Raw genomic sequence first — 115,343 nt, 5'->3', positions numbered from 1 at the left:
AGTGCAACATTTATTTTTTGTAAAGCGCAGCGCAATTTCACGAGGCGGGCGGAAATTGCGGCCACTGCGCGCAAATACGAAAAAAACTGCCGGGGATCAGTCCCCCGCAGTCTGAGGTTGCTACGAGAGGTAAATGTCCAGCAGAGTCGTTTTGCCCAGCGTATTCAGCTGCTTGATGGAGAGCTCGTTAATATAATTCCGGCTGTCCTTCCTGAATAAGGGGTTATCGTTTAGATCATAAGTAAACTGTACGTTCGGCGACGCATAGTCCATGTAAGAAATCGCCACTTCAATTCGCTTCCTTTCGCCCGATAGGCTTTTGTCTTTATGCCCATCTTATGTTTCAGACAAATGGCAAATGCGGCGAACCGCCCAAAAAAGCAATGAAGCATAAGGAGTTCTGCGAATGGAAGAAGAAATCGTGGCCGCAATTACGAAAGCCGAGAGCAGGAAGCGGCTGTGGCATTTTACGAGAGCGAGCAATTTGCCGGCCATCGCCCATTTCGACGCGTTATGGCCCAGCGTGAAAATCAATCCGACCCTCGCAGCGGGACGGCGCAGGCCGGGGGCCGCGCAATCGAAGCATGACGGTTATACGATGACCGTTAACGCCCATTTGCGGATCGCGGACGGCATGTTCGACGCTTCCGTTAAGCAGGAGCAGTTCCGAGCCTTTTTGGACCGGCACGTATTTTTGTGGCCAACGCTTCGCGACTGCCGTCAGATGATCGACTCCTATGCCCGCAGGGAGCCTGGGGAGAGGTTCGCCGTGCTGGCGTTCGACGCGCCTTCCTTGCTGCTCGAGCATTATTCGGCCGTCAAGCTGTCGAAATACGACTCGGGCAGCTCGCCGCGCTACCCCTCCCGCTGCTCGTACCGGAAAAGCCTGGCCATGTTTTTGCCGCTTAGCCGCTTCAAGCTTGACGCTCATAACCCGGTGCCGACGAAGGCGTCCGAAATCAAGGAAATTTTAGTGGAACATAAGGTTCGCGGCGTGTTCGGGCATTTGCTGGCCGTTTACGTCGACCGCAGCGACGAGCTGCCCGTACGATGGCGGCGCCTGGTGAGGCCGCTGGCGGATTTGCAAAAGAACGGCGGCGGTTAGATGCTGGCGGAGCTGCGTGCGCATGGCGGCGGCGTTACCCCAAGCTTTCGCCAGACTAAAAAAAGAGGGACTCTCCCTCCCCACCAACATGGTATCGGAGAAAGTCCCTCTTTTATGTGCTCGTATGAATCAAAATGCGCGGATGCGTAGTAATCAGGTCTAATTTCTAGACCTGATTCGCCCATTCCGGCGCGCACAGGGGCAAATTGCCCCCTTTCGCAGCAATCAGGTCTAATTTCTAGACCTGATTGGGCTTTTTGCCCGCTCGAGAGCCGATCAGGTCTAATTTTTAGACCTGATTCGCTCATTTCGGCGCGCACAGGGGCAAATTGGCCCCTTTCGCAGCAATCAGGTCTAATTTTTAGCCCTGATTGGGCTTTTTGCCCGCTCGAGAGCCGATCAGGTCTACTTTTTAGACCTGATCGCCCATGTAGGGGCACCGGCGGCGGTAGAACCGCCTTGCACCGCTTACTCGCCGTCATTCGTCCCGGCGGCGTTATTCGCCCGTCTGGCCGGCCGCATCCGAATCGCCGGCCGTCTTCTTCTTCGGAACGCCGGTCAGGCCGATCTCCTCGTCGTACGCGTCGAAAATTTGGCGGGCGATCGGCGAAGCGCCATAGCTGCCGAAGCCGCCGTCCGGCACGACGACCGCGACCGCAAGCTTCGGCTTGTCGGCCGGCGCGTACGCGATGAACACCGCGTTCTCCGCGCGGCGGGACGCGACGTCCTGCTCGGACGTCCCCGTTTTCCGGTTATAGCTGTACTCGAAGCCTTCGAAGCCTTGCGAGTTAACCTTCGACATTCCCGCTTCGACCTCTTCCCAGTACGCCTCCGGAATATCGACCGTGTTCAAAATCTCCGGCTTGAAGCTCTGAATCACGTTGCCGTCCGAATCCTTGATCTCGTTCACGAATTGCGGCTTGATCCGCTTGCCGCGCGACGCGAGCATGGCGGTGTATTGCGCCAGCTGGAGCGTCGTATAGCGGCCCTGCTGCCCGAAGGAAGCGAAGATGAGGGCGGACTGCGAGCTGCCCCGCTCGGCTTCGCCGAAGTATTCGATGATGCCCTTGGATTCGCCCGGCAATCCGCTCTCGGTCGATACCCCGAGGCCGAACTGCTTCATGTAGTCGTCCCAAATCTCGACGCTGCTCTTGCCGTTCACGTCGCCTCGCATGTAGAGCTTGTTGCCGATCATGGCCGCCATGAACGGGTTGGAGGAATGCTCGATCGCCCTCGAGCCGTCCAGGCTTCCGTACACGTGGTTGAGCGAGTTTCGAATGTAACGCTCGTAGCCCTTCTTGCCGAAGGAGAATACTCCCGTATCCGTGTAGCGGGTGGAAGGCGTGAACAACCCTTCGTTCAGGCCGATGAGGACGGACAGCGGCTTCATCGTGGAACCCGGAGGTACAATGGAGGACGGATGCTTCCGCATTTCTTCCTCGGTCTCGTATCTTCCGTATACCGAGCTGATCGTCCCGTTCGACAAGACGAATTTGAAGTTTTCGTAATCCTCGCTGCTGATCTTGCCGCCCGCCCAAATGTTCGGGTCGTAATCCGGCATGCTGGCCATCGCCACGACTTTGCCCGTATCGACCTCCATCGCCACGGCAAAGCCGGTCTTCGCGTACTCCGCCCGTTCATACTGATTGGAGGACGTGCTTATTTTTTGGATATGATCCATGATCGCTTGTTCGGTCTTCAGCTGCACGTTCTTGTTGATCGTCAAATACAGGTCCGCGCCCTTCTCCGGATTCGTGATCTGCATCGGGCCGATAATCATCTCCGCGTTGTTCACCGGATACGTCTTCAGCCCGTTCTTGCCGCGCAGCACGTCCTGGTACATCCGCTCGAGGCCGTCCAGGCCGACGTCCTCTTCGTCCAAATATTGAAGCGTCGGATCGGTCTCTTCGCTCTTTTCCTTGTAGAAATCGACCGTTTCCCGTACGCCCTTGTATTTCTTCAAATAGCCGACGAGCTGCACGGCGATGGAGTTCTCGTCGTAGTTGCGGACGCTCTCCTCCATAATTTCCACGCCTTTGAAGTCCGAACGGTTCTCCATGAAATACGCGATCTCTTCCTTCGTCAGCCCCGATTTGATGCGGCGTGGCGTGGAGATCGTATTCCTTTTAAATTCCAAGTCCATCTGGCGGACGATATCGTCCACCGTCATCGCCTTCTCCGGATCGCCGTACCTCGAGAATACTTTCTCCAGCTGGACAGCCATTTGCTTCGCGTTCTCCTTCGCGTCGGCCAGCTTCAACTCCGGCTGAATGCTGAAGTACAGCGACTGCGTCGAAGTGGAATAGGCGATCGGATAACCGGTCGAATCGTAAATATTGCCCCGGATCGGCGGCAGCTTCACGCTGCGCGTGCTTTTGTCGATGCCCTCCGCGCTGAGCGTCGGCCCTTCGACGAACTGCAGGATGGCCAGCCGCACGATCAAGATGCTGAACAAAGCGAACGTAATAAAGAAGAAAAAGTTCAGGCGGAACGAAAAGTGCCGCCGGTTAATGATTTCCCGCTTCTGCGGATCGTCCTGCATGGATGTTCACCTCATTGCCTCTAAGTAAAAGGTATAAATCAAGCTTCCCGAATATGCGTCTTATCGAACTCCGGCGGGTTGAACCAATCGCCGGAGGACGCCCACGTCGCGTCCAGCGGAATCCAATTCTCCGCGCCTTCCCCGATCTGAACCTCGTTCCAGGCATGCGGACCGTATCCGCCCCGCCCGTCGGCGCCCATGCCGGTCACGACCCGGACCTCAAGCCCGGCTGACCGCGCCATCACCGCGTATAACCGGGCGACGTCGATGCAGACGCCCGTGCGGGTTTCGAACGTCTCCGCGGGCGTCTGCTCCTTCCAGACGCCCCGCTCGACGTAGTTGTTCGCTTTGTCCCAGTCATAGGCGATCCGCGAGCCAAGCCAGTCGTACAGGCTTCTTGCCTTCTCTTCCTTCGTCCTCGCGTCCTTCGTCACGTACAAGGCCGCTTCTTCGATTTCCGCCGGAACGGCGTAATCGATAATCTCGTATTTGCGCTGTAAAATTTGCTTGAACTGCGCCTGTACCGTCTTCGCAAGCACCGGTCCTTGTCCTTCGAGCACGTCGCCGGCAACCGGCTCCAGCCATGAAGCGGCCTCCGAATAGAGGGGCGACTCCGCGATTTTGTCCGCGTACCAGCCTCCGGGCATCAGCGTCACGTAGACGAACAGCAAGGCGACGAACACGAAGGAGCGGCCCGCGCCGTGCACGGCGCCGATCAAAGCGCCCGCGAACCGGCTCGCGCTTCTTCGTCCCGGCGCGTCCTCCCGTCCTTCCCGCCTCCCGCCTGTCAGCATCCCTTCGACCAGCCGCTCGAGAAGCGGTTCGGCCAAAGCCGCCAACGCTCGCAGCAGCAAGTAGCCCAGCAGAAACAGAACGCCGTAACGCAGCGGCGCGAAATCGCGCAGGCTCGTCAGCAGCGTGAACCACGCCTGCTCGGCCCCGTTCAGCTCGCGCAGCGGCACGCTGACGCGGCGGACGAGCAAGTCCGCGAATGCCGGCGACAATCTGCTAGCGAGCTGACTCGCCAGCAGCAGGCACAGGACGACGGCAACGCCTTCCCATACAAAAAAGAAAAGGCGCCTCGCAGACCCCGATGCGCCTCTCCTCAATCCTTGCATGAGCGAAACAAGCAGCAGCAGCATGACGATTATCGCGACAGGCTCCGGCTGTTTGAACAATTGAACCCAATCGTTCATGGCCGTCACCCGTTCTGCTTCGCTTGGTCGATGAAGGCTTGTATCGTGCCGTCAAGCTCCCACTTGCCGAGCGGAGCGCCCCGGAACTTGATGGAAACTTCGTTCGCGCCCGGTTCGCCGGTCAGCTCGACGTTATTGGTTTTGACCGTAAAGGTGCCGTCATCGTTCGCCGAGAAGGTCGCATCCTTCGCTTCGCCTACCATCGCGTTCACGGCCTCTTGCCTGACCGTGTCCGCGACCTTGGAGCCGATCTCCTTCAAGTCGTCCATGCTGTAGCCGCTGTATATGACGATGCCGAGCACGATCGCGGCGACGAGCGCCCATTTCACGACCGTCTTCACGATTCGGATAATGAGCAGCAGCGCGACGAGCGCGACGACCAGCACGAACCAATGCTCCTTGAAAAAAGCCGTCCACGTATCCAGATCATAAGTCGAAAAATCCAAAAAATCCAAAACGTAGTCCCCCTCTATTATACCTCTTGCCATACGCTATTACAAAACATTATAACCTACCGCCCATAGGGCGTAAACGCATCCTTCCTTTTTCGCCAGACATATCCTGTCCATCCGAAACGTACAAGTAGATTAGAACGATTATCCGCAAGGAGGCCTGGCTTTGTGAAAACCGCGGTTTGGCTTTATTTGTTTTTGTTCGTCGCTTTCTTCGACCTTCACGCGCAATATCCGATATTGACTCCGTTCGCGATTTCGCTCGGCGCGGCGCCTTCCTTCATCGGCCTTATGATGGGCATGTATTCCATTACGCATCTGCCCGGCAATCTCATCGCCGGCTTCGGCGTCGACCGCTACGGGAGCAGGCTGTTCATCGTATTCAGCCTGCTCGCGGCGGGCGTCGTCCTCCTGTTTCAATCGCAGGTAACGGACCCTTGGCAATTGCTCGTACTCCGCTCGATCAGCGGCTTCGTGCTCGCGTTCCTGTCCCCGGCCTGCCTGGCGCTGCTCGCCCGAATTACGAGCGATCTCACGGAGCAGGGCAAGCTTATGGCCGGCAACGGGCTCGTCCATACGATCGCGTCCGTCGTGTCCCCCGCTGCCGGCGCTTATTTGGTCGCCCGAATCGGCTTCACGACCGCCTTCACGCTGCTCGGATGGATTCTGATCGTAACGGCCGTCCTCGCGCTCTTCTTCATCCGCGACATTCCGCCGGCCGCCGCGAAGCAGGCGGACGCGTCGGACGAGCCGGACGAGCCGGCCCCCAAGCCGCAGTCGAAAGGAAAGCTCCCGCTGGAGGCGGCTGCGCCGATTCCGTGGCTTATATATTTGCTGCCGGTCGCTCTCAGCTGCGCGCAGGGCATTTTATCCTTCGAGCTGCCGCTCCTGGGCAATTCGCAGGAGGCGATGATGACGACCGGCCTGCTGTTCTCCGTCGTCAGCATCGGCGCGCTCGTCACGCTGAGCATGCTGTTCCTGAACAAAGTGTCCGCCTTCCAGCGCACGTTATGGGGATCGCTCGGTCTTGCGATCGTCTACTTCTGCATCGCCTCCTCGATTCCCGTACCGCTTACGGCGCTGCTGCTTCTCGTCGGGATGGGCAAAGGCATCGTGCTGCCCGCGCTGTCGACGCTGCTCATCGAGCTGAGCGGCGGCCGGCGATACGGGCGAACCTTCTCCATCCTGTCCGTCGCCTTCTCGGTCGGCGCCTTCATCGGCCCGCTCGCGGCGGGGCATATCCGGGATCACGTATCTCCCTACTACATCGCGTTCCTCGGCTTGATGATCGCCGTGTCCGTGCTGCCCTTTCACGGGTCGCGGCTCGTGACCTCGCGCACCTTTTACTCTTGAAACGGTACGCGGCTCGTTCTCGCGGCTTATTTTTTTCGTTCCGTAAAATCCGCAATCGGTGGTAAACTATTCAGTAACCCGAAGCGTTGCGAGGTGACCTGATATGGATATTGCCATTATTGTCGAAGGAAAAAACGATAAATCGAAGCTGAAGCGCGTACTTCACGACGACGTGCCGATCTACTGCACCTACGGAACGCCCGGCACCGAGCAGCTGGAGAAGCTGCGGAAGCAAGCGGACTGCGATCAGGTGTACATCTTCACCGACAACGATTCGTCGGGCAAGCGGATCCGCTCGCTGCTGCGGGACGTCTTCCCGGACGCCGAGCATATCTATACGCGCAAAGGCTATTCGGGCGTCGAGCATACGCCGGAGGAATATTTGATCGAGCAGTTGGAAAAAGCGGGCCTAGACGCGCATATCGCTTACCCTGCGCCGAGTCCCGCTTCCATGTGGAGCAAAGATGAGTTCTAATGTGCTGCTTGGCGTGTCGGCTACAGCAGCTTGTTCAGCTCGCCGACGATCTGATCGGCCGTCAAGCCTTCGTCGCTGCCGTTGATCCACTTGCGGATCTGTCCGTCCTGATCGACTAGCGTAATGACATTCATATGCGTGAACGAGCCGTCCTTCTCCTTCACGACGCCGACGCCGAAATCCCGCGCCAGCTGGAGCGTCTCTTCTTCGTCGCCGCGCAGGAAGCGCCAGCCTTCGAAGCTCGCGTCCAGGCGCCCGGCGAAGTCGCGGATAACCTCCGGCGTATCCCGCACCGGATCGAATGTAATCGAGATGAGCTCCGCCTCGCTGCCGAGCCTGTCGTCCGCCTCGAGTAGATCCTGCACCTGCGACAGCAGGAACGTCGTCGGCGGGCATACGTCGGGACAATTGGCGAAATAAAAGTAGACGATCCTCGCCTTCCCGTTCGTCGATGCCAGAGATACCGGATTTCCGTCGATGTCCTGCATTTCGAAGGCCGGCGCGGCCTTCTCGACCGGCAGCTCCTCCTTCGGTTTGACCGCGTACGTCATAATCAAATAAATGCCCATCGCCGCGCAAAGCGCAAGCACCGCGATTTTGAAGCTGTGCTTCTTCACAAATTCCACTCTTCAGTCCACTCCCCCGAAGCTTAAGATCCGACCGTGTCCAATATCATGACGATGAAAATAACCATTAAATAATTGACCGAAATAAGAAAATTCGTTTTGGCCCATTTCTCCGTATCGTGCGCCTTCGTTCCCTTAAGCGTATGCACGAACCAGACGAGTCCGAATACGACGGAAATGATCAAGAAATAAATGCCTACGTAACCGAACGTGTAAAATAAAATGCCAGCCGGCAAAAGCAGCACCACGTAAGGTATCATCTGCAGCTTCGTCCGTTTGATGCCCTTCACGACCGGAAGCAGCGGAAATCCGGCCTCGCGGTACTCCTCGACCCTGCGGATCGCGAGCGACCAGAAGTGCGCGGGCTGCCACAGGAACAGGATCGCGAACAGGATCCACGCCCCCGCGTCGACCTCCTGCGTCACGGCGCAGTACCCGATAACCGGCGGCATGGCGCCGGAGATGCCGCCGACCGAGGTGCTCCAGGTCGACGTTCTCTTCAGCCACATCGTGTAAATGACGATGTATACGAACCACCCGAGCAGACCGAGCAAGCCCGTGATCGGATCGACGACGAGGAACAGGATGGCAAGTCCCGCGACGCCCAGCGCGATGCCGTACGCGAGAACCGTTCCCGGCTTCATCCGGCCCATCGGAAGCGTGCGGTCCTTCGTCCTCTCCATCTTCAGGTCGAGCTCCCGGTCCCAATAGTTGTTAATGACGGTAGCCGATGCGATCGTCAGCGTCGAGCCGACGACCGTCCACAGCAGCAGCAGGAAGTCGACGTCCCATTTGGAAGCAACCAGGAAACCGGCGATGGCGGCGAATACGTTAAGGCGGAGCAGCCGGGGTTTGGTTAATGCGATTAAGTCTTTCAGCACGAAGAAAGCCTCCCGAGTTATGCGACAAGACGCTTGCCCGCGTCTATCTTTCATTGATGAATCGTTCTTAATGATACCGAAAAAAGGTATTGATGACAATGTTCGCGGATTTTGTTCATCATTTCGCCACGTAAATTGTGACAATTCTTTTGTAACCAATTCGCCCAGAGGTCAATACACTATCTATGTAGTTTGGTGCCCAGCCCTGAAGCATCGAACCGCCTTAATGAAATGCGAAGGGAAGTGAACCGTCAAGTCTATGGCCGTCATTAAAACAAACTCCGAGCACACCAGTATGCTTGCCCGCCTCATGCGGGCGGAAGCGGAGGGCGAGGGCGAGCTCGGCATGCTCATGGTCGGCAACGTCGGCGTCAACCGCGTGCGCGGCAACTGCCTCGATTTCAAGAACATCAGGTCGATCCCGCAGATGGTATACCAACGTCCTGGCGGCTTTGAAGCGACGCAGAAAGGCTACTTCTATCAAAGAGCGCGCGAGAGCGAAATCCGGCTGGCGCAGCGCGTCATTAACGGGGAGCGCCAACACCCGGCTTCCAATGCGTTATGGTTTTTCCGCCCGGCAGGCGGCTGTCCGGCAACCTGGTACGACCAGGCGAACAGCGGGCGATTCAAGAAGCACTGCTTCTTCGTCCCTTCGTCGGCGGATTGCCCGTCGGTTTATTAAAATATTTCTAAAGCGTGAAAGCGAGGAGCAACAACATGTCTAACGGTTACGGCTACAAAACGCAAGTCAGCCCGGCGGGTACGTCGCCTTACCATGGTTACGGCGGCTACGGCCATTCCCATCTCCCGAGCGTCATGCCGGCATCGACGTTTCCGTCCTCTCCGAATTTGCCGGTCATGGGCGCCCAGTCGGCGAATCCGAACTTCCCGGTGATGGGCGCGCAAGCGGCCAATCCGAATTTCCCGGTCATGGGCGCGCAGGCCGCATCGCCGAACATGCCGGTCATGGGCGCTCAGGCGCAAGCCATGCCGATGCCGGCAGGCGTGCCCAGCGGATCGTTCGTAACGCCTAGCGGCGGAAACATCGTAACGGTGCCGGGCGTCGAGGAATCGTACGTCGAGAACATTTTGCGCCTCAACCGCGGCAAGATGGCAACCTTCTACATGACGTACGAGAACAACCGCGAATGGAACGCCAAAATTTTCAAAGGAATTATCGAAGCAGCCGGTCGCGATCATATTATTATTAGCGATCCGACGACGGGTATGCGCTACTTACTGTTGACGCTTAACCTTGACTATGTGACGTTCGACGAGCCGATCGCGTACGAATATCCGTTCCAGGGCGGGGTCGTGACGTCCACGACGCCGATGAATTCGAGAACGCCTGAATTCGCCGAAGTTAATTATTAACGGATTCCGTCCCCCGCGAATCTACGGGCTTAAACGTCCACACATGCAGCTTCGCCGCTCCTCCGGCAATAAAGTCCGAAATGCGGCGCCAAGAAGAACGCTCATCGCAGCGTTCTTTTTTGATGCGCTCGGCTTCCTCGGCCGACTTCGCGTGCCATACTTCCACGAAAAGGTTGGGCTGATCCGTTCCTTCATATAAATAAACGTTTTCTTCGACGGAAACGAGCTGCCGCGCGAACGCAAGATACGGCTCCCGATCCCCGGGATTGATCCGGTATTCGGCAAAACATATGTACATTGTGCCTGATCCTCCTTTCGCTTACTTTGATAAAGTTCCCCCGCCGCGCCGATACTACACTTATTCATCCGAAGTGGGAGGACTCGATATGGACACTGGCACACATCTTGTCATGGGCATCGGACTGGCCGGTCTCGCGATGGTCGATCCCGTCGTGGCCGCCGATCAATCGGTTCAAACCGCCGTTCTGCTCGGCACGGTCGCCGGCTCGCAAGCGCCCGATCTCGATAATTTGCTTCGCATCAAAGGGAATGCCTGCTACATCCGCAACCACCGGGGCATCTCCCATTCCTTGCCCGCCATCGTCATATGGACGGCGCTCATTACGGTCATGCTCCAGCTCTTTTACCAAGGCTCCCTGCCATGGGCGAATATCGGCGGCTGGGTGCTGCTCGCGGTCTGCGTCCATGTCTTCACCGATTTGTTCAATACGTACGGAACGCAAGCGATGCGGCCCTTCACGGAGAAATGGATATCTTGGAACATCATCCACATTTTCGACCCCGTCCTGTTCACGGTGCATGTCATAGCCATTTTACTGTGGGCCGGCGGATTCGTAAATCCCGCCTTTCTATTCCCGATCATGTACGGCTTCGTTGCCGTCTATTTCGTATGGCGGACGCTTGCGGCGCGCAGGACGGTGCAGCGGCTTCCGGACATCGATCCCGAATACGGCAAGGACGACTCGTATATCGCCATTCCGACGATCTCGCTGACCATCTGGAACATCGTCAAGCAAACGAAGGACGGCAGCTTCGTCATCGGCAACTTGCGGAACGGCGAGCTGAGCTGGCTCGACCGCGCGAGATGCTCGGAGCATCCCGCCGTCGCCAAATCGAAGAGCGATCCGGGGATTCGTTCCTTCCTTTATTTCACCAGCTTCGCCTGCGCGGATGTCCGCGAGCATCATTGGGGCTACGAGGTCAGGTGGTCCGACGTCAGGTACCGGCACCGGAAGCAGTATCCGTTCGTCGGCGTGCTGGTCATGAACAAGCAGTACGAGACGATCGGCTCTTACGTCGGCTGGCTGAGCGACGACCGGCTCTCGAAGCGGCTGCGAATGGATACGTATTGACCACGTATTTGACCCCCATCGTGGGAAGCTTTCCGCCGAACCCGGAGGGAAGCTTTCTTTTTTTTCCCGCCGATTTCGTTTATAGTACATAAAAGAAGCCCGAGGCATGCCTCGGGCTCCGACAGACGCTGTGTATGGGAAGGTATTAGCGGTGACCGCCAGACAATTGTTGTTCCGCGATTTGAACCAGTTTTTTCGTAATGTAGCCGCCAAGCGAGCCTGCATCACGAGTCGAAACGTTACCATAGTAGCCGTCTTGAGGAATTTGTACGCCGAGTTCTTGAGCAGCTTCAAGTTTCATTTGTTGAAGGGCTTGAGTCGCTTGTGGAACAACGAGTTGATTGCTTCTGCTTGATGCCATAGGTATTTCTCCTTTCGTCCTCTGCACTTTGATGTGTGTTGCAAGCTTGCAAGCTTATTATGTGCACGCGGGGAGAAACTATTCCGGCATTCCTAAAAAGATAATGCGGTTTTATAAGGAGAGATCTAGCCGTGTCCAAAACGTTGTCGTTGGTTTTTTCCGTGCTTGCGGTGCTGTTCATGAGCGCCACGGCCATATCGATCAGCCATAGCGGCTGGCTCGTGCTGCTGTTCGGCCTGCTCAGCTTCTTCACGATCGGGGCGGGCTTCATCGTGCGCGCCCGCATGCGGCGCAAGCAAGAACAAGGGCAAGAGGGACGCTAGTCCCGCGCCGCTCTTGCCCTCTTGTTATCCGCGCGGAGGCAGGAAGCCCATCTTCTCCTTCGCGCCCGCAAGGATTCGGTCCGCGATCGCGGAAGCCCGATCGGCTCCCTGCTTCAGGATTTGGTGGATTTCGCCGGATCCGCGGATCTCGTTATATCTCGCCTGCAGCGGCTCGATGACGGATACGACTTGCTCCGCCAAGTCTTTCTTGAACGGGCCGTACCCTTGCCCCTCGTAGCGGGCTTCGACTTCCTCGACCGTCAAGCCCGCGCAGTGCGCGTATATGCCGATCAAATTGCTGATTTCCGGCTTGCTTGCCGGATCGTATTTGACCTCGCGCCCGGAATCGGTCGTCGCCCGGCTGATTTTTTTGCGGATGACATCCGGCGGATCCAGCAGCGCGATGTAACTGCCCGCGTTCGGATTGCTCTTGCTCATCTTCTTGCTCGCGTCGTCGAGCGACATGACGCGCGCGCCGACTTTAGGGATATACGGCTCCGGAATCGTAAAATAATCCCCGAACCGCGTATTGTAGCGGTGCGCCAAATCGCGCGTCAGCTCCAGATGCTGCTTCTGGTCGTCGCCGACCGGCACGAGATCGGCGTTATAGAGAAGAATGTCCGCCGCCATAAGCGTAGGGTAGACGAACAAGCCCGCGCCTACCGAATCCTTCCCGGCCGACTTATCCTTGAACTGCGTCATGCGCTCCAGCTCGCCCATGTTGGCCAGCGTCGTAAACAGCCAGCCGAGCTCGGCATGCGCGCGCACGTGGGACTGGACGAACACATTCGCCTTCTCCGGGTCAATGCCCGCGGCGATGAACAAAGCCGCGACCGCCTCCGTCTGCTCCCGCAGCGACGCGGGGTCCTGCGGAACGGTAATCGCGTGCATGTCGACGACCATGAAGAAGCATTCCTCGCTATGCTGCAGCTTTACGAAATTTTGCATCGCGCCGATATAGTTGCCGAGCGTCAGCTGGCCGCTTGGCTGAATGCCGGAAAGTACCCTTTTCACTTAAACCTACCCCTTCTCCATAATGATATTCGCGTTCAAGAACGCAAAAAATCCCCCGCCGCAAGGGACGAGGGACCGTGGTGCCACCCTAATTCGCTTATGGTCCGCGCATGCAAGCCGCGCATTGGGCTTCGCGCCCGCCATAAGCCTAACGCTCCGTAACGGAGAGCGTCCGTACGAACGTATTCGGCTGTCTTAAGCCGGGGTCCGTTCATAAGCTCCGGGGCCCATTCGGCATCGACGCTTGCACCGGTTCGCAGCATCCACCGGCTCTCTGCGCGCAAGTCTTGTCGTGCTTACTTGTTCCCATCATCGCGTTTAACAACGATTATACCTCTCTCTCCGCCATTGTCAAGCCGCCGATAAAGTTGTCCTATTGTACGATCCTACGGCATAAGCTATACTAATAAGCGGTATTAATCGTAATCTTTACACAAAGAAAGGATACGCGTCATGCTAAAGCTGCTGTTTCGGTTCGGAACGCCTTCGCTCGCGGTCGGCTGCCTGATCATGCTGGGGCTCATCGTGAAAAACCGCGACTGGCCGTCCCATTTGTTCACGCCGGCGAATTTGCAGTCGTTCAAAATTTTGTTCATCAGCATTATACTCGAGGCGTTCCCTTTCATCCTGCTCGGCGTGCTGTTCTCCGCGCTGCTGCAAGTATTCGTGACGGACGAGCTCATCCGGAAATTCACGCCGAAAAATCCGGTTGCGGGCGTCTTGTTCGGCGCGCTGCTCGGCATCGCGTTCCCTCTCTGCGAATGCGGCATGATTCCCGTCGTCAGGCGTCTGATTCGGAAAGGGATGCCGGCCTATATCGGAATCGTCTATTTGCTTGCCGGACCGATCGTGAACCCGATCGTCTATACGTCGACGTTCACCGCCTTCCGGACGACGCCCGAAATGGCATATTCCCGGATGGGGCTAGCCTTCGCCGTATCGGTCGTCATCGGGCTCCTGCTCTATGCATTCATGAAGAAGAGCCCGCTGAAGGCCGCCCCGGCTTTCCATGTGCTCCCGCACCGCGGCCATGGCCACAATCACGATCACGATCACGATCACGGCTCGCTCGGCAAAGGGTTCCGCGGCAGAGTCGCTTCCGTGCTGTCCCATGCTTCGGACGAATTTTTCGATATGGGCAAATATTTAATATTCGGCGCCCTGCTTACCGCCATTATCCAAACCGTCATCGAGCGAAGCGCGCTCGAGTCGTTCGCCGATCAGCCGTTACTGGCCTATTTATTCATGATGGCGTTCGCCTTTATTTTATCGATCTGCTCGACTTCGGACGCGTTCATCGCGTCTTCGTTAAGCGGCATGTTCGACTTTGGCCCGCTGCTCGCGTTCCTCGTCTTCGGACCGATGATCGACCTGAAAAACACATTAATGCTGCTGTCCACGTTCCGGGTCAAATTCGTGCTCGCGCTCATCGCGCTTACGGCCGTGCTGACCTTCATCGGAGCTTGGCTGACGGAGGTGCTCCTATGATTCATCATCTGATAAGGGCGGCCATCTTGACCGGCTTCGCCATGTTCATTCTGTACTTGGACCGGACAGGCGAAATGTCGCTGTATATCGCGCCCCGGATGGAGCTTTACGTGAAGCTGTCCGCCCTCGGTCTGTACGCGGCGGCCGTCTATCAAATCTACGCCGCGCTGCAGAAACGGATGGGCCGTCAGACGCCCGACTGCGACTGCGGGCATGAGCCTTCGCGGTCAATTCTCAAAAATACGCTTATCTATGGGCTATTCATCTTCCCGCTGCTGCTAGGCTTCCTCGTGCCGACCGGCACGCTCGGCAGCGCGCTTGCCGCGAAGAAGGGCGTCAGCCTCACGGGTAGCGCGGCGATCGAGAGGCCCGCGCTTCCGGAGGAAACCGGCGCGAATCCCGATCCGGCCGCGCCGCCCGCCGACGCCCCGCCGCCCGAAGATTCGCTGGACTCGCTCTTCCCGTCCGACGAATATACGGAAGACCATGCGGCCTACGGTAAACAGTTGGTGCGCGAGCCGGTCATTTCCGTTCCGGAGAAGCAGTTCATCGAAACGCTCACGACGCTTGACCTGTTCCGGGAAGCATTCATCGGCAAGGAGGTCGAATTGACGGGCTTCGTCTACCGCGAGGACGATATGGGCGAGGGCCGGTTCGCGGTAAGCCGCTTCGCCATGAACTGCTGCTCGGCCGACGCGATGCCGTACGGGCTTATGATCGAATGGCCGAAAGCGATCGATTACGCGAACGACGAATGGGTTACCGTGAAGGGCAAGCTGGTTGCTTCGACTTATTTGGAGAACGAAATCATCATGTTGGAAGCGACCAAATTGGAAAGAGTCGAAGCTCCCGAGTCGCCTTATGTGTATCCCGATCTTGAATTTGGGATGTAACGCGCAGGAAACGAAGAAGATGAAGAAGGGCTGACGCGAATCGTCAGCCCTTCTTCTTCATTCCCGTTACCCGCTTATTGCGATTCCCTAAGTCCGCCCTGCCTGCCGTAATAGCGCGAATTCCAGTTCGCCATATTGTAATTCGACTCGTACAAAATACTGGCCGACCAGGAATTGGAGCTCGGACGAACCGAGAAGTCGTACAGAATTTCGCCGTGGGTCCAATCCCGTCTCAGCTTCAGCGCGTCGATTGCCATCTGCCTGAACGCTTGTACCTGCAAAGTCGACATGCCCTCGCCGGAGCTTTCGATTTTGCCGTTCTTGCTTTCGATCGGGTGATGCCGAAGTCCGAACTTCCCGACCGCGTTGTTCCGGACATGAATCAAGACGGTGCCTGCCGTCGCGTTCATCAACTCCCCTTCGAGCTGGCGGAACACAAAATCAACTTGCCGAGCGAGTGATACCGAATCCAATTCCATACTGAATTCCTCCTTTGATCACAATATATCCGCATAGGTCTCGATGATTATTATATAGGCCATTTATCTCATTTACAACATATTATTTTACAAATTTTAATATTTTTACTAAAAAATCGACTTATTATTCCATGAACATTTGTTTTTCCGCATGAAAAAATATGCTTTTCCAAACTGAAATAAAACGAATTCAGCAATCAAAAAGCATGTCTTCATTTGAATTTGTCTACAAAATCCGCTTACTCTATTACCGATAATGGTATCATTCCCTAAATATTGTTACACCGAAAAAATAATTGGTATTTTCCGAAAAGCCGCTTGCGGGCATCATTTTATGTCAAGTCGCGAATCGACAATTATAGACCATTTTCGCAGACGGTGCTATAATATGGATAATCTATGAAAAGGAGCGCTTACATAATGATGCAATGGTACTATTCGTTAACCGTGCGAAATAAGCTATTGGTCACGTCTTACCTGCATTTGCTCATCTTCTCCGTTATTATGCTGATCGTCTTGCAGGCTACCGGGGGCTCCGTGATCGCGGGCATCGTCATCGCCGCCGTCATGGCGGTCGTCACCTTCCCGCTCATCTCGTTCGTCGAGCGGTCGATCAAGCATTCGTTCGACGATTTGTCCGGAACGGCGCTGCGCATCGCCAAAGGGGACTTCACGCAGCGGATCGATACCGATTCGTCCTCTTCGCTCGGTGAGCTCGGCCATTCCTTTAACAGCATGATCGACAAGCTGAGGGACATTCTGACGGAGACGACGAACATTATCCGGCACGTGTCCGATACGAGCCATAGCATTTTTGACAAAAATCATAACATTCAAGTCGCCATGCAGCAGGTTGCCGCCTCGGCGAACGAGCTGGCGACGGGCGCGAACGAAATTTCCGAGGACGTCTCCGACATGAGCGAGTCGATCAACGAAATCGAAGCGAAAGTATCCGATTACGCAACCTCCACGAAGGAAATGAACGAGCGCTCCGAGCAGACGCTTGAACTGGTGAACAAAGGCCGTCAGACGCTCGACGTTCAAGCCGAGGGCATGCGCCGCAACGTGGAAGCGACCGCCAAAGTATCGGCGACCATCGAAGAGCTTGCCCGCAAGGCGCAAGGCATCAGCGCCATAACGACCACGATCTCGGATCTGGCCGAGCAGACGAATCTGCTGTCGCTTAACGCATCGATCGAAGCGGCCCGGGCGGGCGAACACGGCAGAGGCTTCGCCGTCGTCGCGCAGGAGGTTCGGAAGCTGGCCGAGGAATCGTCCTCCTCCACGAAGCAGGTATTCCATCTGGTCAAGAGCATCGACGAAGGCATCAAGCAGACGATCAGCAACATGAAGATCAACGAAGAGGTCGTCAAGCTGCAAACCGAGCACATCAAAGAATCCGAAGTCGTGTTCGCGGACATCGTGCAGAGCGTGCAATTCATAACGGACAAAATTTACGCCTTCTCCCAAGAAAGCGACGCCATGCTGGAGAGCGCTCGCAAAATTTCCGGCGCCATCCAGAACATTTCGGCCATCACGCAGCAATCCGCCGCGGGCACCGAGCAAGTATCGGCTTCGATGAACGAGCAGATCGCTTCCGTGCAGGCTGTCGTCGAAGAAACGGAGCGCATGCGGACGATGGCGGCGCAGCTGCTCCGGACGATCAGCGTCTTCAAAATGAAATGACAAGCGGCGTAAACGGCATACACCGTCCTTAGCGGCATAAGCGGTTTCCGCGATGCTACGTAAGCGATAGACAAAGACCTATATCCCGGCAATCGGGATATAGGTCTTTGTTGCTGCCGCATGCTACTGCGCTTGCTTCTCGGCTTGCTTGGCCGCGCGGAATTCCGCGCGCCGCCGGTCGCGCTCGCTTTCCTTCAAACGGGGACAAGTAAAGCAATAATAGCCGTCTTCCACGAGATAATACAAGCAGCAGCCGAATTTCATCCTCACTTGCTTGCCCTCTTCCGTCATCGATTCCGTCATACGGAACTTCACGTCGAGCGGGTTTTTGCTTCGTCCGAAGCGCTCGCCTTCGAGCGCCTTCGCGAGCCCGTAATTGCGCCGGGCAAGCTCCTTCACCGATTCGCTCTCTTCCGAATTCATCATCAGATCGAAGCCGTATTCGAGCGAGGTTGGCAGCTGGCTCCAGAGCATCGCGGTTTTTTGCGTGCCGACGGATGCGATCGTTTCGAATACCGGCCGAACCGTATGCTCGAAGAATCGGCTAATTTCTTCCTTCGCCCATTCCGCGTTCGCGTCCTGCTCCGCCGGTCCTTCGCGCCATTCGGAGCGGTCCATAAGGAAACCGCACCGGTAATAGGATTTGCCGTTATATACGCTTGAATAGATTTGGACCGTTAAATTGTCCAGCGATAAGTCCAGGCTCCGGTTCCACGCGGACAGCATGTAAAGCAAGCCGAGCATCGGCCCTCTGAACCAGCTCGTCATATACACTTCTCCGACGGCCTGCTCCGTCCCTTTGACCATCGGCGTATAGAGCTCGAGCAGCTTCTTCAGCTTGCCGGCGTCCAGCAGCTCCGACGCGGGGCAGCTGAATGCGATATTGTCCCGGTCGCTTACGAATATTTCATATCTGCTCTCCAGTATATCCAACATCTTATCCGACATAATAGGCCCCGATCCTCTCATTCCTCATTCCAAACGATGTTTACGCTAATTTACGACTGCCTAAATTATACATGAGTTGAAAATGATTATCAATCACAAATGAATTTGTCCGAGAATGAAAGGCGTCCTGATGGGCACACTAGCGGCACGTCCCATTTTCTACAACTGAACGTAAGGACTGAAGCCGCATGCCGATTTCCATTCGCATTATTGTTTCCTTCCTGGCGGCAACCGTCGTCCTCGCCGCTGCCGATCCGGCACGCGCCGCCTTGTCGCCGGTCTCGGCCGAAGCCGAATCCAGAGAAGCCGCCGCAAGCCGACCATCGTCGCAAGACGCCAACAAAAAGCGCGTGGACAGCATGTCCTGGGTCAAGCTCCACCGTCAATTCCCGAATGCGTTCCTTACGAACGGTCCGCGGGATGCGAGACGGATCGCCTTGACGTTCGACGACGCGCCCGATCCGCGGTTTACACCGGCCATTCTGGACATATTGGCCCAATACGACGTGTGCGCGACCTTCTTTGTCGTGGGAGCGAGAGCGGCGAAGCATCCCGCCATCGTGAAGCGAATTCATCGGGAAGGCCATACCGTCGGCAACCACTCCTATGATCATGCGGTCTTGTCGACGCTTAGCCTAACGAATTTCGGCAGGCAAATATGGCGGACGGACGCCGTAATCCGCCCAATGATCGGCTACTCGCCCCATTACATTCGTCCGCCGTACGGAGAGCTCCTTCCGCAGCAGGTCATATGGAGCAAACAAGCCGGCTTTGCCATCGTCAATTGGGATGTCGATTCGGTCGATTGGAAGAACAACCCGAGCAGCGAAAGGATTATCCGCAACATCAAAAAAACGCTTCAGCCCGGTTCGATCGTTCTTCAGCACGCGGGGGGAGGCTACGGCCAGGATTTGTCCGGCACGATCGAGGCGCTGCCGAAGCTGATCGAGCTGCTCCGGGACAAAGGCTACGAGCCGGTCACGCTGCCCGAGCTGCTCGGTCAGCCCGCATCCCGCTGAAAGCGGCAAAAAAGACCGGCTCCAGCGCTTTCCCGCGCGCTTAGGATAACCGGTCTTTCGTTCTATTTCAAAATATAAATTTTGACGTTTTGGATGCCGAACGACATGGCCTTGCTCGCGCTGTCCGGCACGTATATATCGATGCGGTTCCCTTTGATGGAGCCGCCTACGTCCGTCGCGGTCGCGATCATGCCGCCTTGCGGCAAGCCGCTGTAATCGTAGCCGGTCACGTAAAGCTTCGTGCCTAGCGGAATCATCTTCGGATCGACGGCGACCGTTCCGACCTTCAGCTTGTTGCCGAAGTAGTCCAAGCCGGCCCATCCGCCGTTCTCGCTCGCGGCAGCCGTATACGCGGTCGCCTTAACGGTGAGCGCCTTTTTGTAAGCGTGCTCCTTGCCGTTCGCAGCCATCACGGTAGGCTCCGATTTTGCGGCAACCGTTTTTGCGGCTTCTGTTTGTCCAATCGCTGTTTGGTTTGCGGCGGAAGGAATCGCGATCTTTAGCCCACCGTACACGTTAAGCGGATCGATCTTGGGATTCGCCTCAAGCAGCGCGTCCAGGGACACGCCGTACTGCCTGGAAAGCTTCCACAATGTATCGTTGTCTGTCGCGGTATGTGTTTTCGTAGCCGCCTCGATCGTGCCGGCCGCCATCATGACGGATAATCCGACCAACGCCGCGGCAAGCGTGCTTTTTTTGACCATCGGGTTAAATCCTCCTGTGCGCTTCCGAAGTTTCACAACTTCAGCCGCGTCGATTAAAATAAAAGAGGACGTTAAGGACGGCTTGCGCCCCTAACGTCCGGTCTGTCATTTAGCGCTTCATTCATTAGCCGATAAACATTTGAACCCATTCGCCGTTCACGTAGCCGACGCCGATTTTGGTGAAGTTGCCGTTCAGGATGTTCGCGCGGTGGCCGGAGCTGTTCATCCAGGCGTTCATCACTTCTTGAGGCGTTCTTTGACCGGATGCGATATTCTCGCCCGCATACGAGTAAGTGACGCCGAATTGACGCATCATATCAAATGGCGAGCCGTAAGTCGGCGAAGTGTGGCTGAAGTAATTGTTAACGTCCATGTCTCTCGCTTTCTCCGTCGCTACCTTCGTCAGAAGCGAATCGCTCTTAAGAGCGGACAAGCCCGCTTTGGCGCGCTCTTGGTTAACGAGATCGATGACTTGCGACTGGAATGCGCTTTGGTTCGACGTGCCCGTGCTTGGGTTCGTTGTACCCGTGCTTGGTTTGCTTGGCGTTGTCGTACCCGTGCTTGGCTTGCTCGGTGTCGTAGTACCCGTGTCTGGCTTGCTTGGTGTCGTAGTACCCGTGTCCGGCTTCGTTGTACCCGTGCCCGGGTTCGTTGTGCCCGCGCCCGGATTCGTGATCATGCCCGGAATCGGGCAATTGATCGTACCGCCGCCGAAATTGATCTTGCTCAGGTCGATGCCGTATTTCCCGGCGATCTGGTTAATGGCATCTTGATTCAGCGTATAATATTGTACCGTGGAGTTCGCGTTCACGGCAGGTGCCGCACTTGCCGTTGGAGCCGTAAAGCTTGCGCCTGCGCCGATCACCGTTGCTGCGATAATGCTAGCGACACCTACACGAATGGGTTGCATCTTCATGAATTCATCCTCCTGGAAAATAAGTTTTTTATTAAAACGTTCGCGCCGTTCGGTTCTGAAAAAGAGCGTCGCATTCGTTTTATTTGTTGCGTCAACCTCTCAACGCCACTTATCTTATCATGGGGATATCGTCGTTTCATGACACAAAAAATGCCAATTCATCGAGAATTGGCCGTAAAACGGCATGGCCGCTGCATTGTGAGAATTTGCTCATCATGCAGCGGCCATGACGTTCGTCAGTCTAATCCGAGCCGTAAATTGCCCGAATCCGTTTCGACATCGATCTTCGTCTCTCCGGAGCCTATCGTGCCTTCAAGCGAATATTCGTTGTCGACACTCGCCCGGAGCGACTCCCACTCGACCTTTCGGTTGCCCGATTCCGTCCGTAATCGTATCGCCGCCGATCGGGGCTCTTTCTCCAAGTCGATTCTTACGGTGCCGCTATCCGACTTGAGGCCGACATCCTGCAGCAGTTCATCGGCCGTCAGCCGTATATTGCCGCTGTCCGTCCTCCCTTGGACAGCGCCTTGTCCGTTCTCCAGCGTAATATTGCCGCTTTCGGACGTCGCTTTTATTTGATCGGCCGTGTAGTTTTCCATCTCCAGGCCACCGCTGCCGGTTTGCAGCGTCACGTTTTTAGCCGTTAACCCGTCGACTTCGATATTGCCGCTGCCCGACTTCAAGGACATATCGTCCGCCTGCATGTTTTCCAGCTCCAAATTCCCGCTGCCCGATTCCGCCGAAGCCGAAGCGGCGCGAACGTTCTCCAGATCGATATTGCCGCTGTTCGAGTTTACTTCCAGCGATTGCCATAGCCTGTCGGGAATTTCCACGATCAAGTCGACGTTGACGAAGTTAAATCCGACGAAAAACATATCTTTGTACGTACCTTCGATTAACAGTCCGTTGTCATCTTGCTCCGCTATTAGCTCGAAGCGGTCCAAATATTTCTCGCTTGCCCTTCCGTCCAACCGGATTTGCACCGCGTCCGACTTGCCCCGGACGACTTCCACGTCGATGCTCGACGTCCGTACGTTAATCGTGTCGATTCCGGCCGCCTCAACCGTACGTTCCTCAAGATAGGGCCGGGTTCCGAAATTTCGAATGTCGTTCCAATCGAAGGAGACCATGGCGCCGATAACGCCAACCCCGAGCATAATTAGCGCGATGGCCGCTAGTTTCTTCATTGCGATTTCCCCCTGACGATACGCGTGTTAAACTTCAAATATTTCAAGGTCGCCGTAAAAAATAACTTCGTCAACACGCGCAGCCCGAGCACGGACAAAATGGACAAAGAGCAGCAAATAAGTCCGAGCGATAAAGCTTGCATATACGAGAACGTGCCGATCCAGACGCTTTCGATCACCGTTGCGATCCCGGCGATCGCGAGCGCGCCGGCCGAAACCCAGAGCGCCAGCAACACCGCCGCAAGTCCCAAATACGGGCCGATGACGAAAATGACGTTGAACAAGCCCATGCCGACGGTAGCGAATACGGCGCGCGACAGCCCCCCGAAATCGTTTCTCGTCTCGGCTTGCCCGACGCGGTAGCTTAGCAATAATTCCGCTGCGACCGTCCGGGGATCGCCAAGCTCAAGCGCTGCCTCGGCCTCGCTCTGCCCGTTCTGAGCCGCTAGCTGAAAGTGCATGTCGTAATCGTACAGCCATTCCTTTCGGATCGGCTCCGGCACGTTCTTCAGCAAATGCGTAAGCTCGCTCATATACTGATATTTTGTCATCATGGCTTTAATCCTTCCTCTATGATTTCGTTGACGGCTCTCGTGAAATCGGTCCATTGCGCGAGAAGCGCCCGCATATGTCGCCAGCCTTCCGGCGTCAGCTGATAATATTTTCGAGGCGGCCCTTCGGGCGATTCCTTCAAATAAGTGGAGAAATACCCCTCTTGCGTAAGCCTGTTCAGCAAAGGATACACGCTGCCGACCGCGACCTCGAACTTCTCCGATATTTTGACCGCCAGCTCGTAGCCGTACCGGTCTCCGCTCGTGGCCAGCACGAGCACGCATATTTCCAGCACGCCCTTCTTAAATTGGATGTTCATTCGGCGCCTCCCCGTTCGTTCCGTTCCTTCCCCATTCCATCGCCCGCCACTATTCGACAATGTTGAATACCGAATTGCAGCATAGCGCTCTGTGGAGTAATTTACCATACGCTATTCTACAATGCAAGATACTGAGTAAAAAATAATACCTCCGACCGTTCGGCCTCAGCCTGCGGTCGGAGGTATTTGGTAAAAATTAGTTGACGTTTACGAATTTGCCGCTCTCTTGCGATTCGAAGGCGCAGAGGATGACTTTCAAGGAAGCTCGTCCGTCTTCGCCGCTAACGGCAGGCGTCGTGTTCGTCAGGATGCTTTCGAGGAACGCGTTGATAACGCCGCTCGTTTCCTGCTTCTCGTTCGTCGAGATCGCGCCGACTTTGTACTTCTCGACCGTGCCGTTGCGAAGCTCAACGATCACTTGGTCGTCCGGATGCGTGCCGATTTTCATGACGCCCTTCTCGCACCACAAAATCGTGCTGTTGTCCTCGCCTTTGTAATACGTCCAGCTCGCAACGAGCGTGCCGATCGCGCCGCTTCTCATGCGAAGCAGGCAGGAAGCGTTGTCGTCCACGTCGGTTTCCTTGTCCAGCGTGCCGACGAAGCCGGCTACTTCGGCTACTTCGTCGTCGAGCATCCAGCGGATAAGGTCGGATTTGTGCACGCCAAGGTCGCCCATCGCGCCCATGATCGCTTCCTTCTTGCGGAAGAACCAGCTGCCTGCGCCGTCCACGCTCCAGCCGTCCGGACCGGGATGGCCGAACGAAGTGCGGAACGTCAGCACGCGGCCGAGCACGCCCGTCTTCAAAATTTGCTTCGCCTTCACATGCGGAGGCATGAAGCGTTGATTATGGCCAACCATCAAATGAACGCCGTTCTTCTTGGCCGCTTCGATCATCGCTTCGGCCTCGGCGTCGGTCACCGCCATCGGCTTCTCGACCAGCACGTGAGCGCCGGCATTGGCAGCGGCGATCGACATCGGCGCATGAAGCGCGTTAGGCGTGCATACGCTGACCGCGTCGGGCTTTACTTCCGCCAGCATCGTCTCGAAATCGGAGTAAGCTTCTCCGCCGTGCAAATTCGCGAAGTGCTCGGCGCGCTCGATAACGGGATCGACGAACGCGACAAGCTCTACGTTCTCGTGAGCGGCATATTCCGGGATATGACGGTATTTGGAGATGGATCCGCAGCCAATGACTGCAACGCGTACTTTAGACATCATGTAGAGTTCCCCTGCCTTTTCGTTATTGAATGATTAAATGATTGAATTATTGGTTCAAAAAGTTCTTTTTCATCCATTCCATGCTCTCGGCGACGGCTTCGAGCGGCGGATTCGCGCATACGTCCTGCTCGACGATCAGCCATTCGACGGACGCCTTGGAAGCCGCGTCGATAATCGGAAGCAGCGGCAGGTCGCCGCGGCCAAGCTCGACCGTATCGATTTGCTTGCCCTTCTCGCCCGCGCGGAAGTCCTTCAAGTGAAGAAGCGGCAGACGGCCGGCGTATTTGGCAATATAAGCGAGCGGATCTACGCCGGAATACTGCACCCAGCCGATATCCATCTCGACTTGCAAATATTGAGGATCAATGCGCTCGTACAACGCGTCGAACACAATCTTCCCGTCGATCTCGACTTCGAATTCGAAATCGTGGTTGTGGTACGCGAACGTAATGCCTTCTTCGCGGAAACGCTTACCGTACTCCTCGAATTTCACCATGTGGCCGCGCCATGCTTCCGCGTCGCGCGCGTCGACCGGCAGCCAAGGGCAGATCGCGTATTTCGCTCCGATCGTCTTCAAGTAAGCGATTTCTTCTTCCAGCCGCGTCTCCAGCAATTGAAGGCCGATGTGGCTTCCGATCGCTTTCAGGTTAAGCTCCTGAAGCAAATCACGCATGTCTTCGGCTTTGATGTCGCCGTAGCCGGCAAACTCGACGCCTTCGTATCCCATTGCCGCAACCTTGCGAAGCGTGCCTTCGAAGTCTGCCGCGGTGGCGTCCCGAAGCGTGTACAATTGCAAACCAACTGCCATTCGTGTCATGTGCGCCGCACTCCTTTATATTTGATTGTGTGGTGTATTTGATTTTGCTTTCCGCCTTCCATTATATCGACAGCGGCAAATGAAAAACAGTTGTCTTATTAGCATTTTTTTATGCGATTTTGGCTAATGCTTGTATCATTTGTAAATGCGCATAAAACGGCAGCTCCGCCGCGGCCAAGGTTGGCCGAGGGCGGAGCTGCACGGATTTAGGATAGACGAATCGTAAATTCAACCTGCTTGCTGCCGCCGGCTACGTTCACGAAGCCGTTCGTAACCTCGAGTCCGCCTTCGACGGCAGCGATGTTGCCCATGCCTTTCACCGCGAACGAGAACGGCTTGCCGCTGCCCTCCACTTTCACGCTGATCGCATCGCCCTGACGGGAAGCGGCAACCTTCATCTCGGTTACGCCCGCAATATCGCGTACTTTCGTCTCCGCGGCGCGGCCGTCCTCGAGATTATGCAGCTCGAGCGACACGCCGTCCGCGTAATCGTAGTCCGGGCGCAGGTCGTTCGCGCCGAGCGCGATAATCGAGTTCGGCCGGACGAACAGCGGCAGGCTGAAGAAATCGTAGTTTTCCTTGCGCCACGAGCCGCCTTCCACGACTTCGCCGGTAAGCAGATGCGTCCATTTGCCGGCCGGCAAATAGTACGTCACGCTGCCCTGCTCGTTGAAGATCGGCGCCACCAGAATGGAATCGCCCAGCATGTACTGGCGGTCGAGCATTTCGCTCGTCGGATCTTCCGGGAATTCGAGCACCATCGCCCGCATGGACGGCAATCCCAGCTCCGTCGCTTGTACGGCCGTATTGAACAAATAAGGCATGATCCGGCATTTCAGCTTCGTGAAGAAGCGCGTAACGTCAACCGCCTCCGTATCGTATGCCCAAGGCACCCGGTACGATTTGCTGCCGTGCAGGCGGCTGTGGCTGGAGAGCAGGCCGAAGGCAAGCCAGCGCTTGAACACGTGCACCGGCGCCGTATTCTCGAAGCCGCCGATGTCGTGGCTCCAGAATCCGAAGCCGGAGATGCCGAGCGACAGGCCGCCGCGGAGGCTTTCCGCCATCGATTCGTAATCCGCGTAGCAGTCGCCGCCCCAGTGAACGGGGAACTTCTGGCCGCCGGCCGTCGCCGAGCGCGCGAACAAGGCCGCTTCGTTCTTGCCAAGCTTCTCTTCCAGCACCTCGAATACCACTTTATTGTAGAGATACGTGTAGTAGTTGTGCATTTTGACCGGATCGGAGCCGTCGTAATAAGCGACGTCGGTCGGAATACGCTCGCCGAAGTCGGTTTTGAAGCTGTCCACGCCCATATCGACCAGCTCGCGCAGATAACCGGCATACCACTCGCAAGCCGCCGGGTTCGTGAAATCGACGAGCGCCATGCCCGGCTGCCAAAGATCCCATTGCCAGACGTCGCCGCTTGGCTTCTTCACCAAATAGCCGTGCTGCTTGCCCTCCTCGAACAGGCGGGAGCGCTGGGCGATATACGGGTTGATCCATACGCAAATTTTGAGCCCCTTCTCCTTCAGGCGCGTCAGCATGCCGACCGGGTCCGGGAATACGCGCTCGTCCCATTTGAAATCCGTCCAGTGGAATTCGCGCATCCAGAAGCAGTCGAAGTGGAATACGTGAAGCGGCAGGTCGCGTTCGGCCATGCCGTCGACGAACGAATTGACGGTCGCCTCGTCGTAATTGGTCGTGAACGAAGTCGTCAGCCATAAGCCGAACGACCAAGCCGGCGGCAGCGCAGGCTTGCCGGTCAGATCGGTGTAGCGGCCCAGCACGTCCTTCATGCTCGGTCCGTCGATAACGAAGTATTCAAGCGATTCTCCGGCGACGCTGAACTGCACCTTCTTCACTTTCTCCGAAGCGATCTCGAACGAGACGAGCTCCGGATGATTGACGAACACGCCGTAGCCTTTGTTCGTAATGTAAAAAGGAATGTTTTTGTACGATTGCTCGGAGCTCGTGCCGCCGTCCTTGTTCCACAGATCCACGACTTGCCCGTTTCGGATGAACGGCGTAAAGCGCTCGCCAAGTCCGTATACCCATTCGCCCACGCCTACGTCCAGCTCCTCGCGCATGAACGCGTTGCCGTTGTTCTCTTTAATGTAAGCCATCGACTTCTGCGTACTGCCCGTAATCCGCTCGCCGCCGCGGTAGAAATCGACCGCCCACTCGGGGCCTTTGCGGATATGAACGCTCAAGTTGCCGCTCGTGAGCACCGCCTCGTTCTCATTTTCTTCAATAATAACGTGATCGCCGGTTTGCGAAGAGAGCTCGAATGCCGGACCGCGGTCTACGACGCCCGCGTGATGGACGAGCTTCACGCCGATAACGCCCGGCAGCGGGGAATGGAAGTGAACCGTGAGCAGCATCGTATCGAGCATGTTCGATCTCGTTACGATCGGGCGAGGCGCCGCGTACGCGGTCAGCCTGCCGTCTCTTTGCTCGAAATCATGCGCCTGCACGGCGCCGAGCACGTTGTATTGTTCGCGAATAAGCCAGTTGCCGTCGGTAAATTTCATGGACTGAACCAACCTTTCTGTTTCAATGGATTTTCAAATGTTTATATTTGCATTATACTGATTGTGTATCGTACAAATCTAACAAAATCATGCTCATCTATAGTACTATTTTGACGTCATGGGACCGAAAAGAAGCATTACCGACGAATTGCTTTCAAGGAGGCTTATCGCACCATGGATCAGACAACCCGTCATTCCTTGAAGGAGGACCGGCTGCACGGCGACAATGCGTTTCCCCTCGCCGCCTACTGGATGGAGCCCGGCGAGCTGGGCGCTCCGGTGCTGGACTGCCACTGGCATGCGGAGGCCGAGTTTTTCTACGTGCTCGAAGGCGAAGTGCTCTTCCAGATCGATACCGACTACTTTCCCGTCAAGGCGGGAGAGGCGGTGTACATCGACGGCGGCGACATCCATGCGGGACATGCGCTGGGCGAATCGGCCTGCTCGTTCTGCGCGGTCGTATTCGATACCCATCTGCTTGCAAGCGCAAGCTACGACGCCGTTCAGGAGCGAATGATCTCTCCGCTGCAGGACAAGAAGCGAACCTTCCCCCGGCATATCAAGCCGTCATCCGAGTGGGAGCGGAGCCTGCTGGAGCATCTTCGCGCCATAATGAACGCATGCGGCAAGCAGGGCACCGGCTACGAAGCGGCCGTCAAAGGCCGGTTTTACTTGATGCTGCACGAGGTCGCGGCCGCGGGCGGCTGGTGCAACCGCAGCGAGACGAGCTCGGCCGACACGACGAAGATCGACAGGCTGAAGAAGGCCATCGCCTATATGCAGCAGCATTATCACCGTCCCCTCCGCATAGCGGAGATCGCCGAGCAAATTCCGATGAGCGAAGGCCAGTTTTGCCGTTTCTTCAAAGCGATGACGAGGCAGACGCCGATCGAATATTTGAACGCGTACCGGATCCGCCAAGCGGCCGAGCTGCTGTTGCACGCCGACCGGACGATCTCGGCCGTGGCGCTGGACGTCGGCTTCGACCACATGAGCTACTTCGTTAAAGTATTTCGCAAAACGATGAAATGTACACCCTCGCAATTCCGCAAGAAGCTGTCCGATTCCGCGGAACGCCGATGAGAACGGTTTTAAAATTTACAGCTTTGTAACCAATTTCTCATCAACTTTTAAGAATTATTTAATAATTGTACGCTACAATAAAAAAAAATCCTTCGCAGGATGGAGGTCTTTTCCAATATGAAAACTACAATGATGTTCCAAAATAAATTGATTCCCGTATACTTAACCGATACGAACAAGCAGGCGATCGAGAAGCTGACCGCCGTGCTGAACCGCAAGCTGGAGACCGGCAAAAACGCGCTGAAAACATGCATCAAATCGCTCATCAGCGTCGAGATCGTCGGCAGCGAGGCTACGCTCCATTCGTTCTTCGAACGGGATACGCTGACGATTTCGCTATATTGATTGCATCGCGCGTTAGCAAAAAAGGACAAGCGGCCTTCGCCGCTTGTCCTTTTTGCTTATTTTTTCCCTTCATTAATAGCGCGGATCAGCTCGAGCGGAACCTTCGGCTTCCGGTCGTAGGTGAGCAGTCCGTTAATTTCCTGCTCGACGTCGGTAAGCTGCGTATAGCAGTAGCCCTGCACCGCTTTGGAGGTGCGGATCGGCCTCACGACCGCCTCCAGCTTCGCGATGAATTCTTCGTCGCTGTTTGCGCCGGAGTAGCCCCAGCCTTCCCACTCGCTCTTCTTGTAGGCGATTCCGCCGAATTCCGTCACGAGAATCGGCTGTCCGCCATAGGCGAAGCCGCCTACGGACAGCTCGCGATTCGCCGGCCTTGCCGCGATCGAAGACTCGATGCTCGCGTAACGCTCGGCCAGCACTTCCTCGCGCCATTCGTAATCGTGGATGTTGTACAGATCCGTGTCGGTCATTTCCCAGCCGTCGTTGGATATGACCGGCCTTGTCGGATCGAGCGACTTCGTCAAGTAATACATCGTCAGCGCATGAAGCTGCTGCTGCTTATCGATCAGAATGTTCGGCACGCCCCAGCTCTCGTTGATCGGCACCCATACCACGATGCTCGGATGGTTGTAATCGCGTTCGATCGCTTCCTGCCATTCCTTCGTGAACTTGCGGACGTACTCGTTCGAATACTGGTACGCGTTCGCCGCTTCGCCCCATACGAGCAGACCCAGCTTGTCGCACCAGTACAAATAGCGCGGATCCTCGATTTTCTGATGCTTGCGGGCGCCGTTGAAGCCCATTTCCTTCGTCAGCTCCACGTCCCTGCGGATGGCGTCGTCGCTCGGCGGCGTCAGATTGCCGTCCGGGAAATAGCCCTGGTCGAGCACGAGCTTCATTTGATACGGCCGGTTGTTCAAGCTGAGCTTGCCGTCTTCGATCGAAATTTTGCGCATGCCGAAGTAGCTCACGACTTCGTCCACCTTCTCGCCGCCTTGCTTCACCGTGAACGTCGCGTCGTACAAATTCGGTTTCTCGGGCGACCACCAGCGGCCCAGCCCGTGATCGTTGAAATCATGCAGTCCGATCGTCCGCTTCTCCCGATTGGAGCGAATCGTATACGTGTCGCTTGCCACCGGCTTCCCCTCGAACGAAATGTCCGCCTGCAGCTCGATGCCTTCGCTTACGTCTCCTTGCACGAAATATTCGATCTCGATCTCGTTCGTATCGATGCGCGGGGTGAACTTCACCTTCTCCAGGTGGACGGGAGCGACCGCCTCCATCCATACCGTCTGCCAAATTCCCGTCGTGCGCGTATAGAAAATGCTCGCGGAATCATGCAGCCAATACTGCTTGCCGCGGGGCAGCGTCACGTCCTTGCTGTAGTCGACCGCTTGCACGACAAGCGTGTTCCCGCCGTCCGTCAGCGCATCGGTAATGTCGGCATGGAACGGCGTATGGCCGCCTTCATGATATGCGACCTGCTGCCCGTTCACCCATACGGTCGCCTCGTAATCGACGGCCCCGAAGTGGAGCAGAATCCTTTTGCCCGCGAAAGATTCCGGTAGGTCCAAATTCCTGGCGTACCATACGACATCGTGGAAATCCGGATCGTGAATGCCGCTCAGCTCGCTTTGGAACGCGAACGGAACCTGAATGCGCTTCGAGAACGCCTTCTGTCCGAGCTGCCACTTCTCCCTGCGGCCCGCATGCTCGTCGTCAAACTCGAATGCCCATTCGCCGTTCAAATTGATCCACTGCTGCCTTGCATGCTGGGGGCGCGGATAATCGGCCCGCAATTGTGTCGTCATCGTCATCGTCCTTTTTGTTAATTTGAAAATTAATGTATAACTAGTGTAAACCGCTGACGCCGTCCTTTGGCGGCATAAGCTCGTTTCGCGATGAAATATAAGCCAATTATAAGTGCAAAACTTATAAATTCTTATATTTTCATGAAATATACCATTCAGTTACATGCTAATGGAAACCTTCCCATTAGTCAACTTTAAAGTTGTATAATTAACTTTAAAGCTATATAATAGACGAGAGTAAACGGCAGAATCTAGAGCGGAATGAGGATAACGGCATGAACATCGAGGTAAATAGCAGTAATTTGAAATTTCTGGAATGCTTTGCTTCGGATACGAGGGTGAAGATTATCGAGCTGCTGAATGTCCGCCCCATGAATATTAAAGACTTGGCGGAGGCGCTCGGCATCTCGTCGGCCATCGTGACGAAGCATGTCCAGAAGCTGGAGGAAGCGCTCATCGTCACGACCGAGAGCGTCCCGAGCACGAGGGGCCGCCAGAAAATATGCCATCTGACGCTGGAGTCGGCGACGCTGCAGTTCAAAGCGAAGGCGAAGGCCGACCAGAACCGCTACGCGGTATCGATTCCGATCGGGCAATATTCCGCCTACGAGGTCAAGCCGACCTGCGGCCTATCCTCCGACACGCGCATTATCGGCATGGTGGACGATCCCCGCTACTTCTCCGACCCCGAGCACGTGAAGGCTTGCCATCTCTGGTTCGGCAGCGGCTACATCGAATACCGGGTCCCGAACTATCTCGTCGGCCGGCAGCGCGCGCGCAGCATCGCCATCTCGCTGGAGATCTGCTCGGAAGCTCCGAAGTACAACGAGAATTGGCCCTCCGACCTGTCGTTCTACATGAACGACATATGCCTCGGCGTATGGACATGCCCCGGCGATTTCGGCGCCGTGAAGGGCGTCTACACGCCCGCATGGTGGGGGCTCGGGACGCAGCACGGCCTCCTGAAGCAAATAACCGTCGATGCGGACGGCTCCTACATCGACGGCATCCGGATGTCGGACGTGACGGTCCAGGACCTGGCGATCGGCTACGGCGAGGATATCCGGTTCCGCATCAGCGCCCCCGAGACCGCTACCCACAGCGGCGGGCTGAGCATGTTCGGCAGGCAGTTCGGCAACTACGACCAGGACATCCTCGTCTACGTCGGCTATTGAAGCCGGTCTTCGCCCGTCCTCTCCTGCCGGCCGTGCATCCGGTCGCGGTATTCCTTCGGCGACATCCCGGTTTCGTTCTTGAATACCCGGTTGAAATGCCGGATGTTCGCGAAGCCGGTATGCTCCGCGATGACTGCGATCTTATGGTCGGAATGCGCCATCTTCCGCTTCGCCTCCACAATCCGGAGCTCGGTAAGCCGCTCCACGAACGATTTGCCCGTGCGCTGTTTGAATAACGTGCTGAAGTAAGCGGCGTTCAAGTAGACGTAATCCGCAACCTCCTTCAGCGTCAGCGACTTGTTGTAGTTCTGCTCGATGTAGCGGAGCGACCGCTCGATCGGGTCGTCCGCCTGCTGCGCGGCGCCGCTCCCCATGCATGCGGACAGGTCGGCGAGCAGCTTCCCGCACGCTTCCATCAGCTCCTCGCGCGAGGAAATCGAGCAAATATGGAACAGGACCGCCTTCATATCCTTCGTCCCGAGCCACCGCTTCGTCACGCCAAGCTTGCCGGCCCATTCATAATAACGGATCAACAGCTTGCACAGCTGCTGATGGACGGCCTCCGGCGTCCCCGCCTTGGCGCAAAGCTCGCTTACGTATGCTTCGGCGGCTCTCGCAACCTGCTCGCGCGTCCCTTCGCTGATCGCCTGCTCAAGCCGCTCCATCATCATTGTCCCCGTCTCGCCGAACACCTGTTCCCCCTGCTTCGTCTCGCCGTATACGAGCACCTTGTCGCCGCCGGCGATCAGCCGGTGAAGCAGCGCAATCTCCGCCTCGTTGAACGAATTCGCGACGGCTCGGACGCCTTCCGCCGGCCGGCCGACGCCGATTGTCACCGTCATGCTCGACAAGGACGTAATCTGCCGGCGGATCGTCTCGCCGATCTCGAGCACGCCCTGCATCGCCCGTTCCCGATCCGCCACGTTGAGCAGCGCAACGACCTCCGTGTCCGACAGCACGAAGCAGAAGCCGTTCGCCCTGCGGCCGATCACCTCCTGCACCAATTGCTGAATATACAATTGAAACAAGGACGGATCGGCTTTATTGTAGCGTTCGCTGCCGACCGAGCTTTTGTCGAGCTTAACGACCATGCAGACGAAGTAAGGCAGCCTGAAGTCGACGCCGATTCGCCGAAGCAGGTCCAAGTCGTCTTCGCTCACGCTGCCGCGCAGCAAGCCCGTTACGAGATGCTCGCTCACATGCTGCCTGATCTGATGCGCCTCTCGGTGCGATTTGGGAACAGCGGCCGCCTGCTGCGACCGCAGCTTCTCTTTCAGCAGCTTCAGCACTTTCGCCAGCTCTTCCCGCTCGATCGGCTTCATCATATAGTCCTTGGCGCCTTGTCGCATCGACTGCTGGACGTACGCAAAATCGTCGAAGCCGCTTACGACGACGCACAGCGTAGCGGGGAAGCGCTCGCGAATGATCTGCTGAAGCTGGATGCCGTCCATTCTCGGCATGCGAATGTCGGTAAGCAGGGCGTCAGGCCTAAGCTCCTCGATCAATTGCAGCGCTTCGCAGCCGTCCCTTGCTTCCCCGGCGACCTCCCAATCCGGATCGAGCTCGCCGATCATCTTGCGCAGCCCTTTGCGAAAAATCGACTCGTCGTCCACGATGACAATGCTAGGCATGCTGGCTTCCCCCTTCCAAGTAATGCTTATCCGTTAACGCCGGCAGAGCCATCGTCACTTTGAGCCCGCGATAAGGCATGCTCGCAAGCGTCAAGCCGTACGACTCGCCGAAATGCAGCACGATGCGCCTGTGCACGTTGAGCAAGCCGTTGCCGCTCCGGCCTCCGACATCCTTCGCATGCCTCAGGCGGGTTCGGATTTCGTTCAGCTGCTCCTCCGTCATGCCGATCCCGTCGTCCTCGACGACGATCAGCAGCGCGCCTTGATCTATCCTGCACGCAAGCCGGATCATGCCGTTCCCGGTCCCCTTGTCGATGCCGTGATTGATGGCGTTCTCCACGATGGGCTGAATGATGAGCGGGATAACCGCGCAGGCAAGCGACGCCTCGTCATGCTCCAGACTGAAGTCTATCCTATCCTCGTACCTCATCTGCTGAATCGCCATGTACCCCTTGACGTGTTCCAGCTCGCTCGCGAGGCTGACCCGCTCCTTGCGGCCGCTTAAGCTGTACCTTAGCAGCCTGCTCAGATGATTGGTCATCTTCACGACCTCCCGGTTGCCCTCGACCTCGGCATACATGCTGATCGAACCAAGCGTATTGTATAGAAAATGCGGATTGATCTTGCTCTGCAGGGCGGCGATCTGGGCGTCCTTCTCGCGGATTTCGGTCTCGTAGAGCAAATAGCCGAGCTCGCTCAGCTTCGACACCATCGTATTGAACGCCTTGCCCAAATGACCGATCTCGTCCCACTGCTTAACCGGGAAGGAGACCATCAAGTCGCCCCGCTCCACCTTGCGCATCAGCTTGATCAGCCCGCGCAGCGGCTGCGTGATCCGAAACGCGAGAAACACGCACATCATCATGGCGAGGCCGACGCATAAAATGCCCAACAGCATGATCGAATTCCGAATCAGAATCGTATCCTTCATTAGCTCCGATACGGGGACGACGCCCACCGTCATCCAGTTCGTGACCGGAGACGTCACATGGGCGACGAGCAGCCGCTCGCCGTCTGCCATCGCGTGCGTCACTCCTTCGGGCTCTTCCTCTCCAGGCAAGGAAGCCGCGTCCCGCAGCGGCGCGCTGCCGTCCTTGCCGACGACCGTGCCGCCGGTCCGATCGGCGAGGTAGAGCGATTCCCTGCTGCCGAGCGTCACCTGCGACAAAATCCGGTGGATCACCTTCGGATCGACGTCGATGACGATATAGCCGAGCTTCTTGCCGCTGTCGAAGCTCCGCAGCTCGCGGGCGACCGAGAAGACGGGATAGACCGTGCCGCTCGTCGACGCAATGTCGTGCGTCGGGATGAAGATCGACTGGCCGTAACGAATCTGCTCGTTCTTCAGCCACCCCGCGTTCTCGTCGAGGCGGTAGGTCGTGACGTACTGGCTCTCGGGCAGCACCACGTAGGACGCGCCTCTCTCCCCGAACAGCGATACGCCCATAATATCGATCCGCCCGTTGAGGAACACCTGCGACACGAAGGCGTTCAGCTGCTTGATTTCCTCCAGCGTGAGCGGCTGCCCCTGCTCGCGATTGCTCTCCAGGAAGGCGATGATCGGCTCGTATTGATACGGCATCAGCGTCAGCCGGTCCAATTCGGACATGTAGGTGTCCAAATGCAAGGTCAGCTGCTTCATCGTCTGAAGCTGATAGTCGCCGACCTTCTTCTCGAGCGTCGCCGCGAAACGGGAGAACGCGAAATAGCCCATGACGCACAGCGGCAGCACGATGAGGATGAAATTAATGATGATGAGCTTGCGCGCAAGCTCCTGATTCCGAAACCACCAAATCAATGCCCGTATCCGCTTCATGATGCTCCCCTTACTTCCTTAGCTCGTTGCCTACCCGCTTCACGGCATTCGCAAGCGCCTGCTCCGGCGTCTGCTGGCCATAATTGAGTTTCTCGAATTCTTGAATAAGCACTTCGACGATCGACCACTGCCTCACATGGCGCGGCCAATACGCGACGTAGTTGGCCGAAGCCGCGTATTCGCTCCTGTAGTTAAGGCTGGTGAACGGCTCGCTCTTCACGACGCTCGTCATGCTCGGCACATGACCCGCTTCCGCCCACATGGCGCCGTGCTCGGCGCACCACTTCATGAACGTGAGCGCCGCCCGCTTCTGTTCCTCCGTCAGCGTATGCTTCGTCGGAATGGCGAGCGTATGGGAATCTCCCCATACCGCGGGATGATCGTACAGCACCGGCATCGAGACGACGCCGAAATCAAGATTCTCCGCCTTCTCGAACGCGCCCGTCCCCCATACGCCTGTTATGAGCACGGCGGCTTTGCCGTCGTAGAACAGCTTGAACGCGTCGTTGATGTCCGGCGGAATAAGCCGGCTCTTATACAGACCGTGCACGAACCGAAGCGCCTGAAGCGCCTGCGGATTGTCGAATACCGCCTCGCTGGCGTCTTCGTTATAGAACGCGCCTCCGCCCTTCATTTGATTGTAAAGGCTCCACCACAGCCATACCGCGTCGATCCGGGTGCTTGGCTGCGCCATTGGCGCGACGTCCGCGGGCACCGCGGCTTTGAGCTTTCCGAGGAACGCTTCGAAATCCGCCGCCCCTTGCCCGACGATTGGCCTCTCCGCCCCGTCAAGCACGCCGGCCGCCCGCAAATACGATTTGTTGTAATACATGACGAGCGTATGCGTATCGAGCGGAACGGCGTAATGCTCCCCGTCGTAGACGGTCGAATCGAGAATGTTCGCGTTGAAGCCCGACCAGTCCAAGCCGACTTGCCGCGCGGGCTCTTCGAGCTTTTCGATATATCCGTTCTGCACGAACTGCGGCAGGCTGGTCTGATGCAAGATCGCAAGCTCGGGCGCATTGCCGGATAGAATGGCCGTCCGCAGCCGCGAGTAATAATCGTCCAGCCGGGCATTCACCTGCACGACCTCGATGTCGGGATTCTCCCGGTTGAACCGATTCACCATCTCCGTCATGAATTGATTGTCGCCGCCGCTGAACGGCGTCCAGTACTCCAGCCGCACGGCGGCGCTTCGCTCCCGGCCGCCGGGCGGCTTGTCGTCCGCCGCCGTCTCCTCGCCGGAGGAGCAGCCAGTCGTCGCCGCGGTCAGGAGGCCAATGAGCGCGCAAATGACGATCCGTTTGCTCCAACATCCGTTTTTCATCTTCCGCAGCCTCCGTCGTTGTCAATTCCGAATCCTTATTTCGATTCGGCGCCAATATCCAAGTAATCGATGTCGAACCGCGCCTCCGCTTGTCCGATCGCGATCGAATTGGCTCCCGCCTTCAGCTTGACCGCTACCGTCGTCTCGGCGAACGAGCTTCGTTCTCCGGCAGGGATCTTCACCTTCTTGACGCTTCCGCCGTTAACCGTCAAGGACAGCTCCGCCTCTTGCCCGGACGCGTTCGCGACCGCCAAATGGACGGCATAGTCGCCGCCGCGGGGAACCTGTATATGATCGAACCGGAGCGCCTCTTCCGGTCCCTGTCCGATCGCTGCCGTTCTCCCGCCGGACGCAAACGGATTTTCCTGCATTTCGCTATCACCGCCGATATGCGCGTATTCCGCCTCGTAGCGGACCAGCTCGATCGCCGATACGCGCTGAGCGCCGTCGCCCGACAGGCTGATCGTATTTTGCCCCGCTTGCAGCGGAACCCTGACGTAGACGTAGCCCGTCTCGCCGTCCTTCATGGGAGGAAGCGAGATCGCGGAGGCTTCCGCGTCGCCGACCCGAAGCTCCCCATTAACGGCCGCATCGCCGTCGTTATTATAATGAAGCAGCACGGATATCGTCGTATCGACCGCGGAAGGAAGCCCGACGAATCGGACCTCGCCGTCCGACCGAACGGCGTGCTCGGCCTTGAATACCCCGGAGCCCGACGGCACTTCGATGGCCGCGCTTACCGATAACGGACTGCCGAACGCCGGCATTCCGTTCTCGTCCCATTCGATCCGCTGCGCGCGCGCCTTCCGGTTGTTCCAGCCGTCGAATTCGCCGCTCGTCGCATGGTAGACGATCCAATCCTCCGTGCCGTCCGGCGAGGAGACGAACGTGTTGTGGCCGGGACCGTATACGCCGGCCTCCGCGTCCATCCGCATAAGCGGCTGCTCGGTCTTCCTCCACTTGGAAGCGTCCAGCGGATCGGCGCCCGCCTCGAGCGCGAGCAGGCCGATGCTGTAGAACGGCGTCCAGCTTCCGGCGCCGGAGTACGCGAGGAAGACGCGCCCGTCCTTCTTCAGAATCGCTTGCCCTTCATTAATATACGGCGGGCCGCCCGCCCGCTCCCAATCGAGGTCCGGCTCGTTCAGCAGCACGCGCGGCCCGCTGATCGTATACGGGTTGCTCATCGGGGCGATGTACGTGTTCTGCTGCACGTTCACGTCTCCTTCCCAGCCGGACCAGACGAAATAGAGCTTTTCCTCGTGCTCAAGCACAAGTCCGTCGATCGCCCATTTGTTCGTCTCGTCCGTCACTTGCCCTTTAAAAACGTACTCGCCCATCGGATCGTCCGTCGCGGCTTCCAAGGCGTACATCCTGTGATTCTCGTTCACGCCGTCGTCGGCGGCGAAATAAATATACCACTTGCCCTGCACGTACTGGATTTCCGGCGCCCACAAGCTTGCGGAATACATCGTGCCGACAGGCGGATACCAGACGACCTTGCGCTCGGCTTGGCGAAAGTCCAGCGTCCGCGATTTCATAACCATGACGTCGGCGCCGTGATGCGTAAAGGTCATATAATAGAAGCCGTCTTTGTAGACAATGCTCGGATCCGGCGTATCGATTTCCGCGAGCGTATTTTTAAACGTGCCGCCATGGCCGTTGTAAGCCGCCGCAGGCTGCCCCTGTTTCTCATCGTTCCATTGATACAATGCCCATCCCCCCATCATTATAATAATAGCGGCTGCAAGCAGCGTTGCAAATCGGACCGTTCCTTTGCGTGCTTTCGTCATTCCAATGCCTCCAAGCGCGAATGCGTATGATGTGCGCAAAAGAGACCTCCTGCGGCGCGGTCTCTTCGCCTTCTTACTATTTGACGGCGGATTGCGTAATCGCCTTGACGAACGAGCGCTGGCCGATAATGAACACGAGCACGACCGGCAGCGCGGCGATCGTCGTCATCGCCATCAGCTTCCCGTAGCTTTGCGTATAGCTTCCCGTCGCCATCATCGCGATGCCGGCCGTAATGGTGCGCATCTCCGGCGAGGTCGTCGCGTACAGCGGCCACACGAAATCGTTGTAAATGCCCATGAACGTAAAGATGGCTAGCGTCACCATGATCGACACGGCGGACGGAAGCAGGATGCGAGCATAGATCTGCCATTTGTTCGCGCCGTCGATGCGGGCGGCCTCCTCGATCTCTTTCGGAAACGAGGCGAAAAATTGGTAGAGCAGGAACACCCCGAACGCCCCGGCCGTCGCCGGCAAAATTAACGCGGCATACGTATTGATAAGGCCGAGCGCGTTGAATTCCATGTACATCGGCAGGAAGGTGAGCACGCCCGGAATCATGAGCGACGCGATGAACACGGACAGCATCGTCCGGCGGAGCGGCAGATCGTGAAGCCTTGCGAGCGCGTAAGCGGCCATTGAGTCGATGATCAAAACGACGGCCGTGCCGATAACGCCGACGGAAAGCGAATTCGCAATCCACCGGACGATCGGCACGTTCATCAGGTCGCCGTTTATGCCCTGCACGAAATTATCAAGCGTCGGCTTCAGCGGGAAGAAATTCATTTTGCCCGACAACGCTTCAAAATCGTTTTTGAACGCGGTCGAGAGCATCCATACGAGCGGCAGCACGAAAAAAATCGCGACGGCAATGGCCAATAATACGAGCAGAAGCTTTTTCTGTTTTGCCATTTACGCGTTCCCCTTTCTTCCGCTTGTCAGCTTGAACTGCACGATCGAAATGACGATGATGAGCAGCGCCATCACGATCGCCATGGCGGAGGCCGAGCCTATTTCCTTGCGGATGAACGCTTGGTCCAGCACGTTGATGAGCAGCACCTTCGTCGCGTCTCCCGGGCCGCCGCGCGTCAGCAGGAACGGCTGGGCGAAAATATTAAAGGAAGCGATCGTCGACGTAATCATGATGAACAGCATGACCGGACGGATCGACGGCAGCGTAATGTTCGTAAACTTATGCCAGGCGTTCGCTCCGTCTATCGAAGCGGCTTCGTAGTAGTCCTCGGGCACTTCGTTCAAGGCGTTGATGAATATTATCATGTTGAAGCCGATCGTCCACCACAGCGTCGTGATGATCAAGGAGATCCACGCCCACGGCGTATCGGTCAGCCATGGAACGTTCGCGATGCCCAGCTTCATGAGCAGGCTGTTCAAAAAACCGGCGTTCGTGTCGAACATCATGAGCCAGATGACCGACATGACCGATGCCGATAAGGCATACGGCAAAAAGTAAAACGTACGGAACAGGCCGCGGAGCTTGCCCGGCAGCGCATTGACGAGCATCGCGAGCGCGAGGCCGACGACGATGAGCAGCGGCACGGAATAGAGAACGAACTGCACCGTTACCCACAGCCCGCGGAAGAAGATGTCGCTCAAATAGGTGCCCGGCGTAAAAATTTCGATATAGTTGGCGAGCCCGACGAATTCATGCTCGGTCGACAGCAGCTCGAAATTATGCAGACTGATAAACACCCCGTACAAAATCGGGAATAACAGAAAAACGCAAAAGGCCGCCAAATACGGCAGTATGAACAAAAACGAAGTGAAACGCGATACGGCTGTGCTTTTCATGCGGCTTCCCCCCTGGCTGATGCAAAAATAAGATGCGCCGGCGTGCGATTCATAAAGAAAGAAGACGGGAGAGAACCAAGGCGCGCTCCCGTCTTCCTCCTTCCTTCCGCCGCTTGCGCGGCGTTATTTCTTAAGCGCCTGCTGCGATTTGGCCGCTGCGTCGTCGAGCGCCTTCTGCGCGTCCTTCTTGCCGAGCAGCGCGCTGTTCAGCTCGCCCCAGATCGGCTCGGAGATCGTTCCCCAGTTCAGCACGTTCGGCGCGAATTGCACGTACGAGAAAGCGGACGCCACGCTGCTTTGGAACTCGAGCGCTTTGAATTCCGCGCTTTCGATCATCGGCTTCGAGGCAAGCGCCTGGCCGGACTCCGCCCAGTCCATCGAATTGGTCGAGACGTATTTCAGGAAGTCGCCGATGCCGGCCGTTACGGCCTCGTCGGTTACGCTTTTTGGCACGACGAAGCCGTGCGAGCCCGCGAACACCGCTTGCTTCGCTTTGCCGATTTGCGGCACCGGCGCCACGCCGTAGTTGAGGCCCGCTTCGTCGAACTGCGATTTCATCCACGGACCGTTGAATTGGATCGCGTTCTTGCCCTGCAGGAACAACGTGTTCTCGCCGTCCTGCTGCACGTTCGCCGGAGAAACGCCGCTGTCGATCATGCCGCGCAGCCACTGCACCATCTCTACCGCCTCCTGCGAGTTGTACGCGACGTCCGTGCCGTTCCACAGCTCGCCGCCGTTCTGCCACACCAGCGTCGGGAAGATGAACTGCTGCGGCCACAGCGTCGGCACGACGTAGCCGTATACTCCTTTGCTCTTGTCGGTGAGCTTCAGCACGGCATCGTCGAATTCCGCGCGGTTCGTCGGAGCGGCCGCAATGCCGGCTTGCTCGAACAGATCCTTGTTGTAGTACATGACGAGCGGATGAATATCGAGCGGGATCGTGTACCACTTGCCGTCAAGCGTCGAATAGTCGACAGGCGCCTCCGCGAAGTCGGCCTTGTCGATGCCCGCCGCCGACGCCATGTCGTCGACCGGCTGGAGCTGATCCTTGCTGGCGTAGGTAGGCACTTGGTCGACGTGCATGATCATGAGGTCCGGACTTTCCTTGCCGGAGCTGAGCGCCACGTCGAGCTGCTTATAGTATTCGCCGTTCGGTTGGATGACGAAATTGACCTTATATTGGTCCTGCGAGCTGTTGTACTTGTCGACGATCTTCTTCATGAACGGCCCGTCGGAGCCGGAGAACGGCGACCAGAACAAAATTTCCGTCTTTTTGCCGCCGCCGCTTGCGCCGGTGTCGCCGCCAGCGGGCTGCCCGCCTGCGTCGTTGCCGCCGTTGCCGCCGCCGCAGCCGGCCAAGACCACCGCGGCGCCCGTGACGGCGAGCAGCAGCGTTGATAGTTTCGTGCGCGCTTTATTCATTGTGTAATCCCCCTAAAAATGATGTCGGACAGACGCTTCGTCTTCCTCGCTCCCATCATAAACGGACGACGCGGCCGGTCATATGCCGCATTTATAGATGATGTGGACATATTTTTGGGTGGGGGGATATCTCTTAATGGATGGGCAGGCTGCCGAATCTTCTTCAAGGGCATTTCACCTCGCGAATGCAAGGTTTATATCAAAATTTGAAACTATATTGTAAGTAAGCCAATTCTCTCCCGAGCTTAATTCAGAATTTGAAATTAAACGGATCCATTCGAGCTTTTCCTACTGCTGGTAACCGATATAGTTTCAAAATTTGAAACTAAAACCCTTGATTGATCCCTTCCTTCGCGCTTAGTTTCAATATTTGAATTAAAATCATGTGCAGAGCAGTTTGGGATTCCAGACGGGCCGCCATCGGCCAGAAACAGGAAATGGCGCTGCCAGGGGACCGTCCCCTGGCAGCGCCATTTCCTGTTTGATTCGGCAGACTACTCAGCGGCGTCCGCATTCCGCTCGCCAACAGGCCTTCCGCCTCTCCCGAATCCGCCCGTGCGAACCGTGATGGTCTCCGCGTCCTGCGTTTCGTCCTTCAGCGCGATCGACAATATGTCGTCCGCCTTCAGATCGGCAAGCGTCAGCTCCTTCTCGACCATCTGCTCGTTCTCGAACGTCACCGATACGATGTTCGTCGCCTCCGTCACCGTCACTTCGACCGTCTCCTCGGTGAACATCTCTTCCATGCTCATGCGGCCTCCGCCTCCGGGCGGCGCGGCTTCGCCGTCCGCGGACGGCCCTCCGCCTTCCGCCGCCGCGCCGTCCTCGGCCGGCGGATCGGGCCGCTCGCCGACTTCCGGCATCTGCCCGCCTTCGGGCCGATTGCCCTGCCCCATCGGCATGGCCGATTGGTACAGCGTGATCGTCTGGCCGTCGACCGATTTCACCTTGCCCATCAGATCGGCCGGCGCGCCCATCTGCAGCGCGCCTCCGCCGCTTGGCTGCCCGCCCCCGTTACCTTGTTGCTGCGCGCCGCTTGTTTCTCCGCCCTGCTGCCCTTGCAGCGCTTCCGCCCCGGACTGCTCGCCTTGCGCGCCGCATCCGGCGAGCAGCGCCGTCATAACGGCCGCGCCCAGCGCCATTTTCCATTTGTTCATAGCCTTCAACTCCTATGCCTTCTATCTGTCTCGCAATCGGCGATAAGGCATTCTAGCACAGCATGATGAACGATAGATGAACGGCCGCTAGCCCTGCGCCCTCCGCTTCCAGTTGCCGGAGACGAACAGAAGCGTACCGATCCAGCCGCATATCGAAGCGAAAATGAGCAATACGGATAACGATACGCTTGACGACAGCGACGAGCTGAGGAGCGGCCCGACCGTTCCGCGGACGCCGAAGAGCATCAGGTGAAGCCCGAACACCATCGCCTCCCGTCCCGGCGCGAGCCGGAACACGAAGGCCAGGATGCCGATATCCCAAATCGCTTCCCCGATCCCTTGAATCGCGTTGCCCATAATGACCGCCGCGTAGCTTCCCCACAGTCCGTACAGCATCGGGACGACGGCATAGGCCGCGATGCCGACCACGAGCGTATAGTTGATGTCGATCCGGTCGATCATCCAGCCCGCGATCAGGAAGGTGAGCAGCAGCGCCGTAAAGTAAGCGACGCGGGCGAAGCCGATCTGGATGTTGGACAGCTCCAGCACGTCGACCTGAATAATTTGATAGAGCGGGACCGCCAGCATATTGCCGAAGCCCGAGAACGTCGTCGCGGCGAGAAACACGGCCAGCGTCCGGTTCTCCTTGACCAGCTTCCACTGCTCCTGCAGCGGGAACCGGCTCCCCTTCCTGATCGGGCTCGGCTTCGCCGGGACGGCTTGGTCCGGCAGCTTGAGCGTGCCGAACAAGCCGATCGACAGGAGGCCCGTAATCGCGGCGGCGATCAGCGGCCCCGACGGGCCGAGAGCTTCCGCCCAGCTGCCGACGACATAGGCGAGCGGAATCATGATGACGCCCATTGCCATCCGGACGTAGCCCATGAGCCTGCCCCTCAGGTCGGCCGGGTACATGCGCGACACGAGCGCGGCATAAGCCGGAGCCTGAATGCCCATCAGGAGCTGGAAGAGCAGCGCGGCGGCGACGTAAACGGACGGATTGGCGAACAAGGCCGGCAGCAGCAGGAGCAGCCTGCCGGCAGCGTTCGGCACAATGACGAACGGCCGCGGGCTGGCCGCCTTCTCGATCCAGGCCGCCCAGAACGGCGAGAACAACAGACCGACCGCGGGAGCCGCCGCCAGTATGCCGACCTGGAAGTTGCTCGCCCCCTGCTGAATCGCGAACGCGATGTAGAACTGGTTCATAACGACATTGAATAAGCTGAACAAACAGGAGGCGCCCAGATCGATGCGGGCGTTTCTCCATACGTCCGCGGTCATCGGCATGCCGAGCTTGACGCTTCGCGGGCTGGCCTTTCCATCGGGCTCTATCATCGGTTTCTACCTTCTTCTCCTAAGCGTTCGAACACGAGGAGAGGATCCTCTGCAAGGCAGGGGATCCTCTTTCGATCGATACATTCGATAGGATATTACTACATCCCCGGTTATTTGTACAGTATGAGATTCGAGACAATTGCCGGCTGTGCAAGGGCGCCGCGCGCTTCCTTATCCGGCGCGATTGTGATAGACTTTTTTTCGAACGAAACTGGCGTTTGCAGCTATAAAATGGAGGGTATTGCGTGAGCATAGCGGTAGGAATTGACATCGGCGGCACGAAGGTCGCCTACGGATTCGTAAACGAACAAGGAGAGGTGCTGGCCAAAGGCTCGCTCCAGACCGATCTGGCGGTAACCCCGGACGTCATGACGGAGCGGATCGCCGGCGCGGTGAAGCAGCTTGCGGAGCAGAACGGGCTTGCGCTCGAGGCGATGAAAGGGATCGGGATCGGCGCGCCGGGCCCGCTCGACACGCGGGGCGGCAAGCTGACCTGCCCGCCCAACCTGAAGAGCTGGTGGGGCTTTCCGGTCGTGGAGTCGCTCGGGAAGCATCTGCCTCTTCCGATCCGGATGGAGAACGACGCGACCGCGGCGGCGCTCGCCGAGAAGTGGATCGGGGCCGCGCGGGAAGACGAGCACTTCATATTCATTACGATAAGCACCGGCATCGGCGCCGGCATTTATTCGCATGGAAGGCTCATTACCGGCTCGACCGGCAACGCCGGGGATGCGGGCTTCTTGATCGTCGATCCGTCCGGCACCCCTTGGGAGACGGTGGCGTCCGGCACGGCCGTTACCCGTCAGGCGTCCGAGCTGCTCGGCCGCGACGTTTCCTCCAAGGAAGCGTTCGAGCTGGCGGCGCAGGGCGACCCGCAAATGTCCGAGCTGGTTGCCCGGGTGTTCCGTTATATCGGGATGGGCTGCGTCTCGCTCATCAACGTGCTCGATCCGTCCAAAATCGTCATCGGCGGCGGCGTGTCGCAAGTCGGGGAGCCTCTCTTCTCCGCCGTCCGGCAATACGTATCCGAGAACGCGCTGAACCCGTCGGGCCGCGAGACGGCTATCGTGCCGGCAAGACTGCAGCAGGATGCCGGGCTGATCGGCGCGGCCGCGCTGATTCAGGTCGACTATACGTAAAATCGACTATACGTAAAAGCAAGAAGAGCAGCCTCCCCCGCCGGAGACGCTGCTCTTCTCTTTTTTTCTACTGTGCCCGTCCTTATAATTGGCGAAGTCCGGCTAAATACGTTTGCAGCACCAGCTTGATGCTCTCGTCGACCGACTGCGGCAAGCCGAAGCCGCCCTGCCGCTCGATCGACGCGAAGCCGTGCAAGTAGCTGCGAAAGCCTCTGACGATATGGATCGACTTCTCGCGGTCCAGCTCGTAGAAGGCCAGCGCCTGCACGAGCAGCTCGAGAAGCTCGGCCGCGGCGGCCGAATGTTCGGCGTCGTCCTCGCCCGGCGCGCGCAAGGTCAGCTCGTACAGCCCGGGATGCGTCCTGGCGAACGTCATATAGGCCGCCGCGAGCGCGTGCATCCGCTCGTCGCCCTCCCTGCCTTCGACCGCCACGGTTAACGCTTCCGTCAGCTTCTTCAAGCCGTGCAGGGCGAGCTGCGCCCGCAGGCCGCCCAGCCCGTTCACGTGATTGTATAACGACGGCGAGCGAATGCCGAGCTTCTGGGCGAGCGAGGCGAGCGTAACCTCTTCAATGCCGGATTCGTCGGCGATTTGAGCGGCGGCCTCCACGATGGTCGGCATATCCAGTCCTTTTCTCGGCGACATGACGATGGCCCCCTTATTCGCCCAACGCGCGTTCGGCCGCCGCGATAGCCCCGTCGACGGCCCGGCCCGGCTGCTTCACCATGCTGCCGTGTCCCGCGGCCAGCAGCGACGGGTTCAAGTCTCTGAGCCGGCGTGCGGATTGCAGACCTGTCCTCTTATCCCAAGTCGCCATCGCCGGAAACGGGAACAGCAGCTTCATCTGTCCGGTGACGGCTACGCCGGGGCGGGTCTGAAACGCGTCTCCGGCTATAAGGGCGTCGGTTCTCGTATCGAGGAACGCCATCGAGCCCGGCGTATGGCCCGGAGCGGCAACCGCCAGCAGAGAGCCGATCCGGTCGCCGTCCTGCAGCAGCACATCCGGCTTCGTCCGGATCGCGCCCGCCTTCGGCACGCCGCCGCGGATCGGCGTATCCGGTTCGCCTTCGACAAGCGACAGGTCGCCCGACAGCAGGCGCGCGTCCCTGGCCGAGATGAACACCTGCGCCGAGGGGTTCATCCTCTTCAAGCCGTCCAAAGCGCCGATATGGTCGCCGTGGGCATGCGTCAGCACGATGCGCGCGATCGGCTTGCCGATTCGCCCGGCGGCCTCCATGATCGCCTTCGCGTTGTTCGGCAGCGCGGCGTCCACCAGCGTCAATCCGTCCTCTTCCTCGACCAAATAACAATTCACCGGAAACAAATTCGGCAAATACGTAAGCTGCACAATCGTTTTCTCCCGTACGAATCTCATTAGGGCGGCCTCCTCAAATAAACTAATATCATTAGTTTTATAATAAACTAATGATATTAGTTTTTGCAAGCCCTTTTTTCAATTTTGTTGCCGCTCGCGGAGAAAATCGTTAATTTCCTCCAGGGATGGGATCGAAGCCTGCGCACCCGGCTTCGTAACGGCAAGCGCGGCGGCGGACGCGGCGAAGCGAAGCGCCTGTTCGGTTTCGAGCCCGTTCGCGGAGGCCGCGGCGTACGCGCCGATGAACGTGTCGCCCGCCGCGGTCGTATCGACCGGCTTCACGCGAAAGGCGGGCATGACGATCCCATCGCCCTGCGCGCTCGCGTAGACGCTGCCTTGGTCGCCCAACGTCACGATGACGCTCTCCGTTCCCCGGCCGATCGCCCAGGCGGCGGCCGCCCGGGCCGACTCTACGCCGGTTACCGCCAGGCCGGTCACGGCCGCCGCTTCGGTTTCGTTCATAATGAGCGTGTCGATCAGCGGGAACATCGCATCCGGCAAGCGCTTGGCCGGCGCCGGATTGACGAATACGCGCACGCCGCTCTTGCTTGCGTGCTCGATTGCCGCGCCCGTCGTCTCCCAGGGGATTTCGTTCTGCAGCAGCACGGCATAGACATCGGACACGGATCCCGCCGCCCCGGCGGTATTGCCCGCCGTCAGCCTGCCGTTCGCGCCCTCCGATAAAATAATGTTGTTCTCTCCTTCGTCGTTTACCGTAATAACCGCGAAACCCGAGGTCCCTTCCTTACGAATGACATGTTTTGTATCGATGCCGTCAGCTTGCAGGGAGGCGACGAGCGTATCGGCAAAAGGATCATCGCCTACGGCGCCGATCATGACGACGTCGCCGCCCGATCTGGCGGCGGCCACCGCCTGGTTCGCGCCCTTCCCTCCCGGGAAGAAGGCCGTGCCGGAGCTGTGAATCGTCTCTCCGGGCAGCGGAAACCGCTTGACGTTATTGACGATATCCATATTGATGCTTCCGATGACGAGCAGTTTTGGCATAAGGCTTCATTCCTTTCGGTTCGTTAGAGGGTAACTATCGCTTCCATTTTATCAGAAGGAGGACAGGCTTACATGATTACCGCTTTTATTATCGGCTGCGAAGCCGCGTTCAAGGTGTTCGCGCGTGCCGGGCGTCAGCGCATGATCAGCTGCTCCCGCCGCGGCCCCACGGACACGCTCGCCACTTTAACCCCCGCCGCCTCCTCGATAAAATCGACGTACCTCTTCGCCGCGGCAGGCAGATCCTCGAACCGGCGGACCCCCGACAGGTCGCGGCCCCAGCCCGGCAGCCGGCGCAGCACCGGCTTCGCCCCGACCAGCTTCGCCGTTGCCGGGAACGTCCGCAGCGTCTCCCCGTCCCGCTCGTAGGCGGCGCATACCGGAATCTCGTCCAAATAGCCGAGCACGTCCAAATTCGTCAGCGCGATCTCCGTCGCGCCCTGCAGCATGCAGCCGTAACGGGTGGCCGGCGCGTCGAACCAGCCTACGCGCCGCGGCCGTCCCGTCGTCGCGCCGAACTCGCCGGCGTCGCCGCCGCGGCGTCTCAGCTCCTCCCCTTCCGCGCCATGCAGCTCGGTTACGAACGGACCCGCTCCGACGCAGCTGGAATACGCCTTGACGACGGCGATAATCCGCGTGATCGCGTAAGGCGGCACGCCTGCTCCGACGGGGGCGAAACCGGCCAGCGTCGACGAAGAAGTCGAATACGGATAAATGCCGTGATCCGGGTCTCGCAGCGCGCCGAGCTGCCCCTCCAGCAGGATGCTCTCGCCCGCGCGGTGCGCGTCGTGCAGCAGCCGGCTCGTGTCGCATACGTAAGGGCGCAGCCTCTCGGCCTGTTCCAGCAGCGGCGGAAGCAGCGTCCGCGCCTCGATCGGCGGATGCCCGTACAGATGCTCGAGCAGCATGTTTTTGGCCGCCAGCGATTGCTCCAGCTTCTGCCGCAGCAGCTCCGGCTCGTACAGGTCCGCCGCCTGAATGCCAAGCTTCGCGTGCTTATCGGCGTAGAAGGGGGCGATTCCCCGCCTCGTCGACCCGAAGCCGCGCTCTCCGAGCCGGTCTTCCTCCAGCCCGTCGAGCAGCCAGTGGAACGGGAGCACGACCTGCGCCCGTTCGGAGACAAGCAGCTTCGGCTTCGGCACGCCGCTTGCGGCCAATTGCTCCAGTTCCCGCAGCAAGACGTCGATATCGAGCGCCGCCCCCGGCCCGATCACGTTCGTGACGTCCGGATGAAACACCCCGGACGGCAGCATATGCAGCGCGAATTTCCCGTAATCGTTCACGATCGTATGGCCCGCGTTGCTCCCGCCCTGAAATCTCGCGACATAGGCGGACTTCGCCGCCAGCGCATCTGTCATTTTGCCTTTTCCTTCGTCTCCCCAATTCGCTCCTACGATTGCCGTTACCGTCATCCCTGCCGCCTCCCAAGCGTTGTGTTAGCTTTGCAAGGTTTATTATAATAACGGCAGTGGCATAAAAAAAATTGATATTCATAATACGTCATATAAACAGGAGTAATAGGATGCTGGCAAATATGGAATGGTACCGCGTCTTTTATTGGACGGCCAAGACAGGCAGCCTGTCGCGGGCCGCGGAGCACTTATTCATTACCCAGCCTGCCGTCACGCACACCGTCAAGCAGCTGGAGGCGAAGCTTGGCGGGCAGCTGTTCTTCCGGACGGCGAAGGGCGTGAAGCTGACGGCGGAGGGAGAGGTGCTGTACCGCTATATCGAGCAGGCATACGGCCTTATCGAGTCGGGGGAGCGGATGCTTGCGGAGATGCATCAGCTGCAGAGCGGCGAAATCGGGATAGGGGCCAGCGATACGCTGTGCAGCCATTATTTGATGCCGTATTTGGAGCGGTTCCGCGCGGACTTCCCGGGCGTCCGCGTTCGCGTGACGAACCGGACGACGCCGGAGACGATCGCCCTGCTGAAGGAAGGCAAGCTCGATCTTGGCATCGTGCATCTGCCGGCTGCCGGCCCGGGGATCGAATTTCGCGAGAGCGCGCCGCTCGAGGACTGCCTCGTCGCGGGAGGCGGCTATGCCCGGCTGGCCGATAGACCGCTTCCGCTGTCCGAGCTCGGCGATTATCCGCTGCTCCTGCTGGAGCAGGGCGTGAGCACGCGGCGCTTCCTCGACGATTACGCCGCCTCGCACGGCGTCAAGCTGTCGCCGGAGCTTGAGCTCGGCAGCGTCGACCTGCTTGCGCGGTTCGCCCGCGGCGGCTTCGGGCTGGCGTTCGTCGTCCGCGCCGCCGTAGAGGATGCGCTCGCCTCCGGCGAGCTTGTCGAAATTCCGCTGCTGCCCCCGCCGCCGCCGCGAAGCATCGGCATCGCCACGCTGCGCGGCGTGCCGCTGCCCGCAGCCGCGAAACGTTTTATCGGGCTGCTGCCTTAAGGCCCCTCGCGCCGGGACGATCCCGCAGGCGGAAATCGCTGCGGCTGCGCGGGAATCGTGAGGCTGACCGACGTGCCGATGCCCGGCCTGCTCGCGATGCTCACACCGTACTCGGCGCCGAAGTGCAGCCGGATCCGGCTGTCCACGTTGCGGATGCCGTAGCCGACGTTCAAGCTCTCCGCCGGGTCGAACAGCTGGCGGAGCGTGTCCGGACGGATGCCGACGCCGTCGTCGATGACCTGGAAGACGATCCTCCCTTCCTCGAGCCGGCCGACGATGCGGATATGAATGCCCTCGCCGTACCACGCATGCTCGAGCGCGTTCTCGACGAACGGCTGCAGGATCAGCTTCAGCGTCTCGTAGCGGAGAATGGCGGGATCGATATCGAACAGCACCTGAAGACCGTCGCCGAATTTCGTTTTCTGAATGTTGATGTAGGCGCCGACCTGCTCCAGCTCGTTCTTGACCGGTATGACCGTTCGCCCTTCGTTCAGAGACAGCCGGTAGAACTTGGCGAGATCCAGCACCATGCGCTGCAGCTTGTCCACCTCCCCGAACTTCGCCAGCCGGCTGATCGACGAGAGCGTATTGTACAGAAAATGCGGATTGATCTGCGCCTGCAGCGACTCCAGCTCCGCTTCCTTCTTCTGAATTTTCGTCATGTACACTTCCTGGATCAGCCCGTCGATGCTTCTTCCCATCTCGTTCAGTGCGACGGATATGCGCGTAAATTCGTCCTTGCCCTTGAACCGGATGTTTTTCTGAAATTCGCCTTCCTGGAACGAGTCCAGCACGCGCACGATTTTGGAAACTTTGCGCGAGTAGAAGCGGGAGATGAACAAGCCGGCGAGCGAGAACGCGACGCAGCAGGCGAGGCTGATGAAGATCGTCCACATCCTTACTTCCCCGGTCGCCTTCTCCATCATGTCCGACGGCAGGAGCGCGACCAAATGCCAGCCGAGCTGGGGGATCTCCTCGTCGATGACCCAGTAGCCGGACAGCCGCTCCTCGCTCAGCTTCTCGCCCGCGTTATAGGCCGCATCCCCGGATGCGAACATAATGTTGCGGTGCTCGTCCGTCGCGTAAATGGTCGTGCCGTCGCCGATCTTTGCGGAATCGACGCTCTCGAGCAAATCCGTCAGGCGAATGCTGATGCGCACGAAGCCGATCTCCTCGAGCAGAATCGGATCGTTCGTATCCACCAGCCGCCTGAGGAGCGAGATGTGGCCGAACTTCGCGTCCCCCTCCACCTGCTTCCATTGCAGCGTCGCGCCGTATTGCTCCTCCGGGTATTCCGTGTACCAGGGCTTGTCCTTAATCCGGTCGATATGGTACAAGTCGAATCGCGGCCCCTCCGCGCTCAACGGATCGCTGTCCATGTAGTTATGGTAAATTTCCGGCAGCGTGTCGTTATGAAGGTAGACGGCCAGCCGCATCTTGTTGTTGGCCGCCTCGATCGTCGTTTGGATTTTCGGCAGCAGCTGCTTCGTCGTCGCTTCGTAGCTGACCCAGCCCTCCTCGTAATGGCGAAGATAGGAGGCGAGGTTGTTGTCGAAATAGAGCATGCCGGATATGCGCGACATGTCCTTCAGCCGGTAGCCGATATTGTCCTTCATCTGCTCCAGCGTGCCCTGATTGATTTCGCGGGTGCGCTCCCGGATCGATTCCGTGAAGATCAGATTGGCGGCGTAGCCGACCAGAAGCACCGGGATAAAAATGAACAGGCTGTACGTGATCATCAGCTTGATGCCGAACGGAACGTAGCGGTGCTCGTTCCTCTCGGCCGCGGCGCCGCCCCTCATGCCCGCCTGTACTCCAGCGGCGTCATGCCGTACGTTTCCTTGAACTGCCGGCTGAAATACGGCAAATACCGGTAGCCGACCCGGTCGGCGATCTCGTATATTTTCATGTTCGTCGTCTTGAGCAGCTCACACGACCGCTCCATCCGCAGCTGGATGAAAAATTCGCTGAAATTTTTGCCGGTCTCCTCTTTGAAAATATGGCCCAGGTAGTTCGGCGACAACGAGAATTGCACGGCCAAATCGCGCAGCGTCAAGCTCTCCTGCGTCCTCTCCTTCATATATTCGATCAGCTGCTTGACCAGCTTCCAATTTTTTTTCTGCTTGCCCTCTTGAATCGTCTCCGATATTTCGTAGACCCGCCTTCTCAGCCATTGCCGGATGTCGCCGATCGTTTCGAACTGCGCGATCATGTCGTATTTGTCCAGCTCCATGCCGAGCAGCCGGTAAGCGTTCTCGTTCGTCCGCTGCAAATAGTCGTCGAGCTTCATCAGAATGTACAGCGAATAGTGCCGCAGCGTGAATGGGGACTTCAAGCTTTTGGCCATTTGGAACAAATCGTCGATCTTGTCGTGAATGAGGACCAGCTCGTAATTCGCCATAGCCGCGAACAGCGCTTCCAGCTTCGCGTCCAAATGCCGGATTTCCTCCTTCTCCGCCGGCCGCGCTTCCCCGTAGGCGATAATTTCGCCTTTGCCGTAAAAAATTTTCAATTCGAGCGCCTCCGCCGCCTGCCGGTATGACCCCGACATTTCGGCCAGCGAGCCCCGGCTCTCCCCGACGCCCGCGGTTACGGTAAAGCCGCACTCGTCGCGGACGGCGCGGACAAGCTTCTCCAGCATCGCCCTGCCGCCCTCCGCTCCCGCGATTACCGCCAGCCGCGTCCGGTTTATTTTGCACATATGCTCCGCCCCGAGCCGCCGTCCCACGGACATGACCCGCTCGAGCTCTTCCTTCTCATCCCCGGGGCCCTCGCTTCGCTGGCCGGCTCTGCCGTCGATTTCGAGAACGGCGACGAAGCCCGGATACTCGAACCGGTCCATCGCGTACTCCCGGTTCAGCGCTTCGATCGTCTTGCTGCCGCCGCCGCCTTCGAGCAGCTGGAGCAAATATTCGTTCTTGACGATCGGGATCATCTGCCCGTACGCCGCCTCCCGAACCCGCTCCCGGTCCAAATCGTCGCGCACCTTGGCAAGCGTGTCGATCAGCTCCTGATCGTCCATCGGCTTCAGGACGTAATTGACCGCGTTGAGCGAGAGCGCCTGCTTCGCATAGCTGAAGTCCTGATAGCCGCTGATGAAAATGATCTTGATGCCGGGCCGCCGCTCGAGCGCCCGCTTCGCAAGCTCCAGTCCCGACATATGGGGCATGCGCACATCGGTGACGAGAATATCGATCGGCTCCGTCTCCAGCGCCTTGCACGCATCGAACCCGTTCGTGGCGCATGCCGCAACCCGCATGCCGAGCTCTTCCCAAGGAATAAAGGTGCGCATGCCGTCCAAATCCAGCCTTTCGTCATCCGCGAGCAGTACGTTGTACATGCTTATCTCAGCTCCATTTCCGAAAATCCGAATCGTCGTGCACGAGCAAGACAAACAGCAAAAATTCGGGTATGCCAAAAAGCTTAGCATACCCGACCGTTTTGAAGAAGCGTCTCTTATTACGAACCTATTTTGGCCAGGTTCTCCTGCCATTTTTGCGTCTTGAACGCAAGCAGCTTGTCGTAGCCGGCCGCCTCCGCGTCCTTCTGCGCCTGATCGAGAATCGCCAGCACCTCCGCGTCGTCCTTGGCGAACAGCGCTTTCGCTCTCGCCTCCAAATAAATATCCTCGACCTGCTGGCGGATGATGCCCTCCTCGGAGTCCGGCTGCGGATCGATATTGATGAACTCCGTCGCGTTGGACTGCGTTTTCCACGTAATTTCGCGCTGGTAGCGGGTCGACCAGTTCTGCTGCTCGACCGGCAGCGTCTCCTCGAATTTCGCTTTCGTCGTATCGATGAACACGGTATTGCCGACCCAGTTCAGGTTCGTCGTAATGGCCTGAAGCTTCGCGAGCTCGCTTGCCTCCGACGTATACTTCTCCGTGAATACCGGCGTCTCGCCGTCCACCTCCACGCCGTCCCAATAGATGCCGGGAGGTCCCCACATGAGCGCGCTTTGCCCCTCGGGACCGGTCAGCCAGTCGTAGAAGGCGAAGATCGCTTCCGGATTTTCGGCGGACTTCGTGATGACCGTTACGTTCCATCCGAGCATGCCGTACGTGCCCGGGAATATTTTGTTCTTGTCGAGCCCTTCCTTATGGATCGGCCAAATCATGAAATAGCCGGCGTTCGGATCGTTCTTCGTAAGCTCCGCGTGCGCCTGCATGGCGATTTCGGTCGGGGAAGCCGACGCGAATACCGCGACGCGTCCCGTCATCACCTTCTCCGTAATTTGATCGATCGTCTGCGTCAGCGCGTCCTGCGTAATGAGCTTCTCGCGGAACAGCTTGGAAATATATTGCATCGCTTCGCGGTACTCGGGATCAAGGAAGATCGAGGTCAGCTTATCGCCGCTTGGCACGGCGCGCATGCCCGGGTACTTCTGGTCGTTCTCCTTGAACGCGGAATACAGCACGTCGATCCCTTGCCCGTCCTTCGCGATATGCGGCTCGTAAGGCACGACGTTCGGATAATTCTCCTTCACGAGCTTCAAATAGTTGTACAGATCGTCGGTCGTCTCCAGCTTCGGCGAGCCGAGCTCCTCGTAAATTTTCTTGTTGATGACGTAGCCGGCGTTGCCGTTCGGCTGCTTCGTGTACCAGTTGGGGAACTGGTACAGCTTGCCGTCCTCGGAACGGAGCATGTTGATCCCTTCGTCGCCGAGCCATTTTTTCAAATTCGGGTATTTGTCGAGATAGTCGTCGAACGGCACGAGCAGATCGGCGCTGCGGAGCTTCTCGACGTCGACGCGCTCGAGCCATATGGCGTCGGGCAGGTCGCCCGTCGCGATCATCGTGTTCAGCTTCTGCTGCGCCGCGCCGCCGGAATGGATCGGCTTGACGTTGACCTTCTTCGTGTCCTTGATCCACGTGCTCGTAATGTCGCCGCCCCATGCCGGCATCGTATACCAATCGTAATGGCCGTAGAGGGTGAATTCGAGCTGCTCCTTGCCGAGCTCGTAGACGGATGCGGGTTTATTGCCGCTGCCTTCTTCCGCGTTGCCGCTTGCGGCCGCGTTGCCTCCCGCATTGCCGGCATTCCCTCCGTCGCCGCTGCAGCCCGCCATTAACGCGACGGCCATGAAGGCGGACAGGACGGGGGCAAACCGTTTTCCATTTCGCTTCATCTGTACAAACCCCTTTCAAGCTTCTAGTTATATGTTCAAAGCTTTCGCTCCAAAACCGGCGTTAGGCTACTCCTTCAAGGACCCGATCAGCACGCCCTTCACGAAATATTTCTGCACGAAAGGATAGACGAGGACGATCGGAATCGTCGCGACCATCATCGTCGCCATCGACAGCGACTTGCTCGTCACCGTCCTCATCTTGGCGAGCTGCCCTTGGGCGGCCGAATCGAGCTGCGCCAATTGGTCGGATACGATGTTCGAATTCAAAATTTGCTTCAGCATCGTCTGTATCGGAAGGAGCCCTTCGCTCGATATGTAGATGCTTGGCCCGAACCAGTCGTTCCAATGATACACGGCCGTGAACAGCGACAGCGTGGCGATGACGGGGCCCGACAGCGGAATGACGATGCGGAAGAAGACGCCCCAATTGCCGCTGCCGTCGATTTTGGCCGATTCCTCGAGTCCGGCGGGCAAGCCTTGAAAAAACGTGCGGAAGATGATCATGTTCCAGACGCTGACGAGCGAAGGGACGATGAACACCCAGAAGCTGTTCATTAAGCCGAGCTCGCGGATCAGCAGAAACGATGGGATTAACCCGCCGCTGAAATACATCGTAATGATGCAGAGCACCATATAAAACTTTCGGCCCATCAGCTCTTTTTTGGATAGCCCGTAGGCGAACACGGCCGTGAGCAGAATCGACGTCGCCGTCCCTACGGCCGTGCGCGCGATGGAGATGAAAAAGGCGTTCAGCAGCCTCGCGTCGTTGAAGACGATCCCGTAGTTTTCGAGCGTCCATGCCCGCGGCCAGAACGTCACGCCGCCGAGCGCCGTATCCATCCCGCTGTTGAAGGAGATGACGAGCGCGTTCCAGAACGGGTAGAACGTCATGAACGCAAGCAGCGTTAGCAGCATATAGATGATGACCGTCATGACGCGGTCCCCAAAGCTCAATCGTATCACGGAACCATCCGCCTTTCCCGACAAATGTGTAGCCTTACCATAAGCTGCTGCCGGCTCTGCGGGCGATGTAATTGGCCATCGTCAGCAGTCCTACGCTGATGACCGCTTTGAACAGCCCGACCGCCGTGGCGTAGGAGTATCTGGAATTTTGGATGCCGACCCGGTAAACGTACGTATCGATGACATCCGACACGTCCCTGAGAACCGGATTGACGGCCAGCAGAAGAATGTCCTCGAAGCCGGCGTTCAGCAGGTTGCCGATGGCGAGAATCATGAAGATGATGACGACGGGCATGATCGACGGCAGCGTAATCAGGAAGATTTGCTTGAACCGGCTCGCGCCGTCCATCGCCGCCGCCTCGTACATGCTCGGATCGATCCCGGCGATCGCCGCCAGATAGACGATGGAGCCGAATCCGATTTCCTTCCATACCCCGGTGGAGACGAGGATCGACCAGAACAGCTCCGGCAGCGACAGGAAGTTGATCGGCTCTTCGATGAAATTCATCTGCTCCAGCAAAATGTTGACGCTCCCGTTGTCCGTCGACAGCATCGACATGACCAGCCCGGCCACGATGACCCACGACATGAAGTGGGGCAAGTAGCTGACCGTCTGCACGACGCGCTTGAACATCATGTTCTTCACTTCGTTAAGCATAAGCGCAAGCAGAATGGGCGCGGGAAACCCGATAAAAAATTTCAGCAGGCTGATGACGATCGTATTTCGCATAACCCCGTAAAAGTCCGGGGATTCGAAAAACATTTCGAAATGCTTGAAGCCCGTCCAGGGACTCGCCAGGAATCCTTTGAATATGCTGTAGTCCTGAAAGGCCATGAGCACGCCGTACATCGGAATGTAGCTGAATACGATGACTAGCAGCAGCGCGGGGAGCACCATGAGCTGGATATCGATTTGCTTCATAAACCGGACGAAGGCGCTCTTTGATTGCGGTTTCATTTTCAGCGGTTTGCCTGTGGTAAGCTGCGGCATCGCGTCCTCCTCCTTGCTCTCGTCGTTCTTCTTGTATTCTATCTCGGCGCTTCATGCCCGTGCTAGCTGACTGATCAACGAAATATGATACTTTTCAATCATCGCCCAAAAAAAAGAAGATCAAGGATGACTCCCTGATCTTCCCTCCCGCTATTTCGCCGACCGCCGGCCGTAGCTGGCCGCGAAGCGCATCATCCGGTTGTAAGCCCTCCGGTCGAGCGTCTTCATCGGGTGAAACTGCGGATGATTCGAATTAACCTCGAGCACCCACAGCCTCTGCTGCTCATCGAAGGCGAAGTCGATGCCCATCTCGCGCATGCCCGGCTGCCTTCTGCTCAGCGTCCGGGCTACCTGAAGCGCCTTGCCGGCCAGTCCCCGGACCCGGCTTGCGAGCTCCTGCCGCGTCATTCCCTTACCCCTGCCGAGCATCGCCATCGTGTAGAGCGCGCCGCCCTGGTAATAGTTCGTCACGATCTTGTCGCCGGCGCCCACCTTGACCATGAAGCCCGTGCATACCCAGGCCCCCCGCGGCATCCGCTGCACCATCACCCGAATGTCGTAGGGGCGGTCATGCACGCGGTCCAGCGTAATGCCTTGCTGGATAATAAGCGGGATCGTCCTCGGCGCGGCCAACCGGTCGTAGACGCCCTGCAGCGACTCGAACCGTTCGTGCAATTGCCCCTTGCCGACGATTTTGAAAAGCTCGTAGCCTTCTTCCGTCCGCTTCAGCATCGATATGCCGATTCCCATCGAACCGACATCCGGCTTTATATAGAGCATGTCGTAGCGTCCCGCCATAAGCTCAAGATTGGGCAAACTGAACGCAATGGTATCCGGCACGTGGCTCTTCAGCCAACCGTTCGCGGACAAGTATCGGCATACTTTCAGCTTGCCTCTTATCTTTCGGCTCGCATATCGTTTCTTGAGCACGGAATCTCACCTCTCTCGCATTGTATGTTGCAAGATTCCGTTCAACTTGTACGAATGCGTAGTAGACTCAAAAATATCATTTGGCCGCCAGGCTTAAGGCACCATCCGCTCCTTCTCGGCCAGCGTCTGCAAATACGACAGCATGACGCGGGCCAATTGGTCCGATACTTCCACCAGACTCATATGGGCGACCCCTTCGAAAGCCGTTTCCAAAATATGCGGAAGCTTGTACGTCGTGCAGGGGGCGTTCATGACCGACACGGTAAACGTCATATCCGGCTCGACGACCGTATCCTCCTCTCCGGCCACGAGCAGCACGGGAACGGCGGCCTCGGCGAGCACGCGGCTGCGGTCCGGCCGCTGCAGCATCCCCTCGAGCGTCCGGATCGCCGCCTCGGGAGCCATCCGGCAGCCGATTTCGATCATCTGCTTAAGATCCTCGCGCAATTCGTCGCGCCGCTTCTCCGGGAGAAGCCGGGGCATGATGCCCCGAACGTAAGGGGCGATGCCCTTCGCGCGAATTTCGACGATATCCCGAATGCGCTTGCGCTTCATCTCCGCCGTATCGGGAAGCGCCGTGGAATGGATAAGCCCGAACCCGGCAAGCTTGTCCGAATGCGCATCCGCGAAGGCGGCGGTTACGTATCCGCCTAACGAATGCCCGAACACGACCGCCTTGTCGATGCGAAGGACGTCCAGCAGCCGCGCCACGTCGTCGGCCATCTTCTCCATCGTATAGGCGCCCTCCGGAGCCGAAGATTCGCCGTGACCGCGGAGATCCGGCATAATGACGCGGTAGTTCGAGCTGAGCAGCGGACAAAGCTTATGCCAGTAGTTGGACGAACCGCAAAAACCGTGAAGCAATACGACCGCTGCGCCTTCCGGATTTCCGCATTCCTTATAAACCATATCAAAGCCGTTTAAATGAATACGATGCGTTCTCATCGATCCTCACCAGCCTTTTCGATTGGATGATTGCTTAGTGTCGTTTCTTAACCGCTCCAGCCGCGCTTGAAACCTTTTCGAAAAAAATGTTTCGCCCTCGCAAGTTCGGGTTAACAACATGGCAGACCGGTCATTCTCGACGGAAGGAAGGTGATTCACGATGCTGGGTTGGTCTCTCTTATTTTTCATCTTTGCGATCGCGGCGGCGATATTCGGATTTTTCGGGATTGCGTCGGCGCTGGCCGGGATTGCAAAAATACTGTTCGTCGTCTTCGTCATTTTGTTTATCGCATCCCTTATTTTCGGGAGAAGACGGGTTTAGCAAGGCTTAGCAAAAACAAATCTATCATTAGGAGGCGTTTCTTATGATCGATCCTACAATTACGAAAGTGCATACGGTGGACAATATTACGGAGGTGCAGCAGCAGGTCGCCCGGTTCCGGACGGAAGGCTACGACAAGGACAACATCTTCGTCCTGGCGCATGACAAGGACCGGACGAAGCGGATCGCGGACAACACCGACGCGGAGAAAATCGGGGTGACGGTGGAAGGGCTGGGCAATGCCGTCGCCAACCTGTTCCGCTCGAGCGGCGACGAGCTGCGCGCCAAGATGCGCTCGCTCGGCATCTCCGAGCGGGACGCGGAGCGGCTGGAGGTCGAAATGGACCGCGATAAAATATTGGTCATCGCTTGGGGAGGAAAGCCGTACGAGGGCGAAGAATTTGATCCGTACGTGCATTTTTACCCTTACCACATGGTATAATCGGGCCGCGGCGCCGCCCGCGGCATTCACGTAAAGGAGCTATCGAATGAGCATTATAATAGTAGACGACAACGCGACCAATCAGCTCATCATCAAGGCGATTCTGAACAAAGCGGGCTACGGCTCCGTCGCGGCGGTCTCCTCCGCGCCGGAGCTGTACGGCCGGCTCGGCATCGGCTCGCCGGGCGCGGCGCAGCCCGTCGACTTGATTCTGATGGACATGATGATGCCGGATATCGACGGTCTGCAGGCATGCCGGCGGATCCGGGAGGATGACAGGTACAAGGACGTTCCGATCATATTCGTGACGGCGGTCGGCGATTCCGGCAAAATGGCGGAAGCGCTCGACGCCGGCGCGATCGATTACGTCATGAAGCCCATCAACAAGATGGAGCTGCTTGCCCGTATCCGTTCGGCCATGCGGTTAAAGAAGGAAATCGACTGGCATAAGGAAAGAGATAGACGGATGAAATATAAGCTGGAGCTGGCCAAGCAGGTGCAGCGCAGCGTGCTAAGCCTGCCCATTCGGGACGAGAATGTGGACATCGGCGCGGTCTATCAGCCTTCCTCCGAGCTGGCGGGCGACTTCTATGCGTGGTACCGGATCGACGGCGACCGCTACGGGGTTATTTTGCTGGACATTATGGGGCACGGCATTTCCTCCTCCCTGGTGTGCATGTACATCTGCTCCGTCCTGCAGGACAACATTACCCGAATCACCGATCCGGAGAACGTTATGCAGGAGCTTAACCGGCATATGAAGAAGCTGTACAGGAAGGAAGAACTGCTGAACTACTATTTCACGGCTATCTATTTCGTTATCGATACGAAGCGGCGAACGATCGAGTACGTGAATGCCGGGCATCCGCCCGGCATTGCGCTGCTCGGCGGCAAGACCGCGTTGCTTACGGAGGGCTGCTGCGCGATCGGATTGTTCGAATCGATCGAAGTCGCCAAAGGAACGATCGAGTACGAGGAAGAGGCGACGATCATTCTGTACACGGACGGCTTGACCGAGGCTATGGCGGACGGCGGGGACGGCGGGACAACGGCGGACATGCTTGCCGGACGCCTTGCCGCGTGCGGGGATTTGGAGCTGCCCGAGCTTGCCGCCAGGCTGATTCCCGAGAGCAAGTGCGGCCATGAACGGGATGATATTTGCCTGGTCATGCTCCGGGCGAAATAGGCTTGATCGGAAGCCTGTTTCAAACTAGCCCGTAACGGGTATCCGACATTATAGAAACTTGCGGCAAGTGTTCTATAATGGGAGGGATGAAAAATGGTCATGTTCAAACCGATTCTGATCGGAATTATGCTGAGCGGCGTCATCGGGACGCATCCGGCTCCTGAGGTCGACCTTCGTAACGTGAACGGCATTACGCTCTACGACGATGCCGGCGATATCGTCCGCAAGCAGGGAAAGCCCGCTAATGTCGCGAAGGATCCTTATCTCGCGGAAAGCGAAATATACGATTACCCGGACATGCGGATCGGGTTGCGCGGCGGGATCGTCGATTTCGTCGAAATTCCCGGCGGCGCGGCCTCGCTGACAATCGACGGCGAGACGGTGCCCCCTTCGGCGCAAGCGTTGCGCGAGCTGCTCGGCGAGCCCGATTATAAGGCCGAGGACGGCATCGTGTTCCAACGTAAGGAAGCGCTGCTGAAGCTGTTCATCGATAACGAGACGCAGACGCTGGAACGCATCCGGTATTATCACCTGGCCAGCGTCTGACTGCGCCTTTTCCGGCTTGTCCCGGAAGGAAGATCCTGCTACTATTTATTCATCAAATCGCGAGCGGAGTGAAGCCTATGAGAGCAGAGCCTTTTCAAATCGTGGCGGAAGAAACGACGGAAGCCGTCATTCTGGACGTAAGCGGGGATTTCGACCTCGCGGTCGTGCCCCAAATGCGCTCCGCGCTTGAGCCGGTCATGCACCGGACGGACAAAGCGCTCATCCTTCAATTGGGCGGATTAACCTATATCGACAGCACCGGCATCGGCGTCATCGTCTCGGTTCTGAAGCTGCGCGACGAGCTGAAGGCGCCGTTCTACGTGCGCGACATCCCGCCGGCGATCATGCGCTTATTCGAGCTGACGGGCATATCGGGTTACTTGTCGTCCGGGAACGGAGACCAGCCATGAGCGGCGCCGTCAACCTGCAAATCCCGGCCCATGCGGAATATTTGGATTTGGTCCGGATCTGTCTGTACGGCATCGCGTCGAAAATGAGCTTTGCCTACGAGGATATCGAAGACATGAAGGTCGCGGTCTCGGAGGCGTGCAACAACGCCATCCTGCACGGCACGCAGGCTTCGGGCCTTGAGGCGATCGACATCCGCTACGAGGCGGACGCGACCGGGCTTACGATTGAGGTAGCCAGCCGCGGGACGGGCGCGGCGCTTGCCGGCGCTTTAAGCAGCGCCGCGCCGGCCGCGGAAGGAGACATCGGCGGCTTAAAGGCGGGCGGCCTCGGCCTCTATCTGATGCAGGCGCTGATGGACGAAGTCGACGTCCGGTCGACGTCCGTTGGGACGGCGGTCGTCATGAAGAAGTATGCGGCCATGGAGCCGTAAAGCCGCGAAGGGCTGTCCTTGTCAGGTCGTTAATCGACCTGGAGGACAGCCCTGTTTCAATTTACATCCTATTCACGCCGCTTGCTCCCAATCCTTCATCGGGAGATCGATCGGCATCTCATTCGCCCTTGCTTTTACCGCGGAGCGGTAGAACAAGGCAATGACGGCTAGCGTCACGATGACAGCCCCGATATAGGAAACATTCAAGGATAATCCGAAGCCGATGCCGGCATTCAGGATATACGTCATCGTCGCCATCGTCATAAAGATGCCCGGAATCATGGCGATCCAATAATTTTTCTTCGCGACGAACAGATACATCGCGCCGACCCACAGGGCAATGACGGCCGTGGATTGGTTGGCCCAGGAGAAGTAACGCCATAAAATCGTGAAATCGATTTTTGTCAACGCAAAGGATACGACGAACAGAGGCAGGGCGATCCAAATCCGGTTCAACAGCTTTTTCTGCGGCACTTTCAAGTAGTCGGCAATAATCATGCGCGCGCTCCGGAACGCCGTATCGCCGGAAGTAATCGGAAGAACGATGACGCCAAGCACGGCAAGCGTGCCGCCGATTGCGCCAAGCAGAAGACCTGATGCTTCGCTAACGACAGCCGCGGGGCCGCCGCTCGCCAGCAGCTCGTTAAGGCCGACCGGACCTTGGAACAGGCTCATTGCCGCAGCCGCCCAGATCATGGCGATAACGCCTTCGGCAATCATCATGCCATAAAATATTTTACGGCCGTGACGCTCATTCTGCGTCGTTCTCGAAATAATCGGCGTCTGTGTCGCATGAAAGCCTGATAACGCGCCGCAAGAAATCGTCAGGAACAGCAATGGGAAGATTGGCGCCGAAGCCGGATGCATGTTCGTCAAGGTCAGCTCCGGAATCGGGGCGCCCGTTACAAGCAGCATTACGCCTACGCCGACGGCGCTAATCAGCAGCAAGGCGCCGAATGCCGGGTATAATTTTCCGATGATTTTGTCGATCGGCAAGAAGGTCGCCAGCAAATAATAGATGAAGATCGCGCCAAGTATGACGCCCAGGCCAACCGCTCCGTCCATCAGATTATGAAGCAGCGCTGCCGGGGAGGTTACGAATACCGTACCTACCAGGAGCAGGAGCAGGATCGCGAAAGCGTTAACGACATGTTTCATCCCGTTGCCCAGAAACTTGCCCGCAAGCTCCGGCAGATGGGCGCCGCGGTTTCGGATCGATATCATGCCCGTCAAATAATCGTGCACCGCGCCGGCAAAGATACAGCCGACAACAATCCAGATAAAAGCAACGGGGCCGTACAAGGCCCCCATAATCGGACCAAAGATCGGGCCGACTCCAGCTATGTTGAGTAATTGAATGAGCATATTCTTTTTCTTGTTCATCGGCAAGTAATCGACGCCGTCGCTATGCGAATAAGCGGGCGTTTGCCGTTGTTCGTTTACGCCGAAGATGCGCTCTACGATTTTCCCGTACGTGAAGTAACCGACAACCAATAAAGCGATGCCTGCCATAAAGGTATACATCTTGTCATTCCTCCTCAAATGAATCCGCTTACATCGATTGTACTATTTTGCGGACCGCTATCGGAAAGTTACGGACAAGATGCCGTTATGCGATGATAAGATACCGTATAAGCCGATTATCTTGCATCAAAGCTATCGAACCATTCGAAGTCTACAGCTCCAATCGAGCCCTTAAACCCTTTACGTAGTTACGGCTCACGAAAAGTTTGTCGCCGACGCCCTCCAGCTCAAGCTGATACGCGCCGTTAAACCAAGGGGTCAACCGCTTAATATAGCTTGTATTAACCAAATAGCTCTTATGCACGCGATAGAAATGATAGGCGTTCAGTCTACGTTCCAGCTCCTTCAACGGCAGCTTCGTGCTGTATTCTCCAGCCATGGTTACAATCTTGGAAGCCTTGTCTTCAAAGACGACGTACAAAATTCCCTTTGGTTCGAGATATACGATTTCATCCGCGCTTTCGACCGCCAGCTTCCCGGACCGCTTCCGCTCCTCGCCGACGTCCCTTCCCTCGCCGCGCAGCCGCAGCGTCTTGCGAATGCGCTGCATCGTATCCGACAATTGCTCTTCATCGTAAGGCTTAAGCAAATAATCGACCGCTTCATAGCGGAACGCCTCCGTCGCATAATCGGAATATGCCGTGGCGAATACGATAATTGGCGGCTTCTTTAGTTCACGGAGCGACTTCGCCGCGCTCATGCCGCTCATGCCCGGCATTTCGATATCCAGGAAGACAACGTCCGGCTGCAGGCTGATCGCCTTCATGACTGCGCTCTCGCCATTGTCGGCCTCGCCTGCAATCCGAACGTCGGCGTGCTGCACGAGCAGATGCTTCAGTTCGTCCCGGCTATAAAGCTCGTCGTCGGCTATTAATGCCCGAATCTCTTGATCCATTATTTCATCTCCTTATCCGGCAGCAAAAAAGTAACGGTCGTTCCGCGGCCGGCCGCGCTCTCGACTTGCAGCGCCGATTCCTCGCCGAACATCAGCTTCAGCCTCCGATTCACGTTATAGAGACCGACACCGGTCCCTTCCTCCGAAGCCAGTCTGCGGCCGCCAATTTCATGCAGCCGTTCTCTTGTCATTCCCCCGCCGTTGTCGGAAACGGAAACTTCGACCCATCCCCCGCGATGGCGTATGACGATAAGAATAACGCCGTTGTCGTGCACATCCTTCATGCCGTGCTTCACCGCATTCTCCACGATCGGTTGCAGCGTCAGCGGCGGCACGACGTAACCCAGCAGCGTCTCGTCGATGTCGTAATTCACCTTCAGCTTATTGACGAACCGTGCCTCCTCAATCGACAGATAAGCGCGCACATGCTTCAGCTCCGTCTCCAAGGAGGCGCTATGCTCCGTCGTGCCTTTTAAATTTTGCCTGAGAAAATGCGATAAGTGCACCAGCAGCATGCGTGCCTGACCAGGATTCGTACGAATGAGGGAAATAATCGTGTTCAAGGAATTAAACAGGAAGTGGGGACTGATTTGCGCCTGCAATACTTTTATCTCCGCTTCCTTCCTCAACTGATTCGCCTTGTCGGCATCGGCCAGCTCGATCTGATTGCTCAGCAGCACGCTAAGTCCGTGCACCAGCTCCAGTACGACATGATCCACTTTCTTCTCGGAATGAAAATAGAACTTGATCGTGCCGATCGTGTCTTCCCTTCGCTTCAACGGCGCGATAATGGCTGCTTTTAATATACAATCCTTATTGTCGCAAAGCAGCTCGTCATGTCCGGCAACGACCAGCCTGCCTTCTTTCAGCACGCGCCTGGTTATGGCGGTCTGAATAGGAGACCCCGGCCGATGATGATCGTCTCCTTCTCCGATATGGGCCAAAATCTGTTTTCCGTTCGTCATGGAGACCGCGCTTGCATTCATTTCACGATACAGAATGCCGCACACGGCAGCCGCCGACTCCTCGGTCATGCCCTGCCGCATATAACCCAAGGTCTGATCCGCGATCCGAAGCGACTTCTGGGCTTGCAGAGCGCCCGCTTTTTGCTCCTCGTTCACGACGCTTTTGATGATGAGCAAGAAAAGCGCAGCGCCGAGTCCGTTAGCCGAAATCATGGGCACCCCGATGACGGATACCAGATCAAGAGCTTTATCGAATGGCTTTGCCAACAGCAATATAATAAGCATTTGCAACGCTTCCGCCACCGAACCGATCATGAGCGACACGCCAGGATTGACCACAGCGGATTTACGATGCAGCGCGCCGGACAAAACACCTGCAATTATGCTTGCCAGACTGCAAGGAACTGCCGTAAACCCGCCCAGAGTAAACCGATGCAGACCTGCGATCAGTCCGGCTCCGAGTCCGATCCGATAGCCTCCCAGCATGCCGGCGAGGACGATACCGATGACGCGAAAATTAGCAATGGCCTCGTCCGGAGACAGTTTGTTTGCCCAGGGGTGAAGCGTATACGTATTGGCGTTAAAAGCTACGCCTGTATAGGTTCCGATGATGCCGAAAGCTGCAAAAAACAGAATCGCCGTAAAACGATGTTTCCAGTTCAGCCCCTCCTTGGAAATCATGTCCCGAAAGAACCGGAAACGGGTCAAAATAAACGCGATCGTCACAATGATGCCCAAACGCTCAAGCATCGTAATAAGCAGCTCGAACATACCGCATTCCCCCTTCCCGCTGCATTCCTTAGTTCTCCATTCATTCCGGCAATGGTGATAGTATCGGGCAAGAAGGCTCCTTTATGCAAAACCTGATTTGGAGTGAATTAAACCGGCTATTTTTTGCGATACAGGTGCCCGGGGGGAATCCACTCTTCGTATTTGGCTTTGTACGCAGCGGCCATCGTCTCCATATGGCCTAACCCGATAAAGCCTTCCGGCGCCAGGCTGTCGTAGAACAAGCCGTGAGACCGCCTCTGGAGAACGGCGTCGAAATAGATGAGCACGTTCCGGCACAGAATGACGTGGAACTCGTTGAAGGAACGGTCCGTCGCCAGATTATGCTGCGCAAACGTAATATTCGCCTTGATCGACGGGTCGAAGAGCGCGTACTCGTGATTCGTCGAATAATACGAGGAGAACTCCCCCGCGCCGCCCGCCTGCAAGTAATTTTTCGTGTAGGCCTGCATCCGCTTCAGCGGGAACCTGCCTTCCCTGGCCGATCGGACGACCTGCTCGTTCATGTCCGTTCCGTACAGCTTCGTCCGCTCGAGCAGACCTTCCTCCTGCAGCAGAATCGCCATGGAGTACGCCTCCTCTCCCGTCGCGCAGCCCGCATGCCAAATCCGGATTTCCGGATAGCGGCGAAGCTCGGGAACGACCCGTTGCCGGAACAGGCGGAAGAAGGACGGATCGCGGAACATTTCGGTCACCTTGATCGAGAAATCGTTGACGAGCAGGTCCAAGTAGCCGGGCTCGTGCAGCGCCTTTTCCAACAAGGAGGTGACGGTCAGCAGACCGTCGAGCTGCATGCGGTGATAGATCCGCCTGCGCAGCGACGAGCGCGCGTAATTGCGGAAATCAAAGCCGCTTGCGCTATAGATTCCCTCCAGCAGCAGGTGAATTTCGAGCTTCTCCCGTTCGCTCTGCGCGGCGTTCGTTCCGGATCCGGCATGCTTGTCTTCCCGTTCGACGCTCAATGTCCCACCTGCTTCGTCAGCCATACCCGCATGAGCGAGAACAGCTGCTCCATGTTCAGCGGCTTGCTGATATAATCCGATGCCCCCGCCTCCAGACATTTCTCCCGGTCGCTCTTCATCGCTTTGGCCGTCAGCGCGATAATCGGCGTGTCTTTAAGGGCCGGGTCCCGGCGGATGACGCCCATCGTCTCCAGACCGTCCATGACCGGCATCATAACGTCCATCAGCACCAGGTCGAAGCCCGGTTCTTCCTTCATGATCCGCAGGCATTCCTTGCCGTTGCCGGCCACCTTCACTTCAATCGCCTTCTGCTCGAGCGCCCGGACAAGCGCGTATACGTTGCGGTCGTCGTCCTCGACGAGCAGCACCCTTTTTCCCTTGAACAGCCTGTCGTCCTTGTCGGCCCCTTCCGTCTGCGGCCGGTCCGCCGCGACATGCGGCGTTTCGGGCATCATAACGGCGGCGGCCGCTTCTTCGTACGCCGAGGCGAGCCTCTCCGCCTGTTCGCCGCTTATGCTCGGCACGTATAGCGTGAACGTGCTGCCTTCGCCGACCCTGCTCGTCAACTCGATCGTCCCGCCCAGCAGCTTCGCGAATTCCCGGCAAATCGACAAGCCGAGCCCCGTGCCGCCGTATTGGCGGTTCGTGTTGCCGTCAACCTGCCGGAACGCTTCGAAAATCAATTCCTGCTTTTGTTCCGGAATGCCGATCCCCGTATCCGTGACGGCGATTTCCAGCACGTCGCCGGAAGCATGCAGCGGGAGCGCCTCTTGGACTTTATGCGGATCGGCGCTCCGGACCGTAAGCGCGACCGATCCCCGCTCCGTGAACTTGAACGCGTTGGACAGCAGATTCGTCAATATTTGCTGCAGCCTTTGCCCGTCCGTATGCAGCAGCGGCGGGACGCCGTCGATGACCCGGCAGTCGAAGGCAAGGCCCTTGCTGTTCGCGACGGAATCGAAGCGCAGCTTCATCTGCTCCGGAATTTCGGATACGTTCACTTCGTCGATCGTGAGCGTGATTTTGCCGGCCTCGACCTTGGACAGATCAAGAATGTCGTCGATGAGCGCGAGCAAATCGTTGCCCGACGTATGAATGATGGCGGCATACCCGGCCTCCTCCTCGCTCAGCGTCCCGTTCTCGTTCTCGGACAGAAGCTGGGACAAAATAAGGATGCTGTTGAGCGGCGTACGCAGCTCATGCGACATGTTGGCGAGAAAATTCGATTTGTACTGCGAGCTTTTGCGCAGCTCCTCCGAATAGGCTTCGAGCTCTTTTTGCGCCGATTCCAATTCCCGCGTCTTCCGTTCGGCGAATTTTTTCTGCTCCGCCAAATGCTCGGACGTGATCCGCATCTCCTCCTGCTGCAGCTGCAGCTCCTCCGACTGGGTTTGCAGCTCCTCCGTCTGCGCTTGCAGCTCCTCCGTCAACTGCCGGGATTCGCTCAGCAGCCTCTCCACCTCCATTCGGCCGGCGACATTGTTCAGCGCTACGCCGAAATGGTCTTCAATCTGCTCGAGCAGCTTCAAATGCTGCGTCGAGAAGGACGTTACGGATGCGAATTCCACGACCGCCTCGACCTTGCCCTCGAATTCGATCGGGAAGACGAGCAGGCTTTGCGGCGTTACCCGGGCAAGCCCCGATACGATCTTCACGTCATGCTCCGGCAGCTTGTTCAGCAGAAAAGGCCGCTTGTCCTGCGCGCATTGCCCGATCAAGCCTTCGCCCATGCGGAAGCCGGACCGCCCCGAAGCGTCGCTGTCGGACGCATAGGACGCGATTCTGACGAGCCTCTGGCCGCTTCCGCTTCCTTCGCGGATATAGAACAAACCGTGCGCGGCATCGACGATCGGCGCGACCTTCGCAAGAAAGGCTTCGGCAAGCGCATTCAATTCGGTAATGCCTTGATTCATCGTCGCGACTTCCGCCACCTTGGTCTTGATCCAGTTCTCCGTCTCCAGACTTGCCAGCAGCTGGTTGGTCGCGTCGGCCAAATCCTTGATTTCGTCCTTTGTCCGCACCTCGATTCTGGCCGTCAAATCCCCGCCCGCCGAAGCGATCTCGGCAATCGTCTTCACGACCCTCTTGATCGTGTTCACGATCGAGCCGGAGACGAAGGAGACGATCAGGAACGCGACGGCGGCGACGACGGCCAGCATGACGTACAAGCTCACGGTCAGCAGCCTGTTCCGGTTATCCAGCCCGAGAATATGCAGCCTCGTCGATTCGATCTGCCTGTTCGTCAAGGAACCGAACCGCTCTTTTAACGCGTCGAGGCTTGTCCTGCCGCTCTCCTCGGTGAAAAATCGGATCATCCCGGCGCTGTCGTTCCGCTTTCTTAATTCGATTGCCGGATCGCCGACCTCGTCTATCCATTTCTCTATTGTCAGCTTGATCTCCTCAAGCTCGTTCTTCATGCCCGGCTGTTGCGAGATTAGTTGCGACAAGCTGTTGTAGCCCGCCTCCCACTTCGCCTTGCCGTCCGTGTACGGCACCAGATCCGCGTCGCTGCCCGTAATGAGGTAGCCTCGCTGGCTCGACTCCATGCTGATCGCATGATAGCGGATCGAAGCGATGAGATTGTGAATCTCGATATCCCGGCTTGTAAGGGTTCCGATTTCTTCCTGCAAGGACGCGATTCTTTCGGTTACGACCACGATGGATACGCCAAGGCAGCAAATAATGAGAAGGTAACCGATCGCGATTTTCGAACGAATGTTGATTCTCATTTCCCGTAACATCATGAAACTCCTTTCAGCGTTTATTCCATTGGAAGAGGTTTCTTCATTATAACATCTTCGCCCTGCCTGGCAATTTCGCTGTTTCAAAAGCCGAATGGCCGGGTAACTAGACAAAAAGAAGGAGTGATGCATGAAATGGATACGCTCGTTCAAATTAGTGTAGCGATCATAGCGGTCGCCTTCGTCGTTCTTCTCGTCTCGCTCTTGCAGACGCTCAAAACGTTAAGGGCGGGCCTCGACGAAATGCGGCTGGCGCTGAGCCAGCTCCGGACGGACGTGTCCGAGCTCGCCGTCGACGCGAAGGAAACGATCCGCCATACGAACGCGCTGACGCTTGATATCCGCGCGAAGCTGAATACGTTCAATTCGGCCTTTCAATCCGTGCAGCAGATCGGCCAAGCCGTTCAAGCCGTGACCGGCGCGGCCAAGGAAGCGGCGGCCGGGCTCGTTACGACGGTCAAAAAAGCCGGTCCGAAGCCGGCGGGACCGTACGGCATCGCCGACGCGATCGGCGACGGCTTCGTGTTCGCGATGCGAACATGGAGCAAAATGAAAAAACGATAAGCTATAATAGGATCATACGAGAAAGGAAAGAAGAGCCGATATGAACCCTTGCATCCGCGTCACGATTCCCGCAAAAGCGGAGTATGTCGATGTTGTCAGACTGGCGCTGTTCGGCGTTGCCCATAAAGCGGGCTTCGCCTACGAAGAGATTGAAGACATGAAGGTCGCCGTTTCGGAAGCTTGCACGAACGCGATTTTGCACGCATACGCAGGCGGTCGGCCGGGAGAAGTGGACATCCGGTTCGAGCTGCTCGAAGCCGGCCTCAGCATTTGCGTCAAGGACGAAGGCGCGAGCTTCGAATACGCGCATGCCGGCGGCGGCAAGCCCTCCTCGCCGAGGAGCGGCGAGCTCAGCGAACTCGCGCCGGGAGGGCTCGGCCTGTTTATGATGCACGCCCTGATGGATCACGTCGAGGTGCGCACCGGCAGCGGTACGGAAGTGATTCTCACGAAGCGAATTGCCAGGAAAGAGGAGATGACATGAATTCGAATTCATCCTTCCCGGACCAGGAGCAAATCAATGAACTGATCCAGGCGTATCAGCAATCGGGCTGCAACGAAACGGCCACGAAGCTGCTTCGGCATTTCGAGCCGGTCGTCAAAATCGCGGCCGGCAAAATGGCGCGGAGCCGTCCGGACTTATATGAAGACCTGTATCAAGTCGGCCAAATGGCCATGCTTCAGCTGCTTCAGAAATACGACTGTTCAAGGGAAATTCCATTCGAAGGCTATGCGATGAAAAGCGTGATCGGCCACCTGAAAAACTATTTGCGGGACAAGTCCTGGTACATACAAGTGCCGAGGCGGCTCAAGGAAAAAAGCCTGCTGATCCAGCAGGCGGTCGATCATTTGACGACGGCCTCCGGCCGCTCTCCGAAGATGGACGAAATCGCGGAATATCTCGGCTTGTCCGTGGAAGAAACGATCGAAGTGATGTCATGCCGCGAGGCGTACCATTACGTTTCCTTGGATGCGCCGCTTCCCGGCGAAGGGGAAAGCGCGGCGACCATCGGCGATTTCATCGGCGACGACGCGAGCGATTATACGTCCGCGGATGCCCGGCTGGACCTGGAAGACGCCATGAAGCATTTGAAGCGGGAGGAGCAGGAAGTATTCGTGCTGGCCTGCCATTACGGCATTTCGCAGCGCGACATCGCAAAGCGGCTGAACGTCTCCCAGATGAGCGTGTCCCGCATTCAGAGACGGGCGATCGACAAGCTGAAGAAGCGGCTTGCCGATGACGGCGAAGACGGAACAGCCCGCAACCCGTGAATATAACAATGGCGGTGCCAACCCTGCACCGCCATTTCCCGTATTTGGTCTGCTGCCGCTTATCGGCAGGTCAAAGCCTCTACAGAGGTTTAATTTCAAAAACTTAAATTAAGAGCGATAGATGGAGGAAATATAAGACATTAGTTGCAAATTTTTAAACTTGTACGGTTACGATCAGAATGAAACGCTCGAAAGGTAGCGTTTAAATTCAAATGCTGAAATTAAATCCGAATAAATGAGGAAATGAAAGATTTAATTACATATTTTGAATTTACGAACAGACCGCCTACTCCCAGAGTAACCTTGTCGAAGAAGGCGAACGCGTTCGGAAATCGCTTGGGAAAGAGGGCAAAGCGAGAGGCGTGAGCAAGCGAGCGCGAAGGTTATTTTATGCGATACCTTCCGCAGTCCTTTGTCGGGAGAGGTTGGTCCGTGCGGAAAAGGGAGCTGTCTCTTCGGTTGCTTCAGAACCTTCCGAGACAGCTCCCTTGCAGGCGAAGGAAGAAGCGCCTAGCGCGACGCTTGCGCTTCTTCCTTCACCTCGTCCTTCGCCGCGGTCAGGGCGTCCATGACGTTCTCGTTCGATTTTTTGGCCTGTCCGGCCAAATCCGAAGCCTCGTCGCCGATTTTGCTTGCCAGCGTCTTCGTCTGCCGGCCGACCGCCGACGCCATTTCCTTCGTCTTTTGACTGACGGATTGCCATTTGCCCGAGATATCCTCCCGCAGCTCCGCGCCCGATTTCGGCGCCAGCAGCAGCGCCGATACCGCGCCCACGGCTCCTCCTATGATCGCGCCCAGCACCACTCCGCTGCCCGTTTGTTCTTTAGCCATCCTCTATCTCTCCTTTTCGAACGGCGATTGCCGTTCCTTCGTATTTTGAAGCGACTTCTACCTTTTATATAAACGGGAAAGTACCATTTGAATCAGCGGACTGCCTGCAAACTTCTTTTTTGGAATTTAAAACCTTTTACCCGGAATTAACGTCTCAATAATAATCGGTCCTTAAAATACAAAGTAATTCCACTAACGAACAGGAAAGGTGTCGCTGCAATTGTTTAAGCTAATGGACGTATCCAAACCGGTCAAATTTGCACTCCTTGCAATCGTTATTCTCGTATTTGCGGCGAGCGCGGCGTCTGCGCTGATGTACGGTGATCATTACTTGCTGGGCTCCTACGAGAAGCTGGACAACGACGACGTCAAGTACGTGAACAGCGCCAAAATCCTATTAAACAAGCATACGCTTGCCTACAACAGCGGCGAAGCGTCCTCCGCCTTCATCATGCCGGGCATGCCGCTCGTCCTGTCCGGTCTCATGCTTCTGTTCGGCCAGGACGGCGACGCGGTGACGGCGTTCCGTATCGTACAGTCCGCTTTGCAGGCTTGCTCGGTCTATCTGATTTTCGCGATCGCGAATCGTTTGTTCGGCAGCCGTGCGGCTCTGATCGCCGCCGCCGCTTCCGCGCTCTACTTGCCCGATTATTTTTCGGCGGGCGTCATTTTGTCGGAGACGATATTCCGAACGATCGTTATGCTGCTCATCCTCGCCAGCCTCGCCGCCTTGAAGAGCGGCCGAACGAAGCATTACGCCATGGCGGCCGCGCTTGTCGGGCTGGCCTGTTATTTTAAGCCGCAGGCGGCGTTGTTCCCGGGCGTGCTGTTTCTGCTGTGGCTGGCACAGCGGACGGACTGGCGCTTGATCCTGAAGCGGACGGCGGTAGTCGCCGCCGTCCTTATCGTCATGCTGTCGCCTTGGTGGGTTCGCAACTACATGGCGTTCGATGCGTTCATCCCGTTCACGAAATCGGCGGGCAGCCCGCTGCTGCTCGGCGCGCTGATCCATGACGAAGCGCCGCCGCGGCCTTTCTTCGACGCGCATCCGGAATACGAGGGCGGCAAGGACAGCCTGTTCGCCGGGTCGGACGACGATATGGCGGAGACCGCCAAGAAAATTATGAGCTTCGGCTTCCGGGAGCAGCCGCTGACGTACTTGAAATGGTATACCGTCGACAAGGTGGCGGGGTTGTATGCGGGGCCGTTCTATTGGAAGACGGTGTTCGGCGTAAGCGGAACGGGCGTCGCTATTTATCATATTATTATGATGGCGCTCGGCGCCGCGGGCATTGCGCTTATGCTCATGAAGCCGGCGATGAGGAGGAGCGCTCCGCATAGGCTCATGCTGCTTGTCCTCGCCTATTTCACCGTCATCTATCTTCCGTTCATAACGTTTAACCGGTACGGCTACCCGAACGTCTTCCTGCTGTTCCTGACCGCCGCTTACGCGCTCGATCGGATGGCTAGCCTCGTAACGTCGAAAGGCGTCTCCAACGCGCAAAGGCCCTCCTTGTCGAAGGAGAGCCTCGTATAAATGCGCTTATCGAATGAAGAAAACGATGAAGCGCCTCAGCCGCTGTCGTTCGCCTTCCCTATTTCAATGCCGTCAAAGCCGGGAGCTTGCGCCCGTCGTAATCGAACAGCGTCAAATTGGACCAATTGTTTCTATGTCCGACCGACCATTCCTCCCTCGACGGAATCCAGGCCGGCTCCCACCAATAGAAACCGACGCCCCGGGGGCCCGCCGCCTTCTTGATGATCGTCATCAGATCGAGCAAATAATCCGCCTGCCCTTGCACGGTCGCCGGGTAGCCCGGATGCAGCTGCTCCTCCCGCTCCACGATGAAGCTTCTGCCCTCCGCCGCGTCCAGCGTCCACGGGTAGGCGGTCTCCACGACGTTAATGTCCTTATCGAATTGCCCGGCAAGCTCCGACAAGTTGCGGCTCAAATCGTCCAGGCTGCCGTGCCACCACGGATAGAAGGACAGGCCGATCGTATCGTATTCCACGCCGTGCTCGGCGAATTTCTCGAAAAACCGCCGGCTTGCCTCCAGATCGCCGCCGCGGTCGATGTGGATCATAATATGGATCGTCGGATCGACGGCCTTCGCCGCCACGATGCCCGACTTCACCAAGGTCGCGAACTTCGCCCACTGCTCCTCGGTATCGAATTCGCCGTCCACCTTGCCGTCGTCCCACAGCATGCCCGGCGTAATCTCGTTGCCGATCTGGACCATGTCCGGCACCGTTCCCTGTCCCTTTAACTCGGACAAGACGAAGTAGGTGTAATTGAACACCTGGTCGTTCAGCACCTCGAAGCTCGAATCCGCCCAAGCCTTCGGCTTCCACTGGTTCGCGGGATCGGCCCACTTGTCGGAGTAATGGAAGTCGAGCAGAAAATGCATGTCCAGCTCCTTGATCCGCTTCGCCATCAGCAGCGTGCGCTCCAGGTTGCAGAAGCCGCCCTCCGGCTCGTTCCAAATGCGCAGGCGAATGGCGTTAACCCCGTTGTTTTTCATAATTCGCAGCGCGTCGCCCTCCTGCCCGTCCTCCTCGTACTTGCCGCCGAACGTCTCGATTTCATCCAAAAACGACATATCCATCCCTATAATGAACGTATTCCCCATCAACGCCGCTCCCTTTTTTGAAAAAAAAAGGAGGAGACCTTGGACCTTCGTCTCCTCCTCTTCTCCGATCATTTACTTGCCCCCGAGAAATTCGTCGATCTGCTTTTGAAGCTCCTGCTGCAGCTTGTCGATGCCGGCCGCTTGCAGCTGCTTGATCAGATCGGCATGGCCCTTCTCGATGTCCGGGATCAAGCCGTATTCGAGCGGAATCGCGTAACGGAGCATGACGTTGCCCACGTTGGCGACTTCGTTCTTCACGTTCGCATCGTTGAAGACGAACGTCTCCAGATCGAAGTGGTACACCTTCTCTTCCCAAGCGGCGGCGATCGCGTCCGCTTCCGCAGGGTAAGAAGCGTCCTTGCGGTTCAGCGGCGAGTTGGCGCCCCAGTTCGAGAAGCCGGTATAGTTAGGCGTGCCGGCCGTCGCGTTGAACTTGTCGTCGCCGACCGGCTCGTAATGCGTGCCCGCTACGCCGTACATGAACAGGTCATGGATTTCTTTATCGTTCTGCAGCAGGTCGATGACCATCAGCGATCGTTCCGCTTTCTTCGATGGCGCGTGGATCGCGAAGCCGTTCTGCGTCGAGATGGCGGCGATTTTCTTCTTGTCCGGCGTAAGGTCCGCAATCGCAAGCTCGACTTCCGGCTGCTCGCGGCGCAGCTCCGCCAGGTTCATCGCGAGGGTGCCGAGGTTATGCGCATAGGAAGCCGTTTTGCCGGCTTTCATGTCCTGCCAAACGTCGTTTTTGTTGCTGACTACGTTTTTGGACCAGGCGTTGTTGTCGGCCAAATCTTTGTAGTAGGCAAGAAGCTGTTTGAATTCGGGCGTATCGTACACGTTGAACACTTTGCCCGCCGCGTCGTCGAGCTTGTAAGCGAGCGGCATGCTATAGTCGACGAGGTTCCATTCGTTCTGCTGCTCGAGCAAAATTTGGTCCAGCTCATGCCATTTCCAGCCGTCGGCCGCTTTGGCGTTGTAGGCGTTGATGCCTTTCTCGTTCGCCGCGACCGTCTTCGCGTAATTCGCGAACGTTTCCGGGCTGATAACCGGATCGAGGTTGTATTTCTTGCGCAGATCGTCGCGGATCAGCACCGCTTTGTCCGTCACTTCCGGGTTGTTGTTCGGCACCATGTACTGCTTGCCGTTCACTTTGGATTGCTCCCAAGCCACCTTCGGCATCGCTTTCCAAGTCAGCGGCATATATTCCGACAGCATGTCGTCCGTCAGCTCCAGGAAGCCGCCCTTCAGCGCCTGGTCGTTATAGAACGCCCAGTTCGCCGTGTAGGCGATGTCGAAGTCTTCGCCCGCCGCGAACTTCAACGGATATTTTTGCGTCCAGTCGGCCCAGTCGAGAAATTCCGCTTCGACCGTGGCGTTCACTTTTTCCTTCAGCGTCTTGTTCAGCTCGGCGAAGACCGCGTCGTAATCGATCGGTTTCCCGCCGACGAGCAGCATCTTGATGACGAGCTCTTCGGCCGTGCCGGCGTTGCCGCCGTCCGCCGGAGTCTCGGCGGCGCCGTTCGAAGGCGAGTCGCTCGCTTCGGTATTGCCTCCATTGCTGCTGCTTCCGCATGCGCCGAGCACCGTTGCCAATACAAGCACGAGGGCAAATAAGAGCATGAATGATTTTTTGTTCCGCATGACCGGTAATTCCCCCTATAAATTCATTAATTTATGATAACCAGGTTGCCCTGAGGTCATCCTTTCACGGCGCCGATCGTCAAGCCTTGCACGAAATACCGCTGGATGAACGGATAAGCGAGCAGAATCGGGCCCGTGGCGACGATCGTCATCGCCATCTTGAGGCTCTCGGTCGGGATGTTCATCGTGACGACGGCTCCCGAGCTGATCATCGCTCTGCGCATGCCGTCCATGTTGCCCAGCATTTTGTACAAATAGTACTGCAGCGGCATCAAGTTCTCGTTGCTGACGAACAGCAGCGCGTTGTACCAGTCGTTCCAATAGCCGAGGGCGATGAACAAGCCGATCGTCGCGAGCGCCGGCTTGGACAGCGGGATAATGAGCTGCATGAAAATTCGGAAGTCGCCTGCCCCGTCGATTTTGGCCGATTCGGTAATCGCCTCGGGGATGCTGCTCATGAACGATTTCATGACGATAATATAGAACACGTTCAGCAGCATCGGCAGAATCAGCACGAGCATGCGGTCCTTCAGATCCAGGTAGTTGATGATCATCAAGTACCAAGGCACGAGTCCGCCGCTGAACAGCGTCGTGAAGAAGAAGAAGAACGAGAACGAATTGCGCCATTTGAAATCTTTGCGCGCCAGCACGTAGGACGTCATGGCCGTCAGGAACAAGCCGGTCGCCGTCCCGATAACCGTGACCGCGATCGTCACGCCGTAAGCCTTCAAAATTTGGCCCGGGTATTTGAACAACAGCTCGTAAGCGTCAAGCGAAAAGGCGGCCGGTATAAGCTGGAAGCCGTTTTCGACGATTGTGGACTCCTCCGTCAGCGAGGAGGAGACGATCATCAGAAACGGGATGATGCACAGTATCGCCAGCAGCGTAATAAAGACGTAGCCGATCGCCGAGAGCAGCACGCGGTCGTATTGCTTCTTTCCCGCTCCCCGCTGCGCGATGATGGGTTTATCGTTCGTTGTCGTCGTAGCGCTCATGTTATCCCTCCGTTTTAGAACAAAGCGTGATCCTTGTCGTATTTACGCACCGCATAGTTTGCCAGCAAGATCGTCGCAAAACCGAGAACGGATTGATAAAAGCCCGCCGCGGCCGATAAGCCGATTTCGTTCGACGTCGTGAGCGACCGGAACACGAAGGTATCAATGACGTCCGTGGCCGAGAAGAGCAGGCCGTTGTTGCCGACCATGTTGTAGAACATCCCGAAGTCGCCTCGGAAAATGTTGCCGATCGCAAGCAGCGCCAGGATGATCAGCGTCGGATACAGGTTCGGAATCGTAATGCGGAAGATCCGCTGGAACACGTTCGCGCCGTCGATTTCCGCGGCTTCGTACATTTCGGTGTCGATGCCGGTAATCGCGGCCAAATACATGACCGAGCCGTAGCCGAGCGTCTTCCATGCCGATACGAGCACGAGGATGAACGGCCAGTAGGACGGCGTGTTGTAAATGTCGACCGGCTCGAGCCCGATAGCCGTCAACATAACGTTAAGCGTGCCGACGTCGTAGTTGAACAGGTTGTAGGCGATCGCGCCGACGACGACCCATGAAATGAAGTAGGGCAGGAACATGAATGTCTGCGATATTTTGCGGAACCACTTGCCTACCGCCTCGAACAGCAATATCGCCGCGGCGATTTGAAGCACGTTGTTGACGATAATGAACGCGATATTATAAAGCGCGGTATTCCGCGTCACCATCCAGGCGTTGCCCGATTCGAAGAAAAACCGGAAATTGTCGAGTCCGTTCCAAGGGCTTCCGAATATGCCGCCTCCGTAGTTGTACTGCTTGAACGCAAGCACGATACCGGCCATCGGCACGTAAGCGAACACTAGAAAAAACAATACCGCCGGCGCAAGCATGAGAAGCAGCGTCCTATACTTCCTCACATCGCCCCAAAATCCGCGTCGGTTCATCTGAACACTCCTCCCGTAACTCTCTCTCGTATGTAAATCCATTATATAAAGAGGCCGGGAATCACATAAGGAAGGCAATCAACTAAAAGTAATACTTATTCTACGATTTGTGTGCGTTAGGTTTATTCCCGCGCGCGCATAACAAATAAGCCCGCATCCCGGCAGAGAAGCGGACTTATTATACAGACAAGCGGCTATATGTTGTGCTTCTTCCGGTATTCGCCCGGCGTCATGCCCGTCGATTGCTTGAACTGCCGGTTGAAGTAAATGATGTTTTTGTAGCCTACCCGCTCGGCGATCTCGTAGATTTTGAGCGTAGGGTCGGCAAGCAGCTCGCAGACGCGGTTCATCCGCCGCTCGTTCAGAAAATCGCTGAACAGCGTGCCCGTCTCTTCCTTGAACAGATGACCGAGATAGTTCGGGGTGAAAGCGAAGCGGGCCGCCACCTCCTTCAGCGTAACCCGATGCTCGAGCTTCTCGTCGACGTAATTCACGATCTCGCCGACCAGCTTCCGGCTCTGCTTCCGCTTCTTCGCGTACAGCAGCTCCGACAATTCGAAGAACCTTCTCCGGAGCCAGGAGAGCACGTCGCCCATCGTTTCGAAATGATACAGCACCGCCGGCTGATGCGATTCCCACTTCAGCAGCTCGTACAAGTTCTCGCTTTGCTGCAGCAGATCCGCATGGAGCTTCGACGTTACGCGGACGATCAGGTCGTACACGTCCTGCTTCCGCGACATGGCCACGCTTCGGTTGAACAACTCGATCAGGCAATCGTCGATCGTGACCAGGTCGTAGTCGAGTATGGCCTCCAGCATTTTCTCGACGGTTTCTTCGATTCTCGGCGCGAAGGCCGCTTTCGGCGACGATTTCGATCCGTCGTTGATCAAGCGGTTCTTGCCGAGCAGCCACTTCGCGCTGAGCGCGGCCTGCGCCTGCCGGTACGATTCATGCAGCCGGCCGAGCTCCTTCGCGTACATGCCGATGCCGACGGTAATCGTCACCGGGAACGACCGCCGCACCGCGCCGATAAGCTCCTCGAGCAAGGAGGCGAAGCGCTCCTCCTCCACGTTCGCAAGCAGGACGAAGCGCGAATCGTAGCCGGCGATGAAGGTGCCGGCGCCGCGTTCGCTAGCAAACGCCTCGATAAATCGCGAGATTCGGCTCAAGCACGCCCGCCTCTCCTCCTCCTTCGGCAGCTTCCACTCGAGATCGTCCGCTTCGATGATGGCTGCGGCGGTGCCAAACGCAAGCAGCGGCGCCAAAAAGTCGTGTATATGCTGCAGCTTGGCCTGATCCTGAGCCGGTTCGTTAAACCAGCGGAGAAGCAGCTCCCGGTTTACGAGCGACAGCGCTTCCGCCACGCTGCGGTGCTGTTCTCTCTCCTTGCCCACCTTCTCGCACAACGAGCGCAGCATGTCGTACAGCTCGCGGTCGTCCACCGGCTTGAGCAAATAGCCCGCCGCGTTGATCTGCAGCGCTTCCTTGGCATAGCCGAAATCCTCGTGGCCGCTGATGAAGACGATCTGCACCTGCGGCTGAAGCTCCTTCGCCTTCCGGGCAAACTCCATCCCCGTCATGATCGGCATCCGGATATCGGACAAAATAATATCGACCTGCTCCGTCTCCAGCAGCTTCAACGCGCTGAAGCCGCTGCCCGCCGTCCCGACCACGTTCAAGGCGAGATCGCTGCCCGCGACTCTGCGGCGCAGCCATTCCAGGTCGATCGCCTCGTCGTCCACCAACAATATGTTCATCGCTGCATAAGCCTCCCCTGCTGCCTGTTCGTTTATGGCGTCTCTTCTTCGGAGCCCCGGCCTTCCTCTGCGCTTGCCGGCAGCGAGATCGCAACCGCCGTTCCTCCCCCGTAAACGCTCCCGATATGAATGCCGTATTCGTCGCCGTACCTGAGCTTGATCCGCTCGTCCACGTTTTTCAGGCCGTAGCCGCCGGCCTGGCTCGGGCCGACCAACAGCCGCTTGACGGCGTCCGGCCGCATGCCGATCCCGGTGTCGATCACCTTCAGCTCGATGCGGCTGCCGGCCCTTCTGCCCGTAATGCGAATCGCGATATGCTCGCCGAACCACGCATGCTTGAAAATATTTTCGACGAACGGCTGCAAAATGAGCTTGATGATCTTCGTTTGCTCGATATCCGGATCGACGTCGACATGAACGGCGAACTTGTCCGCGTATTTGATCCGCTGAATATCGAGATAGGTCCCGATCTGCTCCAGCTCCTGCTTAAGCGGAATGTAGACGTTTCCTTCGTTCAAGGACAGCCTGTAAAACCTCGCAAGGCCGCTGACCATGCCCGTCACCTTCCGCGTTTCGCCGAGATTGGCCAGGCTGCTGATCGTGGATAGCGTGTTGTACAGAAAATGCGGGTTGATTTGCGCCTGAAGCGCCTCGAGCTCGGCCTGCTTCTTCTGAATGCCCTGCACGTACACGCTTTTGATCAAATCCTGGATATTCGCCGCCATAATGTTGTAAGCTTCGGCGATTTGCACGAACTCGTCGTTGCCGCCGAAGCGTAGCCGCTTCTGAAAGCTGCTTTCCTGGAAGGAGCGCAGGAAGGCGACGATCCGCTTCATCTTGCGTCCCGACAGCCTGGCCACGATCAATCCGATGAACGCCATAACGAGAAAGCTGATCAGGCATACCGTGAATATGACGGATCCGAGCCGGCTGGCGTCCTTCGAGAGATACGAATACGGGACAAGCGTCTCGATGACGAAGCCCGTCTCGGGAATGCTCTCCCTGAGCGTCAAGTATGACTTTGCCGTAACCTCCCCGGCCGTCTCGCCGCGCTGGTACAAAGGAATGCCCGACTTCTCGTCCTTCAGGCGAAGGACAACGCCTTCCTCGACGGGGAACGTATTGAAATCGCCGAGCAGATCGCTTAGCTTCGTCGTGATTCGCACGTACCCGATGACGGTTTTGTAATCGCTGTACGTGACAAGCTTCCGGATATGCGAGATGTTCTCCAAATCGCGGTCGGTATCGACCTGCAGCCAGACGTTGTCGAGGCCCGTGTCTTGCAGCGAGCGGTACCATCCGGTAGTCGCGATTTCGGCGAAGGGCAGCACGTAATAGTCGCTGTCCTCGATCTCCTCCGCCATGCTGTCGCCGAGAATATAGTTGATATCCGAATTGGTCGTATAGACGATCAGGCGGATATGGTTGCCGTACAGCTGCAGCGGCGCCTGCATTTGGGGAACGATCTCGTCGAGCATCGTCAAATAATTTTCGAGCGAATCCCCTTTTTTCTGAATCGCCCGTTGGAACGACTGGCTGCCGAAGAACGAATCGGACATGCGCCGGATTTCGTCGAGCTGGTATTTCAGGTTGTTCCTCGTCTGCTCCATTGCCGTCCGGATGTTCGTCTCGGCCATCTCCGTCCGCGACTGGATGAGCATCGTATACGAAATATACCCGATGATCGCGTCGGTCAGCAACACCAGCAGAAGATAAGGAATCATCATTTTGTAGGTGAACGGCATGAACGGTTTGTTGCGGATCTGCTTATTCATTGGCTCCCCCGAGTCGCGTTTCACGTAATAGGACAAATCATAAACGATCTTGGCGGAGAAATAAATAGCGACTTGCAGGCAACAAAAAAACGGCGGCCCGAACATCGCGGTGATGTTCGGGGCCGCCGTTATCGCATTTGTCGCTTCGCGTTCGCGGTAACTACAGCACTCTGCGAGCGCTTACGTAAGCCCGCTTCCAGAAGCCGGAAGTCAAGCTGCTGATGGCAATGCCGTCTACGGAAGGCGTGTTGTGGATGAATTTGCCGCCGCCCATGTAGATGCCGACATGGTTAATCTTCTTGTTGTTTTTGCCGATCGTGTCGAAGAATACGAGGTCGCCCTTTTTCAGGCTGCTCTTGCTTACCCCTTTGCCTTGGTACTTCTGCGAGGCGGTTCCCCATTTCAGATCGACGCCGACTTTGGCGAAAATAAATTCCGTAAACGACGAGCAGTCGAAGATCAGCTTTTTCGTGTTTCTTGTACCCCAGTCATAGCTGACGCGTCCTTTGTATTTCTTCGCGTAACTGATCACTTTATCTGCTTTCGAGCTTGCCGCTTCGACCGTCGCCGAAGGAGGGGCTTGTACAACGGCATAAGTCGTAAAGCCGGTTGTTGCGCACATCGTTAGAAGAATCGCTTTCGTGATGATCGGTTTAACGTTTTTCATGTAGTCTGTACCTCCACATAAGATGACTTGGTGTGTTGTCCCGATGCATCAAATATAGCAGATCCAAAGTTACCTAAATTATGCCTCTGAGAGAAAAAAACGAGTATTATCAGGCTTGTCTTCGCAAAAATTAAAAAAAAATGAGAAAACCTTAATTTTTAAGAGCTGGAAAAAAAAGAGACTTTCCGGAAGGTCGCGACCTTCGGAAAGTCTCTTGAACCGGCACGAATCCGGCTTATTGGCCCAGCAAAATCTTGGCGTACGGCGATTCGATCGGAATCATGATGACCGGTTCGTTCCGCAGCGTCGTCACGTAGCTCTCAAGCGTCCGGTAGAAGCTGTAGAACTGAGGGTCGGCGCCGTAGGCGCGGTTGTAAATCCTCGCCGCCTCTCCCTCGCCTTCCGCGATGATCTTCTTCGCGTCGGCTTCGGCCTGCGCGATCAGCTCGGTCGCGGTCCGGTCGGCCTTCGACGTAATTTTGCGCGACTCCTCGTCGCCTTCGGACAGATAGCGCGCCGCGATCGACTGCCGGTCGGATATCATCCGGTTGTATACGCTTTGCTTGTTCTGCTCCGGCAGGTCGGTCCGCTTGATTCTTACGTCGATAATTTCGATGCCGTAGTTGTCTCTGGTCAGCGCGGCGGTAACATCCTTCGTGATTTCGTCGTTAATGTTGCCGCGGGCCGTATTCTCGCTGATGATGTCGTCGTAGCTGACCTCCGACAGCTTGCGGCGGACGGAGTTGTACACCGCCTCGTCGATCCGCTGTATGCCGCCGTTCACCGATTGCACCGTCCGGAGAAACTGCGACGCGTTTGTGATCCGCCATACGGTGTAGTTATCGACGTCGATCGGCTTCTGATCCTTCGTCAGAATCGTCGTCGGCGCGCTTTCGTAAGTCATTTGGTATTTCGGGAGCGTCGAGACGTTCTCGATGAACGGAAGCTTGAATTTGAGTCCCGGTTCGCCGACCGCGCGCACCGCTTCGCCGAATTTGAGCACGACCTTGTATTCGCCTTCCTTCACGATGTACGTCGAGCCGGAGCCCAGAATGATGACAAGCACGGCGGCGATGATGCCTATCCAGTAGCTTCTTTTCATTGCGCGTTGCCCCCTTCCGGCGTCGTCGGCGTCGCTGAAGGCGGCTGCGCCGTGTCCGAACTACCCGAACCGCTGCTGCGCAGCAATTCGTTAAGCGGCAAGTAGTTCACCGTATCGCCGTTCGAATTCGTGATGAAGATTTGGGCGTTCGGCAATATTTTCTCGAGCGTCTCCAGGACGAGACGGCTCTGTGTCACATTCGGATTGTTCTTGTATTCGGCATAGATCGCGTTGAACTTCGCCACGTCGCCCTGCGCGTTCAGAATGCGCGATTTCTTCTCGCCCTCCGCGTTCTCGATCAGCGCCTGGGCTTCGCCGCGCGCCTTCGGAATTCGGTCGTTCTCGTATTTCTGCGCGTTGTTGATCTTCGTGTTCTTCTCCTCGCGCGCATTCGTCACCTCGCGGAACGCATCGGCGACCTGGCCGCTCGGCGGTTCGATGTCCTGGAACTTGATGTCGATAATTTGAATGCCGGTATTGTATTTGGTCTGCAGCTCGATCAGCTTCTCCCGGACCTGATCCTGAATGACCGTCTTCCCGTCCGTAATCGCGTAGTCCAGCTTCACCGAGCCGATGACCGAGCGGATGGACGAGCTTGCGGCGTTGCGAAGGAACTGCTCGTCGTCGTCGATATTGAATAAATAATCGCGGATGTTGCTGATCTTCCATTGCACGACGGCATCCGCGGATACGATGTTCTCGTCTCCCGTAATCATCATCGCTTCCGCCTCGACCGGAATCGCTTCATTGCCTTCCTGGCGGTAACCGATATGAATGCGCTGCGTCAGCTCGGCCGGAACGGTAATCACTTGCTGAATGGGGTACGGCCATTTGAAATGGAGCCCCGCGGAGCTTTCCCCCGTATATTTCCCGAAGGTTAGAATAGCCGCCCTCTCCTGCTCCTGCACCGTGTAGAACGATGACGATCCGATCATAATAACAAGAATGGCGGCCGCGATGCCGATGACCAGCTTCTTCACCGTGCCCGGCTTCAATTCGGGCGGCTTCCTCCCCGTGCCGGCTGCCGGACCTGCCGGCCCTTGATCTTGACCCGTGAAACTCATGACATCCTCCCTTTCTGTATCTGGTAGGATGTAATACGCACAGGGGGGTCAATGGTCACGTTTTTTTGCGGGACCTGTTCGTTTATTGGCGCCTGAACAGCAGCAGCTTGGACTCGGAGGCTTCAAGCGCGATAGAATGCTCGCCCGCTCCGGCCGGAATGGCATTCTCCGAACCGCTCCACAGGTCCCGAACGACGAGAGCGGAGGACGTATCGATGCCCAGCCTGTCGAAGGACAGGGTCATCGCCTTCCCGTTATCCCCGTCGAAGTTGAAGGCCGCGATCCATGTGCCGTCCTCGCCGGTTAAGACGAACAAATCCTCACCCTTGGCGCCGCTTCGTCCTTCGGCTGGACGGAACGTCCGGCCGCGCCTTGCCAGCGCGATGACTTCCTTGTTCGTCATCCAAGCCTTCGCGCGCTTCGCCGCTTCCTCCATCCGGTAATCGTCGCCGAGCAGCAGCGACGTGCCCGCGATAACCCCGCTGTTCAGGCGGCTTCTTCCTTCCTGCTCGGTCGTCGCGCGCTGATTGTCGCTTTTGTACAGCACGATGTGATCGGGATCGTTGAACCGGTACAGGTTATCGTTGATCCACCAGCCGTAGGTAAGCGCGTTAAGCATATATTCGGTATCGCCGATCAGTCCGAAGGCGTCGCAGGAAACGCGGCGGCTGTGCGCGTACCCGTGCGGGAACAGCGGCGCGATGGACAGGTTGATCAGGAACGGGCGGCCGATGCGCGCCGGATCGAGCAAATCACGGATGAACGCCATGCCGGCGTTGTAGGCCTGAATGCCGGTCCGCGCGTTCGGATCGTAACGAACGCCTTCCATGGCGCCGTGCGTCAGGAAGTCCATTTTCAGATAATCGTAGCCCGCCTCGACGACCGCGTCCACCTTGCGCTTGATGCGCGCGAGCGCCTCCGGATGCGTCGGGTCGATCGGCAGCGCGCCGTCCAGCCGCGGCAGCGGATTGCCCGAGCGGTCCTTCAGCAGAATGTCCCGGTACCGCACCGTCCCGTCCGTGCCTTCGACCGGCGTGTCCGGATCGCTGCCCCAGAACGCGAACGGGGTGTAATAGGTGCCCGGCTTCTGGCCGTTCGCCTTGACCCTCCTTACCGCCTCCTGCAGCTCTTCCTTCGTCAGATTGTCGGAGAACGCGTCGAAGTTGACGTACAAGCTGCCTTCGTCGTCGGCGAAGCCGCTGTGCTGCAGCTCCTTCGCGAAGAAGTCCGACGTATGCGCGTACACGTCGAAATCGAGCTTCGACATGACGGCCGACCAGCTGTTCCAGCCCATCGGCACGCCGCCTTCCCACTTCAGCGCCGGCGTCAGCGCCGCATTCGCTTGCCCGTACGCCTCGAGGCCGTCGCGGTAGTCGGCGAACGCCCCGACGAAGAGCGTCGGCGAGAGCAGAGTCTTGCCGCGAACGGCGCCGTGCGGCACCGTGTCCCTCGTCTGCAGATCGGCCGCCCCGCCGTATACGCGCAGCCTGCCGACCGTCTCGGCGAACGTGCCTTCGACGACGAGGCCGGTTTTCCATACGTCGTGCGTCACCGAGCCCAGCACGAAGCCGTTCCGGCTGCCCGCGCGGTAGACGGCGGTCGCTTCGTAGCTGTGCACGCTGCACGGGATGGCATGGGAGGCGTAGCGGACCCACTTGTCGTTGTCGAACGGAACGAACAGCGCCCGCACATCCTCACCCGCGCCCGCGCCGAATTCAAGGACGCCGCCGTCGTTCAGGTACGACGCGATCGGCGTCAGCTCGTTCGTCTCCCATTCGGCGTCCTGCGCCGCTTCCAGCTCGACAAGCACGTACGGCTGGCTCTCGTACATGCGGAAGCGCTGCCGGAGCGCGGGCTTGCCCGGCTCCTCATGCTCGAAGGACCAGCTCACGCCGCGGCCGAAGCCGTCCTCGAGCTGCCGGAAGGACGCTTCGCGAACGGCATGCTCGCGGTAATAGGTCGTTCGCAGCTGCTCCGTACCGTATCTGGCTTCGGCATAAAGCTCCTTCATCGCTTCGCCGCCGCTCCAGCGGATCGTGACGAGGCCGCTCTCCAAATTCGCCGTCACCCGCACCAAGCCGTTATCGACGCTATAGTCTCCCGCCGTTTGCTCCTGCTTAATCACGTTCACTGTCATGTTCATCAGCTCCTGTTATCGGTTTGTTGGGATGGCAGGAAAAAAGCCAGCAAAAAGCCGGCTTCTCCCGCTCGCGCCTGCCGCCTTTTATTGCCACAGCTCCGAGCGCGTTTTGTAGTTTTCCGTATAAATCGCTTCGACCTTCTCGTCGCCGGCCGCCTTCATGTCGCTCAGCATTTTATCAAAAATGCCGTTCGCTTCGTCGGCCGATTTCGCCATGACCGCTTTCGTCAGCGCCTGCTTCACGATGTCGTTCACCTTCTGCTCGTTCAGCGCTTCGGGCGTGCCGCCCTGCGGTCCGAGCCCTTCGTAAATCGCCGAGTCGTAGACGGTATCGGACAAGTTCTTAAGCGCCATCTTGTCGACTGCCTGACGCTCATAGCGGCCCGGCAGGTCGTACGGCGTGCCGTCCTTGCCCGCGCCGTTCTTGATGAACCAGGTCCACTTGCGGATGCCCGTTTCCTTCGTGTACGCGTTCCAATCGTCCTTGAAGCCTTGCAGCGTCTCCGGACGTGGCACGTGCTTGCCGTCCTTCAAGTCCCAATGCTGCCCCTCGATGCCCCACATGAGCAGGTATTGGCCTTCTTCGCTTGCCAGGAAGTCGATCAGCTGCATCGTGCGCTCCGGATCCTTGTTCTTCTTCGTAATCGTGATCGCGTCCCAGCCGAGCGAGCTGCGCCCGCCGTAAGTCGTCTTCGCCGGATCGACGCCGTCGGCGACGACTTTGTAAGGGAACAGCTGCGATTCCTCGCCGCGGTCTTTTTTCAAAATCGTATTGGCTGCGCCCGCGTCCCAGTAAGCGCCCGTCGTGGAGAACACGGTGCCGGTCGCGAGCTTCTGCTCCCATACCTGGCGCTTGTTGATCGCCCATTCCTTGTCCATCAGGCCGGCGCGGAACAGATCGTTCATATAAAGGATCATTTCGCGGTATTTCGGATTTTTGACGTCGAACTGCAGCTTGTCTTCGTTCTCGTAGAACGGCATTAAGCCGAACATGCCCTTGAACGTGCCGAACGTGCCGCCGAAGTTCTCGCCGTCCATCGTCAGGGCGATCGTTTCCTTGCCGTCGATCTGCGGGTACTTCGCCTTGAAATCGGCCAGCAGCTGCTTGAACTCGCCCGCCGTGAACGGCTCGCCGCCCTCCGCCTTGGACGGAGCCAGCTCCTTCACGATATCCTTGCGCATGTTGAAGCCGAATACGGGCTCGTTCTCCAGGCCGTACCAGTTCGACAGATAATAGTTTTTGCCGTCCTTGTAGCGCGTTTTATTTAGTACGTCGCCGTACATTTCCGTCACGTTCGGCCCGTATTTCTCGATGAGCTCGTTCAGCGGAACGATCGCGCCCGATTCGATGTATTTCGTCACCAGATCGCTGCTGCGCTCAAACATGATCAGGTCGGGCAAGTCGTCGCTCGCCAGCATCAGGTTCAGCTTCTCCGTCGGGTTGCCGGTCGGCTGCTGAATTTCGATCGTGACGCCGGTCCGCTTCGTAATCTCGGCGGCAACGGCGTTGTCGAATTTATCGCCCGTGTTTTTATCGAAGAACGTCAGCGTGATCGGTTCGGTCGACGGCTCGCCCGAAGCTTCCCCGCCGCCCGCGCCGGCATTCGCGTTGCCGTTGCCGGCATTCGAATTCGCGGAGCCGCATGCCGATAGGACGGATAAGACGACGATGACCGTAAGAAGCGTTAACAACCATTTTTTAGCCCGCATGTTGATAATTCCCCCTTGTGTGATCCTCATTATAATACAAATGCAAACGCCTCTTGCAAGTGTAAACGGCTGACGCATCACCTCCCGAAATAGTTCCGACCTTGGCTTAGCTTTTGACCGCGCCGAGCGTCATGCCCTTCACAAAATACTTCTGCAGGAACGGATACACCATAATGATCGGAAGCGTCGCCACCATCGTCGCCGCCATCCTGATCGTGTCCGGCGACACGGCCATCCGCTTCGACGAATTCGCCAGCTGCTGCGCTTCGCTGACCATGGAGCCGGTCTGGTATTGGTTCAAAATTTTGACCAGCACGGCCTGCAGCGTCTTCAGATCCGCGTTATACGTGAACACGTAGGAGTCGAACCACGAATTCCAGTGCATGATCGCCGTGAACAGCCCGATCGTGGCCAGTACCGGCGTCGTCAGCGGCAGAATGATCCGGAAGAAGATTTGCAGGTAGTTGGCGCCGTCGATCTTCGCCGACTCGTCCAGCTCCTGAGGCAGCCCCTGCATGAACGTGCGGACGATGATCATATAGAACACGTTCATCATCGTCGGCAGGATGAACACCATGAAGGTGTCGATCAGGTGAAGGCTTTTGAGCACCATATAGTAAGGAATCAAGCCGCCGCCGAAATACATCGTGAATACGAAGTACAGCGTGAACGCGCGGCCCCCGACAAGCTCCTTCTTGCTGAGCGAGTACGCCAGCATGCTGATGACCATGACGGCGAGCGGCGTGCCGATCAGCGTGCGCAGCACCGTTACCTTGATCGCGGACCAGATTTCGCCGTCGGACAAAATCTGCCGGTAGCTCGCCAGGCTGAATTCTCTCGGCCACAGGTACAAATTGCCCCGCAGCGTATCCTCCGCGCTGTTCAGCGAAATAATAAAGATGTTCCAGAACGGATAGAACGTTGCGATAAAGACGGCGATGATGAATAAATAGACGACGGACATGAACAGAAAGTCGTTTTTGGATTTGATCATGTTGCGCGCTCCTCCTTCCCGGTTGCTAGAACAACGATTGTTCGTTCATTTTTTTGGCCATCGTATTGACGCTTATGACGAGAATGAAGGCGACGAGCGATTTGAACAGCCCGACGGCCGCCCCGTAGGAGAACATCCCGTTCTGCAAGCCGTACTTGTACGTGTACGTGTCGATGACCTCGGAATATTGGAGCACCGTATTGTTTTGCAGCAGGTACTGCTGATCGAAGCCCGCGTTCAAAATGCCGCCGACCGCCAGGATGGCGAGAATGATGATCGTCGGCTTGATCGACGGAAGCGTAATATGAAGCATTTGCTTCAGCCGGCTCGCGCCGTCCACCTTCGCCACCTCGTACAGTTCCGGATTGATCGCCGAAATGGCGGCCAAATACATAATGGCGTTAAAGCCCATATCCTTCCACGTATTCGAGAAGGCGATGATCCACCAGAACAGAGGCCCCTTCTGCATGAACTGGATCGGCTCATCGATGAAGCCGAGCCCCGTCAGAATATTGTTGATCACGCCGCCCGACGACAGCACCGTAATGATGATGTTGGCCGCGATAACCCAAGAGATGAAATGCGGCATATAGGATACAGTCTGGAACGTCCGCTTGAACCAGCCGCCCCGCAGCTCATTGATCATGAGAGCGAGAATGATCGGCATCGGGAAGCCGAACAAGAGCGACAAGAAGCTTTGCGCGATCGTGTTGCGCATGATCATGTAGAAGTCTCCGTTGTTGAAAAAATACGAGAACCATTCGAAGCCGACGAACTTCGCCGTGAAAAACTGCGAGAAGAACGGGCCGCCGCCCGGCGAGTAATTAACGAACGCCATGTACAGGCCGAACATCGGCACGTAGGAGAATAGAAGCGTCACGATGAGCGCCGGAAGCATGAGCAGGTACAGCAGGCGCTGCTCCTTCACTCTGCCCCATAGATTCGATTTTGCCTTAACCGGCCTGCCCTTCGGCAGCTCGGGTGTCCCCGCCTCCGCTTTCCATGCTGTTTCCATATTGCAGCCTCCTGCCAGTCTGTCGTTGCTTTGTGCCTTCATTATAGGCTCCGCTTCCGCCTTGGTTCTATATAAGCATTCACCGATTCGTGCCTCAAACCGACACACTTCCCGCCGCCGCATTGTTGAAATTCGTTATTGCAGATAAACTAAATAGAGGCAAGGAAAGTTACATCGCCGCAAAAGGTGGGAGCTTAACATGTACAGTATATTGCTGGTGGACGACGAGGCGATTGAGCTGGAGACGATCGAGCATTACGTGCCATGGGACCGGATTGGAATAGCGGTTGCCGGCACGGCGCGCAACGGCAAGGAAGCGCTTGCCCTGCTGGCCGAGCTGAAGCCGGACATCGTCCTGACGGACGTCCGCATGCCGATTATGGACGGCCTGGAGTTCGGCAGGCGTGCGAAGCAGATCGACCGAAGCGTGAAAATCATTTATTTGAGCGGGCATAACGAATTTCAATATATAAAAGCGGCTCTAAATATTGAAGCGGCAGGCTATCTATTGAAGCCGATCGACATGGAGGAGCTGACCGCGCTGATCGAGAAGGTGAAGAAGAAATGCGAGGAGGATCAGCTGGCCGACCGGAGCGGGGACTGGCTGCGGGAGAAGCTGATGATGCGCGTCATCCGCGAGACGAACGCGGAGAAGCGGCTGGAATGGATCCGCAAGCTGGAGCTTAGCGCGCCCGATTTTGCGCCGAACTGGGCGTTTGCCGCCGCGTGCGTCACGTTCGACGCGCCGCCGGCGGCCGGCGGCGGAAGCGGACAGCCGGCCTTGGATGACGAGGCCGATCGGATCGAGACCGTTCGCCGGCTGGCGGAACGGCTCCCTGGGCCCAGCATCGTCGTCGAAACCGCGCCGGACGCGGCGCTGATCGTGTATCAATGGAACGACGACCGGGAATCGCTCGTCTGGACGGCCGATTATTGGGAGCTGCTCCTTCAGGAAGCCGGCGATGCGGCGGCGGCGCACATGACGGTCGGCTTGTCCGCCCCGCGCCGCGGCTTTCGCCAATTGTGGGACGCCTACGCTGAGGCCGCGGCGTGCAACGAAGAGAAGCTGTACCGGGTAGGCGGCTCCGTGATCGCGCCCGATCAGGTGCTGCCCGCGGTGCAGCGGGACGTCGATGCGGAGCAGCCGGCCGCCCGGCTTGCCGCGGCCATTCAATCGGGCGACGCCGACGAGGCGCGGCGGCTGCTCGGCGAATGGTTCTCGGCGATAAGGGAGGAGCGGATCGAGCGGAATTTCGCCGTCCGCGCCGTTATCCGGCTATTAACCGCGCTGGAGCAGCAGTTCCCCGCCTTCCTGGCCGGCTCGCTGAAGGAAATGCTGCATGTCGACCACTGGAAGGAAGTATCGTCCATGAAGACGCTTGCCCATATGCACGCGTACGTCGCCCATTTCTGCGGGGAGCTGCTCAGGGCAGCCGGCGAGCGGGACGTCGACCGCAACCAGGCGGTTGCCGAGCAGATCGTGAGGCTGATTCAGGAAAGGCATCATCTTCCGCTTACGGTCGAGGATATCGCGAAGGAGGTTTATCTATCCCCGAACTACATTCGGACGATCTTCAAGGAGAAGACGGGCGAGACGATCCTCGATTATTTAACGAAATTCCGGATGAACCGCGCGGCCGAGCTGCTGAAGGACAAGAGCCTCAAAGTGCGCGAGATCGCCCATAACGTCGGGTACGAGAACGTCTCCTATTTTTGCTCGGTCTTCCACAAGCACAGGGGAAGCACCCCGAACGAATATCGGAAAATGTATTTATAGGCTGGAGTGAGCAAGCATGAGAAGGCTGGCCGGCCTGCTGACGAGGCCGATTAACAATTTGCGGCTCCGGGAGAAGCTGTTCCTTATGTTTCTGCTCGGCGCCATCATCCCGCTGCTGTTCTTCGTGACGTATTCCTACGACACGATCAAGGGCGAGCTGTCCGACCAGATGTATTCGAACACCGTCTCGTCGGTCGCGCAGATCAACTCCAACCTGGAGAACAAGCTCGATACGTATACGAAGCTGTCGGCGACGCTTTATTTGGACAACAACCTGCGGGCCTACTTGACGAACAATTACGCGGAAGAGCCCACCTTGTTCGTCGATGCCTACAAATATATCAACAACACGTTCGTGAACATGCTGACGACGAATCCGGACATCCACAGCATGTCGGTGTACGTGAGCAACGACACGCTCCCCGCCGACGACTTGTTCGTGAAGCGGATGGACGACAAGTTCAAGCAATCGCTTCCTTACCGGGCGCTGAAGAATACGTACGGCAACGTCCGGTTCGTCACGACGCCGCCGGTGCCCGACCAACCGCCGATGTTCACGCTCGCGCGCATGCTGAATATTAGCAATCTGAACAATACGTACGGCGTTTTAACGATTAATATATTGGAATCGGACATTTTCCGCCTGATGGAGAAGGAATCGCAGGACAAAACGGTGCTTATCGTGAACGAGAAGGGCATCATCATGTCCGCAAAGGACAAAACGATGCTGAGCCGCCCGCTTGCGGCCTACTTGCCGGACAGCCTGCCGGACGCCGGTCAAGGGCGGTTCGACAGCACCTATATCGGCGAGGATATGCTGGTCGTCTACAACACGACCAAATTCGGCTGGAAGAGCGTCTCGCTCGTCCCGTACAACAGCTTCCTGTCCAAGGCGAACGAAACGGCCAAGCGGATCATCCTCATCGCCTTAATTAGCTTCGGCGTCATGGCGCTGCTTATCTATATTACGGCGAGACTGTTCACGAAGCGCGTCGAATATTTGGTCGGCATGATCCGCCGGATCGAGCGCGAGGAGTTCGATCTTATCGATATCCGGCCGCTCGGACGCGACGAGATCGGCCAGCTCGGCAACGTGCTGCGGAAGATGACCGGCAGGCTGAGCAGCTTGATTTCCGACGTGTACAAGAAGGAAATCGACAAGAAGGAAGCGGAGATGAACGCGCTGCAGGCGCAGATCAACCCTCATTTTCTATATAACACGCTGGCGTCCATCTCATCGCTCGCGATCCGCAACTCGGACCCGCGCATGAACAAAATGGTGACCGACCTCGCCAAGTTTTACCGGATCTCGCTGAACAAAGGGAAAAGCCAAATTTCCGTCAACGAGGAGCTTCAGCTGACGAAATATTACGTGGCGATTCAGCAGGTGAGATTCGCCGATCTGCTGCGCGTCCATTACCGGATCGACGAATCGGTGCTGCCGTGCCCGATCGTGAAGCTGACGCTGCAGCCGTTCGTGGAGAATTGCATCAATCATGCGATATGGGACGATAAATGCGGCATCAACATCATCATTAAAGCGTACCGCGAAGGGCCGGACATCGTGCTCAAGGTCATCGACGACGGCATGGGCATGCGGGGTTGCGACAAGCGCGAGCTTCCGGAGAGCGGCAGCGCCTTATCCGGCTACGGAATCCGCAACGTGGACAACCGCATCAAGCTGCTGTTCGGCGATTCCTACGGCGTATCGGTCTACAGCAGGCTCGGCATCGGCACGACGGTCACGATCCGGATTCCGGGACGATGAGCTGCCAATCTACCAATATTTTAGCAATGATTTGCAGATGAATCCTTGGTATAATTCCAAAATTGGAATCATCCAAGGAGGATTTGTAAATCAAGTGAATCGTAAGCTAGGCAAAATCGCAATGGCGACCGCCGCAGCCGTCTTCGCAGCAGGCCTGCTCGCTCAGGGTACTTCTGCAGATAATAGGCTGCCTTTTCATGATATCAGCAATAGCTATGCACGTAATGAAATCATAGACTTATATAATAAGAAGATTATAGCCGGCACTTCGGCTTCAAGCTTCTCGCCTACCCGCTCGATGACGAGGGCCGAATTTATTACGGCGATGGACCGTCTGCTGAAGCTTGAGCCCGTCGCAAGTCCGGTATCTCCCTACGCCGACGTTGCGAAGAACGCTTGGTATTACGGCTGGATACAGGCGGCCGTTCAGCTTGAGCTGGCGAGCGGCACTTCGGCAACGACGTTTGCCCCGGCTAAGCCGGTTACCCGGCAGGAAGCGGCCGTCATGTTGGCCAAAGCGTTAAAGCAAACGGGAAATGCGGCCGCCAACGTCATAACCTACAAGGATAAGGGTCAGATTGCCGATTGGGCAATTCCTTCCGTTGCCGCTGTTCATGCGCTTGGGCTTATGAAAGGCGATCGTTCCGGCACATTCCGGCCAACCGATCCGATGACGAGGCAGGAGGCGGCGAGTCTGCTCGCGCGCGTGCTGAAGCAGGACGGCTGGGAGGCGGAACTGAAGGCTAAGCCGAATGAGCGAATTGCAATGGGGTGGCAATACGGTCAGACGACGGCGCAATATAAGAGTACGATCGTGAAGTCGAATGTGAACACCTTGTCCCCTCGTTGGTACTTTGTGGGAAGTACGGGCGCCGTATCGGATTCGACGGATGCCGCGCTCGTTGCATGGGCGAACAATAACGGTAAAAAAATATGGGCTATGGTCGGGAACCGCTCCGATCAAGAAGCAACCCATCAGCTGTTGTCCAGTTCGTTGGCAAGAACGACGGCGGTTACCCAACTGGCCGCGCGGGTGAGTCAATATGGGATCGACGGACTCAATATCGATTTTGAAAATGTCGCGCCCGCCGATCGTTCGGCATTCACGAAATTCATCACGCAATTGGCTGCGAAGCTTCATGCCATGGGCAAGGTGCTGTCGGTCGACGTTTCTCCCGATCTTGGTACCGACTGGACGGAAGCGTTCGACTACGCCGAGCTTGGCAAGCAAGCGGATTATATGGTGTTAATGGGTTATGACGAGCATTATGGCGGCAGCCTGTATCCCGGGCCGAACGCTTCGCTTCCTTACGTTCAGAAAGCCGTCAAGACGATATTGAAGTCCGTATCCGGCAAGAAGGTCATTTTGGCTCTGCCCTTCTATAATCGCGACTGGTCGTTGAAGGCGAACGGGACCGCTGCTTCCTCTGCGTTCGTGACGTTAACGGAGCAAAATCGGCTACTCGGCAGCTATTCGCTTAAGCCTAAATGGGATGCGTCCCTAGGCCAGTATGTGGTCAGTTATTCGAAACAATCCATCAAACATATGATTTGGATTGAGGACGGCCGTTCATTGATCGCGAAATACAACTTGGCGGTTAAGCACGGCTTAGCCGGCGTGGCCTATTGGTACATAGGCGGGGAAAGTCCGGATATATGGACGAGCATGAGGAACGCGGCGAAATATTACGATTATTCGTTTAAAAAATAAAATGGCCTGAGATTAGATATAGGCCTGCTCCTATCGATAAAATTAAAAGAACCACCATTATTATTAATGGCGGTTCAATTTACATTCAGTATATAACTACTTCGTTGCGGCAACCTCACGACGAGCATTCAACACCTGTTTCCGAGCGGCTTTGCGAAGCTCTAAATTATGCTGTTTACGTTCGTTCGCCATGTGCGCCTTCATCCCGGCTTTTACTTCCTTATGAGCTTGAACAAATAACATGGCTGATTCCTCCTTCTATTACCAGAACAATGCCTACTTTTGACTAGTAATCTATCTACTACAACATTACCATATTTTCACTTGATTGAATAGAGGTCGACGTTTATTGCTTATTCCGCTTCTTTTTTGCTTTCAGCAGCATAGTCTCGTGCTCATGTCGTTCCTGCTCCATGTGATACTTCAAACCTTTCTTAGCTTCAAGATGCAATTTGCGAAACAACAATGACCTAGGCTGTGATGACTTGTCCATCTCCTGCACCTCCAATAGCAGAATCTTTCTACTATTTTAATTGCAGGATTGCCTCGTTATTCCTTGTAGGAGTAGAAATCAGCAAATTTAACCCAATCATGAACAGTACTCTCCGCCATACCCGGGAAGAACACCTCGATCTCGGTTGGAATGCCGAAATTAGGCTTGGAATTATCCCAAAGCACGTAAGCATCGAACAAATCCTTCAGTTTGATGAAAGATTCTCGCACCATACGATGGGATCGAACAATCTCTTCTCTTGGGACGACACGCTCCGTTTTCTCTGCCCTGAGAGCTTCACGTTCAAGAGCGATATGTAACGGAGCGTGTACGACAACGGCGATTGTCGCATATCCTTTCTCCTTTACATTACCTATAAGTTCTTCATACCAATCAGCATCCTTCATCGTTGCGTCAAAAACAATGTGCATCCGCTCATTTAAAGCTAACTGAAGTGCAAGCATCGCGATATCTCCGCTTTCTTCATGCACAAGACTCGCGGCCGTATTAACATTGACTTTTTTCAACTCTGCAAATTCAGGAATAAGCTCTTTGATGTCGTCACAATCAATTACGGCTATTCCTCCATTATTTGCGTAGCTCTTGATGTACAACTTCCGAACCGTAGACTTTCCTACTGCGGTTCCTCCACCCATGAAAATGACCTCTGGAGAATCTTGACTCTCTGTTCCTCTGAGAATTCTTTCTGCAATGTTTCTATGTAACATCTGTCGCTCATCTCTGTACCGCCCCTGGTTATCCGCATTCAATTGTTTTGTTGACCTTTGCGTCACACAACCACTCCTGGTGTATACGTTAGTGTAGATTATTGTATTTTGAGTTCATATTGGATTATGTTTCTATTATACCATCTTCTTATTTTCAGGCTACTAAACCTATCTATTCTTGGAGAGTTCTTTAAATAAGTGCAATGTGAAGGTAAACGGCGAATCTAATGTATAAAGTGCAATGTAGAAAAAACGGGACAGCCCCTCAAGTAGAATCAACTACTTGGGGACTGCCCCGTTTTGCGCTGCCGACGTCTTACTTCGCCGTAATTTTGTACAGCATCGATTGCGCGCCTTCCAAACTAACCGTCAATTGCTCTTTGGCTTTGACCGGCTTATTCGTCCACAAATTGGTGACCGTCACTTCGGAAGCGCCCAAAATGCCAGCCCGCGCGAGGTCGACGGTTTTCGTCGCGGCATCGAACGTATAGTTGAAGACGGCCAAGTAATAGTCTTTCTTGTCCTTCAGTACGAATACGTCCGCGGCGGCCGTTCCCGTGTTGCCTTCGACCGGCCGGAACGCCTCGCCCTTCAGCGCGACCGCGTTCACCTGCTTGTTCGTAAGCAGCTTCTTCATATAATCCTGAGCTACAGGATCGCTTACGTTATCGGAATTCAGAAACACGGTGCCGGAAATGACGGCGGAGTTGACCCGCGTTTGCGCCGCGGCCAGGGAACCGCCCTTCGCCAGCGTCATATAATCCGGATCGGTGTACGGATAGATCGTTCCGTTCTGCCACCAGCCGTACGTCAAATTGTTCAACTGGTACTCCGTTCGTCCGAGCGTGCCGTCGATGTCGCAGGAGATGCGTCTCGCATGCGCGTACTGGCTCGGGAACAACGGCGCGATCGACGCGCTGATGAACATTTTGCCGCCAAGCACCTTGTTGATATGAGCCATCCCTTGGTTGTAGGCTTCGATGCCCGTCTCCGCGTTCGGATCGTAATGCTTGCCCTCGAACGAGCCGTGGCTCAGGAAGTCGATCTTGATGTACTCGAAGCCGTAGTCGAGGAACCGCTTGAAGTAATATTCGACGCGCTGCTTCGAGCCGGGATGCGTCGGATCGACCGCGTAGGCGCCGTCCACCTTCGGCAGCGGATTGCCGTCGTTGTCCCGTAAAATAATGTCTCCGTACGTATACACGCCGTTCGTTCCCTCAACCGGCTGCTCCATATTGTCTCCCCAATAAACGAACGGCCCGTAGTAAATGCCCGCTTTTTGCCCGTTCTTGCGAATGACGGACACCGCGTCCTTCAGCTGCCGCTCGGTAAGGTTGTCCCAATACGAGTCCATGTTGATGTACACGTTGCCTTTGTTATTGAAGGACGCTTTCTGCAAATTCGTCTTGAAGAAGTTCGACACGTCCACGACCTTGTCGTAGCTGAGCCCGCTGTCGTAAGCGCCCCAGCTGTTCCAGCCGACCGGCACCCCTTTCGGAACGCCCTTCCCGAACGCAAGCGGCGGCGCGACTGCCGCATTCGCCATGCCGAAGCCTTCCAGGCCGTCGCGGTAATCGTCGTAGTAGCCGACCATAATTTGAGGGGACGAGAGCGTCTTGCCCGTCACGATGCCGTGCGGAATCGTATCGTGCGTCGACGTCGCCGACGAGAAGCCGCCGTATACTTTCAGCTTGTTCAGGCGGTCGTCCGAGCCGCTCCAATAAATGCCCGTTTTCCACGTATCATGCGTCACGGAGCCGATGACGAGTCCCTTCCGGCTGCCGTTGTCGTAGATGGCCGTCAGCTCCGAGCTGACGTAATTGTTGTTGTTCAGGCTCGTATTGATCGTGCGCGCCTGATACCTCGACCACATGTCGTTGTCGAACGGCGCGATGAGCACGCGGTTATCCGAATGGCTGCCGATATCGATGCCGCCCTTCGCGTTCAAGACGAGCGGCGCCATATCGTTCGAGCCGATGACCGAATCGCTCTCGACCTGCTGGCTCACGAGGAAATAAGGCAAGCCGTCGTAAATATGGTAAATTTGCTTCATGATCGGCAGGCCGGACTGCTTGTTCGCGATCGTCACCTTCACGCCTTTGCCATGCCCGTCCTTCACCCGCTCCACGCTGCCGAGCGTGAAGACGCGCTCCTCGTATTTGCGGCTGTCGAGCTGCTTGCCGTCCAGCTGGACGCTGGCGTAAATGCCCTTAACGACCGTCTTGCCGTTCCAATCGTAGGCGGCAAGCCCGATTTCCGTATTATAGGTAATTTTGTATTTGCCGTTCGAAACGGTAAGCCCCTTCTCGTGCTCGGCTACCGTAATCGAGCCGAACTTGGCGGAATCGAGCTTATCGCCGATCTTGCCGATCTGATCGACGTTGCCCGAATCGTCTTCCGGCGGCTTGGCGGCGATAATTTCGATTTTATCGATATCCGGCGACCAGCCCCCGTTATCGTCGAATGAAATCGCGTTGCTGCCCTGCCGCAGCTCCAGCTCGATGCCGTACTCGCCAAGCGTGTCCCAGTTCGCCGTCTGAGGCGGCGTATACGTCTCCGCTTCCCCGTCGTTTACCCGGATCGCGACCGGGCGGGGGTCGCCGGAAATGTACGACAGCTTCATCGTGTAGATGCCTGCGGCAGGCACGGTGACGTCATGGAATCGGAGCGTGGAGCCGCCCCACAGGTCGCCTACCTTCTTGCCGCCGGAGCAGCCCGTAGCCGGCTGGCACGCCTTGACCGCTGCGTTGCCCGTCATGGAATTCGCCGCTGCCTCCGCTTCGTACGCTTGTCCTTCGCCCGGCTCGCCCGGATCCGTACCGCCGTCCGAGAGGCGCAGCTCGATCTTATCGATATCCGGCGAATACCCGCCCTCGTCGTCGAGCTTGATCGTATTGTCGCCTTGCCCCAGCTCCAGCTCGATCTCGTACGTGCCGAGCGTATTCCAATTCGCCGTCTTCGGCAGATCGTAATGGTCGCCCGCTCCGCCATTCACGCTGACCGCCATCGGTCTCGGGTCGCCCGAAATATAGTGCACCTTCATGACGTACACGCCGGCGGCGGGCACGTTCACCGCATTGAACTGAAGCGAAGAGCCGCCCCACAGGTCGCCGACGAGCTGATTGCCCGAGCAGCCGGCGGCGGGATCGCAGCTTTTGACCGCGGCTTTGCCGCTCAGTGTGTTAACGGAAGCCTCCGCTTCAAACGAATAGACGTCGCTTTGCGACTCCGCTTGTCCTTCGGCGAACGCCGCGGATCCGTATGCCGCCGTCTGCAGCAGAAGCAGCATCGCCAGCATGATAAACAGGCCTTTGCCGTACTTCCATGAACTAGCCATCATGTTCCTCCTTCATGAGCTTATGAAATGTAAAGCGCTTACTTCCATAAGTGTAAAGGGGGATACGACCGGCAAACCAGCCAAAAATGTTACGATTCGTACTCCAAAACAACGAACTTTAATGCTATTTCCTTTCCGGTCGTTACTATGCTCAAAAGAGGGTTCGATAAAGAAATTTGACATTGCAGAAAATATAGAGCTGAAAGTCAGATCGGACCGGCACCTAATACGACGATTTTATGTGCAGGCTGAGGGTTTACGCGGAAAGCGCCTTGCCTCCCGACACTAATTACACCCAGTATCGCATTCGCCTGAAAAGATACTTCAAACTCGCTTCTATTTGATTGCAGAAGGCGTTACGAATGTATGTGTCGTTGATATCGATGTACCGTAAACGTTTATGGTAAGATCGTGCCGGATGCTGATGTTTTTGTCGATCCTAATACTTTATTCCAACGATGCCGAATCCGACGAAGGATTCGGCTTATTTTTGCTCTTACCCTGACGCGAATAATTTCCGGATTTCCAAGGAAATCTAGTAGAACCAATAAAAGTTGATTGTTGGAGGACTTCTGCAATGACGACGCGGCTGCGAAAAGGGCTGACCGGCAATACTACCGCTTTTGACGATCCAGTTAGCGAATACGCGGAGAAAGCGCTCTCGGATGACATCAATCAAAATAAAACCATCATCGAGCAGGCTTTTCAAAGGTGCTCGGACTTGGTATGCCGCATTATTCGTAATCAAGACCAAGTCGATAAGCCCAAGCTTCTCATTGCTTATTTAGGAACTTTGGCAGACGAACCGAAGGTGAGAGAGCAGATCGTTATACCGCTTTCGACAGATCAACGGGAAAGGTTTGCCGTAGAAACGGAAGCCTATGAAGACGAATCGATGCCGGCCGCCAAAAAGGTCGTAACGTCGAAATGGGCGGAAATTATCCGACTTATTCTTCGCGGTTATGCTGCCGTATTCACCGACGGCGAGGATCGCGCCGTTTGTTTTGCGGTGGGCGGCATGCTCAAAAGATCCATCGACGAACCCGCATCGGAACCTGTGATCCGGGGGTCCAGGGAAGGCTTCATCGAAAGACTGCCCGTCAATGTCGGGCTACTCCGCCATTATATTCGTACCCCGCGTCTGAAGATGGAAGCATTCGCCATAGGCGATTTGACGGAAACAAAGGTGCTCGTTGCCTATATCGACGGACTTGCCGACGATTCCGTCGTTGATCAGCTGCGAAAGAAAATCGCTTCCATCCAAATCGACGGCATATTGGAAACCGGTGCTCTCGAGGAATTGATCGTTGACGATCCATTCCCTATTTTTCCTCTTGTGCTGGCAACGGAGAGGCCGGACGCCGTTGCGGGGAGCTTGCTTGAAGGCAGAGTCGCCGTTCTGGTCGATAATACTCCCTTCGTTCTGGTCGTGCCCGTTACGTTCTGGACCGGTTTGCAGGCAAGCGAAGACTACAATCTTCGCTACCCTGTTGCCACGTTCACAAGGTGGATAAGGTTTATCTTTTTGTTCATCGCCATTTTCGCTCCTTCCTTCTTCGTTGCGGTAACGTCTTTCCATCAGGAAATGATACCGACCAGCTTGCTGCTGAGCATCGCTTCCGCCCGGGAGCCCGTGCCGTTCCCGGTCATGATTGAAGCTTTGTTAATGGAAATTATGTTCGAAGCGTTGCGGGAGGCGGGCGTCCGATTGCCGAAGACGATCGGACAGACGGTAAGCATCGTCGGCGGACTTGTCATCGGGCAGGCGGCGGTGCAGGCGGGCCTTATTTCGACGCCCATCGTTATCGTCGTATCGACTACCGGCATTGCGGCCCTTCTCATTCCGCGATTTACTTATGCCAACGGCGTCCGATTGCTGCGGTTTCCGATCATTCTCTTGGCGGGATCGCTTGGCTTATACGGAATCGCGCTCGGTTTTATGGGCATTTTGCTCTATGTCGTTCATTTGAAATCGTTCGGGGTTCCTTACTTTACGCCGATAGCCCCCTTTTCGCTCAGAGCCGTGAAGGATGTTTGGACTCGCGCACCCAGAAAGAATGGCCGCGGCTTATCCGCCCCCTCTCGCGAAAGCGGGGTAAAGGCGCAGCTGCAGGACGGAGGAGGAGAGTAGTTGAAGTGGGGGATAACGATCGGGATGCTGCTTGTTCTGCTGATCAATACCGGCTGCTGGGATCGCGAGGAAATCAATGACATAGGCTTGGTCATGGGGACCGGGCTGGATCTGGCGGACAACGGCCAAATAAAGGCAACGATTCAAATCGCCGTACCCGCCCCTTCCTCTCAAACGTCAGGGGGAGCCTCGAAAGAAACGGAGAAGTTCTTTCTCATTTCAGCGGTTGGAAAAAACGGGATTGATCTTGATCAAAAGCTTCAGCAGAAAATGTCCAGAACGTTATTTTTTTCGCACCGCAGTGTTATCCTGATCGGAGAAGATATGGCCAGGAAAGGCCTCAATGATATTTTGGATACATTCAGCCGCAATCCGCGAAACCGATTGAAAACGTATGTGCTGGTCGTCAAAGGGATGAAAGCGGAGGATCTGCTTCGCGTCGAATATCCCTATGAGCTTGCTCCCTCCGAAGGGTTGAAGGAAATGGAATTGCTTCTCGGAGAAGGAACGGTCGTCACGCTGCGCGATTTTTTCATTGCGTCGGCAAGCGAGGGATTGTACCCGACGACCGGAGTGTTGGAGCCGGCGCTCATTCGCAAGTCGGGCAAAAAAGGCAATGAAAAGCTGTTTCGCATAAACGGAACGGCCATATTCAAATCGAGTAAATTGGTCGGTTTTTTGAATAATACGGAGACGCACCAATATCTTTGGTTCAAGAAAAACAAGAGGACGGATAAAATCGTTGCCGACCTGCCGGGCGGCAAAGGAAATGTCGGTTTTATCCTCACCTCCGGCAAATTTAAAATCAAAACCGTTGCCGCAAGTGATCCGCTGAAATTTCATGTCGGCCTGAAAGCAAACGGGAATATGTTTGAGAACAATTCCTCTCTTGACGTAACCGACTCGAACAATCTCGAGATTATTAAAAAGGCGCTCGAAAATCGGATCAAGCAGGATATGGATGCGTTTTTGCGCAAAATTCAAACCCAGTACAAAACGGATATCGTCGGCTTCGGCCAGCAATTGCAAAGGGATAACCCCAAGAAGTGGCGCACGGTTGCGAAACAGTGGGACAGGCACTTTGCGGACGCTGAAATTTCCGTAACGGTGAATCTCTCCATTCAAAATACCGGGGCGATCGGGCCCTCGCTTCAATTGAAGGATAAGGAGATCGTGAAGTGATGATCATCGTCCCGGCTGTATATATCCTCTGTCTCGGCGCTCTCGCTTTCATTCAAACCCGTCGCTTATGGAACGGGAACGAGAAACGGGAGGCATGCATCTATGCGTTATCCATGACCGTCTCCGCCATCGTAGGAGCGCTGCTGATCGCGGACGTGAAAGTGCCGACCTTTGTCCTCCCGTACAAAATCGTATTCGAATCGATTGGAAAATCGGTTTTGTCCCGTTAATGCTTCACGATTTTTGCTTTGATCACAGCTACGGCAAGCAGCAGCAGCGGCAGCAGGCTTTGCGTAAAGAGAGCCAGAATCGGAAATGTGAATGTAATCCAGGCTTCGAATTCCGCGGCATTTTTGAAAATCCAAACAGAACCGACAGCGGACAGCACTGTGATCGGCAGGACGGATTTCCGGTAGTTTTTCGCCCCGAAAAGCTGGGTTGCGCTTATGCAGAACATATAGAGCAGCATTGAAATTTTAACGAAAATGCCCAGTATCCAGATTGTAACGGCGATCGCTTCCAGTCTTTCCAAAGGTCCGATGATACTGGTATATTTAATGACGTCCAAAAAAGCGAACTTCATCCTTGGGGTAATCGGACCGAAAACCATAATCCCCAGCAAGTCGACCACCATGATCAGGGCGACGATGCCGCCGAGCGCAGCCAGCAATTTTTTGCGGACCTTCTCCGGCTTCTCTTTCAAGTGCGGCAGAAACCATCCCAAAAAATAAAACTGGCTCATCCAGGCGGATGGAACGACCGATCCCCGTATGACCGGAACGAGTCCCTCCCCGAGCATTGGGGTCAATCTGGCGGGATCCGCATCCCGGAGCGAAAAGATGAAAATCGGAATAAGAAGCACCAGGACGATGAGCACGATGACCTCATTGCATCTGCCGATCGTTTCAACGCCGGCGAGTACGGCAAAGCCGCAAAGCAACAGCATGGTTGCCATCAATACGAGCGGAGGCGTATACAGCAGGAGATTGGTGTTCAGAAATCCGGCATGTTCGTTTACGGTGCTTGAAATAAAGAAAAACAAATAGTAAGTGCAATAAAACCCGACAAGCTTGCCCGCCCATTTCCCGCAAATCGCGGTCGCGTACTGCATGATCGACTGACCGGGGTAACGCCTCGCCAGAGCGGTCATCACATAGATATTGACAATTCCCGTAAGCGAAGCGGGAATAATGGACATCCATGCATTTTGTTTGGCGAAGGACACCATGATTCCAGGAACGGACAAGATGAGGGTTGAAACGATGAAGGTAAAAAACAGCAAGCTGATTTGAGCGCCAGATATTTTTTCATTGGAAAGCAAGCTTTGTTTCTCCTCCCCGCACAGCTGGTTATACTATATTCTCCCAACCGAGGGCGCTTTAAACGCTTTAATCACCAATAAGGCCGAGCCGAAGACCGAACCGCTCGCGCCGATGCTGCCCGGCGTATCGACCGCGCGTAACCCGAAGTTCCAATGCGGACACTACCTTTCATCCCTAATCGATTCGTCCATGGTCCGCACTTTTGCTTCTTCTTCCTGCAAGAAAATGCTTGCAAACCGGGCGTTTAGTCGTTAGAATCGACAAGGGCTTACATAGACAACCTACATCATCGAAGGAGCGCGTCATCAATGAAAAAAGCAATCGGGGTTCTCGACAGACCTCCAATCGGAGCAAGCATCATGCTCAGCCTGCAGCATCTGTTCGCCATGTTCGGCTCAACGGTGCTCGTGCCCAACATCCTCGGCGTCGATCCGGCGATCTGCCTGCTCATGAACGGAATCGGCACGCTGCTTTATTTATGGATCTGCAAAGGAAAAATCCCCGCTTACCTGGGTTCCAGCTTCGCCTTCCTCGCTCCCGCGGGCGCCGTTATCGGCGATCAGGCCGCGGGAGGCGGAAGCTATGCCGCGGCGCTCGGCGGATTCATCGCGGCCGGCGTCATCTTCACGATCGTCGCCATCATCATTCAGGCAGCCGGCACGGGCTGGATCAACGTCGTATTCCCGCCCGCGGCCATGGGCGCCATCGTCGCCATCATCGGCCTCGAGCTCATTCCGGTAGCCGCCAGAATGTCGGGGTGGATCGCGCCGCAGGACGCGGATCCCGCGACATGGTCGATGGATCCGAAGATCGTCACGCTGTCGACGGCCACCCTTGCCATAACCGTGCTCGGCTCCGTCCTCTTCCGCGGCTTCATGCGCATTATCCCGATCCTGTTCGGGATCGTGTCCGGGTATGTGCTCGCTTATGTCATGGGCTTGACCGACTTCAGCGGCGTAGGCAAGGTTGGCTTCGTACAGCTGCCGACCTTCACCTTTCCTTGGTTCGAGCTGACCGCGATCATCGCCATCGCGCCGGCCGCCCTCGTCGTCATCGCCGAGCATATCGGGCATCTGGTCGTAACGGGCAATATCGTCGAGAAGGATTTGTCCAAGGATCCCGGCCTCCACCGCTCCATGCTCGGCAACGGCATCTCGACGATCCTGTCCGGCTTCGTCGGCTCGACGCCGAACACGACCTACGGCGAGAACATCGGCGTTCTGGCCATCACGAAGGTATACTCCACCTTCGTCATCGGAGGCGCGGCGGTCATTGCGATCGTGCTTTCCTTCTCGGGCAAATTTTCCGCGCTCATCTCCGGCATACCGGGGCCGGTCATGGGCGGCGTATCGCTGCTGCTGTTCGGCGTCATCGCCGCTTCCGGCCTGCGGATGCTCGTAGAATCCAAAGTCGACTACGGCAAGCCGACGAACCTGTTCCTGACGACCGTCGTTCTCGTCACCGGCCTCAGCGGCGTGAAGCTGACGATCGGCGACTTCTCTCTTACCGGCATGGCGCTCGCGACCGTGGTCGCCATTGTGCTCAGCCTGCTGTTCAAGCTGTTTGAAGTGACGCGTCTCTCGAACGACGTCGAAGCTTCGGGTCATTAACAAATCGAAGGGCTGCTCCGCAGGTCGTGAACCTGACGAAGCAGCCCTTTTCGATTAATGATCCGATAACCGCGCTTTATTCCTCCGTTTCAGACCTTTCCTTACGATCAGCCCGCCAAGCAAGCCTCCCAGCCCGATGAACAACCATTTCAGGTAGCGCTCGACGAGCGCGAACACGTGCTGCCACTGCTCCCCGAACAAATAGCCGATTCCGAAGAAGACGATCACCCACAATACGGTGCCCGCATAGGCGTATATCGCCACGCTGCCGTAAGGGACGCGGATGATGCCGATAAAGTAGCCGATAAATTGCCGGATCCCGGGAATGAAGAAAGCGATCAACAGCAGCTTGTTGCCGTATTTGTCGTAGTACCGCCGCGTCTTCTCGATGACCGCCGGCTTTAGAAACAGCCATTTGCCGTACCGCTCGATGAGCGGCATGCCCAGCCTGTATCCGATCAAATAAGTAATCGTCACGCCGGCAAGCGCCCCCGCAATGGCCGCGGCAACGGCTAAGGCCGGCTCCAGCACGCCTTTGTAAGACAAAAAGCCGGTAAAGGTCAACGTGCTGTTGCCCGGCGGTATCGGCAAAGCGATAAAATCCAGAGGCAATCCGACGAATAGTACCAGATAGCCGAATTGCTCAAACAACCGTTCCACCATTTCGATCACATTCATGCGCAAACTCCTCGCTTTGCTCTTGGTCGCCGAATAAACTAGCTTCCTCCATCATAAAGGGAGGAGCGCTCCTTCGAAATTGACTAGAGTCTGTCATTCGTGCTCGCCATTGGTCCAAGCCGCAGCCAGGACCCGAGTCGGGGAGGATGGCTGGTTATATGCGGATACCGGGCGCAAACCCGTTCCCTGGAACATAGCATAAATCAGAAAGGAGGGATGCGGGCATGCCATCATACCGCATCATCGTCGATCTGTCCGACCGCAAGCTGCATCTGCTCGACGGCAATACGGTCGTCCATTCCTATCCCGTGGGGATCGGCAAAATGGTTACGCAAACGCCAAGAGGCGAATTCACGATCGTCAACAAGCAGAACAATCCCGGCGGCCCGTTCGGCGCTTTCTGGATGGGATTGTCCAAGCCGCATTACGGCATTCACGGCACGAACGACCCTTCCTCGATCGGGAGGATGGTATCGGCCGGCTGCATTCGCATGTACAACGACGATGTTCTCGCCCTGTCCAAGCTCGTTCCGGTTCGTACGCGGGTGACGATTCGGGAATGATTCTTCAGGGACCGGGGCCGCCGGACGATTGGGCTTGTCCTGCGCGCGGGCTCCTAAGCCTTCACAAATAAATGTCCATAACAAATAAAAATCCGTCCTGTTCCTTATGCCGAGGAAATGCTTCACTAGTTGCGAGCGCCTCTTTATAAACGGCGCCAATACGAAGTGAGGGGAGTTTTAACGTTCATGAGAATGAAATTCCGCAAACTGACCGTACGAGGCTTTATCCTGCTGCTGCTCGCCATGCTGGCGATCCCGCCGGGCATGGCGGGCGCGGCTACGCACCAAAGCAACTTTTACAACGTGATCTACCAGGACGGCGCGGATCCATGGGTTTACAAACATACGGACGGCTATTATTACTTCACCAAAACGACTGGCGGCAACGTGACGATCTGGAAGTCAGCCTCCCTCACCGGCCTCGACGCCGGCGTCTCCCGCGTGATCGAGACCGGCTGCTGCGGCATATGGGCGCCGGAAATCCATTACGTGAACGGCGCTTGGTACATTTACTACGCCAAGGACGACGGGGATAACGTCAACCACCGTATGTACGTCATGGAGAATACTTCCCCGGATCCGATGCAGGGAACATGGACGTACAAGGGCCAAATTACCGACCCGACGAACAAATGGGCGATCGACGGCACCGTCCTGCAGGTCAATAACGAGCTCTATTTCATCTGGTCGGGCTGGGAAGGGAACACGAACGTCAGGCAAAATTTATACATCGCCCGTATGAGCAACCCCTGGACGATCGACTCGAACCGGACCGAGATCGCCAGGCCCGTGCACGGCTGGGAGACGAACCATTCTCCGCATGTCAACGAAGGGCCGCAGGTCATCGTGCGGAACGGCGTCATCAGCCTCGTCTACTCCGCGAGCGGCAGCTGGACGAACGATTACTGCCTCGGTCTCATTACCGCAAGCACCGGCAGCAATTTGCTTCAGGCTTCGTCCTGGAGCAAGCGCAGCCAGCCGATCTTCAAATCCGCGAACGGGCTCTACGGTCCGGGCCACCACTCGTTCACGAAATCGCCCGACGGCAAGGAGGACTGGATCCTCTATCACGTTGCCAAATACAATAACGCCGGCTGGAATCGGGAAATCCGCGCCCAGAAGTTTACCTGGAACGCCGACAACACGCCTAATCTCGGCGCTCCCGCCAATCCGAACGCCCCGATTGCGGTTCCGTCCGGCGAATCGCAGCGCGTCCGGTACGAGGGCGAGGAAGGGACGTTCGGCGGCATCGCCTATGCCTCTTCGAGCGCGACCGGCTCAGGCGGCAGCAAGGCGGGACATATCGATACCGCGAGCAGCTACGTGCAATTCTCGGTGTACGCGGCGGCGGCGGGCGAATACATTTTGTCGGCGCGGACGGCCAACGGCACGGCCGGCGGCGGATGGTCCACGCTGACGCTGACCGTTAACGGCTCGTCGTCGCCTTTCTACGTGACGAACAAAGGCTGGGAAAATTGGGGATTGTCCACGAAGCGAATGACGCTGAACGCCGGCTGGAACACGATTCGGTTCGGCAAGGGCGACGGCTACGCCGAGCTCGACTTCTTCGACCTTACGCCGGCAGCGCCGGCCGCTTTGACCGGCGGCGTCTATAAGCTGATTAACCCGAATAGCGGCAAGGCGATCGACGTCGCGGGCGGCGGCACGGCGAACGGCACGAACGTGCACATCTGGGACGATTTGAATAATACCGCGCAGGAGTGGCGGATTACGAGTCTCGGCGACGGCGCCTATACGCTCGTCAACACGAACAGCGGCCGGGCGCTCGACGTCGCGGGTACCGGTACGGCGAACGGCACGAACGTGATCATCTGGCAAAACTTCGGCGGCACCCCCGCCCAGCGCTGGGCGTTCATATGGACCGGCAGCAGCTATAAGCTCATCAACCCGAACAGCGGCAAAGCGCTCGACGTCGCGGGCGGCGGCACGGCAAGCGGCACGAACGTGCAGATTTGGGACGATCTGAACAATGCGGCGCAAGCTTGGACGCTCGTTTATAAGTATTAAATGAAGAAGGGCAATCCCGCCGGTATGTCGGCGGGATTGCCCTTCTTTTTGCTGGAGGTCCGTCCTCGTTCAATTATTGATCGATTTCGGTTTCATTACCATGTTGATTCGGAACAGGATTTACATTCGTAAATTCGTTGACATCGTTAAATGAGACAGATCCGTCTGCATTAACGGTCATTTCGAACACGATCCAGTATATTTCGCTTCCGGTACCGGACGGTACCGCGTATACTTTCGTCGGCGTCGTAACCGGGCCTCTGTATACTTCTATTTTTGCCTCGGATGCTTTGATCGTGCTTGTCCCATAGTAATGATGCACATAAAATTTATAAGTTCCCGCAACATCCTGGCGGATTGTCGTTGTTTCGGGACCGTAGGAAGTCGTATCGTCCAAATCCAAATCGACGACAAGCCCGTCTTCAAACCAGTATTGCTGATCCGCATACCAAGTATGGAACTGTCCGCCATCCAATGACGGGCCGATGAGATGGGAGTCCAAGTCCTGAGGATCCTTGCCCCACGTCAGCACGATTCTTGTCTCGGATGCGTTCGGAATGCCAATCGCCGTTTGGTGCTGGTCCATGTTTTTTACGTTAACCGCCGAGACCCCGATTAAATATGTCGTGATGTACGGCGTGCTCCCTCCGCCCAGTTCACCGGTATAAATACCCGGCTCCAGGTAGATGAAGTAATTTCCGTCCGCATCGGTTGTCGCAGCGCCTACCACCGTGCCCGTCTTCGCATTCAGACCTTTGCGGAATTGGATCGTCAATCCCTGAACGGCTTCGCCCGCCACGTTTTTAATATGGCCGCCGAACCCGGTCAATTTGATCTGTCCGCTTTGACTGCCCGCGAATTTGGTTTTATCCGCATCGGAATCTACGGTAATATACAGTGTAGAACCGTAAGTATTCACCGGATCGAAGGTAATGCGACCGTTGCTATATTGAAGATTTTGCAGTTCATATGCCGCTCCGTTAAGCGTAGCGCTAACGATAAAATGCTCGGCGCCCAACTCTTCCGGCGAACCGTCGAAAGTGATGTCGATCGTGCCGTTCGACACCTGTACCGACGAAATCGTTGGATAGGCTTCACCTGGCTTATAGACGTTCACCGTTACCGGAACTTTTATATTGTAAGCGCCATAGCTTGCATTAATATAAGTAGTGCCATCGGTTTTGGCCTTTACTTTGCCGTACACGACTTCCGCAACGGTATCATCTTCACTGCTCCAAGCCGCCGCAAGCGTAATATCCTTCACACTGCCGCTGTCCTTAATGCCCGTAAACACGATCTGCTTCGTCGCGTCAACCGCCGTTAATTCGAATTCCTCCGGCGTGTATACAGTGCTTGTAACCGTAGGATCCGCTTCAATTACCGGCTTGTTTGCCAAGTCATCGAAGTTTACGCCGTCCACGTTGACCTGTGAGGATTGGATCGTTCCGGATCCCGTAAAGGATACCACAGCATCGACAATCGCTCTTGTCACGACAGCGCCGGCGTCCAGATTGAACGTAGCATTCAGTGCTTGCTCGAAAACAGAAATCTCGCCGATTGTTGCGTTAGCAGCCAGATTGATTGCCACCTGCTCCGCATGAACACGAATCGAATCAAACGATCCGTTGAACGTAACCTCGGCATTGTGAGGAACGGCGCTCGTCACCTCAACCGGTCCGATCTCTCCGACTGCTGCGGATGTTTCAATAAGCGCTCCCGATTCAAGCTGGATTTGCTGGACGTTCGTACCGTCCTCAAGCACAAGGCGAATGCTGCCATCGCTCTTGTTCACGATAACCGTCGCGAGAATCGAATTGACGACATGAATACTGTTCGCTCCACCGCCCAGTACGCTCGTTTCACCTGCTACCGTTACATTGTCGAGAGTTACGTCGCCCTCCCCTATCCCTTCATTGAGCAGAAGATTTCCGGCAATCGTTGTATTTCTTAACGTTACGCCCGGGACGTTAATGTTCACATTTCCGCTTACGCTTCCAAACGCATATTCACCTGGCGCGTTGACCGTTTTCGAATCCGAGCCCGAGCCGGGATCGCTGCCTCCACCGCCCGGCTGGGAAGGCGAAGTCTCTTTGACGGGCTTCTCTTCTTCTTTCGTCAACAGCTTCACTTGATCTTCGTATACGGCCCTGTTAACAACGAACTCATAAGCCAGTCTTGCCAATGCTTGACGATCTGCGCTACCGGACGGATTAAATTTTACGGTGCCGTCCGCATTCGCGACTCCTTTAATGAATCCGATTTTGTAAGCGAAGGAGACCGAGGCTTTCGCCCAATTCGACACTTCAGTCAAATCAGTGAGACGCTCGTCAAGATCCGTCTCCTCTGCCGTTTTCGCCCATCCGAATGCCCGAACGAAGAACACGGCCAGTTCCTCTCTGGATACGGTTTTGTTAGGAGAAAATGCATCGGATGAAGTTCCTTGCGTAATGCCGGACTTCACCAACGCTCCTACATATCCCGCAAACCAATTGCCGCTTTCAATGTCCTTAAACCCTGCAGCGCCTTCGGCATCCTGCGCGAGTCCTAACGACAACACGAGTACTTTGGCAAGCTGAGCGCGCGTCATCGAATCGTTCGGCTTAAACGTGCCGTCTTCGAATCCGTCAATAATGTTCTTATCGACCAATGCGGCAATCTCGGCTTTCGCGTAAGACTGTTCGATATCCGATAAGGACGCTTCAGCCGATTCGGCTGACTCAGCCGCCAGAGCGATATAATTCGTGGAAATAACGGATAAAATCATCGCAAAAACAAGCAACACGGATATACGTTTCCTAAAGGAACTGCTTACCAATCTGACTCTCTCCCTTTATTCGATTTTTTTAAGGTGAAGCTTCGCCATCGAGTGATGGCCGAACTTTGGCGATAGCAATCCCTCCTTTTTCTGTATAAAACTGTACACTACACTTACAACAGGATAATAGTAACATGAAATATAAAATTTACAATACAAAAAAATGGGTATTTCGTCATATTCAGAGTCTTTAGTCCTTAGAAATCGACAGAAATCTCGACTCTTCATTTGCAAATTAAAGGGTTAAGTATTCGTTAACTGGAAATTCGAGGGAGGATGCGAACCTGAAACTTTTGGAGAACGCAAAAAAACCTTTGCTTCCGCAAAGGTTCGTTCATCGTCGTTATGGTGCGGTAGAGAGGACTCGAACCTCCACGGGCGTACGCCCACTACCCCCTCAAGATAGCGTGTCTGCCATTCCACCACTACCGCACATATTGTAAAATTCGGATCGGTCATCCCGTTCGCTTCGAGGGTGAAGCAAATGGTGAGCCATGTAGGACTCGAACCTACGACACCCTGATTAAAAGTCAGGTGCTCTACCAACTGAGCTAATGGCTCTTAATGCGGCTGAACATAGCCCAGAAAGCTTGTTCGATCCTGAATAAAAATGGTGACCCGTAGGGGATTCGAACCCCTGTTACCTCCGTGAAAGGGAGGTGTCTTAACCCCTTGACCAACGGGCCTTATCGATCATCGTTGTCACGATTTCCTTGAGACAACAAAAATGATTATATCAGCTATTTCGCTATTGCACAAGTCCTTTTCCAAAAAAAATTACCCGCTTTCGACGTTACTCCGCAGCTGCCGCTTTGAACACGTTGTCCAGCTTTTCATCATCGTTCAGCCTTTTCTTCAGCGGCACTTTAACGTCCCTTCCCAGCTCCTTGAAGAACGTATCGACGTCGCATTCCACTTGATCGATCAGAACGGTCAGAACGCCGCGTTCCACGACTTCTTCATTTCCTTCAGCCGGTACCGTGACTTCGATCGCATACTTCTTCATCAGCGTGTTGCTGTAACGCCCGAAAATTTCGAGCAATTCCTCATTGCTGAACTTCCCGATCGCAGCCCGTCCTTTGTTCGTAAAATGCAAGTTCATCTTCATGGTTGCAGCTCCTCGCTTGTAATGAAGTCTGTCTGGTCGATACGAGCAACGAATAATGAAAAAGCCACTCTCTAATCAGACGATGATCTGAATATAAAGTGGCATTAATTATAAACGAATGATCAAAAAACAAGTTATGGTGCGGTAGAGAGGACTCGAACCTCCACGGGCGTACGCCCACTACCCCCTCAAGATAGCGTGTCTGCCATTCCACCACTACCGCACGTTTTGTAAAATTCGGATCGGCCATTCCAATTCGCTTCGAGGGTGAAGCAAATGGTGAGCCATGTAGGACTCGAACCTACGACACCCTGATTAAAAGTCAGGTGCTCTACCAACTGAGCTAATGGCTCTCGATGTGACTGAACGCAAGCTCAGAAAGCC

The 115,343-nt window shown here is 56.6% G+C and carries 100 protein-coding genes, 5 tRNA genes, 2 pseudogenes and 1 other annotated feature; of the genes and pseudogenes, 36 read left to right on the top strand and 71 right to left on the bottom strand.

Annotated features, from left to right (window positions below; all coding sequences use genetic code 11):
* Positions 1-123: 123 nt before the first annotated feature.
* Positions 124-288, bottom strand: a pseudogene (locus tag IDH41_RS05830) (cupin domain-containing protein); the annotation flags it as partial.
* A gap of 118 nt (positions 289-406) precedes the next feature.
* Between IDH41_RS05830 and IDH41_RS05825 the strand changes: the two are divergent.
* A complete protein-coding gene (locus tag IDH41_RS05825) occupies positions 407-1,105 on the top strand; it encodes a DUF7002 family protein (RefSeq protein WP_190859131.1) in 699 nt (232 codons plus the stop codon).
* Positions 1,106-1,601: 496 nt separating this feature from the next.
* Here the strand turns inward: IDH41_RS05825 and IDH41_RS05820 are convergent, their stop codons facing one another.
* From IDH41_RS05820 to IDH41_RS05810, 3 genes are read right to left on the bottom strand one after another with little or no spacing between them, the layout of a single operon-like run.
* The gene (locus tag IDH41_RS05820) at positions 1,602-3,647 is read right to left on the bottom strand and encodes a peptidoglycan D,D-transpeptidase FtsI family protein (RefSeq protein ID WP_190859129.1); all 2,046 of its coding nucleotides are present in this window, start codon (positions 3,645-3,647) and stop codon (positions 1,602-1,604) included.
* Between the two features lie 38 nt (positions 3,648-3,685).
* A complete protein-coding gene (locus IDH41_RS05815) occupies positions 3,686-4,843 on the bottom strand; it encodes a transglutaminase domain-containing protein (protein WP_190859127.1) in 1,158 nt (385 codons plus the stop codon).
* Between the two features lie 5 nt (positions 4,844-4,848).
* Entirely contained in the window at positions 4,849-5,298 is a 450-nt protein-coding gene (locus IDH41_RS05810; RefSeq protein ID WP_317890684.1) for a hypothetical protein, read from the bottom strand.
* Positions 5,299-5,463: 165 nt separating this feature from the next.
* Between IDH41_RS05810 and IDH41_RS05805 the strand changes: the two genes are divergently transcribed.
* Positions 5,464-6,648 (top strand): MFS transporter, encoded by a 1,185-nt coding sequence (locus IDH41_RS05805; protein ID WP_190859123.1) that lies wholly within the window; start codon positions 5,464-5,466, stop codon positions 6,646-6,648.
* A 103-nt stretch (positions 6,649-6,751) separates the two neighbouring features.
* Positions 6,752-7,123, top strand: coding sequence for a toprim domain-containing protein (locus tag IDH41_RS05800; RefSeq protein ID WP_190859121.1), 372 nt, complete (start codon positions 6,752-6,754; stop codon positions 7,121-7,123).
* 20 nt (positions 7,124-7,143) lie between these two features.
* On the opposite strand, the gene IDH41_RS05795 is transcribed toward IDH41_RS05800, so the two are convergent.
* Both IDH41_RS05795 and cyoE read right to left on the bottom strand, forming a co-directional pair.
* Positions 7,144-7,749 (bottom strand): SCO family protein, encoded by a 606-nt coding sequence (locus tag IDH41_RS05795; RefSeq protein WP_190859120.1) that lies wholly within the window; start codon positions 7,747-7,749, stop codon positions 7,144-7,146.
* A 23-nt stretch (positions 7,750-7,772) separates the two neighbouring features.
* A complete protein-coding gene (gene cyoE, locus IDH41_RS05790; protein ID WP_190859118.1) occupies positions 7,773-8,684 on the bottom strand; it encodes a heme o synthase in 912 nt (303 codons plus the stop codon).
* A 205-nt stretch (positions 8,685-8,889) separates the two neighbouring features.
* Here cyoE and IDH41_RS05785 point away from each other — a divergent pair, with 205 nt between their 5' ends.
* Together IDH41_RS05785 and gerQ are read left to right on the top strand one after the other, a co-directional pair.
* Positions 8,890-9,312 (top strand): cell wall hydrolase, encoded by a 423-nt coding sequence (locus IDH41_RS05785; protein ID WP_190859117.1) that lies wholly within the window; start codon positions 8,890-8,892, stop codon positions 9,310-9,312.
* Positions 9,313-9,347: 35 nt separating this feature from the next.
* The gene (gene gerQ, locus IDH41_RS05780; RefSeq protein WP_223829471.1) at positions 9,348-10,004 is read left to right on the top strand and encodes a spore coat protein GerQ; all 657 of its coding nucleotides are present in this window, start codon (positions 9,348-9,350) and stop codon (positions 10,002-10,004) included.
* On the opposite strand, the gene IDH41_RS05775 is transcribed toward gerQ, so the two are convergent.
* Entirely contained in the window at positions 9,994-10,302 is a 309-nt protein-coding gene (locus IDH41_RS05775) for a hypothetical protein (protein ID WP_190859116.1), read from the bottom strand. The genes gerQ and IDH41_RS05775 overlap by 11 nt on opposite strands.
* Positions 10,303-10,390: 88 nt before the next feature.
* Here IDH41_RS05775 and IDH41_RS05770 point away from each other — a divergent pair, with 88 nt between their 5' ends.
* Positions 10,391-11,377, top strand: a complete 987-nt coding sequence (locus tag IDH41_RS05770) for a metal-dependent hydrolase (RefSeq protein ID WP_190859115.1) — start codon at positions 10,391-10,393, stop codon at positions 11,375-11,377.
* Between the two features lie 145 nt (positions 11,378-11,522).
* On the opposite strand, the gene IDH41_RS05765 is transcribed toward IDH41_RS05770, so the two are convergent.
* Entirely contained in the window at positions 11,523-11,738 is a 216-nt protein-coding gene (locus tag IDH41_RS05765; protein ID WP_190859114.1) for an alpha/beta-type small acid-soluble spore protein, read from the bottom strand.
* 131 nt (positions 11,739-11,869) lie between these two features.
* On the opposite strand from IDH41_RS05765, the gene IDH41_RS05760 reads away from it, so the two are divergent.
* On the top strand, positions 11,870-12,061 hold the full coding sequence (locus IDH41_RS05760) for a DUF5325 family protein (protein WP_190859113.1): 192 nt from the start codon (positions 11,870-11,872) through the stop codon (positions 12,059-12,061).
* Positions 12,062-12,085: 24 nt separating this feature from the next.
* Here the strand turns inward: IDH41_RS05760 and trpS are convergent, their stop codons facing one another.
* Complete coding sequence (trpS, locus tag IDH41_RS05755; RefSeq protein WP_190859112.1) at positions 12,086-13,075, bottom strand: tryptophan--tRNA ligase; 990 nt, start codon at positions 13,073-13,075, stop codon at positions 12,086-12,088.
* Between the two features lie 60 nt (positions 13,076-13,135).
* Positions 13,136-13,397: a binding site (T-box leader), on the bottom strand.
* 131 nt (positions 13,398-13,528) lie between these two features.
* Here trpS and IDH41_RS05750 point away from each other — a divergent pair.
* Positions 13,529-14,563 (top strand): permease, encoded by a 1,035-nt coding sequence (locus IDH41_RS05750; RefSeq protein WP_190859111.1) that lies wholly within the window; start codon positions 13,529-13,531, stop codon positions 14,561-14,563.
* A complete protein-coding gene (locus IDH41_RS05745; RefSeq protein WP_190859109.1) occupies positions 14,560-15,456 on the top strand; it encodes a TIGR03943 family putative permease subunit in 897 nt (298 codons plus the stop codon). The genes IDH41_RS05750 and IDH41_RS05745 overlap by 4 nt, the downstream gene beginning before the upstream one ends.
* A 74-nt stretch (positions 15,457-15,530) precedes the next feature.
* Here the strand turns inward: IDH41_RS05745 and IDH41_RS05740 are convergent, their stop codons facing one another.
* Positions 15,531-15,935 carry an O-methyltransferase gene (locus IDH41_RS05740; protein ID WP_190859108.1) on the bottom strand — a complete coding sequence of 135 codons (405 nt, stop codon included), beginning with the start codon at positions 15,933-15,935 and terminating at the stop codon, positions 15,531-15,533.
* Between the two features lie 423 nt (positions 15,936-16,358).
* Here IDH41_RS05740 and IDH41_RS05735 point away from each other — a divergent pair, with 423 nt between their 5' ends.
* Positions 16,359-17,621 carry a methyl-accepting chemotaxis protein gene (locus tag IDH41_RS05735; RefSeq protein WP_190859232.1) on the top strand — a complete coding sequence of 421 codons (1,263 nt, stop codon included), beginning with the start codon at positions 16,359-16,361 and terminating at the stop codon, positions 17,619-17,621.
* A gap of 123 nt (positions 17,622-17,744) precedes the next feature.
* On the opposite strand, the gene IDH41_RS05730 is transcribed toward IDH41_RS05735, so the two are convergent.
* Positions 17,745-18,569, bottom strand: coding sequence for a hypothetical protein (locus tag IDH41_RS05730; RefSeq protein ID WP_190859106.1), 825 nt, complete (start codon positions 18,567-18,569; stop codon positions 17,745-17,747).
* Positions 18,570-18,757: 188 nt separating this feature from the next.
* Here IDH41_RS05730 and IDH41_RS05725 point away from each other — a divergent pair, with 188 nt between their 5' ends.
* Positions 18,758-19,588, top strand: coding sequence for a polysaccharide deacetylase family protein (locus IDH41_RS05725; RefSeq protein WP_190859105.1), 831 nt, complete (start codon positions 18,758-18,760; stop codon positions 19,586-19,588).
* 62 nt (positions 19,589-19,650) lie between these two features.
* On the opposite strand, the gene IDH41_RS05720 is transcribed toward IDH41_RS05725, so the two are convergent.
* The 8 genes from IDH41_RS05720 to yicI form a co-directional block, all read right to left on the bottom strand.
* Positions 19,651-20,292 carry a 3D domain-containing protein gene (locus IDH41_RS05720; protein ID WP_190859104.1) on the bottom strand — a complete coding sequence of 214 codons (642 nt, stop codon included), beginning with the start codon at positions 20,290-20,292 and terminating at the stop codon, positions 19,651-19,653.
* 124 nt (positions 20,293-20,416) lie between these two features.
* Positions 20,417-21,208, bottom strand: a complete 792-nt coding sequence (locus tag IDH41_RS05715; RefSeq protein WP_190859102.1) for a CAP domain-containing protein — start codon at positions 21,206-21,208, stop codon at positions 20,417-20,419.
* Between the two features lie 236 nt (positions 21,209-21,444).
* Positions 21,445-22,395, bottom strand: coding sequence for a DUF4097 family beta strand repeat-containing protein (locus IDH41_RS05710; protein WP_190859101.1), 951 nt, complete (start codon positions 22,393-22,395; stop codon positions 21,445-21,447).
* The gene (locus tag IDH41_RS05705; RefSeq protein ID WP_190859099.1) at positions 22,392-22,949 is read right to left on the bottom strand and encodes an HAAS signaling domain-containing protein; all 558 of its coding nucleotides are present in this window, start codon (positions 22,947-22,949) and stop codon (positions 22,392-22,394) included. Before IDH41_RS05705 ends, IDH41_RS05710 begins: the two co-directional genes overlap by 4 nt.
* Complete coding sequence (locus IDH41_RS05700) at positions 22,946-23,266, bottom strand: PadR family transcriptional regulator (RefSeq protein ID WP_190859098.1); 321 nt, start codon at positions 23,264-23,266, stop codon at positions 22,946-22,948. Before IDH41_RS05700 ends, IDH41_RS05705 begins: the two co-directional genes overlap by 4 nt.
* A gap of 196 nt (positions 23,267-23,462) precedes the next feature.
* The gene (locus IDH41_RS05695) at positions 23,463-24,482 is read right to left on the bottom strand and encodes a Gfo/Idh/MocA family protein (RefSeq protein WP_190859096.1); all 1,020 of its coding nucleotides are present in this window, start codon (positions 24,480-24,482) and stop codon (positions 23,463-23,465) included.
* Between the two features lie 49 nt (positions 24,483-24,531).
* Positions 24,532-25,302, bottom strand: coding sequence for a sugar phosphate isomerase/epimerase family protein (locus IDH41_RS05690; protein WP_190859094.1), 771 nt, complete (start codon positions 25,300-25,302; stop codon positions 24,532-24,534).
* 206 nt (positions 25,303-25,508) lie between these two features.
* Positions 25,509-27,830 carry an alpha-xylosidase gene (yicI, locus tag IDH41_RS05685; protein WP_190859092.1) on the bottom strand — a complete coding sequence of 774 codons (2,322 nt, stop codon included), beginning with the start codon at positions 27,828-27,830 and terminating at the stop codon, positions 25,509-25,511.
* Between the two features lie 174 nt (positions 27,831-28,004).
* On the opposite strand from yicI, the gene IDH41_RS05680 reads away from it, so the two are divergent.
* Positions 28,005-28,913, top strand: coding sequence for an AraC family transcriptional regulator (locus tag IDH41_RS05680; protein ID WP_190859089.1), 909 nt, complete (start codon positions 28,005-28,007; stop codon positions 28,911-28,913).
* Positions 28,914-29,030: 117 nt separating this feature from the next.
* Positions 29,031-29,258, top strand: a complete 228-nt coding sequence (locus tag IDH41_RS05675) for a 3-dehydroquinate dehydratase (protein ID WP_190859087.1) — start codon at positions 29,031-29,033, stop codon at positions 29,256-29,258.
* 56 nt (positions 29,259-29,314) lie between these two features.
* Here the strand turns inward: IDH41_RS05675 and IDH41_RS05670 are convergent, their stop codons facing one another.
* Complete coding sequence (locus IDH41_RS05670; RefSeq protein WP_190859085.1) at positions 29,315-31,069, bottom strand: glycoside hydrolase family 2 protein; 1,755 nt, start codon at positions 31,067-31,069, stop codon at positions 29,315-29,317.
* A 275-nt stretch (positions 31,070-31,344) separates the two neighbouring features.
* Between IDH41_RS05670 and IDH41_RS05665 the strand changes: the two genes are divergently transcribed.
* Positions 31,345-32,244 (top strand): ArsR/SmtB family transcription factor, encoded by a 900-nt coding sequence (locus IDH41_RS05665; RefSeq protein WP_190859084.1) that lies wholly within the window; start codon positions 31,345-31,347, stop codon positions 32,242-32,244.
* Here IDH41_RS05665 and IDH41_RS05660 read toward each other — a convergent pair.
* From IDH41_RS05660 to IDH41_RS05620, 9 genes are all read right to left on the bottom strand, one after another.
* Positions 32,238-33,875: a response regulator gene (locus IDH41_RS05660; protein WP_190859082.1), complete on the bottom strand. Its 1,638-nt coding sequence runs from the start codon at positions 33,873-33,875 to the stop codon at positions 32,238-32,240. The genes IDH41_RS05665 and IDH41_RS05660 overlap by 7 nt on opposite strands.
* Positions 33,868-35,691, bottom strand: a complete 1,824-nt coding sequence (locus IDH41_RS05655) for a sensor histidine kinase (protein ID WP_190859081.1) — start codon at positions 35,689-35,691, stop codon at positions 33,868-33,870. The genes IDH41_RS05660 and IDH41_RS05655 overlap by 8 nt, the downstream gene beginning before the upstream one ends.
* Before the next feature lie 10 nt (positions 35,692-35,701).
* Entirely contained in the window at positions 35,702-37,018 is a 1,317-nt protein-coding gene (locus IDH41_RS05650; RefSeq protein ID WP_190859079.1) for an ABC transporter substrate-binding protein, read from the bottom strand.
* Positions 37,019-37,053: 35 nt separating this feature from the next.
* Positions 37,054-38,808, bottom strand: a complete 1,755-nt coding sequence (locus IDH41_RS05645; RefSeq protein ID WP_223829470.1) for a family 43 glycosylhydrolase — start codon at positions 38,806-38,808, stop codon at positions 37,054-37,056.
* A 76-nt stretch (positions 38,809-38,884) separates the two neighbouring features.
* The gene (locus IDH41_RS05640) at positions 38,885-39,718 is read right to left on the bottom strand and encodes a carbohydrate ABC transporter permease (protein ID WP_190859077.1); all 834 of its coding nucleotides are present in this window, start codon (positions 39,716-39,718) and stop codon (positions 38,885-38,887) included.
* On the bottom strand, positions 39,719-40,615 hold the full coding sequence (locus tag IDH41_RS05635) for a carbohydrate ABC transporter permease (protein ID WP_190859075.1): 897 nt from the start codon (positions 40,613-40,615) through the stop codon (positions 39,719-39,721).
* 123 nt (positions 40,616-40,738) lie between these two features.
* A complete protein-coding gene (locus IDH41_RS05630) occupies positions 40,739-42,037 on the bottom strand; it encodes an ABC transporter substrate-binding protein (RefSeq protein ID WP_190859073.1) in 1,299 nt (432 codons plus the stop codon).
* A 494-nt stretch (positions 42,038-42,531) separates the two neighbouring features.
* Complete coding sequence (locus IDH41_RS05625) at positions 42,532-43,194, bottom strand: hypothetical protein (RefSeq protein ID WP_190859071.1); 663 nt, start codon at positions 43,192-43,194, stop codon at positions 42,532-42,534.
* An 87-nt stretch (positions 43,195-43,281) separates the two neighbouring features.
* Entirely contained in the window at positions 43,282-44,526 is a 1,245-nt protein-coding gene (locus IDH41_RS05620) for an MFS transporter (RefSeq protein WP_190859069.1), read from the bottom strand.
* Positions 44,527-44,771: 245 nt separating this feature from the next.
* Between IDH41_RS05620 and IDH41_RS05615 the strand changes: the two genes are divergently transcribed.
* Positions 44,772-45,665 (top strand): ROK family protein, encoded by an 894-nt coding sequence (locus IDH41_RS05615; RefSeq protein ID WP_190859068.1) that lies wholly within the window; start codon positions 44,772-44,774, stop codon positions 45,663-45,665.
* An 82-nt stretch (positions 45,666-45,747) separates the two neighbouring features.
* Here the strand turns inward: IDH41_RS05615 and IDH41_RS05610 are convergent, their stop codons facing one another.
* The 4 genes from IDH41_RS05610 to IDH41_RS05595 form a co-directional block, all read right to left on the bottom strand.
* Positions 45,748-46,311 carry a TetR/AcrR family transcriptional regulator gene (locus IDH41_RS05610; protein ID WP_190859066.1) on the bottom strand — a complete coding sequence of 188 codons (564 nt, stop codon included), beginning with the start codon at positions 46,309-46,311 and terminating at the stop codon, positions 45,748-45,750.
* A 13-nt stretch (positions 46,312-46,324) separates the two neighbouring features.
* On the bottom strand, positions 46,325-47,041 hold the full coding sequence (locus IDH41_RS05605) for an MBL fold metallo-hydrolase (protein WP_190859064.1): 717 nt from the start codon (positions 47,039-47,041) through the stop codon (positions 46,325-46,327).
* A 78-nt stretch (positions 47,042-47,119) separates the two neighbouring features.
* Positions 47,120-48,046 carry a ribokinase gene (gene rbsK, locus IDH41_RS05600; protein ID WP_190859063.1) on the bottom strand — a complete coding sequence of 309 codons (927 nt, stop codon included), beginning with the start codon at positions 48,044-48,046 and terminating at the stop codon, positions 47,120-47,122.
* Between the two features lie 134 nt (positions 48,047-48,180).
* The gene (locus IDH41_RS05595; RefSeq protein WP_190859061.1) at positions 48,181-49,458 is read right to left on the bottom strand and encodes an adenylosuccinate synthase; all 1,278 of its coding nucleotides are present in this window, start codon (positions 49,456-49,458) and stop codon (positions 48,181-48,183) included.
* Between the two features lie 110 nt (positions 49,459-49,568).
* Between IDH41_RS05595 and IDH41_RS05590 the strand changes: the two genes are divergently transcribed.
* Positions 49,569-50,447: a LysR family transcriptional regulator gene (locus tag IDH41_RS05590; protein WP_190859059.1), complete on the top strand. Its 879-nt coding sequence runs from the start codon at positions 49,569-49,571 to the stop codon at positions 50,445-50,447.
* On the opposite strand, the gene IDH41_RS05585 is transcribed toward IDH41_RS05590, so the two are convergent.
* The 7 genes from IDH41_RS05585 to IDH41_RS05555 form a co-directional block, all read right to left on the bottom strand.
* Entirely contained in the window at positions 50,444-52,249 is a 1,806-nt protein-coding gene (locus IDH41_RS05585) for a cache domain-containing sensor histidine kinase (protein WP_223829469.1), read from the bottom strand. The two genes, IDH41_RS05590 and IDH41_RS05585, sit on opposite strands and share 4 nt — an antisense overlap.
* The gene (locus tag IDH41_RS05580; RefSeq protein ID WP_190859057.1) at positions 52,246-53,787 is read right to left on the bottom strand and encodes a response regulator; all 1,542 of its coding nucleotides are present in this window, start codon (positions 53,785-53,787) and stop codon (positions 52,246-52,248) included. The genes IDH41_RS05585 and IDH41_RS05580 overlap by 4 nt, the downstream gene beginning before the upstream one ends.
* 119 nt (positions 53,788-53,906) lie before the next feature.
* Positions 53,907-55,574, bottom strand: a complete 1,668-nt coding sequence (locus IDH41_RS05575) for an extracellular solute-binding protein (protein ID WP_190859055.1) — start codon at positions 55,572-55,574, stop codon at positions 53,907-53,909.
* A gap of 66 nt (positions 55,575-55,640) precedes the next feature.
* Positions 55,641-56,537, bottom strand: coding sequence for a carbohydrate ABC transporter permease (locus IDH41_RS05570; RefSeq protein WP_190859053.1), 897 nt, complete (start codon positions 56,535-56,537; stop codon positions 55,641-55,643).
* Positions 56,538-56,571: 34 nt separating this feature from the next.
* A complete protein-coding gene (locus IDH41_RS05565) occupies positions 56,572-57,528 on the bottom strand; it encodes an ABC transporter permease (protein WP_190859051.1) in 957 nt (318 codons plus the stop codon).
* A 150-nt stretch (positions 57,529-57,678) separates the two neighbouring features.
* Positions 57,679-58,458, bottom strand: coding sequence for a YheC/YheD family protein (locus tag IDH41_RS05560; RefSeq protein ID WP_190859049.1), 780 nt, complete (start codon positions 58,456-58,458; stop codon positions 57,679-57,681).
* Positions 58,459-58,551: 93 nt separating this feature from the next.
* Positions 58,552-59,403, bottom strand: a complete 852-nt coding sequence (locus tag IDH41_RS05555) for an alpha/beta fold hydrolase (protein WP_190859048.1) — start codon at positions 59,401-59,403, stop codon at positions 58,552-58,554.
* Between the two features lie 160 nt (positions 59,404-59,563).
* Here IDH41_RS05555 and IDH41_RS05550 point away from each other — a divergent pair, with 160 nt between their 5' ends.
* The 6 genes from IDH41_RS05550 to IDH41_RS05525 all read left to right on the top strand — a co-directional run bounded on the left by IDH41_RS05550 (position 59,564) and on the right by IDH41_RS05525 (position 62,740).
* Positions 59,564-59,725 carry a DUF1328 family protein gene (locus tag IDH41_RS05550; RefSeq protein WP_190859046.1) on the top strand — a complete coding sequence of 54 codons (162 nt, stop codon included), beginning with the start codon at positions 59,564-59,566 and terminating at the stop codon, positions 59,723-59,725.
* A gap of 43 nt (positions 59,726-59,768) precedes the next feature.
* Positions 59,769-60,167, top strand: coding sequence for a general stress protein (locus tag IDH41_RS05545; RefSeq protein WP_190859044.1), 399 nt, complete (start codon positions 59,769-59,771; stop codon positions 60,165-60,167).
* Between the two features lie 46 nt (positions 60,168-60,213).
* Complete coding sequence (locus IDH41_RS05540) at positions 60,214-61,353, top strand: PP2C family protein-serine/threonine phosphatase (RefSeq protein ID WP_190859042.1); 1,140 nt, start codon at positions 60,214-60,216, stop codon at positions 61,351-61,353.
* A 93-nt stretch (positions 61,354-61,446) separates the two neighbouring features.
* Positions 61,447-61,899 carry a hypothetical protein gene (locus tag IDH41_RS05535; protein ID WP_190859040.1) on the top strand — a complete coding sequence of 151 codons (453 nt, stop codon included), beginning with the start codon at positions 61,447-61,449 and terminating at the stop codon, positions 61,897-61,899.
* A gap of 77 nt (positions 61,900-61,976) precedes the next feature.
* A complete protein-coding gene (locus IDH41_RS05530) occupies positions 61,977-62,309 on the top strand; it encodes an STAS domain-containing protein (RefSeq protein WP_190859038.1) in 333 nt (110 codons plus the stop codon).
* Positions 62,306-62,740, top strand: coding sequence for an ATP-binding protein (locus IDH41_RS05525; RefSeq protein WP_190859036.1), 435 nt, complete (start codon positions 62,306-62,308; stop codon positions 62,738-62,740). The genes IDH41_RS05530 and IDH41_RS05525 overlap by 4 nt, the downstream gene beginning before the upstream one ends.
* A gap of 72 nt (positions 62,741-62,812) precedes the next feature.
* On the opposite strand, the gene IDH41_RS05520 is transcribed toward IDH41_RS05525, so the two are convergent.
* The 5 genes from IDH41_RS05520 to IDH41_RS05500 all read right to left on the bottom strand — a co-directional run bounded on the left by IDH41_RS05520 (position 62,813) and on the right by IDH41_RS05500 (position 70,616).
* On the bottom strand, positions 62,813-64,264 hold the full coding sequence (locus IDH41_RS05520; RefSeq protein ID WP_190859034.1) for a carbon starvation CstA family protein: 1,452 nt from the start codon (positions 64,262-64,264) through the stop codon (positions 62,813-62,815).
* Between the two features lie 151 nt (positions 64,265-64,415).
* Complete coding sequence (locus IDH41_RS05515; protein WP_190859032.1) at positions 64,416-65,159, bottom strand: LytR/AlgR family response regulator transcription factor; 744 nt, start codon at positions 65,157-65,159, stop codon at positions 64,416-64,418.
* A complete protein-coding gene (locus IDH41_RS05510; protein ID WP_190859031.1) occupies positions 65,159-66,895 on the bottom strand; it encodes a sensor histidine kinase in 1,737 nt (578 codons plus the stop codon). The genes IDH41_RS05515 and IDH41_RS05510 overlap by 1 nt, the downstream gene beginning before the upstream one ends.
* A gap of 116 nt (positions 66,896-67,011) precedes the next feature.
* Positions 67,012-67,875, bottom strand: coding sequence for a CheR family methyltransferase (locus tag IDH41_RS05505; protein WP_223829468.1), 864 nt, complete (start codon positions 67,873-67,875; stop codon positions 67,012-67,014).
* The gene (locus IDH41_RS05500) at positions 67,872-70,616 is read right to left on the bottom strand and encodes an ATP-binding protein (protein WP_190859029.1); all 2,745 of its coding nucleotides are present in this window, start codon (positions 70,614-70,616) and stop codon (positions 67,872-67,874) included. Before IDH41_RS05500 ends, IDH41_RS05505 begins: the two co-directional genes overlap by 4 nt.
* Positions 70,617-70,751: 135 nt before the next feature.
* On the opposite strand from IDH41_RS05500, the gene IDH41_RS05495 reads away from it, so the two are divergent.
* From IDH41_RS05495 to IDH41_RS05485, 3 genes are read left to right on the top strand one after another with little or no spacing between them, the layout of a single operon-like run.
* Complete coding sequence (locus IDH41_RS05495; RefSeq protein ID WP_190859028.1) at positions 70,752-71,180, top strand: DUF948 domain-containing protein; 429 nt, start codon at positions 70,752-70,754, stop codon at positions 71,178-71,180.
* Positions 71,181-71,220: 40 nt separating this feature from the next.
* Positions 71,221-71,664 carry an anti-sigma B factor RsbW gene (rsbW, locus tag IDH41_RS05490; protein ID WP_190859027.1) on the top strand — a complete coding sequence of 148 codons (444 nt, stop codon included), beginning with the start codon at positions 71,221-71,223 and terminating at the stop codon, positions 71,662-71,664.
* Positions 71,661-72,452: a sigma-70 family RNA polymerase sigma factor gene (locus IDH41_RS05485; RefSeq protein WP_190859025.1), complete on the top strand. Its 792-nt coding sequence runs from the start codon at positions 71,661-71,663 to the stop codon at positions 72,450-72,452. The genes rsbW and IDH41_RS05485 overlap by 4 nt, the downstream gene beginning before the upstream one ends.
* Positions 72,453-72,962: 510 nt before the next feature.
* On the opposite strand, the gene IDH41_RS05480 is transcribed toward IDH41_RS05485, so the two are convergent.
* Entirely contained in the window at positions 72,963-73,283 is a 321-nt protein-coding gene (locus tag IDH41_RS05480) for a YtxH domain-containing protein (protein ID WP_190859024.1), read from the bottom strand.
* 220 nt (positions 73,284-73,503) lie between these two features.
* Here IDH41_RS05480 and IDH41_RS05475 point away from each other — a divergent pair, with 220 nt between their 5' ends.
* The gene (locus tag IDH41_RS05475; protein ID WP_190859023.1) at positions 73,504-74,820 is read left to right on the top strand and encodes an ArnT family glycosyltransferase; all 1,317 of its coding nucleotides are present in this window, start codon (positions 73,504-73,506) and stop codon (positions 74,818-74,820) included.
* Between the two features lie 58 nt (positions 74,821-74,878).
* On the opposite strand, the gene IDH41_RS05470 is transcribed toward IDH41_RS05475, so the two are convergent.
* The 13 genes from IDH41_RS05470 to IDH41_RS05410 form a co-directional block, all read right to left on the bottom strand.
* Positions 74,879-75,913, bottom strand: a complete 1,035-nt coding sequence (locus IDH41_RS05470) for a glycoside hydrolase family 53 protein (RefSeq protein ID WP_190859022.1) — start codon at positions 75,911-75,913, stop codon at positions 74,879-74,881.
* A gap of 72 nt (positions 75,914-75,985) precedes the next feature.
* Positions 75,986-77,554 (bottom strand): DUF3502 domain-containing protein, encoded by a 1,569-nt coding sequence (locus tag IDH41_RS05465; RefSeq protein WP_190859021.1) that lies wholly within the window; start codon positions 77,552-77,554, stop codon positions 75,986-75,988.
* Between the two features lie 56 nt (positions 77,555-77,610).
* Positions 77,611-78,549: a carbohydrate ABC transporter permease gene (locus tag IDH41_RS05460; protein ID WP_190859020.1), complete on the bottom strand. Its 939-nt coding sequence runs from the start codon at positions 78,547-78,549 to the stop codon at positions 77,611-77,613.
* Positions 78,550-78,563: 14 nt separating this feature from the next.
* Positions 78,564-79,484 (bottom strand): ABC transporter permease, encoded by a 921-nt coding sequence (locus tag IDH41_RS05455; RefSeq protein WP_190859019.1) that lies wholly within the window; start codon positions 79,482-79,484, stop codon positions 78,564-78,566.
* A 194-nt stretch (positions 79,485-79,678) separates the two neighbouring features.
* A complete protein-coding gene (locus IDH41_RS05450; protein WP_190859017.1) occupies positions 79,679-81,241 on the bottom strand; it encodes a response regulator in 1,563 nt (520 codons plus the stop codon).
* Positions 81,242-81,273: 32 nt separating this feature from the next.
* Entirely contained in the window at positions 81,274-83,016 is a 1,743-nt protein-coding gene (locus IDH41_RS05445; RefSeq protein WP_190859016.1) for a sensor histidine kinase, read from the bottom strand.
* Between the two features lie 160 nt (positions 83,017-83,176).
* Positions 83,177-83,683 (bottom strand): C40 family peptidase, encoded by a 507-nt coding sequence (locus IDH41_RS05440; RefSeq protein WP_190859015.1) that lies wholly within the window; start codon positions 83,681-83,683, stop codon positions 83,177-83,179.
* 235 nt (positions 83,684-83,918) lie between these two features.
* Entirely contained in the window at positions 83,919-84,785 is an 867-nt protein-coding gene (gene hflC / locus IDH41_RS05435) for a protease modulator HflC (RefSeq protein WP_190859014.1), read from the bottom strand.
* Positions 84,782-85,849 (bottom strand): FtsH protease activity modulator HflK, encoded by a 1,068-nt coding sequence (gene hflK, locus IDH41_RS05430; protein WP_190859013.1) that lies wholly within the window; start codon positions 85,847-85,849, stop codon positions 84,782-84,784. Before hflK ends, hflC begins: the two co-directional genes overlap by 4 nt.
* A gap of 82 nt (positions 85,850-85,931) precedes the next feature.
* Positions 85,932-87,986 (bottom strand): alpha-galactosidase, encoded by a 2,055-nt coding sequence (locus IDH41_RS05425; RefSeq protein WP_190859012.1) that lies wholly within the window; start codon positions 87,984-87,986, stop codon positions 85,932-85,934.
* Between the two features lie 87 nt (positions 87,987-88,073).
* Positions 88,074-89,699: an ABC transporter substrate-binding protein gene (locus IDH41_RS05420; protein ID WP_190859011.1), complete on the bottom strand. Its 1,626-nt coding sequence runs from the start codon at positions 89,697-89,699 to the stop codon at positions 88,074-88,076.
* Positions 89,700-89,805: 106 nt separating this feature from the next.
* Complete coding sequence (locus IDH41_RS05415) at positions 89,806-90,693, bottom strand: carbohydrate ABC transporter permease (RefSeq protein WP_190859009.1); 888 nt, start codon at positions 90,691-90,693, stop codon at positions 89,806-89,808.
* A 25-nt stretch (positions 90,694-90,718) separates the two neighbouring features.
* Positions 90,719-91,708, bottom strand: a complete 990-nt coding sequence (locus IDH41_RS05410; protein WP_190859008.1) for an ABC transporter permease — start codon at positions 91,706-91,708, stop codon at positions 90,719-90,721.
* 199 nt (positions 91,709-91,907) lie between these two features.
* Here IDH41_RS05410 and IDH41_RS05405 point away from each other — a divergent pair, with 199 nt between their 5' ends.
* From IDH41_RS05405 to IDH41_RS05395, 3 genes are all read left to right on the top strand, one after another.
* Complete coding sequence (locus IDH41_RS05405) at positions 91,908-93,485, top strand: response regulator (protein ID WP_190859006.1); 1,578 nt, start codon at positions 91,908-91,910, stop codon at positions 93,483-93,485.
* A 16-nt stretch (positions 93,486-93,501) separates the two neighbouring features.
* Positions 93,502-95,253, top strand: a complete 1,752-nt coding sequence (locus IDH41_RS05400; RefSeq protein ID WP_190859004.1) for a cache domain-containing sensor histidine kinase — start codon at positions 93,502-93,504, stop codon at positions 95,251-95,253.
* Positions 95,254-95,347: 94 nt separating this feature from the next.
* Entirely contained in the window at positions 95,348-96,964 is a 1,617-nt protein-coding gene (locus IDH41_RS05395; RefSeq protein WP_317890683.1) for an S-layer homology domain-containing protein, read from the top strand.
* A gap of 96 nt (positions 96,965-97,060) precedes the next feature.
* On the opposite strand, the gene IDH41_RS05390 is transcribed toward IDH41_RS05395, so the two are convergent.
* The 3 genes from IDH41_RS05390 to IDH41_RS05380 all read right to left on the bottom strand — a co-directional run bounded on the left by IDH41_RS05390 (position 97,061) and on the right by IDH41_RS05380 (position 101,522).
* Positions 97,061-97,207: a hypothetical protein gene (locus IDH41_RS05390; RefSeq protein ID WP_190859003.1), complete on the bottom strand. Its 147-nt coding sequence runs from the start codon at positions 97,205-97,207 to the stop codon at positions 97,061-97,063.
* Positions 97,208-97,513: 306 nt separating this feature from the next.
* Positions 97,514-98,251, bottom strand: coding sequence for a zeta toxin family protein (locus IDH41_RS05385; protein WP_190859001.1), 738 nt, complete (start codon positions 98,249-98,251; stop codon positions 97,514-97,516).
* Between the two features lie 250 nt (positions 98,252-98,501).
* Positions 98,502-101,522, bottom strand: coding sequence for a carbohydrate-binding protein (locus IDH41_RS05380; RefSeq protein WP_190858999.1), 3,021 nt, complete (start codon positions 101,520-101,522; stop codon positions 98,502-98,504).
* A gap of 577 nt (positions 101,523-102,099) precedes the next feature.
* On the opposite strand from IDH41_RS05380, the gene IDH41_RS05375 reads away from it, so the two are divergent.
* From IDH41_RS05375 to IDH41_RS05365, 3 genes are read left to right on the top strand one after another with little or no spacing between them, the layout of a single operon-like run.
* A complete protein-coding gene (locus IDH41_RS05375; protein WP_190858997.1) occupies positions 102,100-103,653 on the top strand; it encodes a spore germination protein in 1,554 nt (517 codons plus the stop codon).
* Positions 103,654-104,835 carry a Ger(x)C family spore germination protein gene (locus tag IDH41_RS05370; RefSeq protein ID WP_190858995.1) on the top strand — a complete coding sequence of 394 codons (1,182 nt, stop codon included), beginning with the start codon at positions 103,654-103,656 and terminating at the stop codon, positions 104,833-104,835.
* The gene (locus tag IDH41_RS05365; RefSeq protein WP_190858994.1) at positions 104,832-105,065 is read left to right on the top strand and encodes a hypothetical protein; all 234 of its coding nucleotides are present in this window, start codon (positions 104,832-104,834) and stop codon (positions 105,063-105,065) included. The genes IDH41_RS05370 and IDH41_RS05365 overlap by 4 nt, the downstream gene beginning before the upstream one ends.
* Here IDH41_RS05365 and IDH41_RS05360 read toward each other — a convergent pair.
* Positions 105,062-106,156 carry a GerAB/ArcD/ProY family transporter gene (locus IDH41_RS05360; protein ID WP_190858992.1) on the bottom strand — a complete coding sequence of 365 codons (1,095 nt, stop codon included), beginning with the start codon at positions 106,154-106,156 and terminating at the stop codon, positions 105,062-105,064. The two genes, IDH41_RS05365 and IDH41_RS05360, sit on opposite strands and share 4 nt — an antisense overlap.
* A 309-nt stretch (positions 106,157-106,465) precedes the next feature.
* Between IDH41_RS05360 and uraA the strand changes: the two genes are divergently transcribed.
* Positions 106,466-107,767 carry a uracil permease gene (gene uraA, locus IDH41_RS05355; RefSeq protein WP_190858991.1) on the top strand — a complete coding sequence of 434 codons (1,302 nt, stop codon included), beginning with the start codon at positions 106,466-106,468 and terminating at the stop codon, positions 107,765-107,767.
* Between the two features lie 54 nt (positions 107,768-107,821).
* Here the strand turns inward: uraA and IDH41_RS05350 are convergent, their stop codons facing one another.
* On the bottom strand, positions 107,822-108,445 hold the full coding sequence (locus tag IDH41_RS05350) for a DedA family protein (protein WP_190858989.1): 624 nt from the start codon (positions 108,443-108,445) through the stop codon (positions 107,822-107,824).
* Between the two features lie 224 nt (positions 108,446-108,669).
* Between IDH41_RS05350 and IDH41_RS05345 the strand changes: the two genes are divergently transcribed.
* From IDH41_RS05345 to IDH41_RS31740, 3 genes and pseudogenes are all read left to right on the top strand, one after another.
* Positions 108,670-109,008 carry a L,D-transpeptidase gene (locus tag IDH41_RS05345; protein ID WP_190858987.1) on the top strand — a complete coding sequence of 113 codons (339 nt, stop codon included), beginning with the start codon at positions 108,670-108,672 and terminating at the stop codon, positions 109,006-109,008.
* A 192-nt stretch (positions 109,009-109,200) separates the two neighbouring features.
* Positions 109,201-110,592 (top strand): annotated as a pseudogene (locus tag IDH41_RS05340) (family 43 glycosylhydrolase); the annotation flags it as partial.
* A gap of 12 nt (positions 110,593-110,604) precedes the next feature.
* Positions 110,605-111,036: an RICIN domain-containing protein gene (locus tag IDH41_RS31740; protein ID WP_263364556.1), complete on the top strand. Its 432-nt coding sequence runs from the start codon at positions 110,605-110,607 to the stop codon at positions 111,034-111,036.
* Positions 111,037-111,109: 73 nt separating this feature from the next.
* Here IDH41_RS31740 and IDH41_RS05335 read toward each other — a convergent pair whose 3' ends face one another.
* From IDH41_RS05335 to IDH41_RS05305, 7 genes are all read right to left on the bottom strand, one after another.
* Positions 111,110-113,818, bottom strand: a complete 2,709-nt coding sequence (locus IDH41_RS05335; protein WP_190858976.1) for an S-layer homology domain-containing protein — start codon at positions 113,816-113,818, stop codon at positions 111,110-111,112.
* Between the two features lie 379 nt (positions 113,819-114,197).
* Positions 114,198-114,283, bottom strand: a tRNA-Leu gene (locus IDH41_RS05330).
* A gap of 53 nt (positions 114,284-114,336) precedes the next feature.
* A tRNA-Lys gene (locus IDH41_RS05325) sits at positions 114,337-114,412 on the bottom strand.
* A gap of 50 nt (positions 114,413-114,462) precedes the next feature.
* Positions 114,463-114,537 (bottom strand) — tRNA-Glu (locus IDH41_RS05320).
* A gap of 107 nt (positions 114,538-114,644) precedes the next feature.
* Positions 114,645-114,959 (bottom strand): hypothetical protein, encoded by a 315-nt coding sequence (locus IDH41_RS05315; protein WP_190858974.1) that lies wholly within the window; start codon positions 114,957-114,959, stop codon positions 114,645-114,647.
* 137 nt (positions 114,960-115,096) lie between these two features.
* Positions 115,097-115,182 (bottom strand) — tRNA-Leu (locus IDH41_RS05310).
* A gap of 54 nt (positions 115,183-115,236) precedes the next feature.
* Positions 115,237-115,312 (bottom strand) — tRNA-Lys (locus IDH41_RS05305).
* Positions 115,313-115,343: the final 31 nt, after the last annotated feature.

Origin of the sequence: Paenibacillus arenilitoris, from assembly GCF_014705655.1 — a bacterium.
In the GTDB taxonomy this organism is placed as follows: Bacteria; Bacillota; Bacilli; order Paenibacillales; family Paenibacillaceae; genus Pristimantibacillus; species Pristimantibacillus arenilitoris.
Note: the sequence above shows the minus strand (reverse complement) of the source record. Positions and strands in the feature narration are given on the sequence as shown.

Excerpts from the sequence above, each read along its gene's own strand:
- IDH41_RS05825 (WP_190859131.1), top strand. The coding sequence starts at position 407 with ATGGAAGAAGAAATCGTGGCCGCAATTACGAAAGCCGAGAGCAGGAAG.
- IDH41_RS05820 (WP_190859129.1), bottom strand. The coding sequence starts at position 3,647 with ATGCAGGACGATCCGCAGAAGCGGGAAATCATTAACCGGCGGCACTTT.
- IDH41_RS05815 (WP_190859127.1), bottom strand. The coding sequence starts at position 4,843 with ATGAACGATTGGGTTCAATTGTTCAAACAGCCGGAGCCTGTCGCGATA.
- IDH41_RS05800 (WP_190859121.1), top strand. The coding sequence starts at position 6,752 with ATGGATATTGCCATTATTGTCGAAGGAAAAAACGATAAATCGAAGCTG.
- cyoE (WP_190859118.1), bottom strand. The coding sequence starts at position 8,684 with ATGAAAGATAGACGCGGGCAAGCGTCTTGTCGCATAACTCGGGAGGCT.
- IDH41_RS05785 (WP_190859117.1), top strand. The coding sequence starts at position 8,890 with ATGGCCGTCATTAAAACAAACTCCGAGCACACCAGTATGCTTGCCCGC.
- gerQ (WP_223829471.1), top strand. The coding sequence starts at position 9,348 with ATGTCTAACGGTTACGGCTACAAAACGCAAGTCAGCCCGGCGGGTACG.
- IDH41_RS05775 (WP_190859116.1), bottom strand. The coding sequence starts at position 10,302 with ATGTACATATGTTTTGCCGAATACCGGATCAATCCCGGGGATCGGGAG.
- IDH41_RS05770 (WP_190859115.1), top strand. The coding sequence starts at position 10,391 with ATGGACACTGGCACACATCTTGTCATGGGCATCGGACTGGCCGGTCTC.
- IDH41_RS05765 (WP_190859114.1), bottom strand. The coding sequence starts at position 11,738 with ATGGCATCAAGCAGAAGCAATCAACTCGTTGTTCCACAAGCGACTCAA.
- IDH41_RS05750 (WP_190859111.1), top strand. The coding sequence starts at position 13,529 with ATGCTAAAGCTGCTGTTTCGGTTCGGAACGCCTTCGCTCGCGGTCGGC.
- IDH41_RS05745 (WP_190859109.1), top strand. The coding sequence starts at position 14,560 with ATGATTCATCATCTGATAAGGGCGGCCATCTTGACCGGCTTCGCCATG.
- IDH41_RS05740 (WP_190859108.1), bottom strand. The coding sequence starts at position 15,935 with ATGGAATTGGATTCGGTATCACTCGCTCGGCAAGTTGATTTTGTGTTC.
- IDH41_RS05735 (WP_190859232.1), top strand. The coding sequence starts at position 16,359 with ATGCAATGGTACTATTCGTTAACCGTGCGAAATAAGCTATTGGTCACG.
- IDH41_RS05730 (WP_190859106.1), bottom strand. The coding sequence starts at position 18,569 with ATGTCGGATAAGATGTTGGATATACTGGAGAGCAGATATGAAATATTC.
- IDH41_RS05725 (WP_190859105.1), top strand. The coding sequence starts at position 18,758 with ATGCCGATTTCCATTCGCATTATTGTTTCCTTCCTGGCGGCAACCGTC.
- IDH41_RS05720 (WP_190859104.1), bottom strand. The coding sequence starts at position 20,292 with ATGGTCAAAAAAAGCACGCTTGCCGCGGCGTTGGTCGGATTATCCGTC.
- IDH41_RS05715 (WP_190859102.1), bottom strand. The coding sequence starts at position 21,208 with ATGAAGATGCAACCCATTCGTGTAGGTGTCGCTAGCATTATCGCAGCA.
- IDH41_RS05710 (WP_190859101.1), bottom strand. The coding sequence starts at position 22,395 with ATGAAGAAACTAGCGGCCATCGCGCTAATTATGCTCGGGGTTGGCGTT.
- IDH41_RS05705 (WP_190859099.1), bottom strand. The coding sequence starts at position 22,949 with ATGATGACAAAATATCAGTATATGAGCGAGCTTACGCATTTGCTGAAG.
- IDH41_RS05700 (WP_190859098.1), bottom strand. The coding sequence starts at position 23,266 with ATGAACATCCAATTTAAGAAGGGCGTGCTGGAAATATGCGTGCTCGTG.
- IDH41_RS05695 (WP_190859096.1), bottom strand. The coding sequence starts at position 24,482 with ATGTCTAAAGTACGCGTTGCAGTCATTGGCTGCGGATCCATCTCCAAA.
- IDH41_RS05690 (WP_190859094.1), bottom strand. The coding sequence starts at position 25,302 with ATGACACGAATGGCAGTTGGTTTGCAATTGTACACGCTTCGGGACGCC.
- yicI (WP_190859092.1), bottom strand. The coding sequence starts at position 27,830 with ATGAAATTTACCGACGGCAACTGGCTTATTCGCGAACAATACAACGTG.
- IDH41_RS05680 (WP_190859089.1), top strand. The coding sequence starts at position 28,005 with ATGGATCAGACAACCCGTCATTCCTTGAAGGAGGACCGGCTGCACGGC.
- IDH41_RS05675 (WP_190859087.1), top strand. The coding sequence starts at position 29,031 with ATGAAAACTACAATGATGTTCCAAAATAAATTGATTCCCGTATACTTA.
- IDH41_RS05670 (WP_190859085.1), bottom strand. The coding sequence starts at position 31,069 with ATGACGACACAATTGCGGGCCGATTATCCGCGCCCCCAGCATGCAAGG.
- IDH41_RS05665 (WP_190859084.1), top strand. The coding sequence starts at position 31,345 with ATGAACATCGAGGTAAATAGCAGTAATTTGAAATTTCTGGAATGCTTT.
- IDH41_RS05660 (WP_190859082.1), bottom strand. The coding sequence starts at position 33,875 with ATGCCTAGCATTGTCATCGTGGACGACGAGTCGATTTTTCGCAAAGGG.
- IDH41_RS05655 (WP_190859081.1), bottom strand. The coding sequence starts at position 35,691 with ATGAAGCGGATACGGGCATTGATTTGGTGGTTTCGGAATCAGGAGCTT.
- IDH41_RS05650 (WP_190859079.1), bottom strand. The coding sequence starts at position 37,018 with ATGAAAAACGGATGTTGGAGCAAACGGATCGTCATTTGCGCGCTCATT.
- IDH41_RS05645 (WP_223829470.1), bottom strand. The coding sequence starts at position 38,808 with ATGACGAAAGCACGCAAAGGAACGGTCCGATTTGCAACGCTGCTTGCA.
- IDH41_RS05640 (WP_190859077.1), bottom strand. The coding sequence starts at position 39,718 with ATGGCAAAACAGAAAAAGCTTCTGCTCGTATTATTGGCCATTGCCGTC.
- IDH41_RS05635 (WP_190859075.1), bottom strand. The coding sequence starts at position 40,615 with ATGAAAAGCACAGCCGTATCGCGTTTCACTTCGTTTTTGTTCATACTG.
- IDH41_RS05630 (WP_190859073.1), bottom strand. The coding sequence starts at position 42,037 with ATGAATAAAGCGCGCACGAAACTATCAACGCTGCTGCTCGCCGTCACG.
- IDH41_RS05625 (WP_190859071.1), bottom strand. The coding sequence starts at position 43,194 with ATGAACAAATGGAAAATGGCGCTGGGCGCGGCCGTTATGACGGCGCTG.
- IDH41_RS05620 (WP_190859069.1), bottom strand. The coding sequence starts at position 44,526 with ATGATAGAGCCCGATGGAAAGGCCAGCCCGCGAAGCGTCAAGCTCGGC.
- IDH41_RS05610 (WP_190859066.1), bottom strand. The coding sequence starts at position 46,311 with ATGTCGCCGAGAAAAGGACTGGATATGCCGACCATCGTGGAGGCCGCC.
- IDH41_RS05605 (WP_190859064.1), bottom strand. The coding sequence starts at position 47,041 with ATGAGATTCGTACGGGAGAAAACGATTGTGCAGCTTACGTATTTGCCG.
- rbsK (WP_190859063.1), bottom strand. The coding sequence starts at position 48,046 with ATGCCAAAACTGCTCGTCATCGGAAGCATCAATATGGATATCGTCAAT.
- IDH41_RS05595 (WP_190859061.1), bottom strand. The coding sequence starts at position 49,458 with ATGACGGTAACGGCAATCGTAGGAGCGAATTGGGGAGACGAAGGAAAA.
- IDH41_RS05590 (WP_190859059.1), top strand. The coding sequence starts at position 49,569 with ATGCTGGCAAATATGGAATGGTACCGCGTCTTTTATTGGACGGCCAAG.
- IDH41_RS05585 (WP_223829469.1), bottom strand. The coding sequence starts at position 52,249 with ATGAGGGGCGGCGCCGCGGCCGAGAGGAACGAGCACCGCTACGTTCCG.
- IDH41_RS05580 (WP_190859057.1), bottom strand. The coding sequence starts at position 53,787 with ATGTACAACGTACTGCTCGCGGATGACGAAAGGCTGGATTTGGACGGC.
- IDH41_RS05575 (WP_190859055.1), bottom strand. The coding sequence starts at position 55,574 with ATGAAGCGAAATGGAAAACGGTTTGCCCCCGTCCTGTCCGCCTTCATG.
- IDH41_RS05565 (WP_190859051.1), bottom strand. The coding sequence starts at position 57,528 with ATGCCGCAGCTTACCACAGGCAAACCGCTGAAAATGAAACCGCAATCA.
- IDH41_RS05555 (WP_190859048.1), bottom strand. The coding sequence starts at position 59,403 with ATGAGAACGCATCGTATTCATTTAAACGGCTTTGATATGGTTTATAAG.
- IDH41_RS05550 (WP_190859046.1), top strand. The coding sequence starts at position 59,564 with ATGCTGGGTTGGTCTCTCTTATTTTTCATCTTTGCGATCGCGGCGGCG.
- IDH41_RS05545 (WP_190859044.1), top strand. The coding sequence starts at position 59,769 with ATGATCGATCCTACAATTACGAAAGTGCATACGGTGGACAATATTACG.
- IDH41_RS05540 (WP_190859042.1), top strand. The coding sequence starts at position 60,214 with ATGAGCATTATAATAGTAGACGACAACGCGACCAATCAGCTCATCATC.
- IDH41_RS05535 (WP_190859040.1), top strand. The coding sequence starts at position 61,447 with ATGGTCATGTTCAAACCGATTCTGATCGGAATTATGCTGAGCGGCGTC.
- IDH41_RS05530 (WP_190859038.1), top strand. The coding sequence starts at position 61,977 with ATGAGAGCAGAGCCTTTTCAAATCGTGGCGGAAGAAACGACGGAAGCC.
- IDH41_RS05525 (WP_190859036.1), top strand. The coding sequence starts at position 62,306 with ATGAGCGGCGCCGTCAACCTGCAAATCCCGGCCCATGCGGAATATTTG.
- IDH41_RS05520 (WP_190859034.1), bottom strand. The coding sequence starts at position 64,264 with ATGTATACCTTTATGGCAGGCATCGCTTTATTGGTTGTCGGTTACTTC.
- IDH41_RS05515 (WP_190859032.1), bottom strand. The coding sequence starts at position 65,159 with ATGGATCAAGAGATTCGGGCATTAATAGCCGACGACGAGCTTTATAGC.
- IDH41_RS05510 (WP_190859031.1), bottom strand. The coding sequence starts at position 66,895 with ATGTTCGAGCTGCTTATTACGATGCTTGAGCGTTTGGGCATCATTGTG.
- IDH41_RS05500 (WP_190859029.1), bottom strand. The coding sequence starts at position 70,616 with ATGTTACGGGAAATGAGAATCAACATTCGTTCGAAAATCGCGATCGGT.
- IDH41_RS05495 (WP_190859028.1), top strand. The coding sequence starts at position 70,752 with ATGGATACGCTCGTTCAAATTAGTGTAGCGATCATAGCGGTCGCCTTC.
- rsbW (WP_190859027.1), top strand. The coding sequence starts at position 71,221 with ATGAACCCTTGCATCCGCGTCACGATTCCCGCAAAAGCGGAGTATGTC.
- IDH41_RS05485 (WP_190859025.1), top strand. The coding sequence starts at position 71,661 with ATGAATTCGAATTCATCCTTCCCGGACCAGGAGCAAATCAATGAACTG.
- IDH41_RS05480 (WP_190859024.1), bottom strand. The coding sequence starts at position 73,283 with ATGGCTAAAGAACAAACGGGCAGCGGAGTGGTGCTGGGCGCGATCATA.
- IDH41_RS05470 (WP_190859022.1), bottom strand. The coding sequence starts at position 75,913 with ATGGGGAATACGTTCATTATAGGGATGGATATGTCGTTTTTGGATGAA.
- IDH41_RS05465 (WP_190859021.1), bottom strand. The coding sequence starts at position 77,554 with ATGCGGAACAAAAAATCATTCATGCTCTTATTTGCCCTCGTGCTTGTA.
- IDH41_RS05460 (WP_190859020.1), bottom strand. The coding sequence starts at position 78,549 with ATGAGCGCTACGACGACAACGAACGATAAACCCATCATCGCGCAGCGG.
- IDH41_RS05455 (WP_190859019.1), bottom strand. The coding sequence starts at position 79,484 with ATGAACCGACGCGGATTTTGGGGCGATGTGAGGAAGTATAGGACGCTG.
- IDH41_RS05450 (WP_190859017.1), bottom strand. The coding sequence starts at position 81,241 with ATGAACATATTGTTGGTGGACGACGAGGCGATCGACCTGGAATGGCTG.
- IDH41_RS05445 (WP_190859016.1), bottom strand. The coding sequence starts at position 83,016 with ATGAATAAGCAGATCCGCAACAAACCGTTCATGCCGTTCACCTACAAA.
- IDH41_RS05440 (WP_190859015.1), bottom strand. The coding sequence starts at position 83,683 with ATGAAAAACGTTAAACCGATCATCACGAAAGCGATTCTTCTAACGATG.
- hflC (WP_190859014.1), bottom strand. The coding sequence starts at position 84,785 with ATGAAAAGAAGCTACTGGATAGGCATCATCGCCGCCGTGCTTGTCATC.
- hflK (WP_190859013.1), bottom strand. The coding sequence starts at position 85,849 with ATGAGTTTCACGGGTCAAGATCAAGGGCCGGCAGGTCCGGCAGCCGGC.
- IDH41_RS05425 (WP_190859012.1), bottom strand. The coding sequence starts at position 87,986 with ATGACAGTGAACGTGATTAAGCAGGAGCAAACGGCGGGAGACTATAGC.
- IDH41_RS05420 (WP_190859011.1), bottom strand. The coding sequence starts at position 89,699 with ATGCGGGCTAAAAAATGGTTGTTAACGCTTCTTACGGTCATCGTCGTC.
- IDH41_RS05415 (WP_190859009.1), bottom strand. The coding sequence starts at position 90,693 with ATGATCAAATCCAAAAACGACTTTCTGTTCATGTCCGTCGTCTATTTA.
- IDH41_RS05410 (WP_190859008.1), bottom strand. The coding sequence starts at position 91,708 with ATGGAAACAGCATGGAAAGCGGAGGCGGGGACACCCGAGCTGCCGAAG.
- IDH41_RS05405 (WP_190859006.1), top strand. The coding sequence starts at position 91,908 with ATGTACAGTATATTGCTGGTGGACGACGAGGCGATTGAGCTGGAGACG.
- IDH41_RS05400 (WP_190859004.1), top strand. The coding sequence starts at position 93,502 with ATGAGAAGGCTGGCCGGCCTGCTGACGAGGCCGATTAACAATTTGCGG.
- IDH41_RS05390 (WP_190859003.1), bottom strand. The coding sequence starts at position 97,207 with ATGTTATTTGTTCAAGCTCATAAGGAAGTAAAAGCCGGGATGAAGGCG.
- IDH41_RS05380 (WP_190858999.1), bottom strand. The coding sequence starts at position 101,522 with ATGGCTAGTTCATGGAAGTACGGCAAAGGCCTGTTTATCATGCTGGCG.
- IDH41_RS05375 (WP_190858997.1), top strand. The coding sequence starts at position 102,100 with ATGACGACGCGGCTGCGAAAAGGGCTGACCGGCAATACTACCGCTTTT.
- uraA (WP_190858991.1), top strand. The coding sequence starts at position 106,466 with ATGAAAAAAGCAATCGGGGTTCTCGACAGACCTCCAATCGGAGCAAGC.
- IDH41_RS05350 (WP_190858989.1), bottom strand. The coding sequence starts at position 108,445 with ATGAATGTGATCGAAATGGTGGAACGGTTGTTTGAGCAATTCGGCTAT.
- IDH41_RS05345 (WP_190858987.1), top strand. The coding sequence starts at position 108,670 with ATGCCATCATACCGCATCATCGTCGATCTGTCCGACCGCAAGCTGCAT.
- IDH41_RS05315 (WP_190858974.1), bottom strand. The coding sequence starts at position 114,959 with ATGAAGATGAACTTGCATTTTACGAACAAAGGACGGGCTGCGATCGGG.